Raw genomic sequence first — 115,343 nt, forward strand, 5'->3', positions numbered from 1 at the left:
CCCTTCTACAGGCCCGTGAAGCGGCCATGGGTTTTTTCCGTCCCTCCCTCAACCAGCACGGTTTGACCGAACAGCAATGGCGAGTCATCCGTATCCTCAGCCAGCACGACGAACTGGAGATCAATCGCCTGGCTGAACTGGCCTGCATTCTCAAACCGAGCATGACCGGCGTGCTGACGCGCATGGAAGCGGCGGGCATGGTGGAACGGCGCAAGGCCGAACAGGATCAGCGGCGGGTGCTGGTGCGCCTGGCGCCGCAGGGGCAGGCGAGCTTCGATTCGATGAGCCAGAGCATGGAAGAGAATTACCAGCGTTTGCAGGGCAAGTTGGGGGAGCAGAAGTTGCAGACGTTGCTGGAGTTGCTCAATGACCTGAAAGCGATCAGGCGTTGAGATCCCGGGTTGGTTAACGTCTGTGGGAGCAAGGCTTGCCCGCGATGAAGGCACCGCGGTCTCTCAGAAACCGAGGTGCCGGTTTCGCGAGCAAGCTTTGCTCCCACAGGCCCCCTCTCCACAGAGGTTTGTGTTGCTATCAGTACACACCTCTAGCCGCAGGTTTTGGTGTGTCTTTGAACGTCGCCGCAAGGCTTTGCAAACCGCGCATCAACACGGTTGTATCCACCCCCACCGCGACAAACCCAGCGCCCAGCTCGATATAACGCCGGGCGAGCTGTTCATCGGCGCTGAGAATCCCGGCCGCTTTGCCGGCCTGGCGGATGCGGGCGATGGCGTCCTCGATGGCGGCTTGCACGGTCGGATGCCCGGGATTGCCACGAAAACCCATGGACGCGCTCAGATCCGCCGGACCTATGAAGACCCCGTCAACACCTTCCACTGCGGCGATGGCATCCAGGTTGGCCAGGCCCTCGCGGCTTTCGATCTGCACCAGCAGGCACATCTGTTCGTCGGCCTTATCGAGGTAACCGGCAATACTGTTCCAGCGTGATGCACGGGCCAGCGCACTGCCGACGCCTCGGACGCCTTGAGGCGGGTAGTGAATGGCGCGCACCAGTTCGCGAGCCTGGCCGGCGCTTTCGACCATCGGCACCAGCAAGGTTTGCACACCGATGTCGAGCACCTGTTTGATCAATGCGGTGTCGCCGACCACTGGGCGGATCACCGGTTGGCTGGGGTAGGGGGCCACGGCCTGGAGCTGGCCGAGCATCCCGCGCACATCATTGGGCGCGTGTTCGCCGTCGATCAGCAACCAGTCGAAGCCGGCGTTGGCCGCCAGTTCCGCACAGTAGGCGTCGGCCAGGCCCAGCCACAGGCCAATCTGCGCCTCACCGCTGCGCAGCCGTTGCTTGAAGGTATTGATGGGCATGTCCATGAGTCAGTCTCCGATCAGACGAAACGGCAAGCGATGGAACCGAGCATGTCGTAGTCGACATGGAAGGTATCCCCCGGGTTGGCCGCCACGGGACGGGTGAAGGAGCCACCTAGAATGATTTGCCCCGGCTGCAGGGTGACGTCGTAGGCCGCCAGTTTGTTCGCCAGCCAGGCCACGCCTTTGGCCGGATGATTGAGCACCGCCGCCGAGACGCCGGATTCTTCGATCACGCCGTTGCGGTAGAGCACCGCAGGCACCTTGCGCAGGTCGATTTCAGTGGGGCGCACCGCGCGTCCGCCCATGACCACGCCGGCGTTGGCGGCATTGTCGGAGATGGTGTCGAAGACTTTGCGGGTGGCCTTGCTTTGTGGATCGATCTGCTGGATGCGGGCATCAATGATTTCCAGTGCCGGGATCACCCATTCGGTGGCGTCCAGCACGTCGAATACCGTCACGTTCGGGCCTTTCAACGGCTTGCCGAGGATGAACGCCAGTTCCACTTCCACCCGGGGCACGATGAAGCGCTCGAACGGGATGTCGGTGCCCTCGTCGAAGAACATGTCATCGAGCAGGGCACCATAGTCCGGCTCAGTGATGTTCGACGAGACCTGCATGGCCCGGGAGGTCAGGCCGATCTTGTGGCCGACCAGCTTGCGGCCGTCCTTGATCTTTTGCGCAACCCAGGCGCGCTGGATGGCGTAAGCGTCGTCCAGGGTGATATGCGGATGGTCGAGGGAAAACTGCCGCACCTGTTCGCGCGAACGTTCTGCGTGGTCGAGGCGGGCGGCGGCCTGCTGGATGAGGTTTTGATCGAGCATGAAGAGCATCTCTTATTGAGGGTTGACGATGGCGGCCTGGGTGCGAAGCACCAGCAGGCCCCCCACGGCGATGAGCAGCGCCAGCACATAAAGGGCCAGGCTGGCGCTCTGGGTGGTGTCGCGCATCCAGCCGATCAGATAGGGCGCCAGGAATGAGGCAATGCTGCCGAAGGAGCTGATCAGTGCGATGCCGGCGGCCTGGGTGCTGTTGGACAGGAAGGCCGGTGGCAGTTGCCAGAACATCGGCAACGCTGCACTGGCACCCATACCCGCGATGATCAGGCCACCCAGTACCAGGGTTGGGCTGGTGGGTGAGAGACCGGCGATGGCAATGCCTGCCGCCGCCATCAGCAGCGGTACGCAGAGGTGCCAGCGCCGTTCGCGATGGCGGTCTGACGAACGGCCGCAGCCGATCATGAAAAAGCAGCCGGCCAGATACGGCACGGCGCTGAGCAATCCAACCTGACCGTCACTGCCGATTCCGGCGCCGTGAATCAACGTGGGCATCCAGAAAGCCAGGGTGTTCACCGCCAGCATCACGGCGAAATACACCGCCACCAGCAACCAGACCTGCGGGTTGTTGAGAATCGCCGAGAACGAGGTGATGGATTTGCGTTGTTCTTCAACGCTCAGTTGCGCGCGCAATTGCTGTTTGGCTTGCGGTGTCAGCCAGTTGACCGTCTCGAAACTGTCCGGCAGGCACTTGAGCACCACCAGGCCGAGCAGAATCACCGGCAGCCCTTCGATGACGAACATCCACTGCCAGCCGCGCAGGCCACCGAAGTCATGAAAGTGTTCAAGGATGCCGCCCGACAAGGGCCCGCCAATCACGCCGGCCATCGGCACGGCAATGGCAAACAGCGCGGTCACCTGGGCGCGGCGTCGTGCCGGGTACCAACGGTTGAGAAAGACCAGAATGCCCGGGAAGAACCCGGCTTCGGCCACCCCCAGCAGAAAGCGCAACACGTAGAACCCAGCGGCGCTTTCGATCAGGAACATGCCGGTGGACAAAGCCCCCCAGACCACCATCAGCGTGGCGATCCAGCGGCGCGGGCCGACCCGGTCCAGGGCGATGTTGCTCGGCACGCCGAACAGCGCGTAGGCGATGAAGAACAGGCCCGCGCCGAAGCCATAGACCGTGTCGCTGAACTGCAGGTCGGCGCTCATCTGCATCTTGGCAAAGCCAATGTTGATGCGGTCCAGGTGGGCGAAAAGGTAGCAGACCAACAGCAATGGCATCAGTCGCCAGGTGACGGTGGCATGGGTGCGGTCGTGGGCGATTGTGCCGGCAGTGTCGGCGGTATTGGCTGTGCTCATGATTTTGTACTTTTTGTCAGAGAGGCCGAAGGGCGAACGGGCAGGCGGGTTTAATGGGCCTGGGCGTTGAGGAAGGCGTGAACGTTGTTGGCCTTGAAGTTGAGCTGTTCGTGCAGCTCGATCATCTCGAACGACAGCGCCAGCAAGCGCTGGGCCTGGAGTTCGGCGAAGTGCGCGGTGATCACTTCAAAGAGCTTTTGCGCCACTTTCTGGCGGGTAGCCAGGTCACGGCCATGGCCGACCTTCAAGGTCATGTGGACGAAGGCATAGTCGTGCTTGCCGTCGGCCATGCGCCAGGTATCCAGGCGCACACCACGGCTGCGGATACCACCCAGGGGAAACACACCGCTGTCACCCAGCAGGGTGTGAACCTTTTCAAACAGGCCGGGCAGATCGGCCTGTTGTTCGATGTTGTCGGTGTATTCGGCAATGAAGTGGGGCATGGAGGCCTCCTGCGTCGGCAGCTGTGAGTGGCAAACTTCAAGCGGCAAGTCGAGGTGGTCGGCTGCCGCTGTGGCTCAAACTGGAAAAATGGCGTTGATCTGGCCCGTACCGGAACTGCCGAAAGGTTCGGTGATGATTTCGGCGGGTTTGGCATAGTCCGGCCCACCGAGCAGCCCCAGAAGCATGGCGGTGTCATGCATCTTGCCCTCACCGAAACAGTGCTCGGCGTAATCGGGCAGCATGGCGCAGAACTCTTTCCAGCGACCCTGGCGCCACAGCTCCACGACATGCAGGTCGACCTGTTTGTCGAACTCGCGCGTCCAGTTGTGGATGTTGGCTTCGGCATTGCGATCATCGGAAAAGCGGTGCGACAGCGAGCCGGAAGCCAGCACCAGCACCTTGCGATCACTTTTTTCGATGGCCCGGCGCACGGCGGCACCGAAGGTGAAGCTGTCTTGCAGACGGTGCCAGGCGCACCAGGCGGCAACCGACACCACGTTGAATTTCTGGTCTTGCGGAACATCCATGTGCATGTAGCGCATGGGCACCAGCGTGCCGTATTCCAGCTCCAGGCTCGGGATGTTGTGGGCCAGGGTGCGCACGTCGGCGGCATTGGCCTCGGCGGCGATCAATTCGCCCAGTTCCGGAGCGCCGGAGTATTCGTACTCCATGTTCTTGATGAAGTGCGGCAACTCGTTGCTGGTGTAGATGCCTTTGAAGTGCGCGCCACTGTTGACGTGGTAGGCGCTGTTGACCAGCCAGTGCACGTCAAACACCACGGCGGTGTCGGCGCCCAGTTCACGGGCGCGGCGACCGATTTCCTTATGGCCGGCAATGGCCGCTGCGCGGCAGCCGTGGTGTTTGCCCGGCAGCTCCGACAGGTACATCGAGGGAACGTGGCAGATTTTCGCAGCCAGGACGACTTCGCCCATGATGATTCTCCTGAAAAATTGTTCTTGTTGAATCTCGGATAACGGGTGAATCGGGTCTTGATGCTCTGGGTAGATCACTGCACTTGTGGCGAGGGGATTTATCCCCGCTGGGGCGCGGAGCGGCCCCTCAATAGGCCTGACACACCGAGTCGTCGGGTGTAGGGCTGCTGCGCAGCCCAGCGGGGATAAAAAATCCCCTCGCCACAAGGTTAATCACCCGATTTGTCTGTGATCATGCCCCCCAGCGTGGAATGTGATGCCCGCCCATGGAGATGCAGACGTTCTTGATCTCGGCGAAGACTTCAAAGCTGTACTGTCCACCTTCGCGGCCGGTTCCGGAACCCTTCACGCCGCCGAAAGGCTGGCGCAGGTCGCGCACGTTCTGGCTGTTGATGAACACCATGCCGGCCTCGATGCCATGGGCCAGGCGATGGGCCTTGCCGATGTCCTGGGTCCAGATGTACGAGGCCAGCCCATAGTCAGTCTCGTTGGCCAGTTGCAAGGCTTGTGCTTCGTCCTTGAACGGGATCAGGCACACCACCGGGCCGAAGATTTCTTCCTGGGCGATGCGCATGTTGTTGTCCACGTCGGCGAACACTGTCGGCTGGATGAACTGGCCGCGACTCAAGTGCGCCGGCAGGTTGGCCGGGCGCTCCAGACCGCCGGCCAGGAGCGTGGCGCCTTCTTCGAGGCCGATCTTGATGTAGCCGGTGACCTTGTCGTAGTGGGCCTGGGTGATCATCGAGCCGACCTGGGTTTTCGGGTCTTGCGGATCACCGACGATCAGGCGTTTGGCCCGGGCGGCGAATTCGGCCACGAACTGTGGGTAGACGCTTTCCTGGATGAAGATCCGGCTGCCGGCGGTGCAACGTTCGCCATTGAGCGAGAAGATGGTGAACAGCGCTGCGTCGAGGGCCCGTTCAAGGTCGGCGTCTTCGAAAATCAGTACCGGCGACTTGCCGCCCAGTTCCATCGAATACTTTTTCAGCCCGGCGGTCTGCATGATCTTCTTGCCGGTGGCGGTGCCGCCTGTGAAGGAAATCGCCCGCACATCCGGATGCCGCACCAATGCGTCGCCGGCCGTGGCACCGTAACCCTGGATCACGTTCAACACGCCGTTGGGAATGCCGGCTTCCACCGCCAGGCGCCCCAGCTCGTTCGCGGTCAGCGGCGACAGCTCGGACATTTTCAACACGGCGGTGTTGCCCAGCGCCAGGCACGGCGCGGTCTTCCAGGTTGCGGTCATGAACGGCACGTTCCAGGGCGAGACCAATGCACAGACACCGACTGGTTGGTACAAGGTGTAGTTAAGCATCTGGTCGTCGACCGGATAGGTGTGGCCGTCCATCCGCGTGCAGACTTCGGCGAAAAAGTCGAAGTTGTGGGAGGCGCGCGGGATCAGCACGTTCTTGGTCTGATGAATCGGCAAGCCAGTGTCGAGGGTTTCCAGTTCGGCCAGTTTCGGCACGTTCTGCTCGATCAGTTCACCGAGCTTGCGCATCAGTCGGGCGCGCTCCTTGGCCGGCGTGTTGGCCCACTTCGGGAAAGCGTCCTTGGCCGCAGCCACGGCCTGGGCAACTTCTTCGGCGCCGCCGCTGGCAACTTCGCCAATGGCTTCACCGGTGGCCGGGTTGTAGTTGACGAACACATCTTTGCTTTCGACCTCACGGCCGTTGATCCAGTGCTTGATCATGCTGCTCACGCCTCTTTACGGGATGCGAAGAACTCGGCTTCGCTGACAATTCGATTGACCAGGCGGCCGACGCCTTCCACTTCCACCACTACTTCATCACCGGGCACCACGTCCGCCAGACCTTCGGGTGTGCCGGTGGCGATCATGTCGCCGGGCTGCAGGGTCATGAAGCTGGACAGGTATTCGATCAGGTAGGGGATGTCGAAAATCATGTCGCGGGTCGAGCCTTCCTGGCGCAGTTCGCCGTTGATCCAGGTACGCAATTTCAGGTTGCCGGGGTCCGGTACATCGGCCACATCGACCATCCACGGGCCGACAGGTGTGGTGGCATCACGGTTTTTCACCCGCAGGTTGGGGCGGTAGTAGTTTTCCAGGTAGTCGCGGATCGCATAGTCGTTGCACACGGTGTAACCGGCCAGGTAACCCAGCGCGTCCTCGCGCTTGACGTTGCGCGCGGCTTTGCCGATGACCGCCACCAGCTCGCACTCGTAGTGCATGTAAGCGACGTTGTCGGGGCGCCAGGTCATCTGGTTGTGGCCGGTGTAGGTGCCCGGGGATTTGATGAACGCCAACGGTTCGGTTGGCGGCTTGAACGCCAGTTCGGCGGCGTGATCGGCGTAGTTCAGGCCCAGGGCGAACATGCTGCCGGTGGCCGGCGGCAACCACTGGACCTGATCCTCGGCCAGCAGCCTACCGTCGGCCAGGCGAACGGCGTTGTGAGCTTCAACGGTGACCGTGTGGACCTGGCCTTCAAAACCAATGCGCGCGTGTTTCATGAACGTGCTCCTGTGTGCTCGCCCACAACGCTATTGACGAGGCGGCCCAGGCCGCTGATCTCCACTTCGACGCGATCGCCAGGCACGACATCAACCCGGCCCTCGGGCGTGCCAGTGATCAGAACGTCGCCGGCATGCAACGTCATGAACTCGCTGATCTCGGCGATCAATTGGGGAATGTTGCGAACGAAATTGGCCGTGTTGTTGTGCTGGCGCACCTCGCCGTTGACGTACAGCCTGATTGTCAGGCTATGGGGGTCGGCAACGTTGGCCGTGGGCACCAGTTCAGGCCCGATGGCACAGAAGCCGTCCCGGCACTTGGCCTTGACGGCGGGGCGGTAATAGCTGTCTTCCGGCAGGCTGAATTCATTGACCACGGTATAGCCGGCCACATAGTCCAGTGCTTCGGCGGCGCTGACACGGCTGGCCGACTTGCCCATCACCACGCCAAGCGCAGGCCCCGGTTGCAGCCGCTGGCCGTGACCTGGATGAACCACGTCGGCGTCGTGCCGGTTGCGGGTGTTGGGTGTCTTGATGAACAACACCGGTTTGACCGGCGGCTTCTGGTAAGGCGGTTGCTCGAACTCGGCGAGGCGCTGTTTCAGCAGCCCCTGATAGTTCAGTGCAACCCCAAACAGGGTGCCGGTCGCGACGTCATGCAGGGCACGGCTCATGCTTGTCTCCTGGCAGCGGCAGAGATGAGGGCTCTGCAGATATTGTTAATGTGTTAACAGTTATAATTAAGATGTTAACTATCGTCAAGCGTGGCAGAATCACCGGACACTGGTTGCCCTCGGGAAATCGGCGCAGGATGAATCCAAGCCGCTGCCTGAATCAGAATAAAAAACGAGAAATGCGTGATGACTGACCGTCAGCCAATCCCCAACATCAACATTGGCCAGGTGTACGACCAGCGTTACAGCGATGCCGAGGTTCACTACGATCGGCTTGCCAACCTGGCGGGTTTCTTCGGTCGCAATATGCCGGTGCATCGGCATGACCGTTTCTTTCAGGTTCACTACGTGAAAAGCGGCGCCGTACGGGTGTATCTGGACGACCAGCAATACGTCGAATCCGGGCCTATGTTTTTCCTTACGCCACCCACCATTCCCCATTCTTTTGTGACCGAAGCCGACAGTGACGGGCATGTGTTGACCGTTCGTCAGCAATTGGTGTGGCAGTTGATCGACGCCGATCCGAGCCTGGCGCCGGCGGGTGTGCAAATGCCTGCGGCCTGCGTTGCGTTGGCGCAGTTGGGGCCGGAACAGGCGGGGGAGGTGCGGCGACTGGAGTACCTGTTCGAGGAGCTGAGCGAGGAGGTCTGTGCCGAGCGGTCGGGGCGCAGCGCGGCGCTGGACGGTTTGACGCGGCTGATCATGATCAGTCTGCTGCGTCTGTGTTCCAATTCTCTGCAGGCACGACCGGCCCGCCATGAGGACCTGAAGATTTTCCACCGCTTCAATGAGCTGATCGAAGCTCACTATCTGCAACATTGGCCGTTGTCGCGCTACGCCGAGGGCATCGGCGTCACCGAGGCGCGGCTCAACGATGTGTGCCGACGGATCGCCGACCTGCCTTCCAAGCAGCTGATCATGGAACGGCTGATGCAGGAGGCCAAGCGGTTGCTGTTGTTTACCGGCAGTTCAGCCAATGAAATCTGCTACCAGCTCGGGTTCAAGGACCCGGCGTATTTCAGTCGTTTCTTCCAGCGCTACGCCCGGCTCACACCAGGGGAGTATCGCCAGCGGCAATCGGGGTTGCGTTGAGCGTTGTTGCTGGTGGAGCACTCGCCACCGGCGTCATGCAGCCGTCCAGTGCGCGGCGTTGTTTCTTGCAGCCGCTTGTCCGCAACACTAAGCTGCCAGCTCGTCCATCCAAACAGTCCGAACATGGCCAACCCCAGACCTTCATTGACACTGACCCTGTTGCAAGCGCGCGAAGCGGCCATGGCTTTTTTCCGCCCGGCGCTGAACCAGCATGACCTTACGGAACAACAATGGCGGGTGATCCGTATCCTGCATCAGCAAGGAGAGCTGGAGAGCCACCAGCTCGCTCATCAGGCCTGCATCCTCAAACCCAGCATGACCGGTGTGCTCAGCCGTCTGGAGCGTGATGGGCTGGTGCGTCGGCAGAAGTCGAGCCAGGATCAGCGTCGGGTTTTCGTAGGGCTGACCGAGCGTGGGCAGCAGTGCTTCGTGTCGATGAGTGAGGGGATGGAAAGCAACTATCGCCGCATCGAAGACCAGTTTGGTGAAGAAAAGATGCAGCAACTGTTGGCGCTGCTCAACGAGCTGAAGAACATCAAGCCGTGAGCCAGGCAAACATTCGGGGTGAGAGGGCAAGCTCCCTCACCCCGAATAATCCATTGCGCTGAGACTTCGATCCAAACTCGGCACGGCTATCGGCAACTCTTAAGCGTTGCGTTCGCGCAGTTCCTGAAGACGATCAGCGCCACCTTCAGCCACGCGGTTTTGAAGCAGACGATCGGAGCCACCTTCAGCCACGCGGTTTTGAAGCAGACGATCGGAGCCACCTTCAGCCACGCGGTTTTGAAGCAGACGATCGGAGCCACCTTCAGCCACGCGGTTTTGAAGCAGACGATCGGAGCCACGTTCAGCCACGCGGTTTTGAAGCAGGCGATCGGAGCCACCCTCGGCTACGCGGTTCTGGCTCAGACGATCGGAGCCGCCTTCAACCACCAACTGTGCAGCCTGACCCTTCGCCGCTGCACTCATGGCCGTGGCCGAAGCGATGTTCGACAGGCCGAGCCCGCCCATCAGTGTCAGAGCGATTGCCAGGGACGAAACTTTCGAGAAAGTGAACATGGTGATTCTCCTTGCGCTTGATTGAGTGGGCCGGTGGCAACGGGTGTGCTGCTGTCCGGTGATCACAGTTAAACGCGAAGGTGTATCGACGTTGTGTGTCGGCAAGGCTCGAAGTCAGCGATTTCGTATCAACTCGCCGTTCATATACACAGCGATACAAATCTATGGGGCCAGGCCAGGACGAAGGCCTCGAGCCATGATCACGGCTTGGCCAAGGATTGCTCCAGCTGCTCCACCAACTCAGGCGTCAGATAATGGGGGCCGTCGAACAGGTACAGCGGATAGCCGGCATAGGCGGCCAGTTGGGGTGTGAGTTCGGCAACCGTGGCCGAGCGAAAGCCGCCGCCGAACTTGGGGCGGAAGGCTTCGACGATGATCCGCACGCGATCCTTCCCGAGCCGGTCACGCAGGGTGTCGGCGTAGTCCCGGGCCACCGGGGCGGTGCGGGCGTAGACGCCGACGCCATCCTGGAAGAACACGCCAATATCGTCCGGCAACCATTGCTTGAGCCAGTCGGCAGTGGCGGCGGGGCCGATGTTGGCGCCGTCGTAGACGCTGATCCACAACGGGCGCGGCAGCTTGGCCAGCAAGGCGGGCAGTTCCTTGGCGCGAGACCAACTGGGATCGACCTCGGCCGGAAAGTACCACCCGGTCACGTGCAGTGGCGTCGGCAGTTGCGCAATGCGCTCCGACACCGTGGCCAGTTGCTCGATGTTGTCCCTGGAGCGGTTTTCACTGAAATGGCCGGCCAGCCCGAGGATGACATCCTGGGCCCAGGGCGCCTTGGCGATGCGCGCCCAGTCAGGCAGTAGCGGCACGCTGGGCAGGCCGGTGCCGGGCACGAAGGCCTGGTCATCCACCACCGTCCATTGCACCAGCAGCTCGCGCACCCCCAGCTTTTCCCAGTTGCCTTTGATGCCCACGGTCTGGTTGTCTGGCTGCCAGACGATGCCAACGATGTTCGGTGCAACCTCCTGGTTCATCATGTAATACATCCCTGTGCCTGCGCCGAGGGCCGTGGCCAGCGAGAGCGCCGCCACAGCCGTGCGACTGATGATATGGCCGAAGATTTTCAAGCGAACGTCTTCCTGCAATTGCACATCACATCAACGGCCTCAATAGGAGTAGGTCAAGCGAGCGAACACGCCTTTGGCGCGTTCCTCGCCAAATACCCTGGCCCTGTACTGCAGGGAAAAATCCACATAGGAGCGCGGGGCGTTGTAGGCGTCTTCGCGGAACCAGTAGCGTACGTTGTTGCCCACGCCGATCCCGCCGGCGTTGCCTGACGAGAAGTCACCGTCGGCGCCGCTTTTCATCTTGGAATCGTAGTCGACCGCCGCCACGACGTGGGGGAAGGTCACCCAGCGCGAGCCGATGCCGCCGATGGCGTAGCTGCGTCCCACTTGCCATTCGCTGTTGAAATAATTGCGCGAGTCGTTGATGTATCTACCGACTTCGGCGTACAGCTGCGAAGTCCACCAACTGGGCGCATCGACCCGCAGGTCGGTGCCGATACTCGAACCGTAGCCCAGGCGCGCGAGCCAGTCGCCCTCGACGTTCGAGGAGCCCAGGGGAAAGGTGCGTTCAAAGGCGGCCATGATGTTGATGGAGCTGAAGGGTTTGATCCTTACCCCCAGCGCCCCTTGCAAGGCATCCGCACCGGTGTCCGAGTCGCTGTTCTTGCTCCACAGGGTGTCGGTGACGCGCCCGTAGAGTTCGACGAAACGCGCATTGCGATACCCCAGCGGCCGCCAGGACAGCTCAGTGCTGTTCTGCAGCTGGTCATTGCTTTGGCTGCCGCTGTTGCTGGTGCCCGGAGCAGCGCTCAGGCCACTGGAACTGTTGCCGCGATAGCTGGTGGTGCTGGTCAAGCCCATGGTGCGTGAAATGTCGCCCACGGCACGACGGGTATCGAACAGCTGTTGTGCAGACATGGGCGACTCAGCGGTTGCCTGGGCATCGATGACGCGCTTGAAATACGCCACCGCTTCGTCGTCTTCATGAACGCGCATGGCGTTGTAAGCTGCATCCTGAGCCGCTGCCGGGGCGAGCCGGGTGCTGGCATCGGCCCTGCGGAACGCGGCGTGGGCCGCCTCGTCGTCACCGGCCCGGACTGAATCATAGGCCAGCTGCAAATCACTGACCGGTGCCTGTCCTTCGGTATTATCCGGCCGGGTGGCGCACGTCAGGCCGAAGGTACTTTCCTGGCACTCGAGAATCGGTGCGTCGCGATCCTCGGCCGTCAGCAGCGCGCTGTTGAGCAATTGCTGGTTGGCGGCGATTTCCGGAGCCCAAGCCACGGCTTGGCGAGCCTTGTCCACGGCCAGCACCGCATCGCCTTGCTGCAAGGCACGGTAGCCCTGGACCGCCAGCGGCGCCGCCAGTTGGCGACGAATTGCCTTGCGACGCATCAGGAGCGCGTCATCGTTGGCGAAGACCCCGAGCGCATCGTCCACAGCCTGGTCGGCTTCGACCAGAAGATGCTGGCGCTGCAAGGCGTCGATCAACAACAGCCGATACTCCCGGCGACGGGGCGCCTGGGCAATCGCCTTGCGAGCCGATTGCGCGGCCAGACCGAACCGTTCGCGATCATAGGCCCTGTACCCTTGGGTGGCGGCCATGAAACCCGGTGCCGCGGCCACGGCGGACGATGCGGCGCTCCGGGGCTGGTCGCGCCGTTTCTTGTCACGTTCGGCCATGGCGATCAGGGTGTGCAGACGCGTCACGTCGGCGCGCAGGCGCAGGGCCTCGCGCGCCTTGGCGATGGCCAGGTCGTAGTCCTTGCGCTCGTAGGCGCTGTAGGCTTGGTTGGCGGCGGTGTAGGCCGGGCCGGACAACGGCAATGGCAAGGTTTCGGCAGCAGCCACGGCCGGTATCAGGCTCAGCCCCGTGGCCAAGAGGGTCAGAAGGGCGCGGTTCATGCCGGAAGCTCCATGGGGTAGACGCTGTGCTGACGCGCCACCACCTGTTCGATAGTGGCCCGGGGCAGCACACCGCTGTCGACCAGGTAATCGCCGATCCGACCGTGGTGCTGCGGTCGATACTGCAACATGGCGCGGCTGAACTGATCGCGATCGAGCAGGCCCATTTCGATCAGCAAGTCACCCAGTAGCGGTGCACTGGCATTCGGTACGGCGTGGCCGTTGCGTTCCGGCAATTGGCGCAACAGCGCGAGAATTTCACTTTCCCTGGCAATCAGTTGCACCGGCTCGCTGCCCAGTTCGGCGGCGATCTGTTGCAGGCCTTCGTCGGACAGGGGGTTGGCAACGGCGATCTGTTCGCAGCCGTCAGCGTTGCGGCCCAGGGGAATGACCCGCCAGCGCAGGGCAAACTCGCCGGTCAGTGACGAGGTCGAGGCGGCGGCTTTTTGCGACACGTCGAAGACCCGGGGCAGGTCATTCTGGAACGCGATGGCTTCGGCCAGGGTTTCGTCGTCCAGCCAGCCGTTGTTGAGCAAAATGCGCCCCAGGGGCATGTTGCGTGATTGTTGCTGGTCCAGGGCACTCTGCAGGTGGGTGTCGGTAATGGCCTGCCAGGACAGCAACACGCTGCCCAGGCGGCGGGGCGCGATGGCCACCAGGTCGGTGGAAGGGAAGTCGTGCATGGTCTTGTCCCAGACCAGTTTGCGATTCATCACCTTGCCCACCAGGAACATCCGCCAGGCTCTGGACGCGGCCATGAAGTTGACGAAGTTACCCACCAGCATGCGCGGGATCGACAGCAAGCCATGCTGCCAGCCGTACAGCACGGTGGTGAAATAACAACGGTGCAGGATCCGCCAGAGCAGGGCAATGCCGTTGGCCACCAGCAGGTATTTGATCAGGTCGTTGGTTTCAAAGGGCGTCGGGAAGGTGACGTCCCACCAGCCGCTGTTGCGCAGAATGATCAAGCCCAGCAGCTGCACCAGAATCACGTAGGCGATGATACTGACGAACGCCGTCACCACGCCCTTGCGGTCGCGAAACAGCAGGTAGCGGTTGGCCAACGAGCCGCTCCAGCCCATCTGTTCCCAGCCTTGCAGGCCGATGCCCAGGGTCCAGCGGGCCTTTTGTCGGAACGCCGTGCGGAAGGTGTCCGGGAAGAACTCGCGCACGCACAGTGGCATTGTCAGGGTCGATTCGTAGGGCTTGCGGAACCAGGATTTGCGCAGCACCCGAAACTGCACCGGGAAACGCACGAAGATGGCGTTCATGCCGACCTTGGCCAGTCTCGCGCCGACGTCGTAGTCCTCGGTGAGGCTGTCGGTGTTGAACGGCTGGTTTTCGGTTTCGCCGGCCAGTACCCGCAACGCGCGATGGGAGAAACAGGTGCCGACGCCGGCCGAGGGCACGGTGTCGGTCATGCTTTCACGCACCACCAGGTCCTTGCCGTGCCATTCGGCGAACTCGTCCATGTAGACGCCCGCCACCCATTCGTACCAGTTGCGCTCCAGCGACACCACCGGCAATTGGATCATGTCCTTGCGCGGCAGCAGGTAGTTGAACAGCCGCAATTCCAATGGATGCAGCACGTCTTCGCTGTCGTGCAACACCACCCCGGCGAAGGTCATGCCATGGGTTTTCTCGTGCAGGAAGATCGCCTGGATCACCCAGTTCAGACAGTCGGCCTTGCAGGTCGGTCCGGCATGGGGCACTTCCACGCGGTGCAGTTGCTTGTAGCGCCGGCGCATCCGCTCGACTTCGTCGATGGTGCGCTGGTCGTTGACATAGGTGCCGACGAAGACCACGTAGTTCTGGTAATCGAGCGTCGAAACCATGTTCTCGATCATCGGTGCGATGACGTCGTATTCCAGCCAGGCCGGCACCATGATCGCCAGGGGCTGTTCGTCCCGGGCCAGCAGTTGGTCGACGGTCAGCGACCGGTATTTGCGGTCCGCGGTGAGCTTGCGGTACAGGCGGCGAGACCAGTACCACAGGTCAATGATCAGGTCGTCCAGGCTGGAGATCAGGATCACCACCGCGACGACGATGGTCGCCGCTTCCAGGTAGTTGTAGTAGTGGGCCAGCCAATAGGGCCAATAAAGCGACGTCATCGAAGGGTACCGTTACTGGCGATTGCGACGGGCGCTACGGCCAGCCAGCAACAGGAGAAGGAACAACACAATGGCGCCAGGGATCAGCCAGAGCAGCGAGGGTTTACGCCAGGCATCCAGCCCTTTGGGTTCTTCACGGCCGAGCAACCGACTGCCGCTGGGGTCCTTGCTGTCGATGATCGTCACCGCGCCGCTGTCGCCGAGAATCGCCACATCGCCACGGGTCAGCACAATCGGCTGGGCGAAGTCGGGCGCTTGGCTGCCCAGGGTCCGATACACCAGGCCATGCTGTCCCGAGGCTTGCACCACTTGTAGCGAAGCCAGTTGGTTGAGGGGCTGCACATCCAGCAGCAAGTGATCTTCATGGTTGATGCGCAGACGTCCCTGTTCATCGACCAGGACCGATTCCTTGCTGTCCTCGAGCGGCAACTCGAACGCCAGGAAGGCTTTGTCCGGGCTGACCACGGCTTTGGGATCGGCGCTGACGTTCAACTGCGCGCGCAACGGTGAAACACCGGCGGCATCGGCCACCGAGATCACCCGGGCCAGACTGGCGGCCGGTTGGTCGAGGTATGCCTGGGGAACGAGGATCTGGGTCGCCACGGCGAAGCGCGCGGCCATGCCGGAGAAACCGTCGTCCAGGGCAATTTTTTCCAGCACGATATGGCTGCTCGGCAGCACCGCTACCGGGAAGGCCTGGGGTGTTTCCAGGCAGCGATCGCTGACAGGCTGGCGCTGGAACGAGACGCGCAATACGTTTTTTGAACCCAGGGCATAGCTGGGGATATGGGCCTGGATGCGTTGTGACTGACCATCGGTGGTCAACTGCTGGGCCCCGATCAGGAAATCGTTGAAAAACAGCGAGGCCACGGGCGGGGTGTGTGAAGCCCCAGGTGCTGCGGACAGGTCCACCACGGCTGTCACCGGCAAGCGACCGTCATACGCCACGCTGCCCAAGGGGAACGAAGTGCTCCAGTCGAATCGGGAGGCCACGTCATAGGTGCCAGGTGCGCCGCCCAGTCGCGACAGGGCCACGCGGCCATCGTTGCTCAAAGGCGTTTGCGCTTGGCTGACGGTCAACTGACGGCTGCGCGCCAGTTTGTTCCACGCTGAACCAAGCAGCGACAGGGCTTTGCCGGTGGCGTGCGGGGCGATCATCAGGACCGGGCGAGTACCCAGCAGCGCCAGGCGCACATCGTCTGGACCGGCGCCTGCCGTGGCTGCGTTGACGTGTTGTGCGCGCCATTGGGTCAATGCACTGGCCGCCGTTGGGTCGACGCTTTGGACCTGACTCTGCAACGCATCCAGGGACTGATTGATGGCCTGGAGCAATTGCGGGTCGTTGATGGCCAGATCGGCCTGTACATTCGGGGTTTGCCCCAGCATCAGCAGCGCGCCGATCTCAGCCGGGTTGGCCAGGCTGTGCTGACCCTTCGCGTTGAGGCTGGCGAAGGCCGGGAGGCTCAACAGTTCGGCCGGGATGCGCAGAGCGCTCAAATCCACACTGTCTTGTACGGCAGGGAACGGCAGGATGCGGCTGTGCTTGCCCATTCGCTCCAGGGCCACGCCCAATCGCCAGGCCGCGTCATAGCTGTCGGCGGACAACGAACCGGGTGCAACCAGGATCCCGGGTTGAGCAGGCAATGCCGTCCAGGCGGCACCGACATCCTGCAGTTGGCTGGCGTCGTAGCTGTAGTTCAGGCGTGTGTCGGGCTGGATGCGCAGCACGTTGCCGATGACTCGGTCGTCTTCGCACAACGGCCGGGAGACCACCGAAGACCAGGCAATGCCCAGCCGCACCAGGCCGTTGTCGCGCGCAGCCTTGTCGACGCCCAGTGTGGCGCTGGCACTGCCCTGAGGTTCGCTGAGTCCTTCGGCGCGCACCGGATAGCCATCGAGCGACAGCAGCAGGGTGTTGCGGCCCCCTTCGCCATTGAGATAGCTGGCGTCCAGTTGCAGGGTCGCCTCATTGAGGGCAACCCCGGCCGGCACGGGTAGATACAGTTCCCGTCGGGAATCGCTGGCGCCCAGCAGGATCGGCGCACTGATGCCCAGGTCGCTCAAGCGGACTTCGCGCTCCTGGCGGGTATCGGCGTTGAGCCGATGGATTGCCTGGGTAAGCGGGCTATCGGCAGCCAAGGCAAAGGTTGGCATGAGCGCAAGCAGGCTCAGGCCACAGGCAAGGGCGCTGAGCGCACCCGTAGAGATGGCAACGGAAGGCTTCATTCAGGTAAATCTCGATTCTGATAAGGGGGAGCAGCGATTAGGAGGCGAGCAACTGGCGTGGCGCGTACATCGGTGGGTGAGCCCAGCCTTGGGGCAATTGCGACTGGCCCACGAGAAATTCGTCCATCGGGCGCCCCATCAGGGTATCGACGATGCGCTGGCTGGCCTTGCCATCACCATAGGGGTTGGCTGCCTGAGACGCGCGGCGCCACAAGGCCTTGTCGTCGAACAGTGCGTCCACGCCGGCAATGATCGAGGCCGGGGAGGTGCCGACCAGACGCACCGTGCCCGCAGCTACGGCTTCGGGGCGTTCGGTGACGTCGCGCATCACCAGCACCGGTTTGCCCAGGGACGGCGCTTCTTCCTGCACACCACCGGAGTCCGTGAGGATGACGTGGGCGTGTTGCATCAGGCGCACGAACGCCAGGTAATCCAGGGGCTTGATCAGGTGCACGTTGAGCAGGTCACCCAGTTGTTCCGTCACCGGGCCCAGTACGCTGGGATTGAGGTGCACCGGGTAGACGATCTGGATGTCGGGACGCTGGGCCAAGTGACGCAAGGCCTTGCAGATGTCCAGGAAGCCTTCGCCAAAGTTCTCCCGGCGGTGGCCGGTGACCAGCAGCAGCTTGCGTCCGGTTTGCAGGAACGGGAACTGTTGGTCCAGTGTTTGTCGCAGTTGTGCATCCTGCTCGATGCGCCGGGCGGTCATCTGCAACGCATCGATGACGGTATTGCCGGTCACCAGGCAGCGGCCCTGCAGACGTTCGTCCAGCAGGTTATCGCGAGATTGTGCGGTGGGGGCAAACAGCAGGTCGGCGCTGAGGTCGATGCAACGACGGTTCATTTCTTCCGGCCATGGGCTGTAGATATCGCCGGTGCGCAGCCCAGCTTCCACATGGCCCACGGGAATGCGTCGATGAAAGGAGGCCATCGAAGCCACCATGGCCGAGGTGGTGTCGCCGTGGACCAGCACCCGATCCGGCCGGGTCTGTTCCAGCACCGGGTCGATCGCGCCGTACAACGCAGCCGTCAGCGAGTTGAGCGTCTGGTGCGGCGTCATCACGTTGAGGGTGAAATGGGCCTTGAGATCGAACAGGTCCAGCACCTGCTCAAGCATGCTCTGATGCTGGCCGGTGACACAGATCAGCGACTCAATGCCCGGTTCGGCGGCGAGGGCCTTGACCAAAGGTGCCATCTTGATGGCTTCCGGACGGGTACCGAAGATCGAAAGAATCCTGATCCGTGACTGATGAGTAGCGATGACGCCCTTCCTCGCGCAGTTTGCTGCGCTGCACAGCCGTTCGCCCAAGCGCGATCATGCGTTTGAGTAAACAAGCAAGTTGAATTAAGTGGGATCCAATATCAGGCAGGCGCGTTACGCACGCGGAAAGTTGCGTAATGGCCTATTGCAGTTTGGAGCGGCGAAGTAATAACACCAAAGAACACGGGCGCAAAGTTTTATTTGAAAGGTATTTTGTTGTTTTGATTAAGAAGGGTTGAGGGGGGGTTGGAAAGTTGCGCTCTTATTCTGAAATAAAAATCGTTTAAGATTTTGAATAATAAGGTTTTTTTGTGATTTATTGAGTGCTGGAAAGGGCGTCTTGATCACGCCAAGTCCATCGAGGTCTTATTTCTGGCGCCGCTTTATATAAAGGTGCCTGGATGTTTGTCATTGAAATGACGCCTGTTTGTTGTCGAGGTTGGAAGTATTATCGCGTTGGCGGGGTGTCGGTGAAGTGCAGAAGTTAAATAAGGTTCAATTTTATTATTGGATTTTCAGATCAGCGGAGTTGAACAGTTTTGTGTGGCGCTAGTTCATAAATAAAGTTGTCTGTTGATAAATAAAAAAACGCATTGGGCACGGTGTGGAACACCAAAAATACCGGATAAGCCGGCCCACACGCTTATCCGATAATCGCACGCTTTGTGTGGGCCTCCCGCCAAGGTGATTGACCGAACTAACCGGTTGGTACATTTTAGGCGCAACACCTCTTGCTCAGCTTGACCAAGACCATAATAAAAAATTGAGGAACCCCCATGCGTACCCGTCTGCAAGCGCTCAGCCCCTATCCCTCGCTTCGTTGCTCCGGTCCCGGAACAACGCTCAGCTGCTGTGTCCTGACCCGATAGCTCCCGCCCATCGTTGCGGTCCTATCGCGCCGGTTGCTGGATGCCGGCGCTCGACAAGTCCGGGAGGTCTTCAAGATGACAAAGGTCGTCGATCTGTATTTCAAACTGCTCAAACTGCTGATTGTGCTGTGCATGGTCGCAATGATCGTGCTGGTGTTCGGCAATGTGGTGCTGCGTTATGCCTTCAACTCAGGCATCAGCGTCTCGGAGGAACTGTCGCGCTGGTTCTTCGTCTGGATGATTTTTCTCGGCGCCTTGGTGGCGCTCAAGGACCGTGCCCATCTGGGGCTCGACAGTCTGGTCAAACGCCTGCCTCCGGCCGGCAAGCGCCTCTGCCTGGTCATCGGGCACCTGATGATGTTGTACATCTGCTGGCTGATCTTCAGCGGCAGTTGGCAGCAGGCGGTCATCAACCTGGATGTGGTCGCGCCAGCCTCGGGTATGTCGATGGCAGTGTTCTACGCTGCCGGCCTGGTGTTCGGCGCCAGCGCCGCCGCCATCCTGGTCTATGAGCTCTACCTGGCGCTGTTCGGCAAGCTCAGGGATGACGAAATGGTCATGGTCAAGGACAACGACGCCGCCGAAGTGATCGCCCATAACCCCATCAAGAGTACCCGCCCATGACACTGGTTATTTTCCTCGGGTCATTGATAGGCAGCATGGCGCTGGGCATTCCCATTGCCTTTGCCTTGCTGGTGGTCAGTGTGGCGTTGATGTTTTATCTGGATCTGTTTGACGCACAAATCATCGCCCAGAACCTGCTTAACGGTGCCGACAGTTTTCCGTTGATGGCTGTGCCGTTCTTCATGCTGGCCGGCGAAGTGATGAACTCCGGCGGCCTATCCAAACGCATCGTCAACATCGCCATGGCGCTGGTGGGACACAAGCGTGGCGGCCTGGGTTACGTGGCGATCATCGCGTCCTGCCTGTTGGCATCGCTTTCGGGGTCGGCGGTGGCCGACGCGGCGGCGCTGGCGGCCTTGCTGGTGCCGATGATGGTGCTGGCGGGGCACAACCGGGCGCGTTCGGCCGGCTTGATTGCCGCCGGAGGCATCATTGCCCCGGTCATTCCGCCGAGCATTGGCTTCATTGTGTTTGGCGTGGCGTCCGGGGTATCGATTTCCAAGCTGTTTTTGGCCGGGATCGTGCCGGGTCTGATGCTCGGTGTCGCCCTGGCCATCGCCTGGTGGTTCATCTCCCGCAGCGAGCATGTGCAGACACCACCCAAGCGCTCGCGGGCCGAAGTGATGCGGGCCCTGGTCGAGGGCAGTTGGGCCGTGGGCCTGCCGCTGATCATCATCCTGGGTCTCAAGTTCGGCATTTTCACCCCGACGGAAGCGGCGGTGGTGGCAGCGGTCTATTCGTTGTTTGTGTCCTTGGTCATCTACCGGGAAATGAAAGTCAGCCAGCTGTACGAAGTGATCCTGTCCTCGGCCAAGACCACCTCGGTGGTGATGCTCCTGGTGGCGGCGGCCATGGTGTCCTCGTGGCTGGTGACCATTGCCGACTTGCCGGGCCAGTTGGCGGCAGTGCTCGAACCGTTCATGGACAGTCCGACCTTGCTCCTGGTGGTGATCATGCTGTTGATCATCATGGTCGGTACGGTCATGGACATGACGCCCACCATCCTCATCCTCACCCCGGTGCTGATGCCAGCGGTGACCCAGGCGGGTATCGATCCGGTTTATTTCGGCGTGCTGTTTCTCATCAACACTGCCATCGGCCTGATTACGCCACCGGTGGGTACCGTGCTCAATGTGGTGAGCGGGGTTTCGAAACTCAATATCGAAGAAATCGTTCGTGGCGTGTGGCCGTTCCTGCTCGCGCAACTGGCGGTGCTGTTCCTTCTGGTCCTGTTTCCGCAACTGGTTCTGGGACCTTTGAAATTCTTCACCGGTTGACGCCGGTGCAAGCGGTAGTAGCTCGACTTCTAAAACAATAATGATCGGAGAGTGACATGGGACAACTGATGAAAACCTTGTTGGCCGGGGCATGTGCAACGGGGCTGCTGCTGGGCAGCGTGGTCAGCCACGCGGACGAGATCCGCGAGCGTACCCTGCGATTTGCGTTCCAGAACGTCAAGGAGCACCCCCAAGGGCAAGGCGCACAGAAGTTCGCCGACCTGCTGAGCGAGAAGAGCGGCGGCAAGCTCAAGGTCCGTCTGTTCCCCGGCGGAACCCTGGGTGGTGACGTGCAGACGGTCTCGGCCCTGCAGGGCGGTACGCTGGACATCACCGTGCTCAACTCCGGCATCCTGGCCGCCCAGGCAGCGGATTTCGCGATGCTCGATTTCCCCTTCCTGTTCAACAACGCCGAAGAAGCCCACGCGGTGATCGACGGGCCGGTCGGCCAGAAGCTGGCGGCGCAATTGGACAGCAAAGGGCTGGTTGGCCTGGGCTACTGGGACCTGGGTTTCCGCAACCTGACCAACAGCAAGCATCCAGTGGCCAAGCTTGAAGACATGCAGGGCTTGAAGATTCGCGTGATCCAGTCACCGATCTACCTGGAAACCTTTACCGCCCTGGGCGCTAACCCGGTGCCGATGGCGTTTCCCGAGGTCTACACTGGCCTTGAGCAGCACACCATCGACGGCCAGGAGAACCCCTTCACGGTGATTGAGGGCAACAAGTTCTTCGAGGTGCAGAAGTACCTGTCGGTGACCGGCCACATCTTCAATCCCCAGTCGCTGATCATCAGTCAGAAAACCTGGAGCCGTCTGAATGAGGATGAAAAAAACCTGATCCGCCAGGCCGCCGCCGAGGCGCAGAAGTACCAGCGGGAAGTCACCGCTGCGAGCATGGACAAGGCCAAAGCAACACTGGCCGGTGCGATGACCGTGAACGAGATCACTCCGGCCGAGAAAGATCGCTTTCGCGAGCGTGTGCAACCGGTGATCGACAAGTTCGCCAAGTCCCTGGATGCCAATCTGGTGAAGATGATGTACGACGAAATTGCCAAGGTACGCGCCGCGCAGTGAGCTGAGCGACACACAGGCTGATCAAAGGGCGCCGGGGCAATCCCGGCGCCTTTTTTTTCTTTGCGATTCAGGCTTTTCCCAGCCGTGATGCCGGTCCCCTGAGGGCTCGCGCACGGGCCATTTTCCCAGCCGGGGAACGCTTGAACGGCCGCAATGTCCCAGACTGGCTCATAAGCTTGTTAAGATACATGCGCACACATCTCGTTTTTACCATAGGAACAGCGGGGCTTATCAGACCATGCGCGCCTAAGCGCGCGGATAACAAAAGGAGGTTCTCGTGGGAAAAAACCCTGTAGACGATCTATCAGGACAACCCCAGTCAACCGGCACAGAGGGGATACCAGCCCCCAGCGGCAAAGCCAATCTCATCGACACCGACTACGTGATCGGGCAAGACAATATCCGAGGTCAATTCTCTTTCTCTCTGGATATCCACGGCAAAGTTTTCATCATCTCCGCGGCGACCATTCTGCTGTTCGTCATCGTGACACTTGCACTGCAGAATGAAGTCGAACCGCTTTTCAGCGCCATGCGCAGTTGGTTGACCAAGCATCTGGCCTGGTTCTTCATGAGCGTGGCCAACATCTTCGTAGTGCTGTGTCTGGCGCTGATCGTCTCGCCCTTGGGCAAGGTTCGATTGGGCGGTCAGGATGCCACGCCGGACCACACCTATGTGGGCTGGTTCTCCATGTTGTTCGCCGCCGGGATGGGCATCGGCCTGATGTTCTACGGTGTGGCAGAACCCATGTCCCATTACGCTGCCTCTATGGGGGGTGTCACACTCGACGCCAGCGGGGCACGTACCGACTGGGCGCCTTTGGGTGGTGCGGCGGGCGATGAGAAAGCCTCCGCCGACCTGGCCATGGCCGCGACCATTTTCCACTGGGGTCTGCACCCTTGGGCCATCTACGCCATCGTCGCGTTGTCCCTGGCCCTGTTCTCCTTCAACAAAGGCTTGCCGCTGTCGATACGCTCGATCTTCTACCCGTTGCTGGGTGAGCGCGTTTGGGGATGGCCGGGCCATATCATCGACATCCTGGCGGTATTCGCCACGCTGTTCGGGCTGGCGACGTCGCTGGGCATCGGTGCCGAGCAGGCCGCTGCGGGGATTGAACACCTGTTTGGCATTCAATCGACCAGCGTGAGCAAAGTCGTGCTGATCATCGGCATCACCCTGATTGCCCTGTGGTCGGTGCTCGCCGGGTTGGAGAAGGGCGTCAAGCTGCTCTCCGAAATCAACATGGGCCTGGCCCTGTTGTTGCTTGTGTTCATTATCGTGGTGGGACCAACCCTGGCGATCCTCACCGGCTTCTTCAAGAACCTGGTGACCTACGCCGAGTACCTGCCGGCGTTGTCCAACCCCTTCGGTCGCACAGACACTGAATTCACCCAAGGCTGGACGGCGTTCTACTGGGCCTGGTGGATCAGCTGGTCGCCGTTTGTGGGGATGTTCATTGCCCGCGTCAGTCGCGGCCGTACCGTTCGCGAGTTCCTGATCTCGGTGCTGTTGGTGCCTTCGCTGGTGTCGGTATTGTGGATGACCACCTTTGGCGGGACAGCCATCGACCAGGCCACCCTCCAGGGGCTGAGTGGGGTCAAGGATGCGGTGTTGGAGCTCAAGCTGTTTGCCATGCTCGAAGGGCTTCCGCTCAAGGAGATCACGTCACTGCTCGGTATCGTGCTGGTGATCGTGTTTTTCATCACCTCTTCGGATTCCGGTTCGCTGGTCATCGACACCATCACTGCTGGCGGCAAGGTCGATGCGCCGGTTCCACAGAGGGTGTTCTGGGCCATCATCGAAGGTGTGATCGCTATTGCGCTGTTGTTGGGCGGCGGTTTGATCGCGTTGCAAGCCATGGCGGTTTCCACCGGCTTACCGTTTGCCATTGTCCTGCTGCTGGGCTGTATTTCCCTGGTCAAGGGATTGATGTCGGAACCGCGCACCTGACCTTTTAATCCCACAGCTGGCCGATAGGGACGGACGGGCTGTAGTGAGTGGCTATTTGCGCTTGCAACAGCTCGGCCGTCGCCAGGGCATCGGTCAAGGCATGATGGGCGTGATAGGGCGGCAGGTGGTAGCGCAAGCGACTGTCCGCTAACCGGATGGACTCGGGTGGACGGCGTAACAGCCGGTCCAGCCAACGCCGCTGACCGCGCACCTGCCGCGCTTCCAGCTGCATCGTGTCAATCACCGGAAATTGCAGGCCCTCCCCAAGGTGATTGCGTAACGCCTGATCCAGGAAGTTGCGTTCGATGGCCCGGTAATGCACCACCATGATCTTCCCCGCCATGGCTTCCAGCACTTTCTCCATGACGTCCGGCAATCGGGGAGCATGACGGATGTCGGAGTGCGTGATGTGGTGAAACGTCACCGACTCATGACTGAGCTGCGAGGGCTTGATCACCCAGTACAGGGCTTCACCGCAGCGTATGCGCCTGAGGGTGAACGGCAGCAGGCCGATGCTGACGATACTGTCAGTGCGCGCGTTCAGGCCGGTGGTTTCAAGGTCCATGGCCAGCAGTTCCACCTGCTCCAGCGCAGTCCCGGCGTCGATGACACCCTGTTGGTAGAAGCGTTGCAGCAGCGGGTGCCGGGCTTGCTGTTCCAGACGTTTGAAACGTGCCGCCCAATCCAGCGTTTCTTGCCCCTTCGGATTGTTCATCGGGATGGCCGAGCGTGACCGGGGTAGCGGAATCGCAGGAATTTCTGCGCATTGCTCAATACCTGAAACGCTTCCTTGAGGTTGTGCCGCTCAGTGGTGGAAAAGCGCTCCGGTTCGATGTAGTTATCCGGTTTCTGGCCCTGTTCGATGGCGTCGACCTGGTGTCGGATACGCACCATCGACAGGAATTCCAAGGCATAGCGCAGATGCTCAATGGCCTGCGGTTGCACGAGCTGTGTGGTGCTGATGGCTTCGAGACGATCAAAGGAATTCTGCGCCGTGGTCCCGCAGGCCAGGGCGTGGATACGGATCAGATCGGTCAATGGCGCCGTGCCACGGCCCTTGAGGTTGATGATCTGTTTTTGCTTGCCGTCGGTTTCCATTACGAAGGTGCGAAAGAAACCCAAGGGGGGCGTGCGGTTCAAGGCATTCCGGGCCATCGCCGCCAGGAAGGCGGGGGTCACCCTGGATTTTTCAGCGCAGAGCACCTTGAGTTCGTTGACCATTTCCAGTTGCCCATAGACCCCGTCCAGGTCAAAGAAGATGCAACTGTTGAGCAGGGTGGCGGCATTGGGCTTCTCGATCCACTGGCTGAAATACTCGCGCCATACTCGCAACGGCTGCCGCCATTGCGCGTTGGTGGCCATGATGCCGCCCTTGCAGTAGCTGTAGCCGCACTCTGCCAGGCCGTCGCTGACGAAGGTGGCCAGGCTTTTGAAGTATTCGTCGTGCAGGGCCGGGTCGAAACGATCATCCAGCACCAGGGCGTTGTCCTGGTCGGTCACCAGCAGCTGCTCGTCCCGCGCCATCGATCCCAGCACCATGAAGCAGTACGGAACCGGCGGCGGCCCCAGTTCCCGCTCGGCCAATTCGAGCAACCGCTGGGTGAAGGCGCGGCCAATGCCCGAGATGGCGCTGCCGATCATGTGAGCCGTCGCACCGTCGCGCACCATGCGAATGTAGGTGCCGCGCAGATCCCGCAACAACGAGCGCAAGCCCTCGACAGAGCTCTGGTTGGAGATGCTGTTGACCAGGTACAGGCTGCTCTGGGACTCGTGCCGGATGATGTCCGACAGGTTGATCAACCCCAGCGTGCGTCCCTTGTGCACCACCGGTAGGTGGTGGATGTTGCTGCGAAGCATGCACAACATGGCTTCGAACAACGAGTCATCGGCCTGGATGACCACCGGATCGGTCGACATCACTTCACCGATGCAGGTATCGCCGCTGCGGTTGGCGGCCACTACCCGGGTGCGCAGGTCGCGGTCGGTGACGATGCCGAGCATTTTTTCCGGGTGATGCCCGGCAGGTTCCAGGACGACGACGCAGGAAACGCTTTCCTGGGACATCAACCGTGCCGCTTCATGAACGCTGGTGTGCGGGGTGACCCAGACCAGGTCCCGGGAAATCAGCGCGCGGGATTTCAATTGGATCAGTTCGCTGGCGCGGCCCTGGGCCTCGACGGCGGATTTGAGCCTGGAGTGTCCTTCGGCCTCGACAAAGTCGGCGAAGCTGTCATGTTGCTCGCACAGCTGGGCAAACACATCCGCCGGGATGAAATAGATCAGGCTGTCTTCAAGGGCCCGCGCCGGAAAACGCACTTTGTTGCTGCGCAGCAGGCTGGCCTGACCAAAGATGTCGCCTTCCACCAGCCGGTTGTACAACTGGCCGTTGCGCCGGTAGATCTCGACTGCGCCACTGCGCACATAATGCAGGTCGTGGACGATGGAGCCTGCCTCGAGAATATCGCTGCCGGCCTTGAAGTAGCTGACTTCGACGCGCTGCGCTATGGCCTCCAGGGTTTGCTGGGGCAGGGCATCGAAAGGGGGAAAACGATGCAGGTGCTCGCTGATTTCCAGTAACTCGATCTGCATGGAACCTCGTGGCTGATCAATTGAGAGACCAACATGCCAGTTCCAGGGGCCGCACACAAACCCTGGGTGAGTGAGTCGTGTGCGGCGCAGGCGTTGTCACTGTTGCTGGGGCACCGCCAGCCACTGGCCGATGACCTTCTGGTAGCTGCCATTTGCTTTGCTCAGGTGCAGCCACTGGTCGACGTACATTTTCCAGGTGATGTCGTCCCGTGGCAGCAGGTAGGCCTTCTCGCCATACTGCAAGTAGCGGCTGGGGTTGACGGCGCAAAGACCGGGCTTGAGTTTCTGCTGATAGAGCGCTTCCGAGGCATCGGTGATCATCACGTCGGCCCGCTTGTCCAGCAGCTCCTGGAAGATGGTCACGTTGTCGTGGAACTTGAGTTGCCCTTTGGGCAGGAACGCCCGGACGAAAGCTTCGTTGGTGCCGCCGGCCGGTTCCACCAGGCGCACCGAAGGCTGGTTGAGCTGTTCAATGGTCTGGTAGCGCGCCTGGTCCTCGCAACGCACCAGTGGGATTTTGCCATCCACATCCAGGGTGGTGCTGAAGTTGGCTTTTTTCTGACGCTCCAGGGTCACGGAAATCCCGCCCATGCCGATATCGCATTTACCGGCGACCATGTCCGGCATCAGGGTTTTCCAGCTGGTCTGCACCCATTGAACCTTGACCCCTAGGCTGGCGGCCAGCGAACGGGCCATGTCAATGTCGATCCCCTCGTATTCACCTGTTTCGGCTTTGTAGGTGTAAGGCTTGTAGTCGCCCGTCGTACACACTTTCAGCTCGCCGCGTTGCAGGACCTGATCAAGGTGCGAAGGGGCTGGCTCGGCAAGGGCGCTGCCGCAGAACGCCAGCAGGCCACAGAACGTCATTGTGTTTGTTATGTTTTTCATAGGGACTGCACGTCTCGCAAGGGAGGGGACAAGACGGGCAGTGTAGTGAAAAGGTTGGCGGGCTGTCATTGGCGCCTCAAACTTCGCAGGTGTGCTGCCTTCGCCTCTGTCATCATGGGCGATGGCAGACTTGGGTCAGGGGAGAAACACGTTTCGGATGGACGCATCAGTCGTCAGAATTACGCTTATGTTGATGGTCCCAGGGATCCTGTCGGTCTTTGGGGTTGCGTTCGTCTGCGCCTGGTTTATCGACAAAAAACGCGACTATCTGCTGCTCCTGGCTGGTGGCTGTGGCCTGTTCGCGTGTGGCGCCACGTCGCAGCTTTTCGGCTGGCCTCCCGGGGTCGGGCCCAATGCCATTGTGTCCGGCGCGCTGTATACCTCGGCGGTCCTGGCAGTGGCCGAAGGCGTTTTGCTGCGCTCGCAAAAACGCCTCGGCTGGCGGCTGGACGTGGCCGTGGTATGCGTCATTTCCCTGGCACTGGCCTGGTTCTTTTATATCGACCGCAACCTGCTTGCGCGCATCTACATCCAGAACTTCGGCTATGGTGCGATTTTGCTTGTGGCGGCGGTCAAGCTCAGATCGCTGTTACGCGGGCGACTCGTTGACAAGGCGCTGTTCTGGGTGTTGCTGGTCTTCGCGTTGCATTTCTTTCCGCGGACCCTGTTGACTGTCGGGCTGTCGGTGCCGCTGGACCGGGTCGCTTTCGCCAACTCGGTGTTCTGGCAGGCGCTCCAGTTGTCCCTGGCGGTGCTCGGTATCGGACTTGCCTTTGTGATTCTCGCCGCGGCCATTGCTGACGTGATCGATGACCTGCGTCGCGAACGCGACTTTGACCCGTTGACCGGTGTCTTGAACCGGCGCGGCTTCGAAGAACGGGTGTCGATGCTGCTGATGAAGAGCCCGCGCGGCACGACAGCGCTGGCACTGTGCGATATCGACAACTTCAAGAACATCAACGATAGCCATGGCCATGACGTGGGCGATAACGTCTTGCGCGAAGTTGGCCAACTGCTGCGCACTTCGGCGCGCAAACGGGACATCGTCGGGCGCCTCGGTGGTGAAGAATTCGCTGTGCTCCTGCCGGACACCGATGCCCGGGAAGCTTACGAATGTGCCGAGCGCTTGCGGGCGGCTATCGAGAACGGTACGCCTGTCACGCGCGATACGGTCGGGCCGGTCACCGCGAGTTTCGGTGTCGGCAGTCTAGGCCCCAGGGAAACCTGGCAGGATCTTTACAAGCGCGTAGATACCTTGCTTTACCAGGCGAAGCGAACCGGGCGCAATCGCACGGTGGCCGATGAAGTTCCGGGTCGGATCGAAAGGCCCACCGAGGTTCAGTCATAAGCCGCGAGCGCGAGCCGGGGTTGCTAGCGTGAAATGATCCCGTGATCGATGGCGTATTTCACCAGGGCCGCGGGCTTGTCGATGTTGAGCTTGCGGCGGATGCTCAGGCGATGGGTTTCGACGGTGCGCACGCTGATGTCCAGTTCCCGGGCCATTTCCTTGTTGTTCAGCCCCTGGACCATTTTGTACAACACCTGACTCTCGCGCGGCGTCAGCTCGTTGTCGGTGGTTGGGTCGGTGGCCAGCCGTTGGGCAATCTCGGCACTGTAGAAGGTGCCACCGCTGATGATGGCTTCAATGGCCGCGATGATTTCCCGCGAAGGGGCATTCTTGAGCACGTAGCCACTGGCGCCGCAGCGCACGGACTCACTCACATACTCATAATTGTCGTACATGCTCAGGATGAGGATCTTGAGGTTGGGGTATTGCTTGCCCAGCAGGCGGGTCAGTTCAAGTCCGTTCATGTCCTTGAGGCTGATGTCCATCAGCAACAGGTCCGGTTGGCAGCGCCCGACCATCTCGATGGCCTGTGCACCATTCTCGGCTTCGCCCACCACGTCCAGTTGGGGCATGACGGACAACAGGGCCCTGATGCCATCGCGGACCAGGGAATGATCATCGACCAGCGCGACGCGGATCACAGAGGGCAGGTTCATCGGCAGGTGCTCTTGTCAGGTTGGGCGCGCATCAGCTTTGTGTCGCCAGCATGTTCATGGGCAGCAGGATATCCAGCTCGCTTCGTCCCGGCACCGAGGTCATTTCCAGCCGTCCGCCGAAATGCTCGACCCGCTCGCGGATATTGCGCAGGCCGATGCCGGCGTGGCCACGTTCGACCTGCGGTACGTTGAAACCCATCCCGTCGTCCACCACCGTCAGGCGCAAGGACTGGCCGGACCCGAACAGGGTGATGCCGACACTTTTCGCCCCGGCGTGACGCTCGATATTGGTCAAGGCTTCCTGAGCAATGCGAAACAGCGAAACCGGTGCTCCATTTTCCAGGCGGCAATCGAATTCGTTGCTTTTGTACGACACTTCAAGCCCGCTGCGTTGCTGAAATTCGGCCGCGAGCTGGCCGATGGCGGCGGACAGGCCCAGGGTGTCGAGCAGGGAGGAGCGCAAGTCGTGGGAGATGTTGCGGATCTCGCCAATGGCTTCCCCCAGCCGGTCTGTCGCGTTCTTCAGGATGCCCAGGCCGTTTTCCTGCCCCTTTTCGAGGACGTGACTGGCCAGTTCAAACTGGAATTTTATCGACACCAGTAATTGGCTGATGCCGTCGTGCAGCTCGCGTGAAACTCGCGCGCGTTCCTCTTCCTGCAAGCTGACGATGCGCTGGTTCAATCGTTGCAGCTTTTTGTCGGCCAAGCGATGTTCGCTGACGTTGAGGGTCATGCCGCCGGCAAACACCAGCAGGACCGCCACCAGCGCAATGGCGGCGATGGCCTGCATGGTGGTGTGGATGCCCTGGGCCACCTCAGCGCGGGCTTGCTGGGTGGCGCGCTCGACATCCTCCAGGTAAATCCCGGTCCCGAGCATCCAACCCCAGCGATCCAGCATCACCACATAGGCCAGCTTGTCGGTCACCTGGCCGGAGGAGGGCTTGTTCCAGGCGTAGCGCTGGAAACCTTCGCCGGATTCAGCGCTCTTGAGCAATGCCTGGATCACCGGCAGCCCCTGGGGATCTTTCATGTCCCAGAGGTATTGGCCCACCAGTTCGGACTGCCGGGCATGCATCAGGCTGCGCCCCTGGCGGTCGTAGACGAAGAAATAGCCATTGATGCCAAAACTGAGCTTGCGCAGCTCCTCCAGCACCTGCTGCTGCGCGCGTGCGTCGCCCTGGCCGTTGTTATACAGCGGGGCGATCAGGCTTTGCGCCATTTCGACGTAGTTTTTCAGCTCTGCTCGCTTGCTGGCCAGGATGCTGTCTTCGATCAGTTGCGCCTGTTGATCACCCAACTGGCGATTAAGCGAGATCACCAAGGCGCAGATGACGGCAATCGCCAGGACCAGGGGCAGAATTCCCAAGGCGACGATTTTGTGTTTGAGCAGCATGTGTACTCCTGTCCGGACTCAACGGGGGGAGGCGAATGGTCGGCATCATAACGCTGTGGGAGCAAAGCTTGCTCGCGATCGCGACGGATCAGCCTGGACTGTTGCCAACAGACCCAGCGTTATCGCGAGCAAGCTTTGCTCCCACAGTCGTTAGCCTGCATTGGCTTTGCATGGGCTCACACAGAGGGATTCCACGAGAATCTACGTAGAACTACGTAGATGGCCCGTACGTAGTACTGCGGATTTATTTATTGACGGCTTCCACGGATATTGGGCCGGCTCCGAATAGTCGGGGCACACTATAAAAACAATCGCCGCAATCCACTGGATATCGGCAGGAGACACGCAATGACAACCCGTCTGGTTAAACACCTTGCCTGGTTTGCCGTGGCTGTTCTGGGAGCTTGTGCGTTGAGTGTCGTGGCCTTGCGCCGCGGCGAACCGATCAACGCCCTCTGGATCGTCGTCGCAGCCGTGGCCATCTACCTGGTCGCCTACCGCTACTACAGCCTGTTCATCGCCAATAACGTGATGCAACTCGATGCGCGCCGGGCCACCCCCGCCGTGCTCAACAACGATGGCCTGGACTATGTCCCGACCAACAAACACATCCTGTTCGGCCACCACTTCGCGGCCATTGCCGGTGCGGGGCTGAACTGGTCAAGTAATTCTGGACACCAGTTAAGGTTTCACGCCGCCAGTTTCTCCATGGCTACCGGCGACCGGTAGTCGTTGTAGCTATGGAGCCTGACGTTGTTGTATCGCATCACATAACGTTGCACATCCACGCGGGCTTCATGCTCCGAGCTGTAGCCATCGTCTGGCACCCACTCTGATTTCAGGCTCCCAAAGAAACGCTCCATCGGGGCGTTGTCCCAGCACTCACCTTTACGACTCATGCTGTGCAGGAGTCCATGCTTGCGCATCTCATTCCTGAATTTGTGGCTGGTGTATTGGCAACCTTGGTCAGAATGAAACAGCACCTCTTTTGGACAGCCTCGCAATTGAACCGCCATTCGCAACGCTTCGCAGGTCAGCGTGGCATCGGAAATCATTGAAAACGACCACCCCACGATCCGGCGAGCAAACAAATCCAACACTGCCGCGAAATACATCCAGCGCTTACCCACCTTGATGTACGTCACATCTCCACACCACACCTGGTTGATCGCCGTGACATCAAACTTGCGCTTGAGCACATGCGGCGCTACCAGCGCTTCCACGCCGGAAGATTTGTACTTGTGCCGCCGCCGCTGATGACTGGCAACACCGGCTTCGCGCATCAAACTGCGAGCCAGATGTCGCCCGACACGATGCCCCTTTGCTTGCAGTTCCTTGGAAAGGGTGCGAGACCCGGCGGATGCTCTGGATTCCTTGTGATGCTCGACCAGCACGGCTTTGAGTTTCTCCCGCTCAGGCTTCACCTTGCCTTGGCGCTGACGCCAGGCGTAAAAGCTGCTGCGGTTGACCCCAAACGCCCGACAGCAATTGTTAACGCCGTACTGCTCGTCCAGCTCGTTGATCAACGAGAATGATCTTTGGAGTCCAAAAGCAGGAGAGCACTGGCCTTTTTTAGGATTTCAATGTCCAGGTCTTTTTGCCTGAGCAACGCTTTGAGCTGCTGAATCTCTCGCTGATCGGCGGTAATCGCCTTAGCCCCCTCGGGGGTCGAACCCAAGCGCTCTTTGCGAACCTGGTCGACCCAACGGCGCAAGGCGGTAGGGCCAATATCCAGGCTGGCACAGACTTCGGGAACGGACTGGCCCTCGTCCAGCACCATGCTGGCAGCCTTGAGCTTGAACTCACTGGAATAAGATTTGCGCATATCCAAACACCTCAGATTTGGGCGCCATCATAGCGCCCGATTGAAGTGTCCAAAATCATTAGGCCAGTTCAGGCTCGCTCCCACAGGGGAGCGGCGTTGGACACAAAGCAAGCGTTCAGTGGAGATCAATTGTGGGAGCGAGCCTGCTCGCGATGGCGGTGTGTCAGTCAATATCAATGCAAACTGATCCACCACCCTCAGGAGCAAGCCCACTCCCACACAGGAAAAGGCCTGCTGGCAGGGGTTTGCACGTTAGTACCGACATTTTGTAGGGACTTGTTACTACCATCGTCGAATGGTTCTATAGGCTCGCCCCGGCTACAACGGGTACATACAAAAACAACTATGTCACCGAGGTAAGAAAGATGAGTGCGGCTTCTCTGTATCCCGTTCGTCCCGAGGTAGCGGCTAACACGCTGACTGACGAGGCGACCTACAAGGCCATGTACCAGCAGTCGGTGGTCAACCCGGATGGTTTCTGGCGCGAGCAGGCCAAGCGCCTCGACTGGATCAAGCCTTTCACCACGGTGAAGCAGACGTCCTTCGACGATCACCATGTCGACATCAAGTGGTTTGCCGATGGCACCTTGAACGTTTCCTACAACTGCCTCGACCGTCATCTGGCCGAGCGCGGCGATCAGATTGCGATCATCTGGGAGGGCGATGACCCTGCCGAGAGCCGCAATATCACCTATCGCGAGCTGCATGAAGAAGTCTGCAAGTTCGCCAACGCCCTGCGCGGCCAGGACGTGCATCGCGGCGACGTGGTGACGATCTACATGCCGATGATCCCCGAAGCCGTGGTCGCCATGCTGGCCTGCACCCGGATCGGCGCGATTCACTCGGTAGTGTTCGGCGGTTTCTCGCCGGAAGCACTGGCCGGTCGGATTATCGACTGCAAATCCAAAGTGGTGATCACTGCTGACGAAGGTATTCGTGCAGGCAAGAAGATCCCGCTCAAGGCCAACGTCGATGATGCGTTGACCAACCCGGAAACCAGCAGCATCCAGAAAGTCATCGTGTGCAAGCGCACGGCTGGCAACATCAAGTGGAACCAGCACCGTGACATCTGGTACGAAGACCTGATGAAAGTGGCCGGTACCGTTTGTGCGCCGAAGGAAATGGGCGCTGAAGAGGCGCTGTTCATCCTCTACACCTCCGGTTCCACCGGCAAGCCAAAGGGCGTGCAGCACACCACCGCCGGCTACCTGCTCTATGCGGCCCTGACCCATGAGCGCGTGTTCGACTACAAGCCGGGCGAAGTCTACTGGTGCACCGCCGACGTCGGCTGGGTCACCGGCCACAGCTACATCGTCTACGGCCCGTTGGCCAATGGCGCGACCACGCTGCTGTTCGAAGGCGTGCCGAACTACCCGGACATCACCCGTGTGGCTCAGGTCATCGACAAGCACAAGGTCAATATTCTCTACACCGCGCCGACCGCCATCCGCGCGATGATGGCCTCGGGCACCGCCGCCGTCGAAGGTGCCGATGGCAGCAGCCTGCGCCTGCTGGGTTCGGTGGGTGAGCCGATCAACCCGGAAGCCTGGGACTGGTACTACAAGAATGTCGGCAAGGAACGTTGCCCGATCGTCGACACCTGGTGGCAGACCGAAACCGGTGGCGTGCTGATCAGCCCATTGCCGGGTGCCACGGCGTTGAAGCCGGGTTCGGCCACGCGTCCGTTCTTCGGCGTGGTGCCAGCGTTGGTGGACAACCTTGGCAACCTGGTGGAAGGCGCGGCCGAAGGCAATCTGGTGATCCTCGATTCGTGGCCAGGCCAGGCGCGCACGCTGTACGGCGACCACGACCGCTTTGTCGACACCTACTTCAAAACCTTCAGCGGCATGTACTTCACCGGCGACGGTGCGCGTCGTGACGAGGACGGCTACTACTGGATCACCGGTCGGGTGGATGACGTGCTCAACGTGTCCGGCCACCGCATGGGCACGGCCGAGATCGAAAGCGCCATGGTTGCCCACCCGAAAGTCGCCGAAGCGGCGGTGGTGGGTGTGCCGCACGACATCAAGGGGCAGGGCATTTATGTCTACGTGACCCTCAATGCCGGCGAAGAAACCAGCGAGGCCTTGCGTCTGGAACTGAAGAACTGGGTGCGCAAGGAGATCGGTCCGATTGCCTCGCCAGACGTGATCCAGTGGGCCCCGGGCCTGCCGAAGACCCGTTCCGGCAAGATCATGCGCCGCATCCTGCGCAAGATCGCCACGGCGGAATACGATGGGCTGGGTGATATCTCCACCTTGGCTGATCCGGGTGTGGTGGCGCATCTGATCGAGACGCACAAGACCATGAACGTCGCCTGACGGTAACCCGTAACACCGAAAAGCCCCGCCCGGTTTTGCCGAGCGGGGTTTTTTATGGTCGCTAACGCCAGGAGAGTTTGACGTGTGGTGCCTTTGTGGCGAGGGAGCTTGCTCCCGCTCGGCTGCGCAGCAGTCGTAAACCGGCCAATGCGGTATGACTGAACGACCGCTGTGCCTGGCTTTGGGGCTGCTGCGCAGCCCAGCGGGAGCAAGCTCCCTCGCCACGGGTTCGATGGATGAATAAATATCGGCGTTTAAAGTAGGAGGGGGCTGAACGTTACCGGTGTTTCGGAATGTGTAACCAAAGGCGCCACAACGGGGCGATGTGAAACGCGAAGCCCCGTTATAGGGCGGTTCCAGGCGTCTTGGAAAACAAGGCGACACGCTGTGCTTGCCGGATTAGAAGGGTTTGCGAATAATGGGCCCGCAATTTGCAGCATAGATCGGTTTCCTTTCTTTTGCTCTTGCATGAATTTGCGGGGCTGTCAATGCGCTCAGGTCGCGTTTTCTGTGCTTCTGTAATTTGTTGTCGCATTGAAGAAATATCGGCTTCGGGCCTGTCGTTAGAATGCCGATCACTCGCTCGTCGTGAGCTGCGTTGAATTGACGCACGCTTTCTTAGGACGCAGCACTAAAGTTCGTTCCACCCATTCGCATATTGGGCTGTTGCTCACTCTGCCGTTTTTGCCCTTTCCCGATGGAGTCCCAAGATGAAGAAACTTGTGCTGCTTGGCGCCCTGGCACTGTCCGTGCTGTCCCTGTCGACATTCGCCGCAGAAAAGCCCCTGAAAATCGGTATCGAAGCGGCTTACCCTCCGTTCGCCTCGAAGGCCCCGGACGGCAGTATCGTCGGTTTCGACTACGACATCGGCAATGCACTGTGCGAAGAGATGAAGGTCAAGTGCGTGTGGGTCGAGCAGGAATTCGACGGCCTGATCCCGGCGCTCAAGGTGCGCAAGATCGACGCGATCCTGTCTTCCATGTCCATCACTGAAGATCGCAAGAAGTCTGTTGATTTCACCAACAAGTATTACAACACCCCGGCTCGTCTGGTGATGAAGGCCGGCACTCAGATCAGCGAGGGCCTGACCGAGCTCAAGGGCAAGAACGTCGGCGTGCAGCGCGGTTCGATCCACGAGCGCTTCGCCCGTGAAGTCCTGGCCCCGCTGGGTGCCGAGATCAAGCCGTACGGTTCGCAGAATGAAATCTACCTGGACCTGTCCGCCGGCCGTCTCGACGGCACCGTGGCAGACGCTACCCTGTTGGATGACGGTTTCCTCAAGACCGACGCCGGCAAGGGCTTTGCGTTCGTGGGCCCGGCCTTCAACGACGTCAAATACTTCGGTGACGGCGTAGGCATCGCGGTTCGCAAGGGTGATGCCCTCAAGGACAAGATCAACGGCGCGATTGCCGCCATTCGCGAGAACGGCAAATACAAGCAAATCCAGGACAAGTACTTCGCCTTCGATATCTACGGCCAGTAACAACGTCCCGCCACTCGTGCGAAATGGCGCAAGCAACAGGATCTCTGCGGTTTGCGCCATTTTTTCATCCCACTCTCGAGGACCTGAATCATGTTGAAAGGCTACGGGGCTGTCATCCTCGATGGCGCATGGTTGACGCTTGAGCTCGCCTTGTCGTCCATGGCCCTGGCCATTGTCCTGGGGCTGATCGGCGTCGCGTTGCGCCTCTCGCCAGTGCGCTGGCTGGCGTGGCTGGGTGACCTGTATTCCACGGTCATTCGCGGCATTCCCGACCTTGTGCTGATCCTGCTGATTTTCTATGGCGGCCAGGACCTGCTCAATCGCGTGGCGCCGATGCTCGGTTATGACGATTACATCGACCTGAACCCGCTGGCGGCCGGCATCGGTACCCTGGGGTTCATCTTCGGTGCGTACCTGTCGGAAACCTTTCGCGGTGCATTCATGGCCATCCCCAAAGGGCAGGCCGAAGCGGGCATGGCGTATGGCATGAGTGGGTTCCAGGTGTTTTTCCGGGTGATGGTGCCGCAGATGATTCGCCTGGCGATTCCGGGGTTCACCAACAACTGGCTGGTGTTGACCAAGGCCACGGCGCTGATTTCGGTGGTGGGCCTGCAAGACATGATGTTCAAGGCCAAGCAGGCGGCGGATGCCACCCGCGAGCCTTTCACCTTCTTCCTGGCAGTGGCGGCAATGTACCTGGTGATTACCAGTGTCTCGTTGCTGGCATTGCGTCAACTCGAGAAGCGCTACTCGGTAGGCATAAGGGCGGCTGATCTATGATCTTCGACTACAACGTCATCTACGAAGCCTTGCCGCTGTACTTCAGCGGCCTGCTGACCACCTTGAAGCTGCTGGCCCTGTCGCTGTTCTTCGGTCTGCTGGCGGCGTTGCCCCTGGGGCTGATGCGGGTGTCCAAGCAGCCGGTCATCAACATGACCGCCTGGCTCTATACCTATGTGATTCGCGGCACGCCGATGCTGGTGCAGCTGTTTTTGATCTACTACGGATTGGCGCAGTTCGAAGCCGTACGCGAGAGCTTCCTCTGGCCGTGGCTGTCCAGCGCGACCTTCTGTGCCTGCCTGGCCTTTGCCATCAATACCAGCGCCTACACCGCCGAAATCATCGCCGGCAGCCTGCGCGCCACGCCTAACGGTGAGATCGAGGCGGCCAAGGCCATGGGCATGTCACGCTACAAGTTGTATCGCCGGATCCTGCTGCCATCGGCCCTGCGCCGGGCACTGCCGCAGTACAGCAACGAAGTGATCATGATGTTGCAGACCACCAGCCTGGCCTCCATCGTGACCCTGATCGACATCACCGGTGCCGCGCGCACGGTGAATGCGCAGTACTACTTGCCGTTCGAGGCTTACATCACGGCCGGCGTTTTCTACCTGTGCCTGACTTTTATCCTGGTGCGCCTGTTCAAGCTGGCCGAGCGCCGCTGGCTGGGTTACCTGGCCCCGCGCAAGCACTGATAACGCATCGATCCGATCGACTGCTCAACGACTGACGTTTTGTGAGAACCGACCGCATGTACAAGCTCGAAGTCCAAGACCTGCATAAACGCTATGGCAGTCACGAGGTGCTCAAGGGTGTGTCCCTCAAGGCCGCCGCCGGCGATGTGATCAGCATCATCGGCTCCAGTGGCTCGGGCAAAAGTACCTTCCTGCGTTGCATCAACCTGCTTGAGCAGCCCCATGCCGGCAAGATTCTGCTCAACAACGAAGAGCTGAAACTGGTGGCTGGCAAGGATGGCGCCTTGAAGGCCGCCGACCCCAAGCAACTGCAGCGCATGCGTTCGCGGCTGTCGATGGTGTTCCAGCATTTCAACCTGTGGTCCCACATGACCGCGCTGGAAAACATCATGGAAGCGCCGGTGCATGTGCTGGGCGTAGCCAAGGCCGAGGCGCGCGAAAAGGCCGAGCACTACCTGAACAAGGTCGGCGTGGCGCATCGCAAGGACGCCTACCCGGGCCATATGTCCGGCGGTGAACAGCAGCGCGTGGCGATTGCCCGGGCGCTGGCGATGGAACCGGAAGTCATGCTGTTCGACGAGCCGACTTCGGCCCTTGATCCGGAACTGGTGGGCGATGTGCTCAAAGTGATGCAGGCCCTGGCGCTGGAAGGCCGGACCATGGTGGTGGTGACCCACGAAATGGGCTTTGCCCGGGAAGTGTCGAACCAACTGATCTTCCTGCACAAAGGCATCGTTGAAGAAAGCGGCAACCCGCGCGAAGTGCTGGTCAATCCGCAATCGGAGCGGCTGCAACAATTTCTTTCGGGCAGCCTCAAGTAATCGCTCCCGTTACGCACCTGATTCAGGTCATGCTGCGCATCGCGCGCCAGATGGTCTAATTTGGTTGCAGCCGCTTTTGGCTTTAACACTGTTTTCGCTTCGGATTGCCCACCATGACTGCCCATCGAATTGGTTTCCTGATTTGGCCCAGCACTAAAGCCTTGACGCTGGCGCTGGCCGAGGAGGCCTTGCGTGTTGCTCAGCGGGTGCATCCGGATGTCGTCTACGAACTGTCGTTTTTGCAGGCCGAGCCGCAGACCGAAGGCGCCTGGCAGCTACCGGGCGAACCCTGGGCCGGCAAGCTTGAAGGTTTCCAGAAGCTGTTTCTGCTGGCTGACGAACCCCCGACCGCTCTTGCGCCACCCCTGAGCAGCGCACTCAAACAGCTGGTGCGTGCCGGTTGTGTGATTGGCGGTTTGTCCGCCGGTGTCTACCCGTTGGCCCAACTGGGTCTTCTCGATGGTTTCCGCGCCGCCGTGCATTGGCGCTGGCAGGACGACTTTTCCGAGCGTTTCCCCAAGGTCATTGCCACCAGCCATCTGTTTGACTGGGACCGCGATCGCCTGACCGCTTGCGGTGGCATGTCGGTGCTCGATCTGCTGCTGGCTGTGTTGGCGCGCGATCACGGCGCGGAACTGGCCGGCGCGGTCTCTGAAGAGCTGGTGGTCGAGCGCATCCGCGAGGGGGGTGAGCGCCAGCGCATCCCGTTGCAGAACCGTCTGGGCTCCAGCCATCCGAAGCTCACCCAGGCCGTGCTGTTGATGGAAGCCAACATCGAAGAACCGCTGACCACCGACGAAATTGCCCAGCATGTGTGCGTGTCCCGTCGCCAGTTGGAGCGGATTTTCAAGCAATACCTCAATCGCGTGCCGAGCCAGTACTACCTGGAACTGCGTCTGAACAAGGCGCGGCAGATGCTGATGCAGACCAGCAAGTCGATCATTCAGATCGGCCTGTCCTGCGGCTTCTCCTCGGGGCCGCATTTTTCCAGCGCCTATCGCAACTTCTTCGGCGCCACGCCCCGGGAAGACCGCAACCAGCGGCGCAGCAGCAGCCCATTCGAATTGTCATCGGTGCCGTCCGAACGCGGCTAGGGCCGGCGCCTCCTCTGTAAGGGCGGGGGTATGTAACCCTGTGGCGAGGGGATTTATCCCCGTTGGGTTGCGAAGCAACCCCAAGACAGTCAACCCAATCTATCTGGCACACCGAATTGCCTGCTTTAGGGTTGCTTCGCAACCCAGCGGGGATAAATCCCCTCGCCACAAGGTTTTGCATGGCCAGGGAAATGTAGAAGACAACGCCTAAAATCCCGCGACAACGTTTAAACTGCGCCTTTGCGACGCTATTTGTCGCATTGCCATAAACCCGCTAAAAACGGGGGTTGGCGCTATAAGAAGTTGTCGCTTGGCGACAAGGCCGGGCTGAAAACTGTCCTTACAATCCCCTCATCGCTCGCCAGTTCCAGGCGGGTGTTCCTCTTCAGGAGACTCCGATGTCCGTTGAGCAAGCCGCCGTACAACGCGCCGATTTCGATCAGGTTATGGTCCCCAACTATGCGCCTGCTGCTTTCATACCTGTGCGTGGCGCCGGTTCCCACGTGTGGGACCAGTCCGGTCGCGAACTGATCGACTTCGCCGGCGGTATCGCGGTCAACGTATTGGGACACGCCCATCCGAAACTGGTCGCCGCCCTGACTGAGCAAGCGAACAAGCTGTGGCATGTGTCCAACGTCTTTACCAATGAGCCGGCCCTGCGCCTGGCCCATAAACTGGTCAATGCAACCTTTGCCGAGCGGGCTTTCTTCTGCAACTCCGGCGCCGAAGCCAACGAGGCCGCCTTCAAGCTGGCCCGTCGCGTCGCGTTCGATCGTTTCGGGAGCGAGAAGTACGAAATCATTGCCGCGCTCAACAGCTTCCACGGCCGTACGCTGTTCACCGTGAACGTGGGCGGGCAATCGAAGTATTCTGACGGTTTCGGTCCTAAAATCACCGGTATTACCCACGTCCCTTACAACGACCTGGCGGCTTTGAAAGCGGCCATTTCGGACAAGACGTGCGCCGTGGTGCTGGAGCCGATCCAGGGCGAGGGCGGCGTATTGCCGGCCGAGCTGGGTTACCTGCAAGGTGCCCGTGATTTGTGCGATGCCCACGACGCGCTGCTGGTATTCGATGAAGTGCAGACCGGCATGGGCCGTAGCGGCCACTTGTTCGCCTACATGCATTACGGCGTGGTCCCGGACATCCTCACCAGCGCCAAGAGCCTGGGCGGTGGTTTCCCGATCGCGGCAATGCTCACCACTGAAGCGTTGGCCAAGCATCTGGTGGTCGGCACCCACGGCACCACTTATGGCGGCAACCCGCTGGCGTGTGCGGTGGCCGAAGCGGTGATCGATACCGTCAATACGCCTGAAGTGCTCGAAGGCGTGAAAGCCAAGCACCGCAAGTTCAAGACCCGCTTGGAGCAGATCGGCGAGAAATACGGCCTGTTCACCCAGGTGCGTGGTTTGGGGCTGCTGATCGGCTGTGTGCTGAACGACGCCTGGAAAGGCAAGGCCAAGGACATTTTCAACGCCGCCGAACAGGAAGGCCTGATGATCCTGCAGGCAGGTCCGGACGTGATTCGTTTCGCGCCGAGCCTGGTGGTCGAAGATGCCGACATCGATGCCGGCCTGGACCGCTTCGAGCGCGCCGCGGCGAAGCTGACGCAAGCCTGATTTTTAAAGGCCGGACCTGATCCATTGTGGGAGCGAGCCTGCTCGCGATGCAGGCGACTCGATCTGCCTGATGGGCTGAGGCGATCCTGATCGCGAGCAGGCTCGCTCCCACAGCAAGACCGTTTTACACGTGCGTTGAAGCGCTTGCCGGTCCGGTATTTTTTCTTTGTGTCGACCAATGGGTCGAACCATTTATTTCAAGTAAAGGAGTGACACCATGCTGGTGATGCGCCCCGCACAAATGGCGGATCTGGGCGAGGTACAGCGTCTGGCTGCGGACAGTCCGATCGGTGTCACTTCCTTGCCGGATGACGTGGAACGCCTGAGCGACAAGATCGCCGCGAGTGAAGCCTCGTTTGCCGCCGAAGTCAGCTTCAACGGCGAAGAAAGCTATTTCTTCGTCCTTGAAGACACCGCGACCGGCAAGCTGGCGGGCTGTTCGGCCATCGTTGCCTCGGCCGGTTATTCCGAGCCGTTCTACAGTTTCCGCAACGAAACGTTCGTTCACGCCTCCCGTGAGCTGAAGATCCACAACAAGATCCACGTGCTTTCCCAGTGCCACGACCTGACCGGCAACAGCTTGCTGACCAGCTTCTATGTGGTGCCGGAATTGGTCGGTTCGCCCTGGTCGGAACTCAATTCGCGTGGGCGCCTGCTGTTCGTCGCCAGCCATCCGGAGCGCTTTGCCGATTCGGTGGTGACCGAGATCGTCGGCTACAGCGATGAAAATGGCGACTCGCCGTTCTGGGACGCCATCGGTCGCAACTTTTTCGACCTCAACTACGCTGCCGCCGAGCGCCTGTGCGGGCTGAAGAGCCGCACCTTCCTCGCCGAGCTGATGCCGCATTACCCGATCTACGTGCCGCTGTTGCCGGACGCCGCCCAGGAAGCCATGGGCCAGGTCCATCCGCGTGCGCAGATCACTTTCGACATCCTCATGCGCGAGGGTTTCGAGACCGATCATTACATCGACATCTTTGACGGTGGCCCGACTCTGCATGCCCGTGTCTCGGGGATCCGCTCGATTGCCCAGAGCCGCGTGGTGCCGGTCAAACTCGGTGAGCCCGTCAAGGGCGCCGGCCGGCAATACCTGGTGGCCAACGCCCAGTTGCAGGATTACCGCGCCGTTCTGTTGGAGCTTGACTACGCGCCCGGCAAACCGGTGACCCTGGATATGGAAGCGGCCGAAGCCTTGGGCGTCGGTGAGGGTGCCAGCGTGCGCCTGGTGGCGGTTTAACGCCTTACAGCGAAGTTTCGCGGGTGGCGCAAGCGGCCCGTTTGAGGAGATAGCATGATCGTTCGTCCCGTACGCAGCAGCGACTTACCCGCTCTGATTGCCCTGGCCCGCAGCACCGGCACCGGCCTGACCACCTTGCCGGCCAACGAGGAGCGCCTGGCTCATCGGGTCGGCTGGGCCGAGAAGACTTTTCGCGGCGAAGCCGGACGTGGCGATGCTGACTACCTGTTCGTGCTCGAAGACGACGACGGCCGTGTGGTGGGCATCTCAGCCATCGCCGGGGCCGTTGGGCTGCGCGAGCCCTGGTACAACTTCCGGGTCGGCCTGACGGTCAGCGCCTCCCAGGAGCTGAACATCTATCGGGAAATCCCGACGCTGTTTTTGGCTAACGACCTGACCGGCAACTCCGAGCTGTGTTCGCTGTTCCTGCACGCCGACTACCGCACTGGCCTCAATGGCCGCATGTTGGCCAAGGCGCGGCTGCTGTTCATCGCCGAATTCCCGAACCTGTTTGGCAACAAGATCATCGCCGAGATGCGTGGCATGTCCGATGACCGAGGCCGCTCGCCGTTCTGGGAAAGCCTGGGGCGACACTTTTTCAAGATGGAGTTCAGCCAGGCCGACTACCTGACCGGCGTGGGCAACAAGGCTTTCATCGCTGAGCTGATGCCCAAGTTCCCGCTGTACACCTGTTTCCTGTCGGAGGATGCCCGGGCGGTGATCGGCCAGGTTCATCCCGACACGGAGCCGGCGCTGTCGATGCTCAAGAGCGAAGGTTTCAGTTACCAGGGTTACGTCGACATCTTCGACGCCGGCCCGGCCGTTGAATGTGAAACCGGCAAGATCCGCGCGATCCGCGACAGCCAGGCACTGGTATTGGCCATCGGCACGCCGGGCGACGACGCCACGCCGTTCATCATGCATAACCGCAAACGCGAAGACTGCCGCATCACTGCTGCACCGGCGCGCTTGGCCGCGGGCACCTTGGTGGTTGATCCGCTGACTGCCAAACGTCTTCAACTCAACGCCGGCGATCAGGTGCGCGCCGTTGCGTTGTCCGCTGCTCGGGAGTCGAAATAATGAAGTCGCTGTACATCGCTGGAAGCTGGCTGGAAGGTCAGGGTGATCTCTTTGAGTCGGTGAACCCGGTGACCCAGCAAGTGCTGTGGTCTGGCAATGGCGCCACGGCGGCGCAGGTGGAGTCGGCGGTGCAGGCCGCGCGTCAGGCCTTCCCGGACTGGGCCCGCCGTTCGCTGGATGAGCGTATCCAGGTGCTGGAAGCGTTTGCCGCTGCCTTGAAGAGCCACGCCGATGAACTGGCCCACTGCATCGGTGAAGAAACCGGCAAGCCGTTGTGGGAAGCGACCACCGAAGTCACCAGCATGGTCAACAAGGTCGCCATTTCGATTCAGAGCTACCGTGAGCGGACCGGCGAAAAAAGCGGCCCCCTGGGTGACGCCATCGCTGTGCTGCGGCACAAGCCCCACGGTGTGGTGGCAGTGTTCGGCCCTTACAACTTCCCCGGCCATTTGCCCAACGGTCACATCGTACCGGCCTTGTTGGCGGGCAACACCGTGTTGTTCAAACCCAGCGAACTGACCCCGAAGGTCGCTGAGCTGACGGTCAAGTGCTGGGTCGAGGCCGGCCTGCCGGCGGGCGTGCTGAACCTGCTGCAAGGTGCGCGGGAAACCGGTATCGCCCTGGCGGCCAATCCGGGCATCGACGGGTTGTTTTTCACCGGCTCCAGCCGCACCGGCAACCTTTTGCATCAACAGTTTTCCGGGCGCCCGGATAAGATCCTGGCGCTGGAAATGGGCGGTAATAATCCGCTGGTGGTGGATGAGGTGGCGGACGTCGACGCGGCGGTCTACACCATCATTCAGTCGGCCTTCATTTCTGCCGGGCAGCGCTGTACCTGCGCGCGCCGCCTGTTGGTGCCCGAAGGGGCGTGGGGCGATGCCTTGCTGGCGCGCCTGGTGGCGGTCAGCTCGACGCTGGAAGTCGGCGCCTTTGATCAGCAACCGGCGCCGTTCATGGGCTCGGTGATTTCCCTGGCCGCAGCCAAGGCGCTGATGGATGCGCAGAACCATTTGCTGGGCCTGGGCGCCGTGCCGCTGTTGACCATGACCCAACCGCAAGCCCAGGCGGCGTTGCTGACACCGGGCATCCTGGATGTGACGACGGTAGCCGAGCGTCCTGATGAAGAACTGTTCGGGCCGTTGTTGCAGGTGATTCGCTACGCGGATTTCGCTGCGGCAATCACCGAGGCCAACAACACCCAATATGGCTTGGCTGCGGGTCTGCTGTCGGATTCCCAGGAGCGCTACCAGCAGTTTTGGCTGCAGAGCCGTGCCGGCATCGTCAACTGGAACAAACAACTGACGGGAGCGGCCAGCAGCGCGCCGTTCGGCGGTGTTGGGGCCTCGGGCAACCACCGCGCCAGTGCCTACTACGCGGCCGATTATTGTGCGTATCCGGTGGCTTCCCTGGAGACACCAAGCCTTGTCATGCCGGCTGCCCTTACTCCCGGCGTGAGAATGGCGTAGCCCCAATCGCGAGCAGGCTCGCTCCCACAAGGACCATGCAAGACCCTGTGGGAGCGAGCCTGCTCGCGAAGGCCGCGCTGCGGTCTTTACTGATGCCTATAAAAAACAGATTCTCGTGGAGCCTCGCTGATGAAATCCTATGAAGTCAACTTTGACGGTCTAGTGGGGCCGACCCACAACTACGGCGGGCTCTCGTACGGCAACGTCGCGTCCCAGAGCAATAGCCAACAGTCCTCCAACCCCAAGGAAGCGGCGTTGCAGGGCCTGGCGAAAATGAAAGCGCTGATGGACATGGGCTTCCAGCAAGGTGTGCTGGCGCCACAGGAGCGTCCCGACGTGGCGGCCCTGCGTCGGTTGGGTTTTGCCGGCAGCGATGCCCAGGTCATTCAGCAGGCTGCCAAAGAAGCGATGCCGCTGCTGGTCGCCAGTTGCTCGGCCTCCAGCATGTGGGTGGCCAACGCCGCCACTGTCAGCCCAAGCGCCGACACGGCTGACGGCCGCGTGCATTTCACTGCCGCCAACCTGAACTGCAAATACCACCGCAGCATTGAACACCCGACCACCAGTCGCGTACTGGGGGCGATGTTTGCCGATCAGCAGCACTTCGCCCACCACGCCGCGCTGCCAGCGGTGGCGCAGTTCGGCGACGAAGGCGCGGCCAACCACACGCGTTTCTGCCGGACCTACGGCGAGGCCGGTGTTGAATTCTTCGTGTTCGGCCGCAGCGCCTTCGATACCCGTTTTCCCGCGCCGCAGAAGTACCCGGCGCGCCAGACCCTGGAAGCTTCTCAAGCGGTCGCTCGTCTGCATGGTCTGAGGGAGGAGGGCGTGGTCTACGCCCAACAGAACCCATCGGTGATCGACCAGGGCGTGTTCCACAATGATGTGATCGCGGTGGGCAACGGCGAAGTGTTGTTCTATCACGAGGATGCGTTTCTCGAGACCGACCGGATGCTGGCCGAGCTGAGCAGCAAACTCGCCAAGGTCGGTGGGAAATTTCAGTCGGTATGCGTGCCGCGTTCGGCGGTTACCGTCGATGACGCGGTACGTTCCTACCTGTTCAATAGCCAGTTGCTGTCGCGTCCCGACGGCTCGATGCTGTTGATCGTGCCGGAGGAGTGCCGCGGCAACGAACGCGTCTGGCAGTACCTGCAAGGCCTGACGGGCTCTGGCGGGGTGATCGGCGAAGTGAAGGTCTTCGACCTCAAGCAAAGCATGCAGAACGGCGGTGGCCCGGCTTGCCTGAGGCTGCGCGTGGCACTCAATGAAACCGAACTGGCCGCCGTCAACCCAGGGGTTATCATGACCGCGCCGTTGTACGATTCGCTGACCCAATGGGTCGAGCGTCACTACCGCGATCGCATGACCGAAAACGACCTGGCAGACCCGCAGTTGCTGCTCGAATGCCGGGCGGCACTGGATGAGCTGACACAAATCCTTAAACTTGGCGCGGTTTATCCTTTCCAGATCAATTGAAAGCGCGCGCGACCTGACTACAGTCAAAGCAGGGCGCGTTGCCTTTTTCCCCCGACGAGAACGTAAAAACATGAGCGATACCTTGCAACTGATCCTTGAAGACACCGACGGCACCCAACTGGAAACCTCCTGCACCCGCGTTGCGGTCATGTGGCAGGGCAAAGAGCTGTGGATCCAGCAGGACGGCCGCGGTCAGTTGCTGATCGGTGTCGATGTCGAAGAAGGCGATGAGGAATACGCCAACCTGTTGTTGCGCCCATTGGCGACCAACCTGGTGAGCCTGCAACTGGAAATGGAACCGGCCGACATGGGCGACGATGATCATGTCCATGGCCCGGATTGCGGCCACGACCATTAAGGAGCCGCGCTATGCTCGCCCTCGGCAAATTGCTTGAACTGACCCTCGCCGGCCGTGAACCGGCGGAGAAGACTCAACTGACTGTCGAGGGCGTACGGATGCGCTGGCTGAGCGAGGGCGCGCTGGAGGTCAAGCCGCCCCAGGCCCGGGACAATGGCCAGGACCTGTTGCTGTCAGCCGGTATCCACGGCAACGAAACCGCACCGATCGAATTGCTTGATCGGTTGCTGCACGACATCGCCCGTGGGGATCTCAAGCCACGGGCACGCATTCTGTTTCTGTTCGGCAATCCCGAGGCCATTCGTCGCGGAGAGCGTTTTGTCGAGCAGGACGTCAATCGGTTGTTCAATGGTCGCCATGAGTTGAGCGGCGGCGCCGAGGCGTTGCGGGCGTGCGAATTGGAGCGGTTGGCCGCCAGTTTCTTCAGCGTGCCGGACCGCAGTCGCTTGCATTACGACCTGCACACCGCCATCCGGGGTTCGAAGATTGAGCAATTCGCCCTGTATCCGTGGAAGGAAGGTCGCCAGCATTCACGCCGTGAACTGGCGCGGCTGCGCGCCGCCGGCATGGAAGCGGTGCTGCTGCAGAACAAACCGTCCATTGTGTTCAGCGCCTACACCTATGACCAGTTGGGTGCCGAGTCTTTCACCCTGGAACTGGGCAAGGCCCGGCCGTTCGGGGAAAACGACGGTGTCAACGTCAGCCTGCTGGAAACCCGTCTGCAACAGATCATCGAAGGCAGCGAACCCGAATCGGACGAAAGTCTGGACGGCCTGCAACTGTTCAGCGTCGCGCGGGAAATCATCAAGCACAGCGACAGTTTCCGCCTGAACCTACCGGCGGACATCGAGAACTTCTCGGAACTTGGAAAAGGTTATGTGCTGGCCGAAGACATTGCCCAGACCCGCTGGGTGATCGAAGAAGAGGGCGCCCGGATCATCTTCCCCAACCCCAAGGTGAAGAATGGTTTGCGGGCCGGGATCCTGATTGTGCCGGCGACGGACGAAAACCTGGCCTGACCTGAATCCCAAACTGATACAAGCCTTTTGTGGGAGCGAGCTTGCTCGCGATGACGGAGTGCCAGTCGCCATTGCTGTCGACTGCTACATTGCTATCGCGAGCAGGCTCGCTCCCACATTTGGATCTGTGTCTGGATTTAGACCGCTACCGCCCGCTGCTCACTGCGCCGCAACGCCCGGGTCTTGTGCAGGGTATCGGCACAGGTCTTCGCCGCTTCCTGGCCCTTGTGCACGAAATGCTCAAAGAAGAACTTCTGATGTTCTTCCCCAGCGTGGAAGTGATGGGGAGTGAGTACGACCGAGAACACCGGCACCTCGGTTTCCAGCTGAACCTGCATCAGGCCGCTGATCACCGATTGGGCGACGAATTCGTGACGGTAGATGCCGCCGTCCACCACCAGGCCAGCGGCGACGATGCCGGCGTAGCGGCCAGATTTGGCCAGCAGCTTGGCATGCAGCGGGATCTCGAAGGCGCCGCCGACTTCGAAGAAGTCGATATCGCTTTCCTGATAACCCTGATTGATCATTTCGGCGACGAAACCTTTACGACTCTGGTCGACGATTTCCTTGTGCCAGCAGGCCTGGATGAACGCGACGCGCTCGCCCGGATGATGTTTGCTTTTGCTGTCGATTGCGGTGGGTTGCATGTTCTGGTTCCTGTTTGTGTAAAAAACAGGGCGTCATGAATCGAAGGGGATTCGAGGGTGCGTCGCGCGCAGACAGTCGCAGACGGCCCCTGGGTGCCGATCCCGTTCTCTCTTCATCCGGACTATGACCGTCGGCCCCGGAATCACACCGGGTCTGCTGACCTTGACGCTACACCGCAAAAGCCGTGTATCGCCAAGCGCTCGCGGGCTATGCACCTTGCGTGCAATTACCGCCGGTGGGGAATTGCACCCCGCCCTGAGAACGTTTCGCCGCCATGGTTTTTGGCGGCGCAGGATTTTTAACACATAACCCCTGTGGGAGCGAGCTTGCTCGCGATAGCGGTGGTTCAGATTGCATTGATGTTGGATGCGCTGGCACCATCGCGAGCAAGCTCGCTCCCACAGGTGTTCTGAGTGATATTCAGGTGCAGGTGATCTTTTCCTTCGACTGGTCTTGATTAATCGTCGCCATGACCGCAGTAATTGACCTTCGAAAGGGAATTCCCCCCACCCGCACCCGAGGCCAGATTCATGAGCGTTATCGATCTTCGCAGCGACACCGTCACCCAACCTTCCGCCGCCATGCTGGATGCGATGGCCAGCGCGCCGACCGGCGACGATGTGTATGGCGAAGATCCGACCATCAATCGCCTCGAGGCCGAACTGGCCGGGCGCCTGGGCTTTGCCGCGGCGCTGTTCGTACCCACCGGCACCATGAGCAACTTGCTGGGGCTTATGGCCCATTGCGAGCGTGGTGATGAATACATCGTTGGCCAGCAGGCTCACACCTATAAATACGAAGGCGGCGGGGCGGCGGTACTGGGTTCAATCCAGCCGCAACCCCTTGACGTGCAAGCGGACGGCTCTCTGGACCTGGAGCAGGTTGCTGCCGCGATCAAAGCCGATGACTTCCACTTTGCCCGTACTCGCCTGCTGGCGCTGGAAAACACCATGCAAGGCAAGGTCCTGCCGCTGGAGTATCTGGCCCGGGCCCGGCGTTTCACGCGCGAGCACGGCCTGGCGTTGCACCTTGACGGCGCGCGGCTGTACAACGCCGCGGTCAAGTTGAACGTCGATGCCCGGGAGATCACCCAACATTTCGATTCGGTGTCGGTGTGCCTGTCCAAGGGCCTTGGCGCTCCCGTTGGCTCGGTCCTCTGCGGCAGCGTCGAACTGATCGGCAAGGCGCGCCGGCTGCGCAAGATGGTGGGCGGGGGTATGCGCCAGGCCGGGATCCTGGCTGCGGCGGGGTTGTATGCCCTGGATCATCAGGTCCAGCGCCTGGCCGATGACCACGCCAATGCCCAGCGGCTTGCCGAGGGCTTGCGTGGGGCGGGTTACGAGGTCGAGCCGGTGCAGACCAACATGGTCTACGTGCAGATGGGCGAGCGGGCCGAGGCCATCAGGGCGTTTGCCGCCGAGCGTGGTATCAAGCTCAGCGCCGCGCCGCGCCTGCGAATGGTGACCCACATGGATGTCAGCGGCGCGCAAATCGACGAAGTGATCCGCTCTTTCGTCGACTTTTCCCGTAACTGACCCGCCAAGCGGCCCAATTGACAGTTTCTATCGCATAAACACGCTGTACCCCACGCGAAGGGCCGATATAATGCGGCCCTTTGCCGTTGCTTCGTCTGTTGACGTTTTGCACAGGCCTTTGGCCGCAGCCTCCGTGGAAGAACCTAATGAAAAGCGCAGAAATCCGTGAAGCCTTCCTTCGCTTCTTCGAAGAGCAAGGCCACACCCGAGTAGCCTCCAGCTCTTTGATTCCGGGCAACGACCCGACCCTGCTGTTCACCAACGCGGGGATGAACCAGTTCAAGGACTGCTTCCTGGGCCAGGAAAAACGTGCCTACACCCGTGCCGTCAGCAGCCAGAAATGCGTGCGCGCCGGCGGCAAGCACAACGACCTGGAAAACGTCGGCTATACCGCTCGTCACCACACCTTCTTCGAAATGCTGGGTAACTTCAGCTTCGGTGATTATTTCAAGCGCGACGCCATCACCTTTGCCTGGACCTTCCTGACCTCCGACAAGTGGCTGAACCTGCCCAAGGAGAAGCTCTGGGTAACGGTCTACGCCAGCGATGACGAGGCTTATGACATCTGGACCAAAGAGGTCGGTGTCCCGGCTGAACGCATGGTGCGCATTGGCGACAACAAGGGCGCGCCATACGCTTCCGATAACTTCTGGACCATGGGCGACACCGGCCCGTGCGGCCCTTGCACCGAGATTTTCTACGATCACGGCGCCGACATCTGGGGCGGCCCACCCGGCTCGCCGGAAGAAGATGGCGACCGCTACATCGAGATCTGGAACAACGTCTTCATGCAGTTCAACCGCACCGCCGATGGCGTGTTGCATCCGTTGCCAGCGCCGTCGGTCGACACCGGCATGGGCCTGGAGCGGATCAGTGCGGTGTTGCAGCACGTTCACTCCAACTACGAAATCGACCTGTTCCAGAGCCTGTTGAGTGCTTCGGCCAAGGCCATCGGTTGCAGTAACGACAACCAGGCTTCGCTCAAAGTGGTGGCCGACCATATCCGTTCCTGCGGCTTCCTGATTGCCGATGGTGTGTTGCCGTCCAACGAAGGCCGCGGCTATGTGTTGCGTCGGATCATTCGTCGCGCCTGCCGTCACGGCAACAAGCTGGGCGCCAAGGGCAGCTTCTTCTATCAGATCGTCGCGGCCCTGGTGGCCGAAATGGGCGAGGCCTTCCCGGAACTCAAATCCCAGCAGGCCCACATCGAGCGCGTGCTCAAGGGTGAGGAAGAGCAGTTCGCCAAAACCCTGGAGCAGGGGTTGAAGATCCTCGAGCAGGATTTGGCCGAGCTCAAGGGCAACGTGGTACCGGGCGATGTCGTGTTCAAGTTGTACGACACATACGGTTTCCCGATGGACCTGACGGGCGACATCGCCCGCGAACGCAACCTGACCCTCGACGAGGAAGGTTTCGAGCGCGAGATGGAAGCCCAGCGAGTGCGCGCGCGTTCCGCCAGCTCCTTCGGCATGGACTACAACAGCCTGGTCAAGGTTGACGTGGCCACCGAATTCACCGGCTACGCCGCCACGACCGGTTCGGCCAAGATCGTGGCTATCTATAAGGACGGGCAGTCGGTCGACATCCTGAGCGAAGGCCAGGAAGGGGTGATCGTGCTGGACCAGACGCCGTTCTACGCCGAATCCGGCGGACAGATCGGTGACAGCGGTTACCTGCAGGCCGGCAACTCGCGTTTCGATGTGCGAGACACCACCAAGACCGGCGGCGCATTCCTGCACCACGGCGTATTGGCCTCGGGCAGCCTGATGATTGCCGCTCCGGTAGCCGCGCATGTCGACGCCGAGGTTCGTCACGCCACCTCGCTGAACCACTCGGCTACGCACTTGCTGCATGCCGCGTTGCGTCAGGTACTGGGCGAGCATGTTCAGCAGAAAGGCTCTTTGGTGGACAGTCAGCGCTTGCGCTTTGACTTCAGCCATTTCGAGGCTATCAAGCCTGAGCAACTCAAGGCGCTGGAAGACATCGTCAACGCCGAGATCCGCAAGAATTCGCCGGTCGAGACCGAAGAAACCGACATCGAGACCGCCAAGCGCAAGGGCGCCATGGCGCTGTTTGGCGAGAAGTACGGCGACAGCGTCCGTGTGCTGAGCATGGGCGGCGATTTCTCCGTGGAGCTGTGCGGTGGTATCCATGCCAACCGGACCGGTGACATCGGCCTACTGAAGATCATCAGCGAAGGCGGTGTGGCTTCCGGTGTGCGTCGCATCGAAGCGGTCACCGGCGCGGCGGCCCTGGCGTACCTCAACGCCGCCGAAGAACAACTCAAGGAAGCGGCGAGCCTGATCAAGGGCAGCCGTGACAACCTGATCGACAAGCTCTCGGCTGTGCTGGAGCGCAACCGTCTGCTGGAAAAGCAACTCGAGCAGTTGCAGGCCAAGGCTGCCAGCGCCGCGGGCGACGATCTGTCGGCCCAGGCCGTGGACGTCAAGGGCGTGAAAGTGTTGGCCGCGCGCCTGGATGGCCAGGACGGCAAGGCACTGTTGGCGCTGGTCGATCAACTGAAAAACAAACTCGGCCGCGCAGTGATCCTGCTCGGCAGTGTCCATGAGGAAAAGGTCGTTCTCGTCGCAGGCGTGACCAAAGACCTGACTGGCCAACTCAAAGCCGGTGATTTGATGAAGCAGGCCGCTGCGGCAGTGGGCGGCAAGGGTGGTGGTCGTCCGGACATGGCGCAAGGCGGCGGCACCGACGCCGGCGCGCTGGACGCAGCACTGGCCCAAACCGTTGCATTTGTAGAGCAGGGTATTTAAGGCAGTGCTCCGGGGTCGTCGTCTAGTGACGACTCCGGTCGCTGTTGAGTGATTATTGGGCGCCCTTCATGGGCAGAGGCGGCTTTGAAATGGCTTTGATCGTACAGAAATTTGGAGGCACCTCGGTCGGTACTGTCGAGAGAATCGAACAAGTCGCCGACAAGGTTAAGAAATTCCGTGAAGCGGGCGATGACCTGGTGGTTGTGCTGTCGGCAATGAGCGGCGAGACCAACCGTCTGATCGATCTGGCCAAGCAAATCAGCGGCGACCAACAGCCGGTTCCGCGCGAACTGGATGTGATCGTTTCCACTGGCGAGCAGGTGACCATCGCCTTGCTGGCCATGGCGCTGATCAAGCGGGGTGTGCCGGCGGTGTCCTACACCGGCAACCAGGTTCGTATCCTGACGGACAGCGCGCACAATAAAGCGCGTATTCTGCAGATCGACGATCAGAAAATTCGCGGCGACCTGAAGGCCGGTCGCGTCGTGGTGGTCGCCGGTTTCCAGGGTGTGGACGAGCACGGCAATATCACCACTCTCGGCCGTGGCGGTTCCGATACCACGGGCGTGGCGCTGGCGGCGGCACTCAAGGCTGACGAATGCCAGATCTACACCGATGTGGATGGTGTCTACACCACCGACCCACGGGTGGTGCCTGTGGCTCAGCGCCTGGACAAGATCACCTTCGAAGAGATGCTGGAAATGGCCAGCCTCGGTTCCAAGGTGCTGCAGATCCGGGCCGTCGAATTCGCTGGCAAGTACAACGTTCCGCTGCGCGTTCTGCACAGCTTCAAAGAGGGTCCGGGCACCCTCATTACTATTGATGAAGAGGAATCCATGGAACAGCCGATCATTTCCGGCATCGCTTTCAACCGCGATGAAGCCAAGCTGACCATCCGTGGCGTGCCAGACACCCCCGGCGTGGCGTTCAAGATTCTCGGCCCGATCAGTGCCGCGAACATCGAAGTCGACATGATCGTGCAGAACGTCGCGCACGATAACACCACCGACTTCACCTTCACCGTGCACCGCAACGACTACCAGGCCGCTGAAGCGGTGCTGAAAAAGACTGCTGACGAGATTGGTGCCCGGGAAGTGGTGGGTGATACCAAGATCGCCAAGGTCTCGATCGTCGGTGTCGGCATGCGCTCTCACGCAGGCGTGGCCAGCCGTATGTTCGAATCCCTGGCCAAGGAAAGCATCAACATCCAGATGATCTCTACTTCGGAAATCAAGGTTTCCGTGGTCATCGAAGAGAAGTACCTGGAGCTGGCCGTGCGCGCCCTGCACACGGCTTTCGAACTCGACGCTGCTGCCCGACAGGGCGAGTAAGGCGTTGTCTTGGGGCGCGGTTTACCGCGCCCTTTGTTTTTCTGAAAGGCGCGCTCCAAAACTGTTCTTTTGCTCGCGCTGGTCAATACTAGGCTTGTAGGCTGCGACCGTTTCGGTTCGTAGGGCCTACGCCTTTTTTTGCAGACTGTTGTCCCTGAACTGAATTGCGTGAGGAGAAAGGTATGCTGATTCTGACTCGTCGGTGCGCAGAGAGCCTGATTATTGGCGATGGCGAAATCACCGTGACCGTGCTCGGCGTCAAAGGAAATCAAGTGCGTATTGGCGTCAACGCCCCGAAAGAGGTCGCGGTGCACCGAGAGGAAATTTACCTGCGTATCAAGAAAGAGAAGGACGACGAACCAAGCCATTAATTTTTATCGTTTTTTATGTTTGCAAACGGGGATGAAGGTGGTTAATATACGCCCCGTGTTGCGGAGAGCTGGCCGAGTGGCCGAAGGCGCTCCCCTGCTAAGGGAGTACACCTCAAAAGGGTGTCGGGGGTTCGAATCCCCCGTTCTCCGCCATTATTTATTTAGTGCGACGTAATCTGGCTTTATCGGTAAGTTATTGAAATTACTGAAAAAAAGCGCTTTACAAAAAGATTCGGCGACCTATAATGCGCGGCAACAAATGCACTCGTAGCTCAGCTGGATAGAGTACTCGGCTACGAACCGAGCGGTCACAGGTTCGAATCCTGTCGAGTGCACCATTTAAGAGTTTTTTGCAGTGATGCAAATAACTTGGCTTCAACCAGTTGTGATCTGGTATAAAACCACAACTTGCACTCGTAGCTCAGCTGGATAGAGTACTCGGCTACGAACCGAGCGGTCACAGGTTCGAATCCTGTCGAGTGCACCAAACACCAAAAAGCCCGCGTTTAACGCGGGCTTTTTGCTGTCTACGATTTGCCTTTCACGCACCCTTTCTCATCGAACACGATCTCTGCGCTGCGACCTTTTTTCGCTTTGTAGGTATATCGCGTGCTCGAATTCCTGATTTTGACCGAGTCGGGTCTGCCCAGGGCGCTTTCCACGTCCTGCTGGCTCATGCCACTGACGACTCGCTGGTTCATGATCGCTTCGCGGCGTTGCCTGGCATTGAGCAGGTTGCCACAGCGGTCTTCGAGTTGGCCGACAACAGTCGGTTCCTTGCGGTTGGCTTTGTTGCCGAATGTTTGCCGAAACTCTGCTTCGGGCAGCATGGCCTCTGTCATTGGCTCGGCCCTGCCCGGGCTGGTCGGATGGATCTGCTGAAGTGACAGGGTTTCTTCCTGTCGGCAACTCAGGGTGGTAAAGGTCACGTGCCCGGCGGTATTTTCGCAGCGATGCACGCTTTGCCCGGCAGCCCCCAAAGGCAGGCAGGGCAGGGCAGCGAGTAAAAACAGGTAGCGACTGACGAGCATCCTGACGTCCTCCTTGACGGTGAAGAAAAGAAGGTTAGCCGCTACATTTTTACCGGGGCGTGTGTTTTCTTTTCAGGATAAGTCGTCGTAGGCATAGAGGTTCAATCTGCGTTCAGGTATGTCTCGCAAGCGCTTGTTCTTGCCATGATTTTTTAACGTTTTAAAGCGTCAAGCGGTGTATGATTGCGCCCGTCAGCCCCGCCGGGGCTTGTGGAATATCCCATGGACTTACCCAGTAGTTACTCAATATCTCGTTTTACCAATCATGAACTGACTGATTGATCCTTCCGGCGTGCTCCACTGCTGGGAGTGGAGTTCGCCTATGACCGAAATAGAAGTAAAGAAAACGCAGGAAAGCCTTCAGGATCGCCTTGCTCAAGTCGTTGAGCTGCTGCATCGCCAGCGGGTGGTCGAAGACCTGACGCATCGCCAGGAAGGCCCGCATCACGACCTGGTCGAGAACCTGGTCCACCGGCAGAATCTCGTCGAGCTGCAACGCAAGCTCGATGACCTGCACTCCGCCGACGTCGCCTACATCCTTGAAGCCTTGCCGCTGGAAGAGCGTCTGACGGTCTGGCAGTTGGTCCAGGCGGATCGTGACGGTGACATCCTGCTTGAAGTGTCCGACTCGGTTCGTGAAACCCTGATCGCTGACATGGATGATCACGAGCTGCTGGCGGCGGCCAAGGAAATGGACGCCGACGAACTTGCCGACCTTGCGCCCGAACTGCCACGGGACGTTATCCACGAACTGATGGAAACCCTCGACGGCCAACAGCGCGAGCGCGTGCGTTCGGCGTTGTCCTATGACGAGGAGCAGGTCGGTGCGCTGATGGACTTCGAGATGGTGACCATCCGTGAGGATGTCAGTCTTGAAGTGGTATTGCGTTATCTGCGCCGTCTCAAGGAGTTGCCGGGGCATACCGACAAGCTCTTTGTGGTGGACTACGACGGTGTGCTTAAGGGCGTGCTGCCTATCAAGCGATTGCTCGTCAATGATCCGGAAAAGCAGGTAGCCGAGGTCATGGCCAGTGATCCGGTGAGTTTTCATCCGGACGAAGATGCCTACGATGCGGCCCAGGCGTTCGAACGTTACGATTTGATTTCTGCGCCCGTTGTCGACAAGAACGGCAAGTTGATCGGCCGTCTGACCATCGACGAAATGGTCGACCTGATTCGTGAGGAGAGCGAAAGCGAAGTCCTCAATATGGCCGGTCTGCGCGAAGAGGAAGACATCTTCGCCTCGGTCTGGAAGTCCCTGCGTAACCGTTGGGCCTGGCTGGCGGTCAATTTGATCACGGCTTTCATCGCGTCCCGGGTGATCGGCTTGTTCGAAGGCTCCATCGAAAAACTGGTGGCCCTTGCGGCGCTGATGCCTATCGTTGCGGGGATTGGCGGTAACTCCGGCAACCAGACCATTACCATGATCGTCCGCGCCATGGCGCTGGACCAGGTCAGTACCGGCAATACATCGCGATTGATGCGCAAGGAACTGGCCGTGGGCTTGATCAACGGTCTGGTTTGGGGTGGTGTGATCGGCGTGGTGGCATACCTGCTGTATGGCAGTTGGTCGCTCGGAGTAGTGATGACCGCCGCGATGACGCTCAACTTGTTGTTGGCGGCCTTGATGGGGGTATTGATTCCCATGACCCTGGCTCGAATGGGGCGTGACCCCGCCATGGGGGCCAGCGTGATGATTACCGCCATGACCGACAGCGGCGGATTTTTCATCTTCCTGGGGTTGGCGACGATTTTCCTGCTCTGATTCGCGCTTCAAGAAAGCCCGCCAATTTGGCGGGCTTTTTCGTGGGCGCCGGAAATCTCTGTCACCAAATGCCAGGCAAAAAAAAGCCAGCACAAGGCTGGCTTCAATATCTTGGATGCTATCAGGACGCGTCTGCGGTCATTTCTACGTCATGGGCAATCAGCGAAACTAGAGCGTTTTGCTGGCGATGAGAGAGTTGTCGGAATCGTTGAAGCAGCTCGCGTTCATGCAGTGACAGCTCTGGGCTGTCCAGTCGCATGCTGAGCTCTTCACCCAACGCACCTTCCTGAATAAGGCTTTGCTCAAGGCGCGCGATGATTTCGGAGTTCATGCTGCGGTGATGATTGCGAGCCACCTCGGCAATGCGTTCCCGCATTCCGTCTGGCAGACGTACGACGAACTTGTCAGCCGTACGGCTGGAATAAATTGCCTGTTTCATTGGGCGCATATATTTAACCGGTTAGTTCAGGGGAGCGGTTCTCGGGATTGGCCGCAGGATGTCGATAGGACAAGCCCCTTAGCCAAATGTTCAACCTGAATTGTTAAGAGGCCCGCATCATGCCTCAAAATTGCCAGATCATTGGCGCCAATTCTGTGACAAATATTGATCCGCGTAAAGGCGTTATGCCAGTACCCTTCGTCAAAAATGCGGACTGGTTGGAAAAAATTCCAGGTCCGCATCTTGTGACCACTGCATCGTGTCGATGTGCCATACCGTCTGGCGGATAACCATGACGCAGGCGGCGGCGCGATGCTGTCCTTGTATTGTATAGGATAGTGGCGATTTGCCGATTTACTAGAATGAGCAGGGTGGGCCAGATGAGCGGCGGTCCGGTCCAGGCTCTTCGATGGGAGACTTGGCGAACGGTACATTTGCCTACACTTAAAAAGCCATGGACGACATGACAAACGCCAGGCTGACCGTTAACATGCACGCCGTCCAACGCACCGCGTTTCTCGTGGTCGACTTGTGTCTCAGTAGCTCAATTGGATAGAGCATCCCCCTCCTAAGGGGAAGGTTGGCAGTTCGAACCTGCCCTGGGACACCATCATTCTCCAGCCCTCCAGTGGTTTGCCTCTCTTGCGCCAAATCCCCTTGGTCGGTACGGGCGTCGATTCCTTCATCGCGAAAAAATCCACCCCGTACAGGTCCGACCAGACGATTTCTGTCGGTGCTTTCTAATGCGTCCTGTGAGACACGTCTCTTTTTTGAGCAGAAAGTTTCCCCTCCTTTGAACCGAAGGCGATATGCCGGGTCTGGTGTGCGCGTAGTTTTGCGCATTAGTAGCGTGAGTATTTTCGGAGTCAGCCTGGACTTTCCGGCGTTCCCCGAAATGAGAAGACCGATTTCCGGTGCTTTGTCTGCTCGCCAGTTTGCTGCCATTTCCGTATCGAGGGATCGAACATGTTCTCACCCGCCCATTGGGCGAGGTCGTGCCTGGCTTTGCTGTGCCTTTCTCCGCTAACACTTGCCTACGCTGCGCCGACACCCGGCGACACGGACCTGATCCGCGAACGCCAGGATCGCTTGCTCGAAGAGCAGCGTCGACGCCTGGAAGAACTCAAGGAATTGCCTGGCAAGGCGGCGAAGCCGACTCAGCCAACTGCGCCTGTGGACACCCGTTGCTTCCCCATCAAGACCATCGAAATCAAGGGCGCCGACAGTCTTTCGGCCAGTGAGCGCGAACAACTGCTCAAGCCCTATATCAACCAATGCCTGGGCGTGCCACAGCTTAACGAGCTGCTCAAGGTCATCACCGATTACTACCTGGAAAAAGGCCTGGTCACCAGTCGTGCCTATTTGCCGCAACAGGACCTGTCCAGCGGTCACCTGCAAGTGCTGGTCGTTGAGGGCCGGCTGGAAGGGCTGAAGGGTGCCGAGGGCAGTGGCCTGTCCGAGCGGGAACTGGCCATGAGCTTTCCCGGCAAGGCGGGCGATTTGCTCAATCTGCGGGACATCGAACAGATGGTCGACCAACTGAACCGTTTGCCATCCAATCGCGTGCAGATGGAGTTGGCGCCGGGACAGGATCTCGGTGGCAGTGATGTGCTGGTCAAAAACACCCCGCAAAAGCCTTGGCGCGTTGGCCTGGCGCGGCATAACGATGGCCAGAAGAGCACCGGCGAACAGCAATGGGGCACCTCCTTCGACTGGGACAGCCCGCTGGGCCTGGCCGATCAACTGGCCTTGCGCGGCGGCCACGATGCCGTCAGCGATCACCAGAAAACCTCGCGCAATGCCATGCTCTATTACAACCTGCCATTTGGCTGGTGGAACCTGAACTACAGCTACAGTCAGAGCGAGTACCGCGCCCTGGGCCAGGCCAACGGCTTCAATTTCAAGCAGAGCGGTGACAGTCAGAGCCATCAGGTGCGCCTGGAGCGGGTGGTCCATCGCGACGCGGTGAGCAAGACTTCGCTCAACACCGGCTTGGCGTACCTGCGCACTAACAACTTCGTCAACGACAGCAAGCTCGGTAACAGCAGCAATCGCATCAGCGAGGCGCAGTTCGGCATCAACCATGGACGACGGGTCGGCAATGCATTCGTCAACCTGGACCTGGGTGTACAGCAAGGCATCGGCGCTTTCGATGCCCAGGGCGACGACGATCCGGGCCCCGGGCAGGCCGACGCCCGCTATCGCAAATACACCGCCACCGTCAGTTACCTGCAGCCCTTCATGCTGGGCGGTGAATCCTTCAGTTTCAGCAGCTTGATGACCGGTCAGCGCAGTGAAGATGCGCTGTTCAGTCCGCAGCGCATGAGCCTGGGCGGACTGGCGTCGGTCCGAGGCTACAAGGACCAGACGCTGTCCGGCGACAGTGGTGGTTACTGGCGCAACGACCTGCGCTGGAGCCGCCCGGTGACGCTGGAGTGGCTGCGCCCGGTGTTCGCCGAGTACGGCACCAGCCTTGGTTATGACGTGGGGGTGATTCGCGGTAATCGCTACAACGGCGACCAGCACGGGCGCATGTCGAGCAATTCGGTGGAGTTGTTCGCCCGCGGTGAGCACCTGACGGCCAGCGTGACCTTTGCCCACTCCTTGGAACGCCCGGATGCCCTGACCGAGCGCGAAGCGCCGATCTATTTCCGCGTGGATTCCTTTTTCTAAATACAGCCTTTTTAAAAACTGCTGCAACGAGACTTGATCATGGACGACCGTCAATACGCCTTCCTGGCCCGCCAGCCTTCTGCTGCCGTGCAAACCCGCGAGCACTTCTGGGGCATGCCCAAGCGCGGCCTGGCGTTCCTGTTGGCCAACGTCATGTTCTGGCAGCCGATGTGGGCCCAGGCGGGCGGCATCGTGGTCAGCGCCCCGGGCACCAGCCTCGGCCAGGCCGGCAATGGCGTGCCGGTGGTCAACATCGCCAAGCCCAACGGCAGCGGCCTGTCCCACAACCAGTTCAAGGATTACAGCGTCGGCAGCAACGGCGTGATCCTCAACAACGCCACCAACGCCGCCCAGTCCACGCAACTGGGCGGGATCATCCTCGGCAACCCGAACCTCAAGGGCACGGCCGCCAAAGTCATCCTCAACGAAGTCAACGGCGGCAACCCGAGCCAGCTGCGTGGCTACACCGAAGTGGCGGGGCAGTCGGCCCATGTCATTGTCGCCAACCCTTATGGCATCACCTGTAATGGTTGCGGGTTTATCAATACCCCGAAGGCGACCCTGACCACCGGCAAACCGATTATCGAAAACGGTCAGTTGAGTCGCTATCAGGTCGACCAGGGCAGCGTTGCGATCGAAGGCGCAGGCCTCAACGCCAACAACGTCGACCGTTTCGAAATCATCACCCGCAGCGCGAAGATCAATGCCGAGATCCAGGCAAAGAATCTGACAATTATTGCCGGTCGTAACGACGTCAACGCCGATACCCTCAATGCCACCGTCCGTGCCGACGACGGCAGCGCCAAACCGCAACTGGCCATCGACTCCTCGGCCTTGGGTGGCATGTACGCTGGCACCATCAAACTGGTGGGCACCGAGGCCGGGGTCGGGGTCAAGCTCGACGGCAAGATGGTCGCCAGTGGCGGTGATATCCAGCTTGATGCCAATGGTCATTTGAGCTTGGCGCAAACCACGGCGGCAGGCGCCGTCGAGATCAAGGCTCAAAGCCTGGACGCCCAAGGGACGATGTATGCCGGCAGCCATGTTCAGGTGACAACCAAGGGCGCTCTCAGCAACCAGCGCGCTATCGCGGCGCGCGAGAAGGTCACGCTGACCACCGACGGCCAGCTCAACAACCTTGGCATCATCGAAGCAGGCGTCAACGTCGATAACACCCGCAACCAGATTGGCGATGTCGTGCTGACCGCGGCGAACATCGACAATCGCGGGCAGAACGTGATCGCCAGTCGCGACTTGAAAGCCACGACCACGCAGACCCTCGACAATCGCGGCGGCACTTTTTCCGCCGGCAAGAGCCTGACGCTCGACAGCAAAGACATCGACAACCGCGCCGGCACGCTGGTCAGCCAAGACAACATTCAAGCAGTGGCCACTGGAGCCTTGGATAACCGCGATAAAGGGATCATCGTCAGCGACGGCGAGCAGACTCTGATCGCCGGGACGCTAAAGAACAGCGCAGGCGTTATCAGCAGCCACAACTTCCTGAAGCTCGAAGCGAAAACCCTGGATAACAGCGGCGGCAAAATTGCGTCCGACGCCGCACTGACCCTTGGGGGTGGTAGCGCTGAAAATAGCGCAGGACAAATCACCAGCCAGGGTGATCTCGTTGCCACGCTGAAAAGCTTCAACCAGCAGGACGGCAAGGTGGTCAGCCAGGGGAAACTTACCCTGACCGCAGACCGCATCAACAACAGCGACGATGGCTATATCGCCTCGGTCAAGGCCATGAGCCTGACCGCTCACCAGCAACTGTTCAATAACAATGAGGCGATCATCAGCACCGAACAGGGGCTGACGATCAACGGCGGTGGTCTCGATAACACCAAAGGTAGCCTGCTCAGCCAGGGTGACCTGAAGGTCGATATCACCGGGGATTTCGTCAACCGGGATGGCAGCGCCATTACCCAGGCCGGGAACGTGGATGTCGAGGCGAACAGTCTCGATAACCGTGGCGGTGTTCTTGCCAGTGTTGGCGGTTGGCTGAAAGCTGAGTTGAACAAGGTGTTGGATAACGGCGAGTCGCTCACCTCCGCTGGCGAGGCCGGGTTGATCCAGGCGCAGTCCGTCAATCTCGATGCGAAACAAGCGGTGCTCAACAATGGTGGGCAAATCTCGGCCTTGTCCGGGAGCGCCGAGCTCACTACCGCTACGTTCGAGAACCGCAACGGTGCAGTGCTCGCCAAACAGGCCCTGACGGTGCGTGCCCAGGATCTGGACAACAGCGACGGACGCGCCGCGGCAAACACCGTTGATTTCGGGTTGACCGGGGCGCTGAACAACCAGCTCGGTCTGGTCGAAGGTTCCAACGGCCTGCTGATCACGGCCGTATCGATTGATAACCAGGGCGGTAAGTTGCGCTCAGTGGGCAAGCTGGGGACCGCGACGCTAACGGTTGATCAACTGCTGGACAACCAGGGCGGCGTCATTGAAGCGGCTACCCAGGACCTGTCCTTGCAGATGGCAGGCTTCAAGAATGCTGACGGCAATGTTCGTCATGTGGGCACCGGCATGTTAGGCGTGGACCTGGCCAGGTTCAGTAACATCGGCGGCAGCCTGATGACCTCAGGCACCCTGACCGTCGACGCGGCGCGTTGGGACAACAGCTCGGATATCCAGGCCAATGTCCTGAACCTGAAGGTGGACCAGCTCAATCAGACCAGCAGCGGCAAGTTGGTCGCGGTGCAAAGCCTGCTGGCCACGGGCGGCACCTGGAATAACGCGGGCACCATCAGCAGCGACGTTGATTTGGATCTGAAGCTGACCGGCGCTTATGTCGGTACCGAAAACAGCCGCCTCAGCAGTGTCGATCAATTCGATCTGAGCGCCGCCAGTATCGATCTCTCCAGCGGCTCGCGCCTGGCTGGCGGTGGCACCACCACCGTCACCAGTCTCGGTGCATTGAACAATGCCGGACGGATCACCGGCGGCGGCAAATTCTCCCTGGCCGCCACGAGCCTGGTCAATACAGGCACACTGGGCGGCGCCGACACCGTCGAACTGGTTGCCAACGAGGCGCTCAACGATCGCGGTCTGATCTTCAGTGGCGCGGACATGGCCCTGCGTTTCAACCGCTTCACCAACTATCGTGCGGACGTCTACAGCCTGGGGGCGTTGAATGTCGCGGCACGAGATGGCGTCGCTCGCAGCACGTTGCTGGAGAACATCTCCGGCACCCTTGAATCGGCCAAGGACATGTCGCTGCGCAGCGACACCTTGATCAATCGCAAGGACGTTTTCTCCACCACCGATGAGCTGGTGTCGGGCTCCATCAGTGTCAAATGTTATGACTGCGGTGGTGACCACCACAACGTCGACTATATAGCCCGGGAGACCTACCAAAGCGCAGTGCTTGAAGACTCGGCCAGTGCCACCCTGATGAGTGGGGCGAAACTGACCGTTGATGGCTCTGCGGTGACCAACCAATACAGCGTGATGGCCTCGGCCGCCGACCTGCTGATTACCGCAGACAACTTCGCCAACGTTGGCGCCGTTTCCGGGACCAGCGTCAGAACGCGGACCTGGAATACCGGCCGGGTCACCGATGGCACCGATGAGCGTTTCCGCGCCAGGATCATCGTCCCTTACAACGCCCAGGCCAATCCGAAACAAGTGCCGGTAGATGCGCTCAACTCCTTCCGTCAGATAGGCGACATCACCACCGTGACGCCTGGGGAGTCGCTGGCGCCCGCGGTTGTTCAATCGGGCGGCGACATCAGCATCCAGGCTACCCAGCGGCTGGAGAACAGCAGCATCGTGCAGTTCCAGGCGCCGCAGGCCGGAGCGACCAAGTCAGCGGCCACCGATGTGGCCGACGCCGCACAGCCAGCAGTCGTGGTGCTCAACCCGCAGCTACCGCCTGATCTGGCCCAACAACAAGTCAACCCGACCACCATGCCCGGGTTCACCTTGCCGACTGGCGAGAATGGCTTGTTTCGTGTCGTCGACAGCGCGGCCGCAGCGCAAAACAGTCATGACCAAAGCCAGGCCACTGTCCAGGGTTCGGCCGCCAGCCGGGTCATCATCGGCCCGAAATACCTGATTGAAACCAACCCCGCGCTGACCGACCTCAAGCAGTTCATGAGCTCGGACTACCTGTTGGGCAACCTGGGTTATGACCCCGACACCAGTTGGAAGCGCCTGGGCGATGGCTTGTACGAGCAACGCCTGATCCAGCAAGCCGTGATCGCCCGCACCGGCCAACGCTTTCTCGATGGCCAGACCTCCGACGAAGGCATGTTCAAGTACCTGATGAACAACGCCATCGCCAGCAAGGAACAACTGAACCTGGCCGTTGGCGTGACCCTGACTTCGCAACAAGTCGCCGCGCTGACCCACGACATCGTCTGGATGGAAGACCAGGTCGTCAATGGTCAACATGTCCTGGTGCCGGTGCTTTACCTGGCCCAGGCCAACAACCGGCTGATGGCCGATGGCGCGTTGATCCAAGGCAAGAACCTCACCCTGATTGCAGGCACCGACCTGAAGAACGCCGGGACGCTGCGTGCCAGCGAGAACCTCTCGGCGGCGGCCGGGAACAATCTGGTCAACACGCGCCTGGCCGAGGCTGGTGAGCGGCTCAAGTTGGTCGCGGGCAAAGACCTGGTCAACATGCAAGGCGGCATCCTCAAGGGCAAGGACGTCGAGCTGTCGACCTTGACCGGCGACATCCGCAACGACCGGACCATTAGCACCATCGAAAACAGCGGCAAGGGCTTCAGTTCGAAGACCTCCGTTGTCGACAATGCTGCGCGTATCGAGGCCGGTAACAATCTCACCATGCGTGCAGCGGGCGATTTGCTCAACGTGGGCGGCGCGATTACCGCGGGCAACAACGCGGACTTGAGCGCGGGCAACGACGTTGTCATCTCCGCGGCTCGCGAAGAAAGCGGCTCGATGCGCCAGGACAAACGCCACTTCTGGGAGCAAAGCCAGACCGTTCAGCACGCCAGTGAGGTCAAGGCGGGTGGCAACCTGAACGTCACCGCCGGCAACAACCTCACTGTTGTCGCCAGCCATCTCCAAGCCAAAGGCGATATCAACCTGAGCGGCAACGATGTCGCCCTGATCTCGGCGGCGAACGAGGAGTCCAGCGAATACCGCTACAAGCGCAGCGGCAAGAAGATCAACAAGGAAGAGGACCATGTCTCGCAGCAGGCGACCACCCTCGATGCTGGGGGGGATGTAAGGGTTGCTGCGCACAATGATCTGTTGATGGTCGCGAGCAAGATTGCGGCGGGTAACGCGGCCTATTTGGTGGCGGGGAAGCAGCTGAGTCTGTTGGCTGAGCAGAATCGTGATTACTCGCTGTATGACATGAAGAAAAAAGGCGGTTGGGGCAGCTTGAAGATGCGGCGCGATGAGGTGACACAAATCACCCATATCGGCAGCCAGATCCAGACGGGAGGCGACCTGACGCTCAAGAGTGGCGATGACCAGCGCTACCAAGTCGCCAAGCTGCAAAGCGGGAAGGACCTGATACTGGAAAGTGGCGGCGCCATCGTCTTCGAAGGCGTGAAGGATCTGCACGACGAAAGCCATACGAAGACCAATAACAATGCGTTCTGGAACTCCGCTAAGGGCAAGGGTAATACTGACGAAACCCTGCGCCAGACGCAGATGGCGGCGGCGGGCAATATCACCATCAAGGCAGTCGAAGGTCTGAAGATCGACATCAAGCATGTCGATCAGAAAACGGTCAGCCAGACCATTGATGCGATGATAAAAGCCGATCCGCAACTGGCCTGGATCAAGGAAGCCGAGCAGCGCGGTGACGTGGACTGGCGGCAAGTAAAGGAGATCCATGAGTCCTTCAAATACAACACGTCGGGCTTGGGGCCGGCTTCACAACTGATCATCGCCATTGCCCTCGCGGCCGTTATGGGGCCGATGATGGCTGGCATGAATACCATGGTTCAGGCCGGAGCAATCAGCGTCGCGACCAAGGCGACGGTCAGTACCATCGACAACCGAGGAAACCTCGGCGCGATTGCCAAGGACGTTACTTCCAAGGAGAGCCTGAAAGGGTATGCCGTCTCGATAGCTACGGCAGGGGTTGCCCAAGGGCTTGGCTATGACGCTAGCACGGTTGGCTTCAATGCCGAGAGCGTAAAGACAGTCGCTATGAAAGTGGCTGCGGATGCTGCGATTAAAACAGCGGTGTACGGAGGCAGTTACCAAGACAACTTAGCAACTTCGTTGGCTGGAACGGCGGCCAGCATTGGTGGAGCGTATGGCGCCGGAAAAATCGGCGACTTCGGTCTGGCCGAAGGCAGCTTGGAAGCGATTCTGCTTCATTCGGCCTTGGGCGGATTGATGGCGGAAGTCATGGGAGGAGACTTCCGTACAGGAGCAATAGCGGGCGGGGCAAACGAGGTTCTTATCGGTTTGCTGGGGGATACGCTCCTGCCCTCGCATCTGGAGCCCGGTACACCTGAATACACTCGGGCCCAAGAGAATCTGGTCGCACTTTCAAAAGTTGTCGGCGTACTAGGCGCTGCGGCATCCAATGGAGATCTGGACGTTGCCGCGCAAGTGGCGGAAAACGGCACGCGTTACAACTTCCTCGGAGACCACTCCCAAGCGGAGCGAGACAGAGCTCTCAAGGAGTATGAAGAAACCAAGAGCCTGGACGCCGCCAAAAAGATGATGGTGCTCCAAGGCTCGGACCAGCGTAGCGATGCGTTGTTGGAGCGTTTTCACACCGATCCCGCGTCGCTTTCTCCGGCAGAGAAAACAGAGCTGGGCGCTTATCTTCAGGTCTACGGCTACGAGCAAAGCCAGGAACACGGGGTGGAGGCTGCTCGCACGAGCATCAATAATCTGCTTAAAAACGGACCGGATCCATACCGAGACTACCCGTATGCGGGCGGTACTACCCAGGAGCGAATTGCCTACGCCGACGACCTGAGAGCTCGGGACGGCGTGTCGGTGGCCAACATCTTTTGGTCCAGGGACCAGAGCGCTAGCGAAATGCTGTACCGCGATGCTGAGGGTTACCTGCGCATCAATCGTGAAATGCAGGCGATGAGTGACGTGGGGTCACCTGCTCTGTATTTCCTGACCGGAAATCTCGGCACTACGATTCGGGTCGCAGCTGCGGCGAATGGTGCACTCCAAGCAGGACACGGTGCGGGCCAGGTCTACGATGGTGATACGTGGAATGGCATCGGCAACATTGTGGTCGGCGCTATGAATGCGGCGAGTCTTGGGGTGCCGAGGATTGGGGCATCTGGACGGGGTAGTGCGAGTCAAGGTGCTAAAGACTCTGGCAGTTCCAGTGTGCCTAAAGTTCCAGCCGACCCTGTAGTAGTGCGCAGCGACAATGATTTTTCTTTATCTGTGGGGGGAAATGGAAAGCCAAAGGCCTACATTAAAGAGAATGGCGATTTGGTACCCCCTAATCTTGAGGGGACAGGCAGCATTCAGACACATGTGCGCGGAGGCGGTTCTGAAAATTCTCCGTACATTTCTGTGACCGACCCGAGAGTGTCATCCAATCCTAAAGATTACGGCTCTCAAAAAATAGAAATCGACGTCAAGCGATTGCAGCAGGATATAGATTCTGGTGTATTACCAGACACAAAGTTTTTGAGCAATCGTGAGGTCGTTGCTGAGCTTCAGGCTAGGGTAAATGCCGCGCGGAATAAATACACAAGCAACCCCAGCCCAAAAAATGAGACTTCATTGAGCAGGGCGGAGTCAGACCTGGTGAACGTGATGCGTGATGGTGAGTGCTTGATCAAGGGTTGTGTACCGGCCGGCTATATTAAATTCATTCAGAAATAGGGTTCATTGTGGATCGGAAAACCTACGACCTACTCCACGGCATACCGGATCATGCTGATTATGCCGCCGAGGCAGGTGAGCTGGATGCCGAAGATATACCGCAGGAAAGAATGACTGCAGTGTTGGATTTGCTTCGCAATTCAGATGATGATGTTGTGCGCTTCGAAGCTGCAAAATTGTTGACTAGCTGGGGGATTTTCGAGGGGTTGGTTGCATTAAGCGAAAGCATGGAAAAGCCGGAACTTATCAAAAATACCTACCCCCACAGGTTGCATGGATACGATGATACTTATCGCCAGATCCTCATGGCTGTAACCATGTACTTCGCAAATATGGTCGACAGGGGACAAAGGGAAGTCGCTAGGGCTCAAGTTTTTTTACCACTGTCTACTATCATCGAGTTGGCAGGAACGGAACCCTTTGAAATATCTGACGCTTTCGCCTTCTTAAAGCGTGAGCGGTATCCGGAGTACATCCCGTTTGTTAAACAGCACCTCAGCTCGATAATAGATCGCCCCGAAATACATCAATGGAAAATCTACGACGCTATGGAGTTTCTGATGGGGGTCGAGCCAGAATTCGTTATGTCTCTGCTGCAACTGAGAAACAAGAGCATCGAAGATTTTATGCCGCGGCAACGTAGCTGATTTAAGCGAGGCGTTGATGGCAGTAGAGGGGGCAGCTTGTTTGATAAGCGAAGGGGGGCGTGACATACCTATAGCGGCGCGAGGACTGCTTGCGCAGCCCTGCGGGAGCAAGCTCCCTTGCCACGAGAGCCAGTTGATTAATCAATTGGTGGAGGTTATAGCGGGCACCACGGGTCTTCCCCGTTTGCGCTTTCCAGGATCTTCGGAAAGTTTCGCGCGAATCCCCAGCCTGAAGCCACGGCGGTCATGGTGGTTTTGCAGGCGGGGTTCTTTTCCGAGACGATCAGGTTCATATAGAACTGGCTTCCGTAAATTGTTGGCGCCCACAGCACCATGTCACTTCTTTCGGCGTTCCGGTCGACTTTCAATTGAATGGTGTTGACGAGTCTTGCGCCGGTGTTGAGCTCGGTTACTTGGGGGTGGAAGCAGTGGTTCAGGTAGCCTTGCACGCGTTCTTCCACCACCGCCCGCTCTTGCGTCAGGCAATACTCGGGGCTGGTTGTGCCGGTGTTCAACAGCTCATCCTTGGAATATGGATGCAGCGAGCAGCCGCCCAGTAACAGAAAAACGACTCCTGTAAATCCCTTGTACAAATTCAAGCTCCTTCTAGAAACGGCGGTTTACCAAAGCGGATTGCGGCAAGGCGGCGGGCGGGACTATACGCAATTTTTTCGGCCTGGAACGACTAAACCAGCTCGCCGTAGGAACCGACGGAAAGAATATTCCCCATTGACTTGTAGGACATTTCCTAGAAAATTCCAGTCCCTTGCGCCTGCTGATTCCGGTGCCTAGTCTTTGTCCACCGCTGCCAATTAGCGGTCGGGTTTAGCAGCTCGGAATCACGTTAGGCGCATGGCAACTGCCTTCAATGCGGGCATTTTTGTTGCCCGAATTCTTATGGCAGCTATGCGCAGGGCATCCTCGGGTGCGCCGGTTTCCTAACGTACCGGTCTGCTAACCTGCGCACGGCTGCCACCCACTCGTTTAGCAGCGGACGTGGCGGCTCCCACTTACGTTAGGGGTATTCCATGGACAAACTCATACCAGACCCTCCCGTTCCCCCGCTGCATCTGGACATCGCAGCCGACGCCAACGCCGAGCGTGTCATCGATTCCTATCTGAACCCCAAGCCCGCCCAGCCTGACAAGAAGCCATCCCCCGACCAGCTATTCACTGTCGTGGAGGGCATTGATGCTGAGAGCCTACAGTCCCTAACCCAAGAGCTGGCCTTTTGTTAAGGGCTGAACCGCCCAACCAAGCTGTTCAAGGTCACGGCCAGGCAGAGGTTAACCATGTCCCCGGTCCACCTGTTCCATGCCCGGCAGGTAGCCGATGGGTCCCGGAACCACCTCACACAATCTCTTAACGGAACGCCATTTCCTGCCGATACCCTGATGAGCCCTGTTTTCTATCGCGTTTCGGCGCGCGAAAACGGCTAGCAATGCGCGCCACACCGGGCGGTGACACGGCGTTTCGTTGTTTTGCCATTGGGTGCATCTTTTTACTTGCCTGGACATCCTCGATGCTGGCGTACCACCAAAAAAGTTTTCTGATCGTCGATGATTTCTCGGATTTCCGCAGTTCCGTCCGGTCCATGTTGCGTGAGCTGGGCGTCAAGGACGTGGACACCGCTGACACCGGTGAAGTGGCGCTGCGCATGTGCTCGCAGAAGCGCTATGACTTTATTTTGCAGGATTATCACCTGGGCGACGGCCGCAAGAACGGTCAGCAGGTGCTGGAAGACCTGATGGTCGAGAAGCTGATCAGCCATGAAAGTGTGTTTCTCATGGTGACGGCTGAAAGCAGTCAGGCGATGGTGCTCAGTGCGCTGGAGCATGAGCCGGATGCGTACCTGACCAAACCGTTCAATCGCTCGGGGCTGGCTCAGCGGCTGGAACGGCTGGAGCAGCGCAAGACCCTGCTCAAGCCGATCCTGCAAGCCTTGGATCGTGGCAAGCCGATGGAGGTGCTCAATGCCTGTATCGCCCTGTGCAAGCAGGATCCGCGCTACGGGCCGTTGTGTCTGCGTTATCGGGCTGATGCGCTGCGGGACCTGAACCAGAACGAAGCCCTTGAGCGGTTGTACAACACCATCCTGGCTGACCGTCCTTTGCCGTGGGCTTATGCGGGGCTGGGGAAGTTGTTGTTCAAGCGTGGCCAGGTGGGGCAGGCCAAGGATGTTTATGAGAAGGCCTTGAAAGTATTCCCGATGATGCCGGCGTTGTATGACGGGATGGCTGAAGTGTTGGTGGCCGAAGGCGATACGAAGCAGGCGCAACACGTGCTGGAAGAGGCGGTTCGTCTATCGCCACTGGCGGTGCGACGGCAGTCGCTGCTGGGCAAGCTGGCAATGACCAACGAAGATTTCGAGACCGCGTCCAAGGCCTATCGCCAAGCGGTGGGGCAGGGCGCGCAGTCGCGCTTCAAGGACCCGGAAAGCAACCTGGGCCTGGCCCATGCACTGATCAGCAAGGGCAGCGAAAAAGGCCTGGATACCCGCACTCGGCTGGAAATCAACACCACCCTCAGCGCCGTGGCCAAGGAAAATCTCAACGATCCTGGGTTGCAGGTGCGTGCGCGGTTGATGAAGGCCACGAGCCTGTTGCTCAACGATGCCGAAACCGCCGAAAAGCTCACCGAGCAGGCCTTGCAGCGCCTCGACGGCATGGAGCAGTTCATGAGCGCCGAGGCCGCGTTGCTGGTGGCCAAGCAGTTGCAGATGCTCGGCCAAACCAGCGCCGGCGAGTCGATGCTCAAGAACTGCGCGGAGATCTATGGCGATGATCCGACGGTGATGCAAGGCATCGCCAAGCTGACCGACGATCCGAATATCCTCAATCAAGGCAATGCCGCCGCCGAGCTGAACCGTGAAGGTGTGCGCGTCTACAAGACCGGCGCGTTGCCCGAGGCGCGAGAGCTGTTCCGTCGAGCCCTGAAGATGCAACCGAAGAACATCAGTATTGCTTTGAACATGGCGCAGTCACTGTTGCATGGCACCGATACCAGCGTGGAATCGGAGCTGCTGCAGGAGTGCCGCGCCTGCCTGAAACTGGTGGGCATGATGCCCGACACCGATGCGCGTTTTGCGCGTTATCAGAAACTGCGAAGCAAGGCATTTGGCGATGAATGACAGCGAACAGGCTCTCGATTTTTCCACGGTGATCGCGTCTACCGTGCACGACATGAAAAACTCCCTGACCTTGCTCATGCAGGCTCATACCCAGTGGCTTGAGCGTTTGCCCGAATCCGAGCGGCAGACCTCGGAGCAGGGCGTCATGGAGTTCGAGTTCGCCCACCTCAATGGCCTGCTGGTGCAGTTGCTGGGGTTGTACAAGCTGGGGGTCAACCAGTTGCCGCTGCATCCGGCCTATCACGAGCTGGATGACTTTATCGAGGCGCAACTGGCCGGTCATCAGGATGTGTTCCGCAGTCGCGGGATCATGGTCACCTACGAGGTCGACCCGCTGAGCCCCCTGGGTTTTTTCGATCGTGAGCTGATTGCGTCGGTGCTCGATAACAGCATCAACAATGCCATCCGCCACGCGCGCCAGGCGTTGCTGATCAGTGCGAGCGACGAGGCCGGGCAACTGGTGCTGACCATCAATGACGACGGCGAAGGCTACCCGGCCGAGATGATCGAGCGTCAGGCCGAGTATGTGCAGGGCATCAATCACAGCAGCGGCAGCACCGGACTGGGCTTGTACTTCGCCGCGCGGATCGCCGGGTTGCATCAGCGTGGCGGCCTGTGCGGGCGTACCGAGATTGCCAATGGCGGCGCGTTGGGCGGGGGCGTGTTCCGGATTTATCTGCCCTGAGCCTGCCCGGCACTCATAAATCAGTCGACACAACCCCCTGTGGGAGCGAGCCTGCTCGCGATAGTGGTGTATCAGTCAACTCAGCATTGGCTGACCCGACGCTATCGCGAGCAGGCTCGCTCCCACCCAGTATTCCAGGGCTTATTGTTTATTGTCTTGGGCCGCTTGATATTCCGAACACCCGAAGCCTATTTTGTACGGGTTGCCGTTAGCGGCTCGCACATAACAAGGATTGCGTCATGACGACCGATGGCCAGTGTTCACTCGCGCAGCGACTGACGGGCATTGATGAGATTGAGTGTGTCACCCCGGATTTGAATGGCGTGCCACGAGGCAAGGTGATGACTGCCGAGGGCTTCCTCGAGGGTCGACGGTTGCAGATGGCGCGGGGTGTGCTGTTGCAGTGCATCATGGGCGGTTATCCGCCGTCGCGTTTTTATGGCAGCGACGACGGCGACCTGGCGCTGGTGGCCGACCCGAAACACATTCACCGCTTGCCCTGGAGCGAACAGCCGCGAGCCTTGGCGATTTGCGACGCTGATGAGCTGACTGGTGAAAGCTCCCGGCTCTCCACGCGCGGTCAGCTCAAACAGGTTATTGCTCGTTATGCCGCCCTCGGCTTGGCGCCCGTGGTGGCGACCGAGCTGGAATTTTTCGTGTTCGCCCCCAACCCGGACCCGACCCAGCCGTTCCAGCCGCCTGTGGGCCTGGACGGACGGCGTGAAGACGGTCACTCGGCGTTCAGCATCAGTTCCAATAACGGCCTGCGACCGTTCTTTAAAGAGGTCTATGCATGCATGGCGGCGCTGGGCTTGCCCCGCGACACCTTCATGCATGAAATGGGCGTGAGCCAGTTCGAGATCAATCTGCTTCACGGCGATCCTCTGTTGCTGGCCGACCAGACGTTCCTGTTCAAGCACCTGCTCAAGGAAGTTGCCCTCAAACACGGCCTGACCGTGGTCTGCATGGCCAAGCCCCTGGCCCATACGCCGGGCAGTTCGATGCATATTCATCAGAGCGTCGTCGAGCTGGACAGCGACCGCAATGTGTTCAGCGACGAAGCGGGCGAGCCGACGGCGGCGTTCCGGCATTTCATCGGCGGGCAACAGGCTGGCATGGCGGATTTCACTGCGCTGTTCGCGCCGAACGTGAATTCCTACCAGCGCCTGTGTCACCCTTTTGCGTCACCGAACAATGCCTGTTGGTCCCATGACAATCGTTCGGCCGGGTTGCGGATTCCCGCCAGTTCGCCGGCGGCCCGTCGGGTCGAGAATCGCTTGCCGGGTGCCGATGCCAACCCCTATCTGGCGATTGCCGCCAGTCTGGCTGCGGGGCTTTATGGCATCGAAAATCGCCTGGAGCCGAGCGCCGCGATCCAGGGCGAATTCCAAGTGCCGGACAATCTTTCGCTGCCATGTACCTTGCATGCAGCCCTGGAACGTCTGAAGCGTAGTCATCTGGCGAAGGAACTGTTCGGTACGGAGTTCATCGAAGGCTACATCGCTTCGAAGACCATGGAGCTGACCAGCTTCTTTGATGAAATTACTCCCTGGGAGCGGCGTGTTCTAGCGGCCCAGGCATAACCAAACGTCGCATTCGGGCTATCTTCTAAATAGCCCGTACTCATCTCAAGGAGCCGCTCGGAACGCCGATGCGCCAAATCTGGAAACCTTTTCGAGCGCTGTATTTCGCCTCGCTGATGATGTTGATCGGCTCGGGCCTGCTGAGTACCTACCTGGCCTTGCGCCTGGCTGCCGACAATGTCGACAGCCTGTGGGTCGGTGCGCTTATGGCCGCCAACTATTTCGGCCTGGTGCTGGGGGGCAAGATCGGCCACCGGCTGATCGCCCGCGTCGGGCACATCCGGGCTTATTCGGCCTGCGCCGGGATTGTCGGTGCGGCGGTGCTGGGCCATGGCCTGGTGGATTGGCTGCCGGCCTGGATCGTGCTGCGGGTAATTGTCGGCCTGGGCATGATGTGCCAGTACATGGTGATCGAGAGCTGGCTCAACGAGCAGGCCGATGCCAAGCAGCGTGGCGTGGTATTCAGTGGTTACATGATCGCTTCCTACCTGGGCCTGGTGCTGGGTCAGTTGATTCTGGTCATGCACCCGGCCTTGGGGCTTGAGTTGCTGATGCTGGTGGCGCTGTGCTTCGCCTTGTGTCTGGTGCCGGTGACACTCACCCGGCGGATTCACCCGGCGGCGCTGCACCCGGCGCCCATGGAGCCGCGCTTTTTCATCAAGCGAGTGCCGCAGTCATTGAGTACGGTGCTGGGCTCGGGGCTGATCGTCGGTTCGTTCTATGGCCTGGCGCCGCTGTACGCTTCTCAGCAGGGGCTGTCGACCGAGCAGGTTGGTCTGTTCATGGGTAGCTGCATCTTTGCCGGATTGCTGGTTCAGTGGCCCCTGGGCTGGCTCTCCGATCGATATGACCGGGCGCTGCTGATCCGCTGCTTTGCACTGGTGCTGACGGTCTGTGCGCTGCCCTTGGCGATATTGCCGACGGTGCCGTTGGAGGTGCTGTTCGTCGCGGGGTTCTTCTGTTCGCTGGTGCAGTTCTGCCTGTATCCGTTGGCGGTGGCGTTTTCCAACGACCACGTCGAAGCTGATCGAAGGGTATCCCTGACGGCCATGCTGCTGGTGACCTATGGGGTTGGCGCCAGTATCGGGCCGCTGGTAGCGGGGGTGCTGATGAAGATGTTCGGCAGCCAGATGCTCTATGCCTTTTTTGCCTTCTTCGCCCTGGTGCTGGTGTGGCGAATCCGGCCGAAGGCGGTGACCAACCTGCATCAGGTCGACGACGCACCGCTGCATCACGTGGCGATGCCGGACAGCATGTCGAGTTCGCCTCTGGTGGCGTGCCTCGATCCCCGGGTGGACGAACAAGTGGTGCAGGAGCAGATGCACGTCGATCCTGTGCCGACGGAAGAACCGGCCGACGAAGAACCCGTCATGGAGGAAGTTGCCGCCGAAGAGGCGAACGACGAGCCGTCGAGCCCCGATTTCACTCAGGCCAGGCCTTGAGCCAGTCATAAAAAAACGGGCAGTCACCGCAAGGGACTGCCCGTTTTTTTACGTGTCGAAAATCAGAGGTCGTCTTTGTCGAAACGACGGGCTTCGCGCTGTAGCTGATACACGAAACGCTCAACCTGCCGTTGCACCAGGCCGCTGATGTTGTGGAAACGTACGCCGGCGAAGGTGGTGTTGATCCTTTCTTCGAAATGCAGATAGCGCAGTTCGACCGGTGCGGTCATGTTGCCGAAGGGCAATGCCGCGATAAAGCGCTCGTAGACCTGGCCCAATTGCAGGCGTGCGGTAATGTCACCTTCGAAGCGCAACTTGCAGCCTGTGGCGGAAATATCCAGCAGCTTGCCGTCAACCGGTGACTTGAGTTTGTCACCGCCCAGCTCGACGCTTACCAGTTGCGCCAGCTTGAGGGCGGCGCGGAAGGCGTTGCGGCGTTGGTGGTAAACCACTTCGTCAGGCAAGGCGCCGCGATAGCAGCGGCCGTCGCTGGACTCATCGATGGTCAAAGGGCCGTTGCTTTCCCACGCGATGCGCACGCCATCATGGAAACCCTCGACACGAAACGGCTCGCCCGCCAACAGGAAGCGTTCGCCGTCCCGGGGGATCATTTCATCCAGGGCTAGGGCGTTACGCTCCCGGTCGACATCGACCAGATAGCTCTGGAAGCGCTGGCTGCGTTCGTGGAAGGTGATGATCAGCGGGTCATGGCTATCTTGCAGCATCCGCAGGTTGCCGGAAATTTCCAGGGGCGTGGCGAGGACCTTGGGCGGCTGCGGAGCATCATCCGCGTTTGAGGCATTGAACACGGTGGGTCAATCTCCAGGCAAAATACGACGAGTAGCCAGCATTTTGCCAGCATGTGTCGCGCGTTGATAGAGCGCCGGCACTGTTCGTTTCATGCCTGGCTGAGCGGGCGGTGCTTGACCATCTTGGCGGTCGAACCGCGAGCGTCATAGAGCGTCGGGATTTCACCGCCGTTGAGAATGCGCAACTGGTTGGCGGTGGCGGCTTGCTGAACCTGGATCGACTGTCCGTTGCGAATGTTGGCGGCCTGGCATTGAGCGAGCAGGTCGTTGAGCACTTCACTTTGGGACAACAGTTGATCGCCCACCGACGACTGGCTGGCCAGCTGCTCAAGGCCATCGCGATTGGCGGGCAGGTTGAGGCTGGCGAGGATCTCGCTGCGCTTGCGGCCATGCTGATCGAGCAGAATGATCAATGCCTGTTTCTGCGCCAGGATATTCTCCAGCGACGGCATGTCGCGACCGTGCAATGCCAGGGACTCGGCCTGCAATAGCTCCAGCAATTGTTGCGCCGGGGCAAAGTCGTCGGTGATCAGTTGCAACAAATTAGTGTCGTGCATGGCTGGCCTTAGGTCTTAAGCGTCCAAAAGCCTGGCGCAGGCGTTGGCCTAGCGCTGGGCTTCGAAGTTGAGCAGTTTGCTGGCTACACGGTTGCTGTCGACTTTATAGCTGCCATCGGCGATTGCTGCTTTCAACTCGGCCACACGGGCGTTGTCGACGACAGGTTGATCGCGCAGCTTGTCAGTGACCTTCTGCAACTGCTGAGCCTCATTGCTGAGGTGTACCGACTCCCCGTTGCTGACAGTGGCGGCTTGTTCGGCCGGCACGGATTTGTCGGTTTCGACGGTTTCCTTGCTGGCGTTAGGGCGCGTAGTGCCTGTTAGCGGTGAAGAGCTGTTTAAACGATTGAAATCGATGACCATGGTAAAAAACCTCTGGGTATTTGGACGCTTGCCATGTTTTCGGCCATCCCCAAAAAAACTTTAGGCTCATTTATTCAATGAACGTGCGCACGTCTGCGCTTGCCTTTGCGTAAGGCACAGTCTAGGGAACACCGTGGGCAAGCGCCAGCTCTCTACCCATTTCCACCCGATCTCTACATAGCCACTTCCACATGGCCTGGGGCCATTACCTGCGCCTTGATAACGCGTTGGGAATTAAGGTTTTTCACCCGAATCTGTTCTCGCATGCCGCCGTTGGACAAAGCCTCGCCCGGCATCCGCACGGCCAGGGTCCCGCTGCGGGCGGTGATGACCACCTGATCGCCCTTGCGCACCACTTCGGCTTGTTCCAGGTGGACCAGGGTAATGACCTGGTCGGCGACCATTGGTCGGACAAGTTTCTGACCGATGGCCTGATCGACGGAGGTGAGGAAACCCTGGTTGATCTGGCTGACATCCCGTTCACGCAGTGTCACGTCCTGAGGCTCGACGATCCCGGCCCGCTTGAGCGGACGGGTGGTGGTGACGATTTCGCGAAACAGGCGCACTTGAGCGGGCACGAACACCGTCCAGGGCGCGGCGCTGTCGCACCGCAGCTTTACCGTGACCCGGCCCAGTGGTCTGGCCGGGCTCTCCAGAGACGCAGTCAATTCCTTGTCACACATGGGCATGCGCAGGCGCGGGTCGAGCTGGTTGACTTCGATTTCGTAGCGACCTTCGGTTTGACTGGTTGCCAGGTAGTCTTCTACGGTGAATTCAAGAAAGCCCTGAGTGACGCCGATAAGGAGATCAGGCAAGGTAACCGGAACAGCACCAAAGGCAGGGCCGCCCAAAGCGAGCAGGCAGGCAGCCAACAGTGCACCGAGCCAGTGGCGGCAGTGAGTGGTCAGGCGTCGAAAAAATGTCGTTTGTGCGTTCATGCCGGTTCAATAGCAAGCCCCGTGCCGTTTAGTGATGAATGCGCGTCGGACACATTAGCGTTAGGTAGGAGTCAGGGCATGGCGGGAGTAATGGATTCGGTAAACCAGCGCACTCAGCTGGTCGGTCAGAATCGCCTGGAGCTGTTGTTGTTCCGTCTCGACGGCCAACAGATGTACGGGATCAACGTATTCAAGGTCCGCGAGGTGCTCCAGTGCCCGAAGCTGACCCTGATGCCCAAGTCCAGCCCCGTCGTGTGCGGTGTGGCCAATATCCGCGGAGCGACCATCCCGATTCTCGATCTGGCGATGGCGACCGGTTCGGGGCGGCTTCTGGATCAGAGCAATCCGTTCGTGATCATCACCGAGTACAACACCAAGACCCAGGGCTTCCTGGTGCGCTCGGTGGAGCGCATCGTCAACATGAACTGGGAAGAGATCCATCCGCCGCCCAAGGGCACCGGTCGCGATCACTACCTCACGGCGGTGACCCGGGTCGATAACCAGTTGGTGGAAATCATCGACGTGGAGAAAATCCTCGCCGAAGTGGCACCGACCCCGGAAACGATTTCCGTGGGGGTGGTCGACGCCGAAACCCAGCACAAGGCGATTTCGCTGCGGGTCCTGACGGTTGATGATTCTTCGGTGGCACGTAAGCAGGTGACCCGTTGTCTACAAACGGTCGGTGTCGAAGTGGTAGCGTTGAACGACGGACGCCAGGCCCTGGATTACCTGCGCAAGCTGGTGGAAGAGGGCAAGAAGCCGGAAGAGGAGTTTCTGATGATGATCTCCGACATTGAAATGCCGGAGATGGACGGGTACACCCTGACGTCGGAAATCCGCAACGACCCGCGCATGCAAAAGCTGCATATTGTCTTGCACACCTCGTTGTCCGGTGTTTTCAACCAGGCGATGGTCAAGAAGGTGGGGGCCGATGATTTCCTGGCCAAGTTCCGGCCCGATGACCTGGCTTCCCGGGTAGTCGAGCGCATCAAGGCTGCAGAATAAAGGTCGGGCGCGTTGTGCGCCCGGCAAGTCAATACGATGAAAGAGGCGGTATTTTGTCTACGGGTAATTTGGATTTCGAACAGTTCCGGGTCTTCCTGGAAAAAGCCTGTGGCATTTTGCTTGGTGAAAACAAGCAATACCTGGTGTCGAGCCGTCTCAATAAGTTGATGGAGCAACAGGGCCTGAAATCGTTGGGCGAACTGGTCCAGCGCATCCAGACCCAGCCGCGCAGTGGGTTGCGCGAGATGGTGGTGGATGCCATGACCACCAACGAAACCCTGTGGTTTCGCGACACCTATCCGTTCGAGGTGTTGAAGAACAGGGTGCTGCCGGCGGCCATCAAGGCCAGTCCGGGGCAACGCTTGCGGATCTGGTCGGCGGCCTGTTCGTCGGGACAGGAACCCTATTCGCTGTCGATGTCCATCGATGAGTTCGAGCGGACCAATATCGGCCAGCTGAAAATGGGCGTGCAAATCGTCGCCACCGATTTGTCCGGGACGATGCTCAATAACTGCAAGACCGGCGAATACGACAGCCTGGCCATCGGCCGCGGCCTGTCGCCTGATCGCCTGCAACGCTACTTCGACCCCAAAGGGCCGGGTAAATGGGTGGTCAAGGCGCCGATCAAGAGCCGCGTGGAGTTCCGTTCGTTCAACCTGCTGGACAGCTACGCCAGCCTGGGCAAGTTCGACATCGTGTTCTGCCGCAACGTGCTGATCTACTTCTCTGCCGAAGTGAAAAAAGACATCCTGCTGCGCATCCATAGCACGCTCAAACCGGGCGGCTACCTGTTCCTCGGCGCCTCCGAGGCATTGAACGGTTTGCCGGACCACTACCAGATGGTGCAGTGCAGTCCAGGGATCATCTATCAGGCGAAGTGATTTGCTTGGGTTGGCAAAAAAACGGGAGTCCGCAAAGGCTCCCGTTTTTTTTGCCTGCTGATTTTTCCCTGTCACCCCTATCCCCTTGTGGGAGCGAGCCTGCTCGCGATAGCGGTATCACAGGCGATATCCATGGTGACTGACCCACCGTTATCGCGAGCAGGCTCGCTCCCACAAGGTCGTCGGTGTCGCAGAAGCGGCAGAAAAGCGGCAGCCAGCGGAAACCGATTGCCGCTTTTCTGGCATTGCCGCTTTGCCGATGCCCGCAAAGCCCCGGTTTATGGGCTTTTTGAAAGTGGCACGACGCTTGCTATGTCCATCGTACGTAAATTCTGGTCACCCGAAGGTTTCCAACATGAGCATCAGTTTCGATAAAGCGCTCGGCATCCACGAAAAGGCCCTGAGCTTCCGCGCCCAGCGTGCCGAAGTCCTGGCCAACAACATCGCCAACGCCGACACCCCGAACTTCAAGGCTCGGGACCTGGACTTCTCCAAAGTGCTCGCCGAGCAGAACGAGAAGGCCAAGAACGGCCACTTCGCCCTGAACATGACCAACAGCCGTCACATCGAAGCCGAAGGCCTGGGCAATGCCGATGAGTCGCTGATGTACCGCACGCCGATGCAGCCTTCGATCGACCAGAACACCGTGGACGCTCAACTGGAACAGTCCAACTACACGGAAAACTCCGTGAACTTCCAGGCCAGCTTCACCCTGCTCAATAGCAAATTCAAAGGGCTGGTATCGGCCCTGCGCGGAGAGTAAGTCATGTCGATTGCGAGCGTATTCAACATTGCCGGCAGCGCCATGAGTGCCCAGACCACGCGTCTGAACACCGTCGCCAGTAACATCGCCAACGCCGAGACCGTGTCGTCGAGCATCGACCAGACCTACCGTGCCCGTCACCCGGTGTTCGCCACCATGTTCCAGGGCGGCCAATCCGGCGGCAGCGACTCGCTGTTCCAGGAGCAGGACGCCGCAGGGCAGGGTGTGCAGGTGCTCGGCGTGGTCGAAGACCAGAGCAACCTCGACGCACGCTACGAGCCGAACCACCCGGCCGCCGACGCCAAGGGCTACGTCTATTACCCGAACGTGAACGTCGTTGAAGAAATGGCCGACATGATTTCCGCCAGTCGTTCGTTCCAGACCAACGTCGAAATGATGAACACCGCCAAAACCATGATGCAGAAGGTCCTGACCCTCGGTCAGTGATAAGGGGCGAGTCACATGAGCGTCACCAACACCACCAGTGGTTTGAGCCTCAACGAGATTCTGGCCAACTCCTCGGTCAAGACCAACACCACCACCGATGGCCTGGCCTCGGCGACGAATGCGGCTACCGGTTCCAAGGAACTGGGCAAGGATGCGTTCCTGCAATTGCTGGTCACCCAGCTGAAAAACCAGAACCCGCTGGAGCCGCAGGATAACGGCGAGTTCGTTGCCCAGTTGGCGCAATTCAGCAGCCTGGAAGGCATCACCACACTCAACGAAACCGTGAGCGGTATTGCCGGCAACTACAACTCGTCCCAGGCCCTGCAAGCCTCGTCACTGGTGGGCCGTTCGGTCATAGCCCCGGGTAACAAGGCTGTGGTCGATACCTCCAAGAGCCTCAACGGCACGGTGGTGGTACCAGCCTCGGTGTCCTCGCTCGCGATCAAGATCGCGGACAAGGACGGCAAGACCGTTCGTACGATCGAGCTGGGCAGCCAGAATGCCGGTAATTCGGCCTTCATCTGGGATGGCAAGAACGATGCGGGCACCACCCTTGAGTCGGGTACTTACACCTTCACCGCTTCGACCACTATCGACGACAAGCCCGTGTCGCTGATCACCAACCTGCCGGCGACCGTCAGCAGCGTGACGATCAGCCAGACGGGCGGTGAGCTGATGCTCAACCTGGCCGGGCTGGGCAGCATCGCCCTGTCCAAAGTACAAACTATTGGTATGTAGAGCCGACTAAACCGGCAAAAGGAGTGCAACATGTCTTTCAACATCGGCCTTAGCGGTCTCTATGCAGCCAACAAGCACCTGGACGTGACCGGCAACAACATCGCCAACGTGGCGACCACCGGTTTCAAATCGTCCCGTGCGGAATTCGAAGACGTCTACTCGGCCACCAGGCTGGGCAGCGGCACCAAGACCGTCGGTAACGGCGTGCGCCTGGCCAACGTCTCCCAGCAGTTCAGCCAGGGTGACGTCAACAACACCGGCAACGTGCTGGACATGGGCATCCAGGGTTCGGGCTTCTTTGTCCTGAGCAACGACGGTTCCCTGAGCTACACCCGTGCCGGTACGTTCAAGACCGACAAGGAAGGTTTCATCACCAACAGCGATGGCACTGCGCGTTTGCAGGGCTATGGCGTGGATGCCAATGGCAACATCCTCAACGGTATTCTGACCGACCTGCGTATCGACACTTCCAACCTGCCGCCGCAAGCGACCAGCCTGGTTTCGTCGACGATTAACCTGAATTCGACGGCAACGCCGATTTCCCAGGCGGCTCCCTACGTATTCGATCCAACCGATACCGCCACGTTCACCAAGCAATTCACCACACCTGTCTACGATACCCAGGGCAACCAGCACTCGATGGACCAGTACATGGTCAAGACTGGCGCCAACACGTGGGATGTCTACACCCTGATCGATGGCCGTAACCTCAATGGCAGTGCGCCGGTTGCGCCGAACGCCCCCGTTCCTTCGACGATGACCTTTGACTCGAATGGCAAGTTGGTCCAGGTCAGCACCCCGCCTGCGACCATCAACAACGATCTGGTACTCACTGGCTGGGTGCCTGGCACCGTGACCAACGGTGTGTGGACCGCCAACGGCGCCGGTTCGTCGACTATCACCGTCTCCATGGCCAACACCACCCAGTTCAACGCCGACACCGCGCGTTCGATTCCTGCCCAGAACGGCTACGCCACTGGCCAGATCACCAACCTGACCATCGACGGTAGCGGTGTACTGCTGGCCAACTTCAGCAACAACCAGACCAAGCCGATCGGTCAGCTCGCCCTTGCCAGCTTCACCAACGAGCAAGGCCTGCAACCGGTAGGCGGCAGCGGCTGGAAAGAAACCTTCGCCTCGGGTATCCCGGGCTACGATGCTCCGGAAACCGGCACCCTGGGTTCGATCGTCTCCAACTCCCTGGAAGAGTCCAACGTCAACCTGACCAATGAACTGGTCGAGCTGATCAAGGCCCAGAGCAACTACCAGGCGAACGCCAAGACCATCTCCACCCAGAGCACCATCATGCAGACCATCATTCAGATGGCCTGATATCGATGGTTGCCTGAACGCTGCACAAGAAGCCCCTCGCAAGAGGGGCTTTTTTGTGGGTGGGTGTTTTCGGGGTGGCTGTCCCGGCCTCATCGCGAGCAGGCTCGCTCCCACAGGTGGACGCATTCCAATGTGTCACTGGCTGAACCAAAGCCGCTCCCACAGGGATTTTCAGTGAGCGCAAATCTTGCGAACGAACCGGAACATATGTGGGAGCGAGCCTGCTCGCGATGGGGTCAGCCCAGTCGCTACTTTTCTCAAGGCAAAAGAAAACCCCCGATAAACCAGCGGTCTATCGGGGGCTTCTTTAGCAAGCGCCTTGCAGCGCCCACCCACTCAGCTTATTGGCAAGCTTCGCAATCCGGCTCATCGATCGCGCAGGCCTTTGGCACGGGTGCCGGGCCGGCTGGAGCCGCCAGGACCGAATCGTCACCGTGGTTGCCGCCGCTGGAAACAGCGTTCAGCTTGCCGGTGTTGATGGTCGACTTCTCGGTGCTGGTGGCGGCCAGGGCACGGAGGTAGTAGGTGGTTTTCAGACCACGGTACCAGGCCATGCGGTAGGTCACGTCCAGCTTCTTGCCCGAGGCACCGGCGATGTACAGGTTCAGCGACTGAGCCTGGTCGATCCACTTCTGGCGACGGCTGGCCGCGTCGACGATCCACTTGGTGTCCACTTCGAACGCGGTGGCGTAGAGCTCCTTGAGCTCCTGCGGGATGCGCTCGATCTGCTGCACCGAACCATCGTAGTACTTCAGGTCGTTGATCATGACCGAGTCCCACAGGCCGCGGGCCTTGAGGTCGCGAACCAGGTACGGGTTGATCACGGTGAACTCGCCCGACAGGTTCGATTTCACATACAGGTTCTGGTAGGTCGGTTCGATCGACTGCGACACGCCAGTGATGTTGGCGATGGTGGCGGTCGGAGCGATGGCCATGATGTTGGAGTTACGGATGCCTTTCTGTACACGGGCGCGAACCGGTGCCCAGTCCAGGGATTCGTTCAGGTCAACGTCGATGTATTTCTGGCCACGCTGCTCGATCAGGATCTGTTGCGAGTCCAGTGGCAGCACGCCCTTGGACCACAGCGAACCCTGGAACGTCTCGTACGAGCCGCGCTCGTCGGCCAGGTCGCAGGAAGCCTGGATCGCGTAGTAGCTGACCGCTTCCATGGACTTGTCGGCGAACTCGACCGCAGCGTCCGAACCGTACGGGATGTGCTGCAGGTACAAGGCGTCCTGGAAGCCCATGATGCCCAGGCCGACCGGACGGTGCTTGAAGTTGGAGTTCTTCGCCTGCGGCACCGAGTAGTAGTTGATGTCGATCACGTTGTCGAGCATGCGCACGGCGGTGTTCACGGTGCGTTGCAGCTTGGCGGTGTCCAGCTTGCCATCGACGATGTGGTTCGGCAGGTTGATCGAGCCCAGGTTGCAGACGGCGATCTCGTCCTTGTTGGTGTTCAAGGTGATCTCGGTGCACAGGTTCGAGCTGTGGACCACGCCCACGTGCTGCTGCGGGCTGCGCAGGTTGCACGGGTCCTTGAAGGTCAGCCATGGGTGGCCGGTTTCGAACAGCATCGACAGCATCTTGCGCCACAGGTCTTTGGCCTGGACGACTTTGAACAGCTTGATCTTGTTGTACTCGGTCAGGGCTTCGTAGTACTCGTAGCGCTCTTCGAAAGCCTTGCCGGTCAGGTCATGCAGGTCTGGAACTTCGGATGGCGAGAACAGGGTCCACTTGCCGTCGTCGAAGACGCGCTTCATGAACAGGTCAGGGATCCAGTTGGCGGTGTTCATGTCGTGGGTACGACGACGGTCATCACCGGTGTTCTTGCGCAGCTCGATGAACTCTTCGATGTCCATGTGCCAGGTTTCCAGGTAGGCACACACCGCGCCCTTGCGCTTGCCGCCCTGGTTGACCGCGACCGCGGTGTCGTTGACCACTTTGAGGAACGGCACGACGCCCTGGGATTTGCCGTTGGTGCCCTTGATGTACGAGCCCAATGCGCGAACCGGGGTCCAGTCGTTGCCCAGGCCGCCGGCAAATTTGGACAGCATGGCGTTGTCGTGGATGGCGCCGTAGATGCCCGACAGGTCGTCCGGTACGGTGGTCAGGTAGCAGCTCGACAGTTGTGGACGCAGGGTGCCGGCGTTGAACAGCGTCGGGGTCGAGGCCATGTAGTCGAAGGACGACAACAGGTTGTAGAACTCGATGGCACGGTCTTCACGCTGCTTCTCTTCGATCGCCAGGCCCATGGCCACGCGCATGAAGAAAATCTGCGGCAGTTCGAAACGGATACCGTCCTTGTGGATGAAGTAACGGTCGTACAGGGTTTGCAGACCCAGGTAAGTGAACTGCTGGTCGCGCTCGTGGTTGATCGCCTTGCCGAGCTTTTCCAGGTCGAACTCGGCCAGTACCGGGTTCAGCAATTCGAATTCGATACCCTTGGCGACGTAGGCCGGCAAGGCCTTGGCGTACAGGTCGACCATCTCGTGGTGGGTCGCGCTCTCGGCGACTTCCAGAAAGCTCAGGCCTTCGGCACGCAGGGTGTCCATCAGCAGGCGGGCGGTCACGAAGGAGTAGTTCGGCTCGCGTTCCACCAGGGTCCGCGCGGTCATCACCAGCGCGGTGTTGACGTCCTTGAGTGCGACGCCGTCATAGAGGTTTTTCAGGGTTTCGCGCTGGATCAGGTCGCCGTCGACTTCTTCCAGGCCTTCGCAGGCTTCGGTGACGATGGTGTTCAGGCGACCCATGTCCAGCGGCGCGAGGCTGCCGTCGGCGCGTGCGATGCGGATCGAAGGGTGGGCCTGGACCGGTGCGTCGGCCGGGGAGCGGGTGGCACGTTCCTTGGCGCGCGAATCACGGTAGATCACATAGTCGCGGGCCACTTTCTGCTCGCCGGCACGCATCAGGGCCAGTTCGACCTGGTCCTGGATTTCTTCGATGTGGATGGTGCCACCCGACGGCATGCGACGCTTGAAGGTTGCGGTGACTTGCTCGGTCAGGCGGGCCACGGTGTCGTGGATGCGCGACGAAGCGGCGGCGGTGCCGCCCTCAACTGCGAGAAACGCTTTGGTGATGGCGACGGTGATCTTGTCATCGGTGTAAGGAACGACAGTGCCGTTACGCTTGATCACACGCAGCTGGCCAGGCGCGGTAGCGGCCAGATCCGAGTTCGAATCAGCGGCCAGCGGCGCGGTGCCCTGCGGGTTCTCGCGAGTTGTGTCGGTGTGCATGGGTGTCTCCACATTCTCTATGTTTGTTTGGGCACCATCACGGTGCCCACCGTTCCGTCCTGAAGCACTACAACCGACTGGCGCCGGGTATAACAACTTCGGGACAGTAGGAAGCAGGCCTGAATACCGCTTCCTTCCGAAGTTCTGGGCTTCGAGCCTGGGCTCGAAACCGGATTGCAGAGGTGCCTGCAATGGACTGCAACACCCGTACCGTTCTGGTCGTTTTGACCTTGAAACGATGGCCATCCGCGAGGGGCGGTCTGGTCTTGGGGAAATGCGGTGTTTCAGTCGGACAAAGGCAAGAAAAGCGCTTGAATTATCTGTCCGACTTGTGTTTGGTTTTTGGTCGAAAACCCTACATGTAGGGTTTTTTACGCGACGGGCTACAAGATAATGCGTTTTGGGGGATGAATGCAACGTGCTACCTGTGGATAAGCCTGTGCGTAATTTGTGTGCGAAACGTGGAACAGCTCTGTAGGCCGCGACCTTGCTGGAGTGGACCTTTTTTCATCGTTTTAACGATCCGAAAACAGCCCGATGGTTTTTGCGGGCGCGGACGTTACCACACAAGTCCCGCGCGACCGAACGCATTTGTCCGCTTGTTTTATGCAGGGCCGGCGTTTATACAATCGGCCCGTGCATGGGCATGCTTATCCTCCTTTAACATGACAAAAAGATGGGGGAGGTGCATTCGAAGTGGGTACCACCCTGTGGCGAGGGGATTTATCCCCGCTGGGCTGCGGAGTAGCCCTGAAACGGGCGGCTATGGTGTGTCAGACGGAATGCAGGGGCCGCTTCGCGACCCAGCGGGGATAAATCCCCTCGCCACAGGTAAGTGCTCATCTGATAGTGCCCATCTAGATGCCGATCCCTCCTTATTCTCACAACAAGACGAGGCCCCCCGTGGAACAAGAAGCCTGGCAGGTATTGATCGTCGAGGATGACCAGCGGCTGGCCGAGCTGACTCGCGAGTACCTGGAAAGCAACGGCCTGCGCGTGGCCATTGAAGGCAACGGTGCGGTGGCGGCGGCGCGGATCATTGCCGAGCAACCGGACCTGGTGATCCTCGACTTGATGCTGCCCGGCGAGGACGGCCTGAGCATCTGCCGCAAGGTACGCGAGCATTACGACGGGCCGATCCTGATGCTCACCGCCCGCACCGACGACACCGATCAGATCCAGGGCCTGGACCTGGGCGCCGACGATTACGTCTGCAAGCCGGTGCGGCCACGCTTGCTCCTGGCCCGCGTCCAGGCCCTGTTGCGACGCAGCGAACCGGAACCGGCCACGTCGCAAAAGCCACGGCGCTTGCAATTCGGCCCGCTGGTAGTGGACAACGCCTTGCGCGAAGCCTGGCTGCAAGACCACGGCATTGAGCTGACCAGTGCCGAGTTCGATCTGTTGTGGCTGCTGGTGTCCAACGCCGGGCGCATCCTGTCCCGGGAAGAGATCTTCACCGCCCTGCGTGGCATCGGTTATGACGGCCAGGACCGCTCCATCGACGTGCGCATCTCGCGCATCCGTCCCAAGATCGGCGACGACCCGGACCATCCACGGCTGATCAAGACCATCCGCAGCAAGGGTTATCTGTTCGTTCCTGAAGCTTGCGTAGACCCGACGTCGTGAACTCGATCTTCCTGCGCATTTACGGCGGCATGTGCGCGGCCCTGGTGCTGGTGGCGGTGCTCGGCGTGCTGGCCCTGCATTTGCTCAACCAGACTCGCAGTGAGCAGTACCGCGAGCGTCTGGCTCACGGCACGTTTTCCTTGATGGCCGATAATCTGCGGCCCATGAACGACACCGAGCGACGCCGGGCCCTGGCGGTGTGGGAACGCCTGCTGGGCATTCCCCTGGCGTTGCAGACTTACGCCCAGACCGATCTGGATCTCGGCCAGCGCACCCGTGTCATGCGCGGCCAGGCCCTGGTGGAGCAGACCGGGCCCCATGCGGCGAAAGTTTATCGGCTGGTCAGCGACGCTGAAAAACTGATGCTGGTCGGGGAGGTCCGTCAGATCAGCGAGCAACTGGCCCGGGCAACTATCTACCTGCTGGCCGATGAGTTGGTGCGTTACCCGGTGGCCGAGCAGCCTGAACGCCTGGCGCAACTCAAGCAGGAAAAAGGCTTCGGGTTTGACCTGCGGCTGATGCCCATTACGCAGGCGGACATGGACGAAGACCAGCGTCGGCGCGTGGCCGAGGGCGACACGGTCATGGCGCTGGGCAAGGGCGGTGACTCGATCCGGGTGTTCGCCGGCATGGTCGGTACGCCGTGGGTGCTGGAAATCGGCCCGTTGTACCAGATGAACCCTTATCCGCCTGAGTGGCTGGTGCTGATCGCGGCGCTGGGGTTGAGCCTGATCGGGCTGATCGTTTACCTGTTGGTGCGCCAGTTGGAGCGGCGTCTGCGTGGTCTGGAATCGGCCGCCACCCAGATCGCCCAGGGCAGCCTGGAAACCCGGGTGCCGGCTCGAGGTGCTGACTCGGTAGGGCGATTGGCCGCCGCGTTCAACGGCATGGCCGAACACTTGCAGCAGTTGTTGGCGATTCAGCGGGAGCTGGTGCGTGCGGTGTCCCATGAGTTGCGCACCCCGGTGGCGCGCCTGCGTTTTGGCCTGGAGATGATCGGCAGCGCTACCACGCCCCAGGCCCGGGACAAATACCTGGCGGGCATGGATCACGACATCGAAGACCTGGATCGGCTGGTGGACGAGATGCTGACCTATGCGCGACTGGAGCAGGGATCGCCGGCCCTGAACTTCCAGCGCGTGGATCTGGATGCGCTGGTCAATCAGGTCATTGAAGAGTTGGGACCGCTTCGGGCCGGGATTACGGTCGAGCGCGGCCTGTGCCTGTCTGCCGCTGATTGCGATGGCGCCTGGGTCGAGGCCGAGCCGCGCTTCCTGCATCGGGCCCTGCAGAACCTGGTGAGCAATGCGATGCGTCACGCCAGCTCCCGGGTGACGGTCAGTTACCAGGTGGGTCAGTTGCGTTGTCGGGTGGACGTCGAGGACGACGGGCCCGGCGTGCCGGAGGCGGCGTGGGAGCGGATCTTCAAGCCCTTCCTGCGCCTGGACGACAGCCGTGCCCGTGCTTCAGGTGGTCATGGGTTGGGGTTGTCGATCGTGCGGCGGATCATCCACTGGCACGATGGCCGGGCATTGATCGGCAAGAGCAAGAGCCTGGGTGGGGCCTGCTTCAGCTTGAGCTGGCCGCGGCATCAGGACAGGTCTTGAAGGTGTGGCGCCTGTGCGGGCCTTATCGCGAGCAGGCTCGCTCCCACATTGAAATGCAGTCTCCTGTGGGAGCGAGCCTGCTCGCGATGAGGGCCTGAAAAACGCGACAAATCTCAGGCCTTGATCCCCACCAGACTCAACAACTGCCCATCCTTCACACCAAACTGCGCCGACAGTTCACTGCCATGACGCCACTCGGCCGACAGGTCGGTGAGCAACTGCAGCCGAACCTGTCCGCTGTGGGTCCATTCCAGCACTTGGGCATGTTCGAAATAAAAGCGCTGCCTGACGATCGGGTACAGCGCCTTGAACAGGCTTTCCTTCACGGAAAAGGTCAGGGTCACCAGCAATGCTCGGTCATCTTGCGCGGTCGCGGCCATGCGCAGCAGTTCCGGCGGGGTGAGGATTTCACCGGCCAGGCGCTCGGCCCGCTCGGGATCGAGCAGGTTTTCCAGGTCCATGCCCAGCCCTTGCCAGTGGTGTTTTCTGGCGACGATGGCCGCGGCCCGGCCGGTGCTGTGGGTGATCGAGCCACTGACATGGGCCGGCCATACCGGGGCGCGGTCGTCACCGATGGCCGGCACACAGGTCTGGCCGTCCAACTGATGAAGGGCCGCTCGGGCGCAGATCCGCCCGGCAAGAAATTCCGCCTGACGCTTGGCCACCGAACGCTGGATGCTCGCGGGAGGCTCGATGGCACTGTTCGGAAAATCATCAGCGCTTAGCAGCAACGGATCGAAGCGGGTGCTCAGCAGCAGGGTATCGGGCAGGACTTGAGGCAACAGCCATTGATCGTCCAGGGGCGTGCAGCAGGCGGGCAGGGCGGGGAGAGCGTTCATGCCCGGCATTTTGCCGGGTTGGCTTGAGGCTGGGTAGTGGGGCATAAAGATTGTGAGCGGGTGAAGCTTTGTGGCGAGGGAGCTTGCTCCCTCGCCACAGGGGGGTGTTTCAGCTGAAGGATGGGGTTCAGCCAAAAATCTTCTTGAAGAACTTCTGCATGTCCGCCCAGGACTTTTCATCGGCTTGCTTGTTGTAGCCAATATCCGGCCCGCCATGTTCGCCGTGACCCAGGCGGTCGGCGTCGGGGTTGCTGAAGCCGTGCTTGGCGCCTTCAAGGTTGACGAAGGTGTAGTCGGCACCGGCCTTGTCCATTTCGCTCTTGAACGCGGTGACGTTGTCCGGGGTGACCATGCTGTCCAGCGCGCCATGTTCGACCAGGACCTTGGCCTTGACGCTGCCCGGTGTTGCCGGGGTATTGGTGACCAGCGCGCCGTGGAAACTCACCACGCCGGCCAGTGGAACACCCTGGCGCGCCGCATCCAGCACCACTTTGCCGCCGAAGCAGTAACCGATGGCGGCGATTTTGTCCGGGTCGGTATGGGGTTGTTTCTTCAGCAGGTCGAGGCCGGCCTGGAACCGCGCACTGGCCGCCTTGCCGTCCTTGAGAGCCGCCTGCATGAACGCCATGGCGTCCTTGGGATGCTCGGTGTTCTTGCCGTCTCCGTACATGTCGATGGCCAGCGCGCTGTAGCCCAGGCCCGCGAGGTCACGGGCGCGGCGCTTGGAATAATCGTTCAGCCCCCACCATTCATGTACCACCACCACGCCCGGGCGCGGGCCTTTGACCGCGTCGTCATAAGCGTAGTAACCCATCAGTTTGGTGCCATCGGCACTGGTGTAGGGGATCTCCTGGGTCTGGATGGCGGCGTGGCTCGCAGCGCTAAAGGCCAGAAGTACAACAGCAAGCAACCTGTGCATGACGGATCTCCTTGATAAATGCAGGGGTGAGACAGAACACTCTAACCGATTCATTCAGCGCAGGTTCAGAGAACGTTCAAGGGCCATTCAGGGACGGTTGGTTAACGTGGCTGTGACTTCACAAACCACCCACGTTGCACAGGAGCTTGAACATGACTCACATGAAAACTCTGCTGTTGGCTTTCACGGTGCTGGGCGCCAGCGCCATGGCCCACGCCGATGACAACTTCGCCAGCCTGACCCTCGGCCAGACCAGCGACAAGGTCAAGAAGTCCGACGCGCTGAACGCTAACCTCAATCACCCGAACGCCGACGGTATCATCGGCAAGGACACCACCTATGGCGTCCGACTGGGCCGGCAAAACGACCAGGGTCGCTACTACGCCACGTACGACAACGTTTCGGGCACTCACAATGGCATTAAATTGCGCCAGGAAAACCTGCTGGGCAGTTACGATATGTTCTATCCGGTCACCGGCAGCACCAAGCTGTTCGGCGGCGGTACGGCGGGCCTGACCAAACTGACCCAGGACTCCCCCGGCTATAGCCGTGACAGCGATATCGGCTACGCCGTGGGCTTGCAGGCCGGCATCCTGCAGAAGGTTTCACAAAACACCTCGCTGGAACTGGGTTACCGTTACCTGCGCAGCAACGCCAGCACCGAGATGAGCCCCCACGCAGGTGGCAAGGTTGGATCGCTGGACCTGACCAGCAGTGCCCAGACTTATCTCTCGGCCAACTACACGTTCTAAGGCTGGAAGGTGAGCGTGGTCAGCCGGATCGGCCCAAGACGATCCGGCGCCGCTTCTCGTAAACCGATGTGCATGACTGGACTGTTCGATTTGCCTGGGAGAGCCCCATGAAATTACTGGTCGTCGAAGACGAAGCCTTGCTGCGCCATCACCTGCAGACCCGTCTGACCGACAGCGGCCATGTGGTGCAGGCCGTGGCCAATGCCGAGGAGGCCTTGTATCAGGTCGCGCAATTCAATCACGACCTGGCGGTGATCGACCTGGGCTTGCCGGGCATCAGCGGGCTGGAGCTGATCCGCCGGTTGCGCTCCCAGGACAAGACCTTCCCGATCCTGATCCTTACTGCCCGCGGCAACTGGCAGGACAAGGTCGAAGGTCTGGCCGCCGGTGCCGACGACTACGTGGTCAAGCCGTTTCAGTTCGAAGAGCTGGAGGCCCGCCTGAACGCGTTGTTGCGCCGTTCCAGTGGTTTCACCCAGTCGACCATCGTGGCCGGTCCGTTGCTGTTGGACCTCAATCGCAAGCAAGCGTCCCTGGGTGAGGAAGCGTTGGCGCTGACGGCCTATGAATACCGCATCCTTGAATACCTGATGCGCCATCATCAGCAGGTGGTCGCCAAGGACCGCTTGATGGAGCAGCTTTACCCGGATGACGACGAGCGTGACCCCAATGTCATCGAAGTGCTGGTGGGGCGTCTGCGGCGCAAACTGGAAGCCCCGGCCGGCTTCAAACCGATCGAAACCGTGCGTGGCCTGGGTTACCTGTTCAACGAGCGTTGCCAGTGATTCGTTCGCTACGGCTGCGGTTGATGCTGGCCGCCATGACCCTGGCGGTGTTGTTCATGCTGGCACTGCTGCCGGCCATGCAAGGCGCGTTCAGCCTGGCCCTGCAGGAGTCCATCGAACAACGCCTGGCGTCGGACGTGACCACGCTCATTTCCGCTGCCCGCGTGGAAAACAACCGCTTGAAGATGCCGGCGCAATTGCCCGATGAGCGCTTTAACCTCGCCGACGCCCGTCTGCTGGGCTACATCTATGATCGCGACGGGCGCTTGGTGTGGCGGTCCAAGGCCACTCGGGAAGAGAACATCAATTACACGCCGCGCTACGACGGCCAGGGCAATCAGTTCGCGCGTATCCGCGAAGACAACGGCCAGGAGTTTTTCGTCTACGACGTCGAAGTCAAACTGCTCGGGGGCCAGAGCGCGGCGTTCAGTTTCGTCACCCTGCAACCGGTGCGCGATTACGAAGTGACGCTCGACGGCCTGCGGGAAAATCTCTACCTGGGCTTCGGTGCTGCGCTGGCAGTGTTGTTGGCCCTGTTGTGGATTGGCCTGAGCTGGGGACTTCGCGCGTTGAGGCGCCTGAGCCAGGAACTGGACGAAATCGAAAGCGGCAGCCGGGAAAGTCTCAGCACCGAGCACCCCCGGGAGCTGCTGCGCTTGACCGGTTCCCTCAACCGCCTGTTGCATGGCGAGCGGGAGCAGCGCAGCCGCTATCGTGACTCCCTCGATGACCTGGCCCATAGCCTGAAAACCCCGCTGGCGGTGCTGCAAGGCGTGAGTGAAGACATGGCCCGGCGCACCGAAGATCGTGGACAGGCCTGGGTGCTGCAAAGCCAGATCGAGCGCATGAGCCAGCAGATCGGCTATCAGTTGCAGCGCGCGAGCCTGCGCAAAAGTGGCCTGGTGCGCCATCAGGTGCGCTTGCGCCCGGTGCTGCAAAGCCTGTGCGATACGCTGGACAAGGTCTATCGCGACAAGCGCGTCCACGTCAGCTTCGATCTGCCGGAGCAGTGCCATGTGCCGATCGAGCAGGGCGCCTTGCTGGAAATGCTCGGCAATCTGTTGGAAAACGCCTATCGGCTGTGCCTGGGCGAGGTGCGCATCAGCGTGCATCAGACCCTCGGCGGTATTGAATTGTGTGTCGAGGATGACGGGCCAGGTGTGCCGCCGGATCAACGCGCACGGATTCTGCAGCGTGGCGAGCGGCTGGATCGCCAGCATCCGGGGCAGGGCATTGGGCTGGCGGTGGTCAAAGACATCATCGAAAGCTACGGCGCCCGGTTGACCCTGGGGGATTCAGAGTTGGGCGGGGCGGCATTTCGGATTCATTTTCCGGTGCTTTGACTGCTAACGGATACCTGCTGGAATCAGACCTGTGGGAGCATGGCTTGCCCGCGATGGCAGTCTCAGGGGCGCCATCGCGGGCAAGCCAAGCTCCCACATTTTGATCTGAGGGGCGCGCGGGTTGTGTGTCCACTGAAAATCAGCAAACCCTCCATCAACTCTCCTGCTCCCGATAAGCCCCCGGCGTCACCCCCGTCCATTTCTTGAATGCCCGGTGAAACGCCGACGGTTCAGAGAATCCCAGCTGTTCGGCAATCTGCTGCAACGACAGGTCCGCGCGTCCCAGATGGTAGATGGCGATATCCCGCCGCAGCTGATCCTTGAGTTCCTGGAAGCTGGTGCCTTCCTCCCGCAGATGCCGGCGCAACGTCTGCGGACTGATGTGCAGATGGGCGGCGACGGTGTCCAGATCCGGCCAGCGTGCGGCGTCGCGGCTGAGCAGGCGGCGTAGCTGGCTGCTCAGGCTGTTGCCATCGTCAGGGCGTGACAGCAGGTCGGCGGGGGAATGTTCGAGAAAGTGTTTGAGGGTTCGTTCGTCCTGCAGCAACGGCATATTCAGGTAACGACTGTGGAACAACAGGCTGCAACGTTGCGCCTGGAACACCAGCGGGCAGGGGAACAACAGATCGTACTCGGCCCCATGGGCGGGCTTGGCATAGCTGAATGTCGCCTGTTCCAGACCGATCCGCTGGCCGATCAGCCAACTGCCGAGGCGATGCCAGATCACCAGCAGGCTTTCGGCCAGGAAATGGTCGGGGTCGCGCAGTGTCGTTTCATCCAGGTTCAAACGCACCCGTTCCCCTTCGGCCTCAAGCGTCAGGCTCGGGGCGTCCGGGAAGAGGCTGTAGAACAACAACCCGCGCTGAAGTGCCTTGCCCAGGGTCCGGCAGTGGATCAACGCGTGACACATCATGGCAAACGTCCCGGGTTTACTGGGGGCCAGACCAAATCCCAGATACTCGTCCCCCAGTGCCAGCCGCAGGGCCTGCAACAGGCTGGCGAACTGCACTGGTGCTATGCGTGCTCGCGGCTCGTCCAACAGCTCGGGGCTGATGCCCAGCTGTTGCAACAAGGGAACGTAATCGAAACCTTGCCGGCGCGCACCACCCAGGGCGGCGCGGGCGAAGTGGCTGGCGATGGTGCGTTGGCGCATGGCAGGAATCCGTTTATTGAGCTGCCGATGGTAGCAGGGGCCTTCCGCTCGACAAGGCGGATATCCGCCAAATCCCGGAGCGAGAACGGCCTTGTGGGCGGGAATCCGCCATCTGCGTCTGGCTGTTCAGGTCTGTTTACTCGCGTGTAGCCCTTGTAGCTCAAGGGTTGTAGGCATTTTCCGGAAAATGGCATGGGCCTTGCGATAGGCATCCGCAGGTCTGCCGCCGTGCAGCCGCCAAAACAAATCCCTCCAGTGCAGGAGGGTTCGCAATTGAGGTTTCGTGGACGACAGGTGGATGTTGTCACACGGGACGCTTGAGGAAGGTTTGCCATGACGACTCGTCAGCCACTGTACAAATCCCTGTATTTCCAGGTGATCGTAGCCATTGCCATCGGCATTTTGCTCGGCCACTTCTATCCGCAGACCGGCGTTGCCCTCAAACCGCTGGGTGACGGATTCATCAAACTGATCAAAATGGTCATCGCTCCCATCATCTTCTGTACCGTTGTCAGCGGTATTGCCGGCATGCAGAACATGAAGTCGGTGGGCAAGACCGGTGGCTACGCGCTGCTGTACTTCGAAATCGTCTCCACGATCGCCCTGTTGATCGGTCTGGTCGTGGTCAACGTCGTGCAACCGGGCGCCGGCATGCACATCGATGTGACGACCCTGGACACCAGCAAGATCGCCGGTTACATCTCGGCCGGTAAAGACCAGAGCATCGTGGCCTTCATCCTCAACGTGATCCCGAACACCATCGTCGGCGCGTTCGCCAATGGCGATATCCTGCAAGTGCTGATGTTCTCGGTGATCTTCGGTTTCGCCCTGCATCGCCTGGGTGCCTACGGCAAGCCGGTGCTGGACTTCATCGATCGCTTCGCCCACGTGATGTTCAACATCATCAACATGATCATGAAACTGGCGCCCGTCGGTGCGTTCGGTGCCATGGCGTTCACTATCGGCGCCTACGGTGTCGGTTCGCTGGTGCAATTGGGCCAGTTGATGATCTGCTTCTACATCACCTGTGTGGTGTTCGTCCTGGTGGTGCTGGGCGCCATCTGCCGGGCCCACGGCTTCAGTGTCGTCAAGCTGATCCGTTACATCCGTGAAGAACTGCTGATCGTGCTGGGTACTTCCTCGTCGGAATCGGCCCTGCCACGCATGCTGATCAAGATGGAGCGTCTGGGTGCGCAGAAATCCGTGGTGGGTCTGGTGATCCCGACCGGCTACTCGTTCAACCTCGACGGCACTTCGATCTACCTGACCATGGCTGCGGTGTTCATCGCCCAGGCCACCGACACGCCGATGGACCTGACTCACCAGATCACCCTGTTGCTGGTGCTGCTGCTGTCGTCCAAAGGTGCTGCCGGCGTGACCGGTAGCGGCTTCATCGTGCTGGCGGCCACCCTGTCGGCCGTGGGTCATCTGCCAGTAGCCGGCCTGGCGCTGATCCTGGGTATCGACCGCTTCATGTCCGAAGCCCGCGCCCTGACCAACCTGGTGGGCAATGCTGTGGCCACCATCGTGGTTGCCAAGTGGGTCAAGGAACTGGACGTAGACCAGTTGCAGAGCGAACTGGCTTCCGGCGGTCGCGGCATCTCCGACACCCGTGAAGAAGACGACCTGGGCGTGGCCGAAGGCCCAACCCCTGCTGCTGTGAAGTAACCTTTCGCTGCAATAAAAAACCCGCTTCGGCGGGTTTTTTTATTTGAGGGATTTTTCAGTCGAGGATGCTGTTGCTGAGCGCAATGGTCAGCCAGACTGACACCTGCGGTAATTGCTCCACCGCCAACCCCTGCCTAGTCTTGAGGGCATCACCACGCGGAGATCGCCCATGCACGGCCCACTGGCATCGCTCAAGGTTCTGGACTTCTCGACCCTGCTGCCCGGCCCGTTCGCCTCATTGTTGCTGGCGGACATGGGGGCCGAGGTGTTGCGCATCGAGTCGCCGACCCGCCCGGATCTGTTACGGATACTGCCGCCCCATGATCAGGGCGTCTCGGCCAGCCATGCCTACCTCAACCGCAACAAGCGCAGCCTGGCCCTGGACCTCAAGCAGCCGGCGGCGCTGGAGGTGATCAAGCAGTTGCTGGGCGACCACGACATCCTGCTGGAACAGTTCCGCCCCGGTGTGATGGAGCGGCTGGGCCTGGGGTACGAAGCCTTGAAGGCGATCAATCCCCGATTGATCTACGTGTCCATCACCGGCTACGGCCAGACCGGGCCCTACAAGGACCGCGCCGGCCACGACATCAACTACCTGGCCCTGGCGGGACTGGCCAGCCACACCGGGCGTGCCGACGCTGGGCCATTGCCGCTGGGCATTCAGGCGGCGGACATCGCCGGTGGTTCCCTGCACGGGGTGATCGGGCTGTTGGCGGCGGTGATCGCCCGTCAGCAGACCGGGCAGGGCCAGCATCTGGACGTGAGCATGACCGACTGTGTGTTCAGCCTCAACGCTTTGGCCGGTGCCGGTTATCTGGCCTGCGGCGTGGCACCTGAGTGGGAAAACCAGATGCTCAACGGTGGCAGCTTCTATGACTATTACCGCACCCGGGATGGCCGTTGGATGTCGGTGGGCAGCCTGGAGCCGGTCTTCATGCAGGCGTTGTGCGAGACCCTGGGACGGCCGGAGCTGGCGGCCCAGGGGCTGTCGCCCCATCCAGATCAGCAACGGCAGCTAAAGCAGCAACTGCAGGCTGAATTCCAGAAGCATGATTTCGCTGAGCTGTGCCGGTTGTTTGCGGGGGTTGATGCTTGCGTCGAACCGGTGCTGAGCCTGGAAGAAACACTCAGGCATCCCCAGTTAGCGGCCCGGGACGTCGTGACCCTGGTGCCTCGTGGCGATGGCTCGAGCCAGGCGCAGATGGCCTGTCCGTTGAAGTTCTCGCAGGGCTTGCCCGAGCCTCGGCATATTGGCGCGGGGCTGGGAGCGCACACGGATCAGGTGTTGGGGGAGTTGGGGTTCAGTGTTGAGCGGATTGCGCAACTGCGCGATGCCGGGGTGGTTTTGTAGCGTTCTTTCGGGCCTCATCGCGAGCAAGCTCGCTCCCACACTGGATCTATAGCACTCACAGAATTCCTGTGGGAGCGAGCCTGCTCGCGATGGGGCCAGCCCAGACGCCACAAAAACCTGCTACTCCACCCGCGTCTCCCCACTGAACACCAAGGTATTGCGGCAACTGCGGCACAAATAGCGGCGCCCCTGACGTACCAGGCTGTGACGCTGGGCCGAGAAGGGGAAGTCGCTGCCGTCGCAGGGGCATTTGTAGATGTAACGGGTCACGCTGCGGCGCTTGATCTCGTAGGTATGGCAGCGGTTGGGCGGCAGTTCGTACACGCCGCGCATGATCAGTTGCCACTCTTCACCATGGGGCTGAATGCGTTCGCCGAATAGCTGATGGGCAATCAGGTGCGCAACCTCGTGGGCGACGGTCTGCTTGAGAAAGTCTTCGGCGTTTTCCCGGTACAACTGTGGATTGAAGCGCAGCAGATTCTCATGCAGGTGCGCGACACCGGCCTTCTGGCCACGCAATTTGAAGCTGACCACGGGACGTTTGAAAGGACGTTTGAAAAAGGTTTCGGCTTGTTGGTAACACTCTTCGACGCGGGTATTGAGTTGCTCAAGCATGCTGTACGGGTCTCCAGAGGCTTGAGTATGCCGCAAGCGCCGGCCGTTGCGAATCGCCCAGACGCCCAGTGGTCGTTTCGCCAGCGCCAAACACAGGAAGGCCGCCTTGCGGCGGCCTGTATTGGCAGATATTGCTTTGTTTTCAGAAGGGAACCCTGAGCGGGTTCGAACCCTTCAGTTGGTATACACCGGACCGACGCCCAGCCCCCAGACAATCACCGTAAACGCCATGATAGCCACCAGCACCACCAGGCCCACGGCGAGCACCGAACTGGAAAACAGAAAACCCTCGTCCTGAGGAATATTCATGAAAGTGGGCAGGCCCACATACAGCAGGTAGACGGTGTAGCAGATCGCTGCCGTACCGACGATCATCCCCAGCCACATGTGCGGATAGAGCGCCGCCAGGCCGCCGATGAACAAGGGGGTCGCGGTGTAAGTGGCGAATGCGACGCAGCGCGCCAGGCTCGGGTTGGCGTCATAGGTACGGGCCATCCAGTGCACGAAGGCGCCCATCACCGCCACACCGCCCAACATGGCGAGGTACGACATGATGGTCATCCACAACGCACTTTCCTGGGTCAGCATCACCGGAGGCCGGTTGCCGATGACCCATCCCACCTGCGTGGTGCCGATAAACGCCGATACCGCGGGAATGGCCGCCAGGATCAGCGTGTGGGTGAGGTACATGTGGCTGATGCTTTCCTCCTGATCGCCACGGATTTCTTTCCATTCTTGATCAGGGTGGGTAAAGAGCCCCACGACATGATGGATCATAGTCAGTCACTCCTTTGTTATTGCCATCGCCCCCCAACGGAGCGCCTACGGGCCAAACGGCCGAGTAAGTACAGGTCTGTAAGTGTGTGCGACCTTATGTCGCAGTATAGAAAGGAGTTCTCGCCAGGGGGATGGGGGGCTTAGAGCAAATCGCGCTGTAGGCGACGGTGTTAATCGCCGATGGGTCTGTGTACATCGTCTTTGGCGAACACACTGGCGTTGTGGCGAGGGGATTTATCCCCGCTGGGCTGCGCAGCAGCCCTCTGAGTCGGTCTGATGCCCCGCAGTAGTCTTTGGATAATGGGGCTGCTTCGCAGCCCAGCGGGGATAAATCCCCTCGCCACAAAAGGGCATGTCATCAGCCTTCGCCGACGGCGGATTTTTTGCGTAAAATGCCGGCCTTTCGTCACACCTCACGGATTTCGCGTCATGGGCACTCTTACGGTCAACCAGAACAAACTGCAAAAGCGCCTGCGCCGCCAGGCCGGTGAGGCGGTCGCTGATTTCAATATGATTGAAGACGGCGACAAGGTCATGGTTTGCCTGTCCGGCGGCAAGGACAGCTACACCTTGCTCGATGTGCTGATGCATTTGCAGAAGGTTGCGCCGATCAAGTTCGACATTGTCGCGGTGAACATGGACCAGAAGCAGCCCGGTTTCCCCGAGGATGTGTTGCCGGCCTACCTTCAATCGCTGGGCGTGGAGTATCACATCGTCGAGAAGGACACCTATTCGGTGGTCAAGGAACTGATCCCGGAAGGCAAGACCACCTGCTCGCTGTGCTCACGCCTGCGTCGTGGCACGCTCTACACCTTTGCCGACCAGATCGGCGCGACCAAGATGGCCCTGGGGCACCACCGCGACGACATCGTCGAGACCTTTTTCCTCAACATGTTCTACAACGGCTCGCTCAAAGCCATGCCGCCCAAGCTGCGCGCCGATGACGGGCGCAACGTGGTGATCCGCCCGCTGGCCTACTGCAGCGAGAAAGACATCCAGGCCTATTCGGACTTCAAGCAGTTCCCGATCATCCCTTGCAACCTGTGCGGCTCCCAGGAAAACCTGCAACGCCAGGTGGTCAAGGAGATGCTGCAGGAGTGGGAACGCAAGACCCCGGGCCGTACCGAGAGCATTTTCCGCGGCTTGCAGAACGTCGTTCCGTCGCAACTGGCGGACCGTAACCTGTTCGACTTCACCAACCTGCGCATCGACGAAAGCGCCACGCCGCGATTCGTCAACGTGGTGAACCTCTGACGAACTCAGCGGCTCCTATTCACGGCGCTCGTGGCCAGGTCACTTAGAGCGCCGTTTTCATTTCCGACCCCAGGAGAGGGCATGCGCGATTACAAGTGGCTGCACGAGTATTGTCTGAACCGCTTCGGTTCGGCGGCTAAACTGGAAGCCCACCTGCCTGTTCCCAAGACCCCGGCCCAACTGCGCAAGATCAGCGACGACCGCTACCTCTCGACCATGGCGCTGCGGGTGTTTCGCGCCGGGCTCAAGCACAGCCTGGTGGACGCCAAGTGGCCGGCGTTCGAGGAAGTGTTTTTCAAGTTCGACCCGGAAAAAGTCGTGCTGATGAGCGCCGAGCACCTGGAGCGGCTGATGCAGGACGCGCGGATCATCCGTCACTTGGGCAAGCTCAAGAGCGTGCCGCGCAACGCGCAATTGATACTGGACGTGGCCCATGAAAAAGGCAGCTTTGGCGCGCTGATCGCCGACTGGCCGGTGACCGACATCGTAGGCCTGTGGACCTACCTGAAAAAGCACGGCCATCAACTGGGCGGTCTGTCGGCTCCGCGTTTCCTGCGGATGATGGGCAAGGACACTTTTGTGCCCAGTTATGACGTGGTGGCGGCGCTCAATGCGCAGGACATCATCGACAAAGTTCCCACCAGCCTGCGGGATCTGGCGACGGTGCAGCAGGCCTTCAACCAGTGGCATGAAGAGAGTGGTGGAAGGCCCATGAGCCAGATTTCGATGATGCTGGCGTATACCGTCAATCATTGAGGCCGCATCGCGAGCAGGCTCGCTCCCACAGGGGATCTGTGAACGCCACAAATCTCATGTGGGAGCGAGCCTGCTCGCGATAGCCATCTATCAGGCGACGGAAATCTCGCCTTCTCCAGCCAACCGCCGGTTCAACTGAAACCGCCAGCGCACATACAGCAGCGCCGAGCAGAACACCGCCACGCTCGCCGCCATTTCCAGCAAACCGAACACCTGTCGGTTCGGGTCATAGGCCGCCAGCGCGCCTTTGATGAAGTACAGGTTTACCACAAAGCACATCCACGAATGCCCGCGGGGGCTGCCGCTGATCATGCCTGGCGCCAGTATCAGCAGCGGCACCAGCTCGATCAGCAGAATCACCCAGGGGCGCGCGCCGTGCAGGTCGGCGATCAGCAGGTAATACACACAGAGCAACCCCACCAGCCCGAAAAAGCACAGCAGGCTCAGGACCCGGGCGATGCGTACCCGCGGTTCCAGCCACTGAATGGGCGGCAGGATTTTCGGCTTCTTAGCCACGGCCGTTCTCCAGCAGTAGGGCGGTTTTTGCCAGGCGCAAGCCCAGTGCCCGGCACAGCGCCACTTCATGTTCGTTCAAGCCGCTTTTACCGTCGGCCCCGGCGTGATGGCTCGGGCCGTACGGCGTGCCTCCGCCCTCGGTTTCGATCAAGGCTGACTCGCTGTAGGGCAGGCCGGTGATCAGCATGCCGTGGTGCAACAGCGGCAGCATCATCGACAGCAAAGTGGTTTCCTGGCCGCCATGCAGGCTCGCGGTGGAAGTGAACACACCGGCCGGCTTACCCACGAGGGCGCCGGTCAGCCACAGGTTGCTGGTGCCATCGAGAAAGTATTTTAGCGGCGCGGCCATGTTGCCGAAACGGGTCGGACTGCCCAGGGCCAGGCCGGCGCAGTTTTTCAGGTCATCGAGGCTGGCGTACAGCGGGCCTTGTTCGGGAATGTCCGGCGATACCGCTTCGCACTCGGCGGAAATCGCCGGCACCGTGCGCAACCGCGCTTCCAGCCCGGCCTGCTCGATGCCCCGGGCGATCTGCCGGGCCATTTCGTTGGTCGAGCCACTGCGGCTGTAATACAACACCAGAATGTACGGTGTGCTCACGGCAGGATCTCCAGGATCTTCTCTGGCGGGCGGCCGATCACGGCCTTGTCAGCGGTTTCCAGAATCGGTCGTTCCATGAGTTTGGGGTGAGCGGCGATGGCGGCGATCAGTTGGGACTGGCTCAGGTTTTCATCGGCCAGGTTCAGGGTCTTGTATTCGTCCTCACCGGTGCGCAGCAGTTGCCGGGCAGTGATGCCGAGCTTGGCCAACAGGCGTTCCAACTGCGCTTCGTCGAGCGGGGTTTCCAGGTAGCGGACCACGGTGGGCGTCAGGCCACGGGCCTCCAACAGTTCCAGCGCACCGCGGGATTTGGAGCAGCGCGGGTTGTGATATAGCGTCAGATCGGTCATGAGCGGGTCGCATCTTGCGTAAGGTGGCGGCTATTCTACTGTGTCGCGAGGTACCAGGCACCTGAGACGGGCGCGTTCGAAAACGGTGGGCCGCGCCGACGTTCACATTCAATACAAGGATTGGCACATGGCAAGGCGATTGACGACGGCACTGGCATTCATGGGGATTTTGTTGCTCGCCGGCTGCGGGAATGACTACGGAGTTGACCAGAACGGTCAGGCTATCGCCTCAAAACGGCTGGATAAACAGTGGGTGGTGCTTAACTACTGGGCCGAGTGGTGCGCACCGTGCCGTACCGAAATCCCCGAGTTCAATGTCCTGGCCGAACAGCTCAAGGGCCGTAACGTGGGGGTGTTCGGGGTCAATTTTGATCAGGTGCAAGGTGAGGAGCTCAAGAGCGCCAGCGAGAAAATGGGCATCGGCTTCACCGTGCTGGCCCGTGACCCGGCCGACTTTTTTGATATCCCTCGCAGCGAAGGGTTACCGGTGACTTACATCATCGACAACCAGGGCAAGGTGCGCGAGCAGATGCTGGGGGAACAGACGGCGGCGGGGGTGATGGCCAAGCTTGAGGCGTTGCAGGCGTTCAAATAACCACCTGTGGGGCTAGGGTGGATACCTTGTGGCGAGGGGATTTATCCCCGCTGGCGCGCGCAGCGGCCCATACTTCTGTTTGCCACTGCGGTTTATCAGTCAAGGCGCTCGGGGCTGCTGCGCAGCCCAGCGGGGATAAATCCCCTCGCCACAAGGGATCTCGTCGTAGTTCGGGTCTCAACCTTCCTCCAGCCACCACCGCAGGGGCTTGCCCTGGGCCGGCCAGAAGCGCATTTGCTCAATGGGCGAGATGTCCCAGCGTTCGACCTTTTCCAGGGCCTGCAAAAAGCGCGTCTCCTGCTCCATCAGCGCCGGGGCGCAGAGTTTGCGGGTGCTGCCGATCTTGCCGAAGCTCAATCGGTGGCCTTCCAGGGTGTAGGGCGCGAACCAGTGGTTACAGCCGCCGTTGCCGTAGGCCCGACCGTCGTCCCCGAGGGTGATGGTCAGGTTGCTGTAGTCCATCAAGGGCCGTTCGCCAATCCATTCCAGGATGTAGCTGCGGTTTTGCTGCAATTGCACCGGCTCGGCGGCGCAACCCATCAGGCCGGCGCCGATCAGCGCGGTCAGGGCCAGGCGTTTCATCAGGCGGCTTCCTGGCAGGTCGGGCACAGGTGTTTTTCACCGACGGTGGTCCAGCCCAGCTCGGCAATGCGCGCGGTGGCGGCCGGCTTCTGCGCCTTGACGCCGAGCTTGGCGTCGACGGCAAATTCAAAGCTCAGTTGCTTGGCGCAGCGGTCGCAGTTGACCTGCCAGGTGTGGATCGCCAGCTCCCCGAACACCGGGCCGGTGGTCATGGCGGTCCATTGACCCATGGGCTTGAGCAAGTGCCGAACGGTGTCCACGGTCAGGCGCATGGACAAATCCTTGCTGCCTTTGAGGGTGACGAGCAGCACATCGTTGGCCTGAATCGAACCGCCGTTGCCGGTGACCTGATAACGGCCCGGCGCCAGGGCGCGGACCTCGGTCAGGGTGTGTTGCGGGTTCATCAGGGTGTAGCGGAAATCGTGTTCGGCCATGGGTCCTCCAGATAGGCGCGATATGCTAGCACGGGCCATGGGTTGGGATGATCCAGGCGACGAAATCCCCTGTGGGAGCGAGCCTGCTCGCGATAGCGGGGCGTCAGTCGACGCCATGCTGACAGGCCCATCGTAATCGCGAGCAGGCTCGCTCCCACAAGGGTAATGCTCAGCTGTCCACCAGGTTTTGTGGGGTGCCGGCGGCCCAGGCGCCGATGTTGTCCAGGGTTGTCGCGGCGATGGCGGCCAACGCTTCATGGGTCAGGAAGGCCTGATGCGCGGTGACCACCACGTTGGGGAACGTCAGCAACCGAGCCAGCACATCATCCTGCAAGGGCAGGTCGGAGCGGTCCTCGAAGAACAGTTGCGCTTCTTCCTCATAGACATCCAGCCCCAAATAACCCAACTGACCGCTTTTCAATGCCTCGATCAAGGCGGGTGTGTCCACCAGGCCGCCGCGTCCGGTGTTGATCAGCATCGCGCCACGTTGCATGGCAGCCAATGAATCGGCGTTGATCAAATGTCGGCTCTGCTCGTTGAGCGGGCAATGCAGGCTGATGATCTGTGCTTGCGCCAGCAGATCGGCCAAGGGCAGGTAGCGAGCGCCCAGGGCTTGGACCTGCGGGTTGGGGGACGGATCGTAGGCCAATAACCGGCAGCCGAAGCCGGCCATGATCCGCGCGAACGTCGCGCCGATCTGCCCGGTGCCGATCACGCCGACCGTCTTGCCCACCAGATCGAAACCGGTCAGCCCATGGAGGCTGAAATTGCCGTCCCGGGTGCGGTTGTAAGCGCGATGCAAGCAGCGATTGAGGGCCATGATCAGCGCCACGGCATGCTCGGCCACGGCATGGGGCGAATACGCCGGCACCCGGACGATACTCAACCCCAGCCGTTTGGCAGCGGCCAGGTCGACATGGTTATAGCCGGCAGAGCGCAGGGCGATCAGCCGCGTGCCGCCCTGTGCCAGCCGCTCCAGCACCGGGGCACTCAGGTCGTCGTTGATGAAGGCGCACACCACTTCATGGTGTTCGGCCAGGGCCACGGTGTCGAGGTTCAGGCGTGCCGGCTGAAACTGCAGTTCAAGGCCAGCGGGCGCCGGGGTTTTGCTGAAACTGTCGCGGTCGTAGGTCTGGCTGCTGAAAAGAATCGCGCGCATGGCGGCCTCCTGGCACAAAAGATAAGCCTCTAGGCGTTTAGATTTTCCTTGATCCCGGGTTTTGGGCTATTGCCCTGGATCAGGCGCTGATGCGTGCCTCGTTAGCCAGGCGGTCGATGGCACGTTCCAGTTCCTGCAAAGCGGCCTCGGCCTTGGGGTCCTGTTGCTTGAGCAGGGTCTCGCTGCGCTGGCAGGCGGCGCGCAATTGCGGCACCCCGCAGTAGCGAGTGGCGCCATGCAGGCGGTGGACACGTTCGATCAGGGCGTTGTGATCATTGGCCTCGCTGGCCTGGCGAATCGCTTCGCGGTCGGCTTCCAGGGACGCCAGCAACATCGCCAGCATGTCCGCCGCCAGATCGGCCTTGCCGGCGGCCAGGCGCAGGCCTTCTTCGTGATCGAGCACCAGCAGTTCGCTGCCGCCCTGAGCGTCGGTGCTCCGGTCCGGCGCCTGGTTACGCAGGGCCAGGCCGGTCCATTTAAGCACCACCTGGGCCAGTTGCCGTTCGCTGATGGGCTTGGTCAGGTAGTCATCCATGCCACTTTGCAGCAGGGCGCGTTTTTCGTTGGCCATGGCGTGGGCGGTGAGGGCGACGATTGGCAGCGGCGTGCAATGACGCTCGCTTTCCCATTGGCGGATCGCCTCGGTGCTCTGGCGACCGTCCATGCCGGGCATCTGGACATCCATCAGCACCAGGTCGAAGGTTTCCTTTTGCACGGCCTTGACCGCCGCATAACCGCTTTCCACCGCCAGCACCTTGGCGCCCATGTCTTCGAGCAGCGTTTGCACCAACAGCAGGTTGGCCGGGTTGTCGTCCACGCACAGCACTTTGGGTGCGCGGCTGCCCACCGGTTCGTTGGGTTCGTTGCGGGGCGGGCGCGGGTTGACCAGGTCGGAAAGCGAGCGGCGCAACTTGCGCGTGCAGGCCGGCTTGGCCTGCAATTGGCTGTGGGGGTTGGGCACGGAGAGGTGGTACAGCGTCTGTTCAGTGGTGGGGCACAGCACCAGTACCTTGCAGCCCAGATGCTCAAGATCCCAGATGTGTTGGCTGAGGCGTTCCGGCGGCATGTCGTTGCTGGTGATGCCCAGCACCGCCAGGTCGATCGCCTGATCGGTCTGGTGGGCGACGGTCACACCGTTGGTCAGGTTTTCCAGGGTGTTGAACGGTGTCACCACCAGACCGCAGTCCTCGAGCTGGTGTTGCAGGGCCTGACGGGCCAGTTCATGGTTTTCCAGCACCGCTACGCGCCGACCCAGTAGCGGCGGGCCAGGCAAATCTTCGGCGTCGTCACGGGTCTTGGGCAGGCGCAGGCTGATCCAGAACTCCGAGCCTTCGCCCGGCGTGCTGTCCACGCCGATTTCGCCACCCATCTGCTCCACCAGCCGCTTGGAAATCACCAGGCCCAAGCCGGTGCCACCCGGTTGCCGGGACAAGGAATTGTCGGCCTGGCTGAACGCCTGGAACAGGGCCCGCACGTCCTGGTTCGACAGGCCGATACCGGTGTCCTGAATGCTGATGCGCAGTTGCACGCTGTCTTCGTGTTCGTCTTCCATCATGGCGCGGGCGATGATGGTGCCTTCGCGGGTGAACTTGATGGCATTGCTCACCAGGTTGGTCAGGATCTGCTTGAGGCGCAGCGGATCACCCACCAGCGACAGGGGCGTGTCCCTGTAGACCAGGCTCACCAGCTCCAGTTGTTTGGCGTGGGCGGCGGGGGCGAGGATGGTCAGGGTGTCCTGCAACAAGTCCCGCAGGTTGAACGGAATGTTGTCCAGCACCAGTTTGCCGGCCTCGATCTTCGAGAAGTCGAGGATCTCGTTGATGATGCCCAGCAGGCTGTCGGCGGATTTTTCAATGGTGCCCAGGTAATCGAGCTGACGCGGGGTCAATTCGCTTTTCTGCAGCAGATGGGTGAAGCCGAGGATGCCGTTGAGCGGCGTACGGATTTCATGGCTCATGTTCGCCAGGAATTCGGACTTGATCCGGCTCGCTTCCAGGGCTTCCTTACGGGCCAGGTCCAGCTCGATGTTCTGGATCTCGATGGTTTCCAGATTCTGGCGCACGTCTTCAGTGGCCTGGTCGATGCTGTGCTGCAACTCTTCCTGGGCATTCTGCAAGGTGCTGGCCATGCGATTGATGCCCGACGCCAGCTCATCCAGTTCCTGGCTGCCCAGAGGCGGCAGACGGGTTTCCAGGTGACCGTCCTTGAGTTGCGCCACGGCTTGCTTGATCTGGCTCAGGGGTCGGTTGATCGTGCGACCCATACGCAACGCCAGCAGTGCGGTCAGGCACAGGCCGGCGCTGATCAACAGCAGGCTGGCGAACAGGCTGCGATAGCCGCGCAGCAACATGCCACTGTGGGACAACTCCAGTTCGACCCAACCCAGCAGCCGATCGGCTTCTTCGGGAATCAGCTCGCCGGCCAGGTTGCGGTGCTTGCCGAATACTGGCAGCAGGTAACGCGTGGCATCGTTGCCGGTGCGTTGCAGCAATTGGGCACTGTTGCCCTCCGGGGCTCGGTTGAGCATCGTCGGGCCGGCGTGGGCCAGCGATGTGCGATCGGGAGCCAGGAAGGTCACGGCGCGCACATCCGCTTGCTCGAGAGACTGGGTGGCGATCCGCTCCAGCAGATCGGTGTCCTGGTGGCTCATGGCCGGGGCGACCAGCGGCGCCAGCTGTTCGGCGATCATCTCGCCACGCTGCAGCAACTGGGCATGCAAGTCCGATTGCTGCATCCAGGTGAAGTAGCCGCCCAGGACCAGCGCCATCAGGCTGGTCGGCAACAGGGTCAGCAACAGCACGCGGCCTTTGATTCCCAGTTTCTTGAGCACACTTTTCTCCTGCATCCAGCGGTCTGTTTGAGCTTTGCGCGCATCCGGCACGCAATACCTGCGCAGTGTAGCGACTTGCGGGCAGGCAATCTTCGTAAAATTCATGTCGCCGTGCATCGGTCTCGCCGGTTGCCGTGCCTCGGCGATCCCTTCAATCAGGATTTCTGAGTGGCAGCTTGCAGCCCACTTTCGTTGCTTATTCCCATAAGCCATAACCACCACACTTTGCGTGATATGGCCGGGCAAGGTTTGCCGGTATGATAGGCGCCCCCGCAGTCCGGATTGCGAATACGCCATGACCGTGCAGTACCCCACTATCGCCGATTGCGTCGGCAACACTCCGCTGGTTCGTTTGCAGCGCCTGCCTGGCGTGACCAGCAACACGCTTTTGCTCAAGCTCGAAGGGAATAACCCGGCGGGTTCGGTCAAGGACCGGCCGGCGCTGTCGATGCTCACCCGTGGCGAATTGCGCGGGCAGATCCGCCCCGGCGATACGCTGATCGAGGCGACTTCCGGTAACACCGGCATCGCCCTGGCCATGGCGGCGGCGATCAAGGGCTACAAGATGATCCTGATCATGCCCGACAACTCCAGTGCCGAGCGCAAGGCCGCAATGACCGCCTATGGCGCCGAATTGATCCTGGTGAGCAAAGACGAAGGCATGGAGGGCGCCCGGGACCTGGCCGAGCGGATGCAGGCCGAGGGTCGCGGCAAGGTGCTCGACCAGTTCGCCAATGGTGACAACCCCGAAGCCCACTACACCACCACTGGCCCTGAGATCTGGCGCCAGACCGATGGCACCATCACCCATTTCGTCAGCTCGATGGGCACCACCGGCACCATCATGGGCACCTCGCGCTATTTGAAAGAACAGAACCCGAACGTGCAGATCATCGGCCTGCAACCGATGGAAGGCTCGGCCATCCCCGGCATCCGTCGCTGGCCCGAGGAGTATCTGCCGAAAATCTACCAGGCCGACCGCGTGGACCGCATTATCGACATGGCCCAGAGCGAGGCGGAGGACATCACCCGTCGTCTGGCCCGTGAAGAAGGCATCTTTTGCGGCGTGTCTTCGGGCGGTGCCGTGGCGGGCATGCTGCGCTTGTCCCAGGAAGTCGAAAACGCGGTCATTGTCGCGATCATCTGCGACCGCGGCGACCGCTACTTGTCGACCGGCATTTTCGACGCGCCCAACTGATGGCCAAGCAAGAAAGAGGTCTGCGCTTCCAGCCCAGCGGCGGAAGCCGGGCCCCGCAGGTGCCCACCGGAAAGAAGCAGCGCTTGACCATCGAACGCTTGGCCAACGATGGCCGGGGCATTGCCTTTCTGGACGGGCGCACCTGGTTCGTGATCGGCGCCCTGGCCGGCGAAGAGGTCGAGGCGCGGGTGCTGGGGGCCCATGGCAAAGTGGTCGAGGCCCGCGCTGAGCGAGTGTTCCTGTCCAGTGAACTGCGCCGTGCGGCGCCGTGCGTGCATGCCGGTCGCTGCGGCGGTTGCAGCGTCCAGCATTTGCCCCACAACGAACAGCTCGCCCTGAAACAGCGCATGCTCGCCGAGCAGTTGTCGCGGGTCGCCGGCGTGCAGCCGGATGAATGGGCTGCGCCATTGAGCGGGCCGGAACTGGGTTACCGGCGTCGTGCCCGCGTGGCGGTGCGCTGGGATCAGAAGGCAAAAAAACTCGAAGTGGGTTTTCGTGCCGTCGGCAGCCAGGACATCGTGGCCATCGGCGATTGCCCGGTACTGGTACAACCCTTGCAGCCGATCATGAGTCGCTTGCCGGACATGCTCCGTCGCCTGAGCAAGCCCCAGGCGCTGGGGCATGTGGAATTGTTTGCTGGCTCGTCCCTGGCGGTGTTGCTGCGGCACGTGTCGCCACTGTCGGCGCCTGACCTGACGATTCTCAAGGATTTCTGCGCCGCCCACCAAGCCCAGTTGTGGCTGCAGGGTGAGGGCGAGCCGCAACCGGTCGAACCGGGACAGACGCTGGGTTATCGCCTTGAGACTTGGGACCTGGAGCTGGCTTACCGGCCGGGGGATTTCATCCAGGTCAATGCCGGGGTCAACGAGGCGATGGTGGCCCAAGCCCTGGAGTGGCTCGCGCCCCGAGCCGAGGAGCGGGTGCTGGACTTGTTCTGCGGCCTGGGCAACTTTGCCTTGCCCCTGGCCAAGGCGGTGCGCCAAGTGGTGGCGGTGGAAGGTGTACAGGCCATGGTTGACCGCGCGGCGGCCAATGCCGTCAGCAACAATTTGAATAACACTGCCTTTTTTCAGGCCGATTTATCCCAGCCGTTGTCGGGTGCCGAGTGGGTCGGCGAAGGCTTTTCTGCGGTACTCTTGGACCCACCCCGCGACGGTGCTTTCGAGGTGGTGCGCAAACTGGCATCCCTGGGCGCCAGACGGTTGGTATATGTATCGTGCAACCCGGCAACTTTGGCCCGGGACACGGTCGAATTGATCAAGCAGGGCTACCGGTTAAAACGTGCCGGGATTCTCGATATGTTTCCTCAGACGGCACATGTCGAGGCCATGGCGTTATTTGAAGCGAGCCAGGATGGCTTGTCCGACTGACCCGTTCGTGCCAACCGCCACAGCCCTGGGCGGGGACACGGGCAACGAAGGTCAGCGTTATTGACGCATTGAATCTGCGTCATAGGGAAGGTATGTAAAGATGGTACAGGTGAGAGCACACCAGCCGATCAACACCGACGGCAGTATCAATCTCGAGGCTTGGCTCGATCACGCGGTCAGTATCGACACGGCACTGGATCGCGAAGCCTTGAAAGAAGCCTGCGAGTTCGCGCGTGAAGCGGAACAGCAGCACAACGCGGCGAAGAACCTCTGGTCCGAAGGCACCTCGAGTTTTCAGACGGGCCTTGAGATCGCCGAAATCCTTGCCGACCTCAAGCTCGACCAGGACTCCCTGGTGGCTGCGGTGCTATACCGCGGTGTGCGCGAAGGGCAGATCCAATTGCCGGTGGTCAGCCAGCGTTTTGGCACGGTGGTCGCCAAGCTGATTGACGGCGTGCTGCGCATGGCGGCGATCAGTGCCAGTCTCAGTCCACGCCAGTCCATGGTCCTGGGCACCCAGGGCCAGGTGGAGAACCTGCGCAAGATGCTGGTGGCCATGGTCGACGACGTGCGCGTCGCACTGATCAAACTGGCCGAACGCACCTGCGCGATCCGCGCGGTGAAATCCGCCGACGACGAAAAGCGCAACCGCGTCGCCCGGGAAGTGTTCGACATCTACGCCCCCCTGGCCCATCGCCTTGGCATCGGCCATATCAAGTGGGAGCTGGAGGACCTGTCCTTCCGCTACCTGGAGCCCGACCAGTACAAGCAGATCGCCAAGTTGCTGCATGAGCGGCGCCTGGATCGCGAGCGCTTCATCACGGATGTGATGACCCAGTTGAGGGAAGAATTGCAGGCCACGGGTGTGGAGGCCGACATCAGCGGCCGGGCCAAGCACATCTATTCGATCTGGCGCAAAATGCAGCGCAAAGGCCTGGAGTTCAGCCAGATCTACGACGTTCGTGCCGTTCGCGTACTGGTCCCGGAAATGCGCGACTGCTACACCGCGCTGGGTATCGTGCACACCTTGTGGCGGCACATCCCCAAGGAGTTCGACGACTACATCGCCAACCCGAAGGAAAACGGCTATCGCTCGCTGCACACGGCGGTGATCGGTCCGGAGGGCAAGGTGCTGGAAGTGCAGATTCGCACCCACGCCATGCACGAGGAAGCCGAGCTGGGGGTTTGCGCCCATTGGAAATACAAGGGCACCGACGTCAAGTCGGGCTCCAACCACTACGAAGAGAAAATCTCCTGGCTGCGTCAGGTGCTCGAGTGGCATGAAGAGCTCGGTGATATCGGCGGTCTGGCCGAACAATTGCGGGTCGATATCGAGCCGGATCGGGTCTACATCTTCACCCCCGACGGCCACGCCATCGACTTGCCCAAGGGCGCCACGCCGCTGGACTTTGCCTATCGCGTCCACACCGAGATCGGCCACAACTGCCGTGGCGCCAAGATCAACGGGCGGATCGTGCCGCTCAACTACAGCCTGCAAACCGGTGAGCAGGTCGAGATCATCACCAGTAAACACGGCACGCCGAGCCGCGACTGGCTGAACCCGAACCTGGGCTACATCACCACATCGCGAGCGCGGGCGAAAATCGTTCACTGGTTCAAATTGCAGGCCCGCGACCAGAACGTCGCCGCCGGCAAGACTTTGCTCGAGCGCGAACTCAGTCGCCTGGGCCTGCCGCAGGTGGATTTCGACAAGCTGGCCGAAAAGGCCAACATGAAGACCGCCGAAGACATGTTCGCCGCTCTCGGTGCCGGCGACTTGCGCCTGGCGCAACTGGTCAACCTGGCCCAGCAACTGGTGGAGCCGGAACGCGGCAACGAGCAGTTGGAACTGATCCCGCGCAAAGCCACCGGCTACAAACCGGGCAAGCGCGGCGACATCCAGATCCAGGGCGTGGGCAACCTGATGACCCAGATGGCCGGCTGCTGCCAGCCGTTGCCTGGGGATGCGATCGTCGGCTACATCACCCAGGGCCGTGGGGTGAGCATCCACCGCCAGGACTGTGCTTCGGTGCTGCAACTGGCCGGCCGTGAGCCGGAGCGGATCATCCAGGTCAGTTGGGGCCCGGTGCCGGTGCTCACCTACCCGGTGGACATCATCATCCGTGCCTACGACCGTTCCGGCCTGCTGCGTGACGTTTCCCAGGTGTTGCTGAACGAGCGGATCAACGTGTTGGCAGTCAACACCCGTTCGAACAAGGAAGACAACACGGCGCTGATGTCCCTGACCATCGAGATTCCGGGGTTGGATGCGCTGGGGCGGTTGCTGGGGCGGATTTCCCAACTGCCGAACATCATCGAGACCCGGCGTAATCGCACGCCGGGTTAAGCGCGGTCCAAATGTGGGAGCGAGCCTGTGGGAGCAAAGCTTGCTCGCGATAGCGGTGGATCAGTTCCGACATACGTTGGGGCCACCACCTCAATCGCGAGCAAGCTTTGCTCTCACAGGCATACTCCCAGTGGATTATTTCCCACAGGGTGATTTGTGATGAGTTGGATTGATGTACAGCCTTGAAGACCTGCTCCATCTGATGAACCGTCTGCGCGACCCGCAGTACGGGTGCCCGTGGGACATCAAGCAGACCTACGCGACCATCGTCCCCCATACCCTGGAAGAAGCCTACGAAGTGGCCGATGCCATTGAGCGTGGTGACTTCGATCACTTGCAGGGTGAGCTGGGCGACCTGTTGTTTCAGGTGGTGTATTACAGCCAGTTAGCGCGGGAGGAA

General features: G+C 60.4%; 96 protein-coding genes, 4 tRNA genes, 1 pseudogene and 1 riboswitch (2 of these 102 only partly in view). Of the genes and pseudogenes, 59 read left to right on the forward strand and 42 right to left on the reverse strand.

Annotated features, from left to right (window positions below):
- Positions 1-392 carry the 3' portion of a homoprotocatechuate degradation operon regulator HpaR gene (gene hpaR, locus CRX69_RS05835; protein ID WP_047229908.1) on the forward strand. It extends 31 nt beyond the left edge of the window, so only the last 392 of its 423 coding nucleotides appear in the window; its start codon lies off the left edge, out of view; the stop codon is at positions 390-392.
- Between the two features lie 139 nt (positions 393-531).
- Here hpaR (CRX69_RS05835) and hpaI read toward each other — a convergent pair whose 3' ends face one another.
- The 8 genes from hpaI to CRX69_RS05875 form a co-directional block, all read right to left on the reverse strand.
- On the reverse strand, positions 532-1,329 hold the full coding sequence (gene hpaI, locus CRX69_RS05840; RefSeq protein WP_107321713.1) for a 4-hydroxy-2-oxoheptanedioate aldolase: 798 nt from the start codon (positions 1,327-1,329) through the stop codon (positions 532-534).
- Positions 1,330-1,343: 14 nt separating this feature from the next.
- A complete protein-coding gene (hpaH, locus tag CRX69_RS05845; RefSeq protein ID WP_047229906.1) occupies positions 1,344-2,147 on the reverse strand; it encodes a 2-oxo-hept-4-ene-1,7-dioate hydratase in 804 nt (267 codons plus the stop codon).
- A gap of 12 nt (positions 2,148-2,159) precedes the next feature.
- Complete coding sequence (locus tag CRX69_RS05850; protein WP_047229905.1) at positions 2,160-3,464, reverse strand: MFS transporter; 1,305 nt, start codon at positions 3,462-3,464, stop codon at positions 2,160-2,162.
- Between the two features lie 50 nt (positions 3,465-3,514).
- Positions 3,515-3,907: a tautomerase family protein gene (locus tag CRX69_RS05855; RefSeq protein ID WP_047229904.1), complete on the reverse strand. Its 393-nt coding sequence runs from the start codon at positions 3,905-3,907 to the stop codon at positions 3,515-3,517.
- Positions 3,908-3,982: 75 nt separating this feature from the next.
- Complete coding sequence (gene hpaD, locus CRX69_RS05860) at positions 3,983-4,840, reverse strand: 3,4-dihydroxyphenylacetate 2,3-dioxygenase (RefSeq protein WP_107321714.1); 858 nt, start codon at positions 4,838-4,840, stop codon at positions 3,983-3,985.
- Between the two features lie 232 nt (positions 4,841-5,072).
- Positions 5,073-6,533: a 5-carboxymethyl-2-hydroxymuconate semialdehyde dehydrogenase gene (hpaE, locus tag CRX69_RS05865; protein ID WP_047229902.1), complete on the reverse strand. Its 1,461-nt coding sequence runs from the start codon at positions 6,531-6,533 to the stop codon at positions 5,073-5,075.
- Positions 6,534-6,538: 5 nt separating this feature from the next.
- Positions 6,539-7,309, reverse strand: a complete 771-nt coding sequence (locus tag CRX69_RS05870) for a fumarylacetoacetate hydrolase family protein (RefSeq protein WP_107321715.1) — start codon at positions 7,307-7,309, stop codon at positions 6,539-6,541.
- A complete protein-coding gene (locus CRX69_RS05875; protein ID WP_107321716.1) occupies positions 7,306-7,983 on the reverse strand; it encodes a fumarylacetoacetate hydrolase family protein in 678 nt (225 codons plus the stop codon). Before CRX69_RS05875 ends, CRX69_RS05870 begins: the two co-directional genes overlap by 4 nt.
- A 186-nt stretch (positions 7,984-8,169) precedes the next feature.
- Between CRX69_RS05875 and hpaA the strand changes: the two genes are divergently transcribed.
- Together hpaA and hpaR (CRX69_RS05885) are read left to right on the forward strand one after the other, a co-directional pair.
- Entirely contained in the window at positions 8,170-9,075 is a 906-nt protein-coding gene (gene hpaA, locus CRX69_RS05880) for a 4-hydroxyphenylacetate catabolism regulatory protein HpaA (RefSeq protein ID WP_107321717.1), read from the forward strand.
- 123 nt (positions 9,076-9,198) lie between these two features.
- On the forward strand, positions 9,199-9,621 hold the full coding sequence (gene hpaR / locus CRX69_RS05885) for a homoprotocatechuate degradation operon regulator HpaR (protein WP_047229898.1): 423 nt from the start codon (positions 9,199-9,201) through the stop codon (positions 9,619-9,621).
- A 99-nt stretch (positions 9,622-9,720) separates the two neighbouring features.
- Here hpaR (CRX69_RS05885) and CRX69_RS05890 read toward each other — a convergent pair whose 3' ends face one another.
- The 6 genes from CRX69_RS05890 to wecB form a co-directional block, all read right to left on the reverse strand.
- Positions 9,721-10,044 carry a hypothetical protein gene (locus tag CRX69_RS05890; protein WP_420821203.1) on the reverse strand — a complete coding sequence of 108 codons (324 nt, stop codon included), beginning with the start codon at positions 10,042-10,044 and terminating at the stop codon, positions 9,721-9,723.
- Positions 10,045-10,334: 290 nt separating this feature from the next.
- Positions 10,335-11,210, reverse strand: a complete 876-nt coding sequence (locus CRX69_RS05895; protein WP_107321718.1) for an alpha-amylase family protein — start codon at positions 11,208-11,210, stop codon at positions 10,335-10,337.
- Positions 11,211-11,249: 39 nt separating this feature from the next.
- Positions 11,250-13,055, reverse strand: a complete 1,806-nt coding sequence (locus CRX69_RS05900) for an NfrA family protein (protein ID WP_107321719.1) — start codon at positions 13,053-13,055, stop codon at positions 11,250-11,252.
- On the reverse strand, positions 13,052-15,166 hold the full coding sequence (locus tag CRX69_RS05905; protein ID WP_047229894.1) for a glycosyl transferase family protein: 2,115 nt from the start codon (positions 15,164-15,166) through the stop codon (positions 13,052-13,054). The genes CRX69_RS05900 and CRX69_RS05905 overlap by 4 nt, the downstream gene beginning before the upstream one ends.
- A 12-nt stretch (positions 15,167-15,178) precedes the next feature.
- Positions 15,179-17,392 (reverse strand): hypothetical protein, encoded by a 2,214-nt coding sequence (locus CRX69_RS05910; protein WP_107321720.1) that lies wholly within the window; start codon positions 17,390-17,392, stop codon positions 15,179-15,181.
- Between the two features lie 37 nt (positions 17,393-17,429).
- Entirely contained in the window at positions 17,430-18,587 is a 1,158-nt protein-coding gene (gene wecB / locus CRX69_RS05915) for a non-hydrolyzing UDP-N-acetylglucosamine 2-epimerase (RefSeq protein ID WP_047229892.1), read from the reverse strand.
- Positions 18,588-19,597: 1,010 nt separating this feature from the next.
- On the opposite strand from wecB, the gene CRX69_RS05920 reads away from it, so the two are divergent.
- The 4 genes from CRX69_RS05920 (at position 19,598) to CRX69_RS05935 (ending at position 24,447) form a co-directional block, all read left to right on the forward strand.
- Positions 19,598-20,146 carry a TRAP transporter small permease gene (locus tag CRX69_RS05920; RefSeq protein ID WP_076385109.1) on the forward strand — a complete coding sequence of 183 codons (549 nt, stop codon included), beginning with the start codon at positions 19,598-19,600 and terminating at the stop codon, positions 20,144-20,146.
- Positions 20,143-21,423: a TRAP transporter large permease subunit gene (locus CRX69_RS05925; RefSeq protein ID WP_107321721.1), complete on the forward strand. Its 1,281-nt coding sequence runs from the start codon at positions 20,143-20,145 to the stop codon at positions 21,421-21,423. The genes CRX69_RS05920 and CRX69_RS05925 overlap by 4 nt, the downstream gene beginning before the upstream one ends.
- Positions 21,424-21,479: 56 nt before the next feature.
- A complete protein-coding gene (locus CRX69_RS05930) occupies positions 21,480-22,499 on the forward strand; it encodes a TRAP transporter substrate-binding protein (protein ID WP_047229889.1) in 1,020 nt (339 codons plus the stop codon).
- 277 nt (positions 22,500-22,776) lie between these two features.
- Complete coding sequence (locus CRX69_RS05935; RefSeq protein ID WP_107321722.1) at positions 22,777-24,447, forward strand: BCCT family transporter; 1,671 nt, start codon at positions 22,777-22,779, stop codon at positions 24,445-24,447.
- Between the two features lie 4 nt (positions 24,448-24,451).
- Here the strand turns inward: CRX69_RS05935 and CRX69_RS05940 are convergent, their stop codons facing one another.
- The 3 genes from CRX69_RS05940 to CRX69_RS05950 all read right to left on the reverse strand — a co-directional run bounded on the left by CRX69_RS05940 (position 24,452) and on the right by CRX69_RS05950 (position 27,924).
- Positions 24,452-25,162, reverse strand: a complete 711-nt coding sequence (locus CRX69_RS05940) for a 3'-5' exonuclease (RefSeq protein ID WP_076385105.1) — start codon at positions 25,160-25,162, stop codon at positions 24,452-24,454.
- Positions 25,159-27,036: a DUF294 nucleotidyltransferase-like domain-containing protein gene (locus CRX69_RS05945; RefSeq protein WP_107321723.1), complete on the reverse strand. Its 1,878-nt coding sequence runs from the start codon at positions 27,034-27,036 to the stop codon at positions 25,159-25,161. The genes CRX69_RS05940 and CRX69_RS05945 overlap by 4 nt, the downstream gene beginning before the upstream one ends.
- A 96-nt stretch (positions 27,037-27,132) precedes the next feature.
- Positions 27,133-27,924: a transporter substrate-binding domain-containing protein gene (locus CRX69_RS05950; RefSeq protein WP_076385101.1), complete on the reverse strand. Its 792-nt coding sequence runs from the start codon at positions 27,922-27,924 to the stop codon at positions 27,133-27,135.
- 187 nt (positions 27,925-28,111) lie between these two features.
- Between CRX69_RS05950 and CRX69_RS05955 the strand changes: the two genes are divergently transcribed.
- Entirely contained in the window at positions 28,112-29,272 is a 1,161-nt protein-coding gene (locus tag CRX69_RS05955; protein WP_197685212.1) for a GGDEF domain-containing protein, read from the forward strand.
- Positions 29,273-29,295: 23 nt separating this feature from the next.
- Here the strand turns inward: CRX69_RS05955 and CRX69_RS05960 are convergent, their stop codons facing one another.
- Positions 29,296-29,928 (reverse strand): response regulator, encoded by a 633-nt coding sequence (locus CRX69_RS05960; protein ID WP_047229883.1) that lies wholly within the window; start codon positions 29,926-29,928, stop codon positions 29,296-29,298.
- A gap of 31 nt (positions 29,929-29,959) precedes the next feature.
- Positions 29,960-31,321 (reverse strand): cache domain-containing protein, encoded by a 1,362-nt coding sequence (locus tag CRX69_RS05965; protein WP_047229882.1) that lies wholly within the window; start codon positions 31,319-31,321, stop codon positions 29,960-29,962.
- Positions 31,322-31,669: 348 nt separating this feature from the next.
- Between CRX69_RS05965 and CRX69_RS05970 the strand changes: the two are divergent.
- A pseudogene (locus CRX69_RS05970) lies at positions 31,670-31,972 on the forward strand (carbon starvation CstA family protein); the annotation flags it as partial.
- A gap of 38 nt (positions 31,973-32,010) precedes the next feature.
- Here the strand turns inward: CRX69_RS05970 and CRX69_RS05975 are convergent.
- Both CRX69_RS05975 and CRX69_RS27820 read right to left on the reverse strand, forming a co-directional pair.
- A complete protein-coding gene (locus tag CRX69_RS05975) occupies positions 32,011-32,847 on the reverse strand; it encodes an IS3 family transposase (protein WP_047230569.1) in 837 nt (278 codons plus the stop codon).
- Positions 32,844-33,146: an IS3 family transposase gene (locus CRX69_RS27820; RefSeq protein ID WP_047230570.1), complete on the reverse strand. Its 303-nt coding sequence runs from the start codon at positions 33,144-33,146 to the stop codon at positions 32,844-32,846. The genes CRX69_RS05975 and CRX69_RS27820 overlap by 4 nt, the downstream gene beginning before the upstream one ends.
- A gap of 365 nt (positions 33,147-33,511) precedes the next feature.
- Between CRX69_RS27820 and acs the strand changes: the two genes are divergently transcribed.
- From acs to astE, 13 genes are all read left to right on the forward strand, one after another.
- Positions 33,512-35,467, forward strand: a complete 1,956-nt coding sequence (acs, locus tag CRX69_RS05980; RefSeq protein ID WP_047228791.1) for an acetate--CoA ligase — start codon at positions 33,512-33,514, stop codon at positions 35,465-35,467.
- Between the two features lie 710 nt (positions 35,468-36,177).
- Positions 36,178-36,951, forward strand: coding sequence for an ABC transporter substrate-binding protein (locus CRX69_RS05985; RefSeq protein ID WP_107321724.1), 774 nt, complete (start codon positions 36,178-36,180; stop codon positions 36,949-36,951).
- Between the two features lie 90 nt (positions 36,952-37,041).
- Positions 37,042-37,731: an ABC transporter permease gene (locus tag CRX69_RS05990; RefSeq protein WP_047228789.1), complete on the forward strand. Its 690-nt coding sequence runs from the start codon at positions 37,042-37,044 to the stop codon at positions 37,729-37,731.
- Complete coding sequence (locus tag CRX69_RS05995; protein WP_047228788.1) at positions 37,728-38,426, forward strand: ABC transporter permease; 699 nt, start codon at positions 37,728-37,730, stop codon at positions 38,424-38,426. Before CRX69_RS05990 ends, CRX69_RS05995 begins: the two co-directional genes overlap by 4 nt.
- A 56-nt stretch (positions 38,427-38,482) precedes the next feature.
- On the forward strand, positions 38,483-39,247 hold the full coding sequence (locus CRX69_RS06000) for an ABC transporter ATP-binding protein (protein ID WP_047228787.1): 765 nt from the start codon (positions 38,483-38,485) through the stop codon (positions 39,245-39,247).
- Between the two features lie 113 nt (positions 39,248-39,360).
- Positions 39,361-40,341: a transcriptional regulator ArgR gene (gene argR / locus CRX69_RS06005; RefSeq protein WP_047228786.1), complete on the forward strand. Its 981-nt coding sequence runs from the start codon at positions 39,361-39,363 to the stop codon at positions 40,339-40,341.
- Between the two features lie 398 nt (positions 40,342-40,739).
- Positions 40,740-41,960, forward strand: a complete 1,221-nt coding sequence (locus CRX69_RS06010; RefSeq protein ID WP_047228785.1) for an aspartate aminotransferase family protein — start codon at positions 40,740-40,742, stop codon at positions 41,958-41,960.
- A gap of 217 nt (positions 41,961-42,177) precedes the next feature.
- A complete protein-coding gene (gene aruF / locus CRX69_RS06015; RefSeq protein WP_047228784.1) occupies positions 42,178-43,197 on the forward strand; it encodes an arginine/ornithine succinyltransferase subunit alpha in 1,020 nt (339 codons plus the stop codon).
- A gap of 54 nt (positions 43,198-43,251) precedes the next feature.
- Complete coding sequence (gene astA / locus CRX69_RS06020) at positions 43,252-44,277, forward strand: arginine N-succinyltransferase (protein WP_076383737.1); 1,026 nt, start codon at positions 43,252-43,254, stop codon at positions 44,275-44,277.
- Entirely contained in the window at positions 44,274-45,743 is a 1,470-nt protein-coding gene (gene astD / locus CRX69_RS06025) for a succinylglutamate-semialdehyde dehydrogenase (RefSeq protein WP_177513933.1), read from the forward strand. The genes astA and astD overlap by 4 nt, the downstream gene beginning before the upstream one ends.
- Before the next feature lie 129 nt (positions 45,744-45,872).
- The gene (gene astB / locus CRX69_RS06030; protein ID WP_076383739.1) at positions 45,873-47,219 is read left to right on the forward strand and encodes an N-succinylarginine dihydrolase; all 1,347 of its coding nucleotides are present in this window, start codon (positions 45,873-45,875) and stop codon (positions 47,217-47,219) included.
- A gap of 70 nt (positions 47,220-47,289) precedes the next feature.
- A complete protein-coding gene (locus tag CRX69_RS06035; RefSeq protein WP_047228780.1) occupies positions 47,290-47,577 on the forward strand; it encodes a hypothetical protein in 288 nt (95 codons plus the stop codon).
- Between the two features lie 11 nt (positions 47,578-47,588).
- Positions 47,589-48,596, forward strand: a complete 1,008-nt coding sequence (gene astE, locus CRX69_RS06040) for a succinylglutamate desuccinylase (RefSeq protein ID WP_047228779.1) — start codon at positions 47,589-47,591, stop codon at positions 48,594-48,596.
- 137 nt (positions 48,597-48,733) lie between these two features.
- Here astE and CRX69_RS06045 read toward each other — a convergent pair whose 3' ends face one another.
- Positions 48,734-49,243: a 6,7-dimethyl-8-ribityllumazine synthase gene (locus CRX69_RS06045; protein WP_047228778.1), complete on the reverse strand. Its 510-nt coding sequence runs from the start codon at positions 49,241-49,243 to the stop codon at positions 48,734-48,736.
- 100 nt (positions 49,244-49,343) lie between these two features.
- Positions 49,344-49,511, reverse strand: a riboswitch (FMN riboswitch).
- Between the two features lie 263 nt (positions 49,512-49,774).
- Between CRX69_RS06045 and ltaE the strand changes: the two genes are divergently transcribed.
- The 7 genes from ltaE (at position 49,775) to CRX69_RS06085 (ending at position 55,739) form a co-directional block, all read left to right on the forward strand.
- Positions 49,775-50,779: a low-specificity L-threonine aldolase gene (ltaE, locus tag CRX69_RS06055; RefSeq protein WP_047228777.1), complete on the forward strand. Its 1,005-nt coding sequence runs from the start codon at positions 49,775-49,777 to the stop codon at positions 50,777-50,779.
- 146 nt (positions 50,780-50,925) lie between these two features.
- Positions 50,926-53,550, forward strand: a complete 2,625-nt coding sequence (gene alaS, locus CRX69_RS06060) for an alanine--tRNA ligase (protein ID WP_047228776.1) — start codon at positions 50,926-50,928, stop codon at positions 53,548-53,550.
- A gap of 89 nt (positions 53,551-53,639) precedes the next feature.
- A complete protein-coding gene (locus CRX69_RS06065) occupies positions 53,640-54,881 on the forward strand; it encodes an aspartate kinase (protein WP_047228775.1) in 1,242 nt (413 codons plus the stop codon).
- Positions 54,882-55,063: 182 nt separating this feature from the next.
- Positions 55,064-55,252, forward strand: a complete 189-nt coding sequence (gene csrA / locus CRX69_RS06070; RefSeq protein WP_003178872.1) for a carbon storage regulator CsrA — start codon at positions 55,064-55,066, stop codon at positions 55,250-55,252.
- A gap of 62 nt (positions 55,253-55,314) precedes the next feature.
- Positions 55,315-55,405, forward strand: a tRNA-Ser gene (locus CRX69_RS06075).
- A 108-nt stretch (positions 55,406-55,513) separates the two neighbouring features.
- A tRNA-Arg gene (locus CRX69_RS06080) sits at positions 55,514-55,590 on the forward strand.
- 72 nt (positions 55,591-55,662) lie between these two features.
- Positions 55,663-55,739: transfer RNA gene (locus CRX69_RS06085), tRNA-Arg, on the forward strand.
- Positions 55,740-55,779: 40 nt separating this feature from the next.
- Here the strand turns inward: CRX69_RS06085 and CRX69_RS06090 are convergent.
- Complete coding sequence (locus CRX69_RS06090; RefSeq protein ID WP_107321726.1) at positions 55,780-56,283, reverse strand: cell envelope protein SmpA; 504 nt, start codon at positions 56,281-56,283, stop codon at positions 55,780-55,782.
- A 322-nt stretch (positions 56,284-56,605) separates the two neighbouring features.
- Here CRX69_RS06090 and mgtE point away from each other — a divergent pair, with 322 nt between their 5' ends.
- Positions 56,606-58,048, forward strand: coding sequence for a magnesium transporter (gene mgtE, locus CRX69_RS06095; RefSeq protein WP_047228773.1), 1,443 nt, complete (start codon positions 56,606-56,608; stop codon positions 58,046-58,048).
- Positions 58,049-58,169: 121 nt separating this feature from the next.
- On the opposite strand, the gene CRX69_RS06100 is transcribed toward mgtE, so the two are convergent.
- A complete protein-coding gene (locus CRX69_RS06100; protein WP_047228772.1) occupies positions 58,170-58,496 on the reverse strand; it encodes an Arc family DNA-binding protein in 327 nt (108 codons plus the stop codon).
- Positions 58,497-59,020: 524 nt separating this feature from the next.
- On the opposite strand from CRX69_RS06100, the gene CRX69_RS06105 reads away from it, so the two are divergent.
- The 4 genes from CRX69_RS06105 to CRX69_RS06120 all read left to right on the forward strand — a co-directional run bounded on the left by CRX69_RS06105 (position 59,021) and on the right by CRX69_RS06120 (position 69,613).
- Positions 59,021-59,097 (forward strand) — tRNA-Arg (locus CRX69_RS06105).
- A gap of 356 nt (positions 59,098-59,453) precedes the next feature.
- Positions 59,454-61,160 (forward strand): ShlB/FhaC/HecB family hemolysin secretion/activation protein, encoded by a 1,707-nt coding sequence (locus CRX69_RS06110; RefSeq protein WP_047228771.1) that lies wholly within the window; start codon positions 59,454-59,456, stop codon positions 61,158-61,160.
- A 39-nt stretch (positions 61,161-61,199) separates the two neighbouring features.
- Positions 61,200-68,966, forward strand: coding sequence for a two-partner secretion domain-containing protein (locus CRX69_RS06115; protein ID WP_107321727.1), 7,767 nt, complete (start codon positions 61,200-61,202; stop codon positions 68,964-68,966).
- Between the two features lie 8 nt (positions 68,967-68,974).
- Positions 68,975-69,613 (forward strand): hypothetical protein, encoded by a 639-nt coding sequence (locus CRX69_RS06120; RefSeq protein WP_047228770.1) that lies wholly within the window; start codon positions 68,975-68,977, stop codon positions 69,611-69,613.
- Positions 69,614-69,768: 155 nt separating this feature from the next.
- On the opposite strand, the gene CRX69_RS06125 is transcribed toward CRX69_RS06120, so the two are convergent.
- A complete protein-coding gene (locus tag CRX69_RS06125) occupies positions 69,769-70,206 on the reverse strand; it encodes a hypothetical protein (RefSeq protein ID WP_047228769.1) in 438 nt (145 codons plus the stop codon).
- Between the two features lie 435 nt (positions 70,207-70,641).
- Here CRX69_RS06125 and CRX69_RS06130 point away from each other — a divergent pair, with 435 nt between their 5' ends.
- The 5 genes from CRX69_RS06130 (at position 70,642) to CRX69_RS06155 (ending at position 76,453) form a co-directional block, all read left to right on the forward strand.
- Positions 70,642-70,851 (forward strand): hypothetical protein, encoded by a 210-nt coding sequence (locus tag CRX69_RS06130; RefSeq protein ID WP_223194580.1) that lies wholly within the window; start codon positions 70,642-70,644, stop codon positions 70,849-70,851.
- A 284-nt stretch (positions 70,852-71,135) separates the two neighbouring features.
- Positions 71,136-72,743: a tetratricopeptide repeat-containing response regulator gene (locus CRX69_RS06135; RefSeq protein ID WP_047228768.1), complete on the forward strand. Its 1,608-nt coding sequence runs from the start codon at positions 71,136-71,138 to the stop codon at positions 72,741-72,743.
- Entirely contained in the window at positions 72,736-73,428 is a 693-nt protein-coding gene (locus tag CRX69_RS06140) for a sensor histidine kinase (RefSeq protein WP_047228767.1), read from the forward strand. Before CRX69_RS06135 ends, CRX69_RS06140 begins: the two co-directional genes overlap by 8 nt.
- 341 nt (positions 73,429-73,769) lie before the next feature.
- A complete protein-coding gene (locus CRX69_RS06150) occupies positions 73,770-75,011 on the forward strand; it encodes a glutamine synthetase family protein (protein ID WP_172833816.1) in 1,242 nt (413 codons plus the stop codon).
- A gap of 68 nt (positions 75,012-75,079) precedes the next feature.
- Complete coding sequence (locus CRX69_RS06155; protein ID WP_076383744.1) at positions 75,080-76,453, forward strand: MFS transporter; 1,374 nt, start codon at positions 75,080-75,082, stop codon at positions 76,451-76,453.
- Positions 76,454-76,515: 62 nt separating this feature from the next.
- Here CRX69_RS06155 and CRX69_RS06160 read toward each other — a convergent pair whose 3' ends face one another.
- The 4 genes from CRX69_RS06160 to flgA all read right to left on the reverse strand — a co-directional run bounded on the left by CRX69_RS06160 (position 76,516) and on the right by flgA (position 79,120).
- Entirely contained in the window at positions 76,516-77,262 is a 747-nt protein-coding gene (locus tag CRX69_RS06160; protein ID WP_047228764.1) for a flagellar brake protein, read from the reverse strand.
- A gap of 89 nt (positions 77,263-77,351) precedes the next feature.
- The gene (locus CRX69_RS06165) at positions 77,352-77,819 is read right to left on the reverse strand and encodes a flagella synthesis protein FlgN (protein ID WP_047228763.1); all 468 of its coding nucleotides are present in this window, start codon (positions 77,817-77,819) and stop codon (positions 77,352-77,354) included.
- 48 nt (positions 77,820-77,867) lie between these two features.
- The gene (gene flgM, locus CRX69_RS06170) at positions 77,868-78,182 is read right to left on the reverse strand and encodes a flagellar biosynthesis anti-sigma factor FlgM (protein ID WP_076383745.1); all 315 of its coding nucleotides are present in this window, start codon (positions 78,180-78,182) and stop codon (positions 77,868-77,870) included.
- A gap of 173 nt (positions 78,183-78,355) precedes the next feature.
- A complete protein-coding gene (flgA, locus tag CRX69_RS06175) occupies positions 78,356-79,120 on the reverse strand; it encodes a flagellar basal body P-ring formation chaperone FlgA (protein ID WP_047228761.1) in 765 nt (254 codons plus the stop codon).
- Between the two features lie 78 nt (positions 79,121-79,198).
- Here flgA and CRX69_RS06180 point away from each other — a divergent pair, with 78 nt between their 5' ends.
- From CRX69_RS06180 to flgE, 6 genes are all read left to right on the forward strand, one after another.
- On the forward strand, positions 79,199-80,125 hold the full coding sequence (locus tag CRX69_RS06180) for a chemotaxis protein CheV (protein WP_047228760.1): 927 nt from the start codon (positions 79,199-79,201) through the stop codon (positions 80,123-80,125).
- A 53-nt stretch (positions 80,126-80,178) separates the two neighbouring features.
- Positions 80,179-81,006, forward strand: a complete 828-nt coding sequence (cheR, locus tag CRX69_RS06185; RefSeq protein ID WP_047228759.1) for a protein-glutamate O-methyltransferase CheR — start codon at positions 80,179-80,181, stop codon at positions 81,004-81,006.
- A gap of 355 nt (positions 81,007-81,361) precedes the next feature.
- Positions 81,362-81,769 (forward strand): flagellar basal body rod protein FlgB, encoded by a 408-nt coding sequence (gene flgB / locus CRX69_RS06195; RefSeq protein ID WP_047228758.1) that lies wholly within the window; start codon positions 81,362-81,364, stop codon positions 81,767-81,769.
- Between the two features lie 3 nt (positions 81,770-81,772).
- Positions 81,773-82,216: a flagellar basal body rod protein FlgC gene (gene flgC / locus CRX69_RS06200; RefSeq protein ID WP_014339780.1), complete on the forward strand. Its 444-nt coding sequence runs from the start codon at positions 81,773-81,775 to the stop codon at positions 82,214-82,216.
- 15 nt (positions 82,217-82,231) lie between these two features.
- Positions 82,232-82,954 (forward strand): flagellar hook assembly protein FlgD, encoded by a 723-nt coding sequence (flgD, locus tag CRX69_RS06205; protein ID WP_047228757.1) that lies wholly within the window; start codon positions 82,232-82,234, stop codon positions 82,952-82,954.
- A gap of 30 nt (positions 82,955-82,984) precedes the next feature.
- Positions 82,985-84,286, forward strand: coding sequence for a flagellar hook protein FlgE (gene flgE / locus CRX69_RS06210; protein WP_047228756.1), 1,302 nt, complete (start codon positions 82,985-82,987; stop codon positions 84,284-84,286).
- Between the two features lie 341 nt (positions 84,287-84,627).
- Here flgE and CRX69_RS06215 read toward each other — a convergent pair whose 3' ends face one another.
- Complete coding sequence (locus CRX69_RS06215) at positions 84,628-87,519, reverse strand: ribonucleoside-diphosphate reductase subunit alpha (protein ID WP_047228755.1); 2,892 nt, start codon at positions 87,517-87,519, stop codon at positions 84,628-84,630.
- 903 nt (positions 87,520-88,422) lie between these two features.
- Between CRX69_RS06215 and CRX69_RS06220 the strand changes: the two genes are divergently transcribed.
- On the forward strand, positions 88,423-89,145 hold the full coding sequence (locus CRX69_RS06220; protein WP_047228754.1) for a response regulator: 723 nt from the start codon (positions 88,423-88,425) through the stop codon (positions 89,143-89,145).
- Positions 89,142-90,752, forward strand: a complete 1,611-nt coding sequence (locus CRX69_RS06225) for an ATP-binding protein (RefSeq protein ID WP_047228753.1) — start codon at positions 89,142-89,144, stop codon at positions 90,750-90,752. Before CRX69_RS06220 ends, CRX69_RS06225 begins: the two co-directional genes overlap by 4 nt.
- A gap of 113 nt (positions 90,753-90,865) precedes the next feature.
- Here the strand turns inward: CRX69_RS06225 and CRX69_RS06230 are convergent, their stop codons facing one another.
- The gene (locus CRX69_RS06230) at positions 90,866-91,591 is read right to left on the reverse strand and encodes a 4'-phosphopantetheinyl transferase family protein (RefSeq protein ID WP_218277734.1); all 726 of its coding nucleotides are present in this window, start codon (positions 91,589-91,591) and stop codon (positions 90,866-90,868) included.
- A 127-nt stretch (positions 91,592-91,718) separates the two neighbouring features.
- Entirely contained in the window at positions 91,719-92,510 is a 792-nt protein-coding gene (locus tag CRX69_RS06235; protein WP_047228751.1) for a dienelactone hydrolase family protein, read from the reverse strand.
- Between the two features lie 152 nt (positions 92,511-92,662).
- On the opposite strand from CRX69_RS06235, the gene CRX69_RS06240 reads away from it, so the two are divergent.
- The 3 genes from CRX69_RS06240 (at position 92,663) to CRX69_RS06250 (ending at position 95,390) form a co-directional block, all read left to right on the forward strand.
- On the forward strand, positions 92,663-93,262 hold the full coding sequence (locus CRX69_RS06240; protein WP_107321731.1) for a hypothetical protein: 600 nt from the start codon (positions 92,663-92,665) through the stop codon (positions 93,260-93,262).
- A gap of 107 nt (positions 93,263-93,369) precedes the next feature.
- Positions 93,370-94,047, forward strand: coding sequence for a response regulator (locus CRX69_RS06245; protein WP_047228749.1), 678 nt, complete (start codon positions 93,370-93,372; stop codon positions 94,045-94,047).
- Positions 94,044-95,390: an ATP-binding protein gene (locus CRX69_RS06250; protein WP_047228748.1), complete on the forward strand. Its 1,347-nt coding sequence runs from the start codon at positions 94,044-94,046 to the stop codon at positions 95,388-95,390. The genes CRX69_RS06245 and CRX69_RS06250 overlap by 4 nt, the downstream gene beginning before the upstream one ends.
- A 154-nt stretch (positions 95,391-95,544) precedes the next feature.
- On the opposite strand, the gene CRX69_RS06255 is transcribed toward CRX69_RS06250, so the two are convergent.
- On the reverse strand, positions 95,545-96,543 hold the full coding sequence (locus CRX69_RS06255) for an AraC family transcriptional regulator (protein ID WP_076383750.1): 999 nt from the start codon (positions 96,541-96,543) through the stop codon (positions 95,545-95,547).
- A gap of 333 nt (positions 96,544-96,876) precedes the next feature.
- Between CRX69_RS06255 and CRX69_RS06260 the strand changes: the two genes are divergently transcribed.
- Both CRX69_RS06260 and CRX69_RS06265 read left to right on the forward strand, forming a co-directional pair.
- Complete coding sequence (locus CRX69_RS06260) at positions 96,877-98,211, forward strand: dicarboxylate/amino acid:cation symporter (RefSeq protein WP_047228746.1); 1,335 nt, start codon at positions 96,877-96,879, stop codon at positions 98,209-98,211.
- 169 nt (positions 98,212-98,380) lie between these two features.
- Entirely contained in the window at positions 98,381-99,562 is a 1,182-nt protein-coding gene (locus CRX69_RS06265; RefSeq protein WP_107321732.1) for a CaiB/BaiF CoA transferase family protein, read from the forward strand.
- A 120-nt stretch (positions 99,563-99,682) separates the two neighbouring features.
- Here CRX69_RS06265 and CRX69_RS06270 read toward each other — a convergent pair whose 3' ends face one another.
- Both CRX69_RS06270 and CRX69_RS06275 read right to left on the reverse strand, forming a co-directional pair.
- Positions 99,683-100,177 carry a SprT family zinc-dependent metalloprotease gene (locus CRX69_RS06270; protein WP_047228744.1) on the reverse strand — a complete coding sequence of 165 codons (495 nt, stop codon included), beginning with the start codon at positions 100,175-100,177 and terminating at the stop codon, positions 99,683-99,685.
- Between the two features lie 174 nt (positions 100,178-100,351).
- Complete coding sequence (locus CRX69_RS06275; RefSeq protein ID WP_047228743.1) at positions 100,352-100,954, reverse strand: Yip1 family protein; 603 nt, start codon at positions 100,952-100,954, stop codon at positions 100,352-100,354.
- Between the two features lie 429 nt (positions 100,955-101,383).
- On the opposite strand from CRX69_RS06275, the gene ttcA reads away from it, so the two are divergent.
- On the forward strand, positions 101,384-102,208 hold the full coding sequence (ttcA, locus tag CRX69_RS06280) for a tRNA 2-thiocytidine(32) synthetase TtcA (protein ID WP_047228742.1): 825 nt from the start codon (positions 101,384-101,386) through the stop codon (positions 102,206-102,208).
- A gap of 81 nt (positions 102,209-102,289) precedes the next feature.
- Positions 102,290-102,964 (forward strand): DNA-3-methyladenine glycosylase I, encoded by a 675-nt coding sequence (locus CRX69_RS06285; protein ID WP_047228741.1) that lies wholly within the window; start codon positions 102,290-102,292, stop codon positions 102,962-102,964.
- A 90-nt stretch (positions 102,965-103,054) separates the two neighbouring features.
- Here the strand turns inward: CRX69_RS06285 and CRX69_RS06290 are convergent, their stop codons facing one another.
- The 3 genes from CRX69_RS06290 to arsC are packed head-to-tail and all read right to left on the reverse strand — an operon-like array spanning position 103,055 to position 104,428.
- Positions 103,055-103,480 carry a DUF2069 domain-containing protein gene (locus tag CRX69_RS06290; RefSeq protein WP_076383754.1) on the reverse strand — a complete coding sequence of 142 codons (426 nt, stop codon included), beginning with the start codon at positions 103,478-103,480 and terminating at the stop codon, positions 103,055-103,057.
- Positions 103,473-104,078, reverse strand: a complete 606-nt coding sequence (gene wrbA, locus CRX69_RS06295) for an NAD(P)H:quinone oxidoreductase (RefSeq protein ID WP_047228739.1) — start codon at positions 104,076-104,078, stop codon at positions 103,473-103,475. The genes CRX69_RS06290 and wrbA overlap by 8 nt, the downstream gene beginning before the upstream one ends.
- Positions 104,075-104,428 (reverse strand): arsenate reductase (glutaredoxin), encoded by a 354-nt coding sequence (gene arsC / locus CRX69_RS06300; protein WP_107321733.1) that lies wholly within the window; start codon positions 104,426-104,428, stop codon positions 104,075-104,077. The genes wrbA and arsC overlap by 4 nt, the downstream gene beginning before the upstream one ends.
- Positions 104,429-104,555: 127 nt before the next feature.
- On the opposite strand from arsC, the gene CRX69_RS06305 reads away from it, so the two are divergent.
- Positions 104,556-105,023, forward strand: coding sequence for a TlpA family protein disulfide reductase (locus tag CRX69_RS06305; RefSeq protein WP_107321734.1), 468 nt, complete (start codon positions 104,556-104,558; stop codon positions 105,021-105,023).
- Positions 105,024-105,200: 177 nt separating this feature from the next.
- Here CRX69_RS06305 and CRX69_RS06315 read toward each other — a convergent pair whose 3' ends face one another.
- The 4 genes from CRX69_RS06315 to CRX69_RS06330 all read right to left on the reverse strand — a co-directional run bounded on the left by CRX69_RS06315 (position 105,201) and on the right by CRX69_RS06330 (position 110,028).
- A complete protein-coding gene (locus CRX69_RS06315) occupies positions 105,201-105,605 on the reverse strand; it encodes an META domain-containing protein (RefSeq protein WP_047228736.1) in 405 nt (134 codons plus the stop codon).
- Positions 105,605-106,039: a hypothetical protein gene (locus CRX69_RS06320; protein WP_047228735.1), complete on the reverse strand. Its 435-nt coding sequence runs from the start codon at positions 106,037-106,039 to the stop codon at positions 105,605-105,607. The genes CRX69_RS06315 and CRX69_RS06320 overlap by 1 nt, the downstream gene beginning before the upstream one ends.
- Positions 106,040-106,208: 169 nt before the next feature.
- Positions 106,209-107,198, reverse strand: a complete 990-nt coding sequence (locus CRX69_RS06325; RefSeq protein ID WP_107321736.1) for a 2-hydroxyacid dehydrogenase — start codon at positions 107,196-107,198, stop codon at positions 106,209-106,211.
- Between the two features lie 79 nt (positions 107,199-107,277).
- Positions 107,278-110,028 (reverse strand): response regulator, encoded by a 2,751-nt coding sequence (locus CRX69_RS06330; RefSeq protein ID WP_076386570.1) that lies wholly within the window; start codon positions 110,026-110,028, stop codon positions 107,278-107,280.
- Between the two features lie 295 nt (positions 110,029-110,323).
- Here CRX69_RS06330 and cysM point away from each other — a divergent pair, with 295 nt between their 5' ends.
- The 4 genes from cysM to mazG form a co-directional block, all read left to right on the forward strand.
- Complete coding sequence (gene cysM, locus CRX69_RS06335) at positions 110,324-111,226, forward strand: cysteine synthase CysM (protein WP_047228733.1); 903 nt, start codon at positions 110,324-110,326, stop codon at positions 111,224-111,226.
- Complete coding sequence (rlmD, locus tag CRX69_RS06340) at positions 111,226-112,596, forward strand: 23S rRNA (uracil(1939)-C(5))-methyltransferase RlmD (RefSeq protein WP_076383758.1); 1,371 nt, start codon at positions 111,226-111,228, stop codon at positions 112,594-112,596. Before cysM ends, rlmD begins: the two co-directional genes overlap by 1 nt.
- 100 nt (positions 112,597-112,696) lie before the next feature.
- Positions 112,697-114,943, forward strand: a complete 2,247-nt coding sequence (relA, locus tag CRX69_RS06345) for a GTP diphosphokinase (RefSeq protein WP_047228731.1) — start codon at positions 112,697-112,699, stop codon at positions 114,941-114,943.
- A gap of 172 nt (positions 114,944-115,115) precedes the next feature.
- Positions 115,116-115,343, forward strand: the beginning of a protein-coding gene (gene mazG / locus CRX69_RS06350; protein ID WP_047228730.1) for a nucleoside triphosphate pyrophosphohydrolase. 606 nt of this gene lie beyond the right edge of the window; 228 of the gene's 834 nt are visible here — the first part of the coding sequence; the start codon lies at positions 115,116-115,118; its stop codon lies off the right edge, out of view.

Origin of the sequence: Pseudomonas rhizophila, from assembly GCF_003033885.1 — a bacterium.
Lineage (GTDB): Bacteria > Pseudomonadota > Gammaproteobacteria > Pseudomonadales > Pseudomonadaceae > Aquipseudomonas > Aquipseudomonas rhizophila.

Excerpts from the sequence above, each read along its gene's own strand:
- CRX69_RS06010 (WP_047228785.1), top strand. The coding sequence starts at position 40,740 with ATGTCCGTTGAGCAAGCCGCCGTACAACGCGCCGATTTCGATCAGGTT.
- CRX69_RS05990 (WP_047228789.1), top strand. The coding sequence starts at position 37,042 with ATGTTGAAAGGCTACGGGGCTGTCATCCTCGATGGCGCATGGTTGACG.
- CRX69_RS06165 (WP_047228763.1), bottom strand. The coding sequence starts at position 77,819 with ATGCACGACACTAATTTGTTGCAACTGATCACCGACGACTTTGCCCCG.
- hpaA (WP_107321717.1), top strand. The coding sequence starts at position 8,170 with ATGACTGACCGTCAGCCAATCCCCAACATCAACATTGGCCAGGTGTAC.
- CRX69_RS06215 (WP_047228755.1), bottom strand. The coding sequence starts at position 87,519 with ATGCACACCGACACAACTCGCGAGAACCCGCAGGGCACCGCGCCGCTG.
- CRX69_RS06255 (WP_076383750.1), bottom strand. The coding sequence starts at position 96,543 with ATGCGCCAACGCACCATCGCCAGCCACTTCGCCCGCGCCGCCCTGGGT.
- CRX69_RS06110 (WP_047228771.1), top strand. The coding sequence starts at position 59,454 with ATGTTCTCACCCGCCCATTGGGCGAGGTCGTGCCTGGCTTTGCTGTGC.
- CRX69_RS06230 (WP_218277734.1), bottom strand. The coding sequence starts at position 91,591 with ATGAACGCTCTCCCCGCCCTGCCCGCCTGCTGCACGCCCCTGGACGAT.
- CRX69_RS06115 (WP_107321727.1), top strand. The coding sequence starts at position 61,200 with ATGGACGACCGTCAATACGCCTTCCTGGCCCGCCAGCCTTCTGCTGCC.
- rlmD (WP_076383758.1), top strand. The coding sequence starts at position 111,226 with ATGGCCAAGCAAGAAAGAGGTCTGCGCTTCCAGCCCAGCGGCGGAAGC.
- CRX69_RS06035 (WP_047228780.1), top strand. The coding sequence starts at position 47,290 with ATGAGCGATACCTTGCAACTGATCCTTGAAGACACCGACGGCACCCAA.
- CRX69_RS06150 (WP_172833816.1), top strand. The coding sequence starts at position 73,770 with ATGACTGCCGAGGGCTTCCTCGAGGGTCGACGGTTGCAGATGGCGCGG.
- CRX69_RS06000 (WP_047228787.1), top strand. The coding sequence starts at position 38,483 with ATGTACAAGCTCGAAGTCCAAGACCTGCATAAACGCTATGGCAGTCAC.
- CRX69_RS06245 (WP_047228749.1), top strand. The coding sequence starts at position 93,370 with ATGAAATTACTGGTCGTCGAAGACGAAGCCTTGCTGCGCCATCACCTG.
- CRX69_RS27820 (WP_047230570.1), bottom strand. The coding sequence starts at position 33,146 with ATGCGCAAATCTTATTCCAGTGAGTTCAAGCTCAAGGCTGCCAGCATG.
- hpaH (WP_047229906.1), bottom strand. The coding sequence starts at position 2,147 with ATGCTCGATCAAAACCTCATCCAGCAGGCCGCCGCCCGCCTCGACCAC.
- astB (WP_076383739.1), top strand. The coding sequence starts at position 45,873 with ATGAAATCCTATGAAGTCAACTTTGACGGTCTAGTGGGGCCGACCCAC.
- flgM (WP_076383745.1), bottom strand. The coding sequence starts at position 78,182 with ATGGTCATCGATTTCAATCGTTTAAACAGCTCTTCACCGCTAACAGGC.
- CRX69_RS05910 (WP_107321720.1), bottom strand. The coding sequence starts at position 17,392 with ATGAAGCCTTCCGTTGCCATCTCTACGGGTGCGCTCAGCGCCCTTGCC.
- CRX69_RS05870 (WP_107321715.1), bottom strand. The coding sequence starts at position 7,309 with ATGAAACACGCGCGCATTGGTTTTGAAGGCCAGGTCCACACGGTCACC.
- CRX69_RS06155 (WP_076383744.1), top strand. The coding sequence starts at position 75,080 with ATGCGCCAAATCTGGAAACCTTTTCGAGCGCTGTATTTCGCCTCGCTG.
- argR (WP_047228786.1), top strand. The coding sequence starts at position 39,361 with ATGACTGCCCATCGAATTGGTTTCCTGATTTGGCCCAGCACTAAAGCC.
- CRX69_RS05855 (WP_047229904.1), bottom strand. The coding sequence starts at position 3,907 with ATGCCCCACTTCATTGCCGAATACACCGACAACATCGAACAACAGGCC.
- CRX69_RS06320 (WP_047228735.1), bottom strand. The coding sequence starts at position 106,039 with ATGGCCGAACACGATTTCCGCTACACCCTGATGAACCCGCAACACACC.
- flgD (WP_047228757.1), top strand. The coding sequence starts at position 82,232 with ATGAGCGTCACCAACACCACCAGTGGTTTGAGCCTCAACGAGATTCTG.
- aruF (WP_047228784.1), top strand. The coding sequence starts at position 42,178 with ATGCTGGTGATGCGCCCCGCACAAATGGCGGATCTGGGCGAGGTACAG.
- CRX69_RS05900 (WP_107321719.1), bottom strand. The coding sequence starts at position 13,055 with ATGAACCGCGCCCTTCTGACCCTCTTGGCCACGGGGCTGAGCCTGATA.
- flgE (WP_047228756.1), top strand. The coding sequence starts at position 82,985 with ATGTCTTTCAACATCGGCCTTAGCGGTCTCTATGCAGCCAACAAGCAC.
- hpaE (WP_047229902.1), bottom strand. The coding sequence starts at position 6,533 with ATGATCAAGCACTGGATCAACGGCCGTGAGGTCGAAAGCAAAGATGTG.
- CRX69_RS06065 (WP_047228775.1), top strand. The coding sequence starts at position 53,640 with ATGGCTTTGATCGTACAGAAATTTGGAGGCACCTCGGTCGGTACTGTC.
- ltaE (WP_047228777.1), top strand. The coding sequence starts at position 49,775 with ATGAGCGTTATCGATCTTCGCAGCGACACCGTCACCCAACCTTCCGCC.
- CRX69_RS06235 (WP_047228751.1), bottom strand. The coding sequence starts at position 92,510 with ATGCACAGGTTGCTTGCTGTTGTACTTCTGGCCTTTAGCGCTGCGAGC.
- hpaD (WP_107321714.1), bottom strand. The coding sequence starts at position 4,840 with ATGGGCGAAGTCGTCCTGGCTGCGAAAATCTGCCACGTTCCCTCGATG.
- CRX69_RS05945 (WP_107321723.1), bottom strand. The coding sequence starts at position 27,036 with ATGCAGATCGAGTTACTGGAAATCAGCGAGCACCTGCATCGTTTTCCC.
- hpaR (WP_047229898.1), top strand. The coding sequence starts at position 9,199 with ATGGCCAACCCCAGACCTTCATTGACACTGACCCTGTTGCAAGCGCGC.
- acs (WP_047228791.1), top strand. The coding sequence starts at position 33,512 with ATGAGTGCGGCTTCTCTGTATCCCGTTCGTCCCGAGGTAGCGGCTAAC.
- CRX69_RS06135 (WP_047228768.1), top strand. The coding sequence starts at position 71,136 with ATGCTGGCGTACCACCAAAAAAGTTTTCTGATCGTCGATGATTTCTCG.
- CRX69_RS05905 (WP_047229894.1), bottom strand. The coding sequence starts at position 15,166 with ATGACGTCGCTTTATTGGCCCTATTGGCTGGCCCACTACTACAACTAC.
- CRX69_RS05850 (WP_047229905.1), bottom strand. The coding sequence starts at position 3,464 with ATGAGCACAGCCAATACCGCCGACACTGCCGGCACAATCGCCCACGAC.
- relA (WP_047228731.1), top strand. The coding sequence starts at position 112,697 with ATGGTACAGGTGAGAGCACACCAGCCGATCAACACCGACGGCAGTATC.
- CRX69_RS05950 (WP_076385101.1), bottom strand. The coding sequence starts at position 27,924 with ATGAAAAACATAACAAACACAATGACGTTCTGTGGCCTGCTGGCGTTC.
- CRX69_RS05995 (WP_047228788.1), top strand. The coding sequence starts at position 37,728 with ATGATCTTCGACTACAACGTCATCTACGAAGCCTTGCCGCTGTACTTC.
- CRX69_RS06275 (WP_047228743.1), bottom strand. The coding sequence starts at position 100,954 with ATGATCCATCATGTCGTGGGGCTCTTTACCCACCCTGATCAAGAATGG.
- CRX69_RS05920 (WP_076385109.1), top strand. The coding sequence starts at position 19,598 with ATGACAAAGGTCGTCGATCTGTATTTCAAACTGCTCAAACTGCTGATT.
- CRX69_RS05940 (WP_076385105.1), bottom strand. The coding sequence starts at position 25,162 with ATGAACAATCCGAAGGGGCAAGAAACGCTGGATTGGGCGGCACGTTTC.
- alaS (WP_047228776.1), top strand. The coding sequence starts at position 50,926 with ATGAAAAGCGCAGAAATCCGTGAAGCCTTCCTTCGCTTCTTCGAAGAG.
- flgC (WP_014339780.1), top strand. The coding sequence starts at position 81,773 with ATGTCGATTGCGAGCGTATTCAACATTGCCGGCAGCGCCATGAGTGCC.
- CRX69_RS06100 (WP_047228772.1), bottom strand. The coding sequence starts at position 58,496 with ATGCGCCCAATGAAACAGGCAATTTATTCCAGCCGTACGGCTGACAAG.
- CRX69_RS06130 (WP_223194580.1), top strand. The coding sequence starts at position 70,642 with ATGGACAAACTCATACCAGACCCTCCCGTTCCCCCGCTGCATCTGGAC.
- CRX69_RS06180 (WP_047228760.1), top strand. The coding sequence starts at position 79,199 with ATGGCGGGAGTAATGGATTCGGTAAACCAGCGCACTCAGCTGGTCGGT.
- CRX69_RS05930 (WP_047229889.1), top strand. The coding sequence starts at position 21,480 with ATGGGACAACTGATGAAAACCTTGTTGGCCGGGGCATGTGCAACGGGG.
- CRX69_RS06305 (WP_107321734.1), top strand. The coding sequence starts at position 104,556 with ATGGCAAGGCGATTGACGACGGCACTGGCATTCATGGGGATTTTGTTG.
- CRX69_RS06325 (WP_107321736.1), bottom strand. The coding sequence starts at position 107,198 with ATGCGCGCGATTCTTTTCAGCAGCCAGACCTACGACCGCGACAGTTTC.
- flgA (WP_047228761.1), bottom strand. The coding sequence starts at position 79,120 with ATGAACGCACAAACGACATTTTTTCGACGCCTGACCACTCACTGCCGC.
- CRX69_RS06270 (WP_047228744.1), bottom strand. The coding sequence starts at position 100,177 with ATGCTTGAGCAACTCAATACCCGCGTCGAAGAGTGTTACCAACAAGCC.
- CRX69_RS06090 (WP_107321726.1), bottom strand. The coding sequence starts at position 56,283 with ATGCTCGTCAGTCGCTACCTGTTTTTACTCGCTGCCCTGCCCTGCCTG.
- CRX69_RS05965 (WP_047229882.1), bottom strand. The coding sequence starts at position 31,321 with ATGCTGCTCAAACACAAAATCGTCGCCTTGGGAATTCTGCCCCTGGTC.
- flgB (WP_047228758.1), top strand. The coding sequence starts at position 81,362 with ATGAGCATCAGTTTCGATAAAGCGCTCGGCATCCACGAAAAGGCCCTG.
- CRX69_RS06260 (WP_047228746.1), top strand. The coding sequence starts at position 96,877 with ATGACGACTCGTCAGCCACTGTACAAATCCCTGTATTTCCAGGTGATC.
- CRX69_RS06140 (WP_047228767.1), top strand. The coding sequence starts at position 72,736 with ATGAATGACAGCGAACAGGCTCTCGATTTTTCCACGGTGATCGCGTCT.
- csrA (WP_003178872.1), top strand. The coding sequence starts at position 55,064 with ATGCTGATTCTGACTCGTCGGTGCGCAGAGAGCCTGATTATTGGCGAT.
- CRX69_RS06240 (WP_107321731.1), top strand. The coding sequence starts at position 92,663 with ATGACTCACATGAAAACTCTGCTGTTGGCTTTCACGGTGCTGGGCGCC.
- CRX69_RS05890 (WP_420821203.1), bottom strand. The coding sequence starts at position 10,044 with ATGAGTGCAGCGGCGAAGGGTCAGGCTGCACAGTTGGTGGTTGAAGGC.
- CRX69_RS06045 (WP_047228778.1), bottom strand. The coding sequence starts at position 49,243 with ATGCAACCCACCGCAATCGACAGCAAAAGCAAACATCATCCGGGCGAG.
- CRX69_RS05960 (WP_047229883.1), bottom strand. The coding sequence starts at position 29,928 with ATGAACCTGCCCTCTGTGATCCGCGTCGCGCTGGTCGATGATCATTCC.
- cysM (WP_047228733.1), top strand. The coding sequence starts at position 110,324 with ATGACCGTGCAGTACCCCACTATCGCCGATTGCGTCGGCAACACTCCG.
- CRX69_RS06315 (WP_047228736.1), bottom strand. The coding sequence starts at position 105,605 with ATGAAACGCCTGGCCCTGACCGCGCTGATCGGCGCCGGCCTGATGGGT.
- CRX69_RS05925 (WP_107321721.1), top strand. The coding sequence starts at position 20,143 with ATGACACTGGTTATTTTCCTCGGGTCATTGATAGGCAGCATGGCGCTG.
- CRX69_RS06265 (WP_107321732.1), top strand. The coding sequence starts at position 98,381 with ATGCACGGCCCACTGGCATCGCTCAAGGTTCTGGACTTCTCGACCCTG.
- astA (WP_076383737.1), top strand. The coding sequence starts at position 43,252 with ATGATCGTTCGTCCCGTACGCAGCAGCGACTTACCCGCTCTGATTGCC.
- hpaI (WP_107321713.1), bottom strand. The coding sequence starts at position 1,329 with ATGGACATGCCCATCAATACCTTCAAGCAACGGCTGCGCAGCGGTGAG.
- wecB (WP_047229892.1), bottom strand. The coding sequence starts at position 18,587 with ATGGCACCTTTGGTCAAGGCCCTCGCCGCCGAACCGGGCATTGAGTCG.
- CRX69_RS05985 (WP_107321724.1), top strand. The coding sequence starts at position 36,178 with ATGAAGAAACTTGTGCTGCTTGGCGCCCTGGCACTGTCCGTGCTGTCC.
- arsC (WP_107321733.1), bottom strand. The coding sequence starts at position 104,428 with ATGACCGATCTGACGCTATATCACAACCCGCGCTGCTCCAAATCCCGC.
- CRX69_RS05875 (WP_107321716.1), bottom strand. The coding sequence starts at position 7,983 with ATGAGCCGTGCCCTGCATGACGTCGCGACCGGCACCCTGTTTGGGGTT.
- CRX69_RS06285 (WP_047228741.1), top strand. The coding sequence starts at position 102,290 with ATGCGCGATTACAAGTGGCTGCACGAGTATTGTCTGAACCGCTTCGGT.
- ttcA (WP_047228742.1), top strand. The coding sequence starts at position 101,384 with ATGGGCACTCTTACGGTCAACCAGAACAAACTGCAAAAGCGCCTGCGC.
- CRX69_RS05955 (WP_197685212.1), top strand. The coding sequence starts at position 28,112 with ATGTTGATGGTCCCAGGGATCCTGTCGGTCTTTGGGGTTGCGTTCGTC.
- astE (WP_047228779.1), top strand. The coding sequence starts at position 47,589 with ATGCTCGCCCTCGGCAAATTGCTTGAACTGACCCTCGCCGGCCGTGAA.
- mgtE (WP_047228773.1), top strand. The coding sequence starts at position 56,606 with ATGACCGAAATAGAAGTAAAGAAAACGCAGGAAAGCCTTCAGGATCGC.